71 protein-coding genes, 1 tRNA gene, 2 pseudogenes and 1 riboswitch are annotated in these 95,211 nt (G+C 60.4%); of the genes and pseudogenes, 30 read left to right on the top strand and 44 right to left on the bottom strand.

Features of this window, described 5'->3' with window-relative positions; genetic code table 11:
* From ACYQ11_RS13625 to nuoE, 3 genes are all read right to left on the bottom strand, one after another.
* Positions 1-823 (bottom strand): 2Fe-2S iron-sulfur cluster-binding protein (locus tag ACYQ11_RS13625; protein ID WP_459924349.1); only part of this gene is annotated, 823 nt, incomplete at its 3' end.
* Positions 824-845: 22 nt separating this feature from the next.
* Positions 846-2,633, bottom strand: a complete 1,788-nt coding sequence (gene nuoF, locus ACYQ11_RS13620; protein WP_459924348.1) for an NADH-quinone oxidoreductase subunit NuoF — start codon at positions 2,631-2,633, stop codon at positions 846-848.
* 73 nt (positions 2,634-2,706) lie between these two features.
* Entirely contained in the window at positions 2,707-3,201 is a 495-nt protein-coding gene (gene nuoE / locus ACYQ11_RS13615) for an NADH-quinone oxidoreductase subunit NuoE (protein ID WP_459924347.1), read from the bottom strand.
* A gap of 578 nt (positions 3,202-3,779) precedes the next feature.
* Here nuoE and ACYQ11_RS13610 point away from each other — a divergent pair.
* The 8 genes from ACYQ11_RS13610 (at position 3,780) to ACYQ11_RS13575 (ending at position 8,893) form a co-directional block, all read left to right on the top strand.
* Positions 3,780-4,133, top strand: coding sequence for a hypothetical protein (locus ACYQ11_RS13610; RefSeq protein WP_459924346.1), 354 nt, complete (start codon positions 3,780-3,782; stop codon positions 4,131-4,133).
* Between the two features lie 119 nt (positions 4,134-4,252).
* A complete protein-coding gene (locus ACYQ11_RS13605; protein ID WP_459924345.1) occupies positions 4,253-4,684 on the top strand; it encodes an ATP-binding protein in 432 nt (143 codons plus the stop codon).
* Positions 4,681-6,021 (top strand): [Fe-Fe] hydrogenase large subunit C-terminal domain-containing protein, encoded by a 1,341-nt coding sequence (locus ACYQ11_RS13600; protein WP_459924344.1) that lies wholly within the window; start codon positions 4,681-4,683, stop codon positions 6,019-6,021. The genes ACYQ11_RS13605 and ACYQ11_RS13600 overlap by 4 nt, the downstream gene beginning before the upstream one ends.
* Positions 6,022-6,037: 16 nt before the next feature.
* On the top strand, positions 6,038-6,367 hold the full coding sequence (locus ACYQ11_RS13595; RefSeq protein WP_459924343.1) for a DRTGG domain-containing protein: 330 nt from the start codon (positions 6,038-6,040) through the stop codon (positions 6,365-6,367).
* Positions 6,354-7,151 (top strand): PHP domain-containing protein, encoded by a 798-nt coding sequence (locus tag ACYQ11_RS13590; RefSeq protein ID WP_459924342.1) that lies wholly within the window; start codon positions 6,354-6,356, stop codon positions 7,149-7,151. Before ACYQ11_RS13595 ends, ACYQ11_RS13590 begins: the two co-directional genes overlap by 14 nt.
* On the top strand, positions 7,148-7,696 hold the full coding sequence (locus tag ACYQ11_RS13585; protein ID WP_459924341.1) for an ATP-binding protein: 549 nt from the start codon (positions 7,148-7,150) through the stop codon (positions 7,694-7,696). Before ACYQ11_RS13590 ends, ACYQ11_RS13585 begins: the two co-directional genes overlap by 4 nt.
* A 76-nt stretch (positions 7,697-7,772) precedes the next feature.
* Positions 7,773-8,141, top strand: a complete 369-nt coding sequence (locus ACYQ11_RS13580; RefSeq protein WP_459924340.1) for a (2Fe-2S) ferredoxin domain-containing protein — start codon at positions 7,773-7,775, stop codon at positions 8,139-8,141.
* Positions 8,142-8,302: 161 nt separating this feature from the next.
* Positions 8,303-8,893, top strand: coding sequence for a hypothetical protein (locus ACYQ11_RS13575; RefSeq protein WP_459924339.1), 591 nt, complete (start codon positions 8,303-8,305; stop codon positions 8,891-8,893).
* Positions 8,894-8,927: 34 nt separating this feature from the next.
* Here ACYQ11_RS13575 and ACYQ11_RS13570 read toward each other — a convergent pair whose 3' ends face one another.
* Entirely contained in the window at positions 8,928-9,929 is a 1,002-nt protein-coding gene (locus ACYQ11_RS13570; protein WP_459924338.1) for a methyltransferase, read from the bottom strand.
* Between the two features lie 184 nt (positions 9,930-10,113).
* On the opposite strand from ACYQ11_RS13570, the gene ACYQ11_RS13565 reads away from it, so the two are divergent.
* Genes ACYQ11_RS13565 through lpxK form a run of 4 tightly spaced genes read left to right on the top strand, consistent with a single transcriptional unit; the run spans position 10,114 to position 19,573 of the window.
* Positions 10,114-15,906 (top strand): alpha-2-macroglobulin family protein, encoded by a 5,793-nt coding sequence (locus ACYQ11_RS13565; RefSeq protein WP_459924337.1) that lies wholly within the window; start codon positions 10,114-10,116, stop codon positions 15,904-15,906.
* Positions 15,907-15,925: 19 nt separating this feature from the next.
* Positions 15,926-18,100 carry a transglycosylase domain-containing protein gene (locus ACYQ11_RS13560; protein ID WP_459924336.1) on the top strand — a complete coding sequence of 725 codons (2,175 nt, stop codon included), beginning with the start codon at positions 15,926-15,928 and terminating at the stop codon, positions 18,098-18,100.
* 28 nt (positions 18,101-18,128) lie between these two features.
* Positions 18,129-18,401 (top strand): hypothetical protein, encoded by a 273-nt coding sequence (locus ACYQ11_RS13555; RefSeq protein WP_459924335.1) that lies wholly within the window; start codon positions 18,129-18,131, stop codon positions 18,399-18,401.
* 41 nt (positions 18,402-18,442) lie between these two features.
* Complete coding sequence (gene lpxK, locus ACYQ11_RS13550) at positions 18,443-19,573, top strand: tetraacyldisaccharide 4'-kinase (RefSeq protein WP_459924334.1); 1,131 nt, start codon at positions 18,443-18,445, stop codon at positions 19,571-19,573.
* Here the strand turns inward: lpxK and hldE are convergent.
* The 3 genes from hldE to ACYQ11_RS13535 all read right to left on the bottom strand — a co-directional run bounded on the left by hldE (position 19,545) and on the right by ACYQ11_RS13535 (position 22,997).
* Positions 19,545-21,020: a bifunctional D-glycero-beta-D-manno-heptose-7-phosphate kinase/D-glycero-beta-D-manno-heptose 1-phosphate adenylyltransferase HldE gene (gene hldE, locus ACYQ11_RS13545; RefSeq protein ID WP_459924333.1), complete on the bottom strand. Its 1,476-nt coding sequence runs from the start codon at positions 21,018-21,020 to the stop codon at positions 19,545-19,547. The genes lpxK and hldE overlap by 29 nt on opposite strands.
* A gap of 18 nt (positions 21,021-21,038) precedes the next feature.
* A complete protein-coding gene (locus ACYQ11_RS13540) occupies positions 21,039-22,001 on the bottom strand; it encodes a GSU2086 family protein (protein ID WP_459924332.1) in 963 nt (320 codons plus the stop codon).
* 87 nt (positions 22,002-22,088) lie between these two features.
* Positions 22,089-22,997 (bottom strand): hypothetical protein, encoded by a 909-nt coding sequence (locus tag ACYQ11_RS13535; protein WP_459924331.1) that lies wholly within the window; start codon positions 22,995-22,997, stop codon positions 22,089-22,091.
* A 272-nt stretch (positions 22,998-23,269) separates the two neighbouring features.
* Between ACYQ11_RS13535 and ACYQ11_RS13530 the strand changes: the two genes are divergently transcribed.
* The 12 genes and pseudogenes from ACYQ11_RS13530 to ACYQ11_RS13475 form a co-directional block, all read left to right on the top strand.
* Entirely contained in the window at positions 23,270-24,829 is a 1,560-nt protein-coding gene (locus ACYQ11_RS13530) for a glycerol-3-phosphate dehydrogenase/oxidase (protein WP_459924330.1), read from the top strand.
* Positions 24,830-24,870: 41 nt separating this feature from the next.
* Positions 24,871-27,996, top strand: coding sequence for a PAS domain S-box protein (locus tag ACYQ11_RS13525; protein WP_459924329.1), 3,126 nt, complete (start codon positions 24,871-24,873; stop codon positions 27,994-27,996).
* A gap of 158 nt (positions 27,997-28,154) precedes the next feature.
* On the top strand, positions 28,155-29,378 hold the full coding sequence (locus ACYQ11_RS13520) for an ATP-binding protein (protein WP_459924328.1): 1,224 nt from the start codon (positions 28,155-28,157) through the stop codon (positions 29,376-29,378).
* A gap of 10 nt (positions 29,379-29,388) precedes the next feature.
* Positions 29,389-30,828, top strand: a complete 1,440-nt coding sequence (locus ACYQ11_RS13515) for an HD domain-containing phosphohydrolase (protein WP_459924327.1) — start codon at positions 29,389-29,391, stop codon at positions 30,826-30,828.
* A gap of 27 nt (positions 30,829-30,855) precedes the next feature.
* Positions 30,856-31,731 (top strand): HDOD domain-containing protein, encoded by an 876-nt coding sequence (locus ACYQ11_RS13510; RefSeq protein ID WP_459924326.1) that lies wholly within the window; start codon positions 30,856-30,858, stop codon positions 31,729-31,731.
* Positions 31,732-31,751: 20 nt separating this feature from the next.
* Positions 31,752-32,612 carry a response regulator gene (locus tag ACYQ11_RS13505; protein WP_459924325.1) on the top strand — a complete coding sequence of 287 codons (861 nt, stop codon included), beginning with the start codon at positions 31,752-31,754 and terminating at the stop codon, positions 32,610-32,612.
* Positions 32,613-32,635: 23 nt separating this feature from the next.
* Entirely contained in the window at positions 32,636-33,292 is a 657-nt protein-coding gene (locus ACYQ11_RS13500) for a GTP-binding protein (RefSeq protein ID WP_459924324.1), read from the top strand.
* A gap of 73 nt (positions 33,293-33,365) precedes the next feature.
* Entirely contained in the window at positions 33,366-34,772 is a 1,407-nt protein-coding gene (locus tag ACYQ11_RS13495) for a sensor histidine kinase (protein ID WP_459924323.1), read from the top strand.
* Between the two features lie 41 nt (positions 34,773-34,813).
* Positions 34,814-37,213 carry an ATPase, T2SS/T4P/T4SS family gene (locus tag ACYQ11_RS13490; protein ID WP_459924322.1) on the top strand — a complete coding sequence of 800 codons (2,400 nt, stop codon included), beginning with the start codon at positions 34,814-34,816 and terminating at the stop codon, positions 37,211-37,213.
* A gap of 238 nt (positions 37,214-37,451) precedes the next feature.
* The gene (locus tag ACYQ11_RS13485; RefSeq protein ID WP_459924321.1) at positions 37,452-38,108 is read left to right on the top strand and encodes a TetR/AcrR family transcriptional regulator; all 657 of its coding nucleotides are present in this window, start codon (positions 37,452-37,454) and stop codon (positions 38,106-38,108) included.
* A 52-nt stretch (positions 38,109-38,160) separates the two neighbouring features.
* Positions 38,161-38,571 carry an NUDIX hydrolase gene (locus ACYQ11_RS13480; RefSeq protein WP_459924320.1) on the top strand — a complete coding sequence of 137 codons (411 nt, stop codon included), beginning with the start codon at positions 38,161-38,163 and terminating at the stop codon, positions 38,569-38,571.
* Positions 38,572-38,628: 57 nt separating this feature from the next.
* Positions 38,629-38,712, top strand: a riboswitch (cyclic di-GMP riboswitch).
* A 43-nt stretch (positions 38,713-38,755) separates the two neighbouring features.
* Positions 38,756-38,842: pseudogene (locus ACYQ11_RS13475) on the top strand (LEPR-XLL domain-containing protein); the annotation flags it as partial.
* A gap of 213 nt (positions 38,843-39,055) precedes the next feature.
* On the opposite strand, the gene ACYQ11_RS13470 reads toward ACYQ11_RS13475, so the two are convergent.
* The 25 genes from ACYQ11_RS13470 to ACYQ11_RS13350 all read right to left on the bottom strand — a co-directional run bounded on the left by ACYQ11_RS13470 (position 39,056) and on the right by ACYQ11_RS13350 (position 68,974).
* Positions 39,056-39,595, bottom strand: coding sequence for a hypothetical protein (locus tag ACYQ11_RS13470; RefSeq protein WP_459924319.1), 540 nt, complete (start codon positions 39,593-39,595; stop codon positions 39,056-39,058).
* A gap of 1,020 nt (positions 39,596-40,615) precedes the next feature.
* Positions 40,616-41,242, bottom strand: coding sequence for a hypothetical protein (locus ACYQ11_RS13465; RefSeq protein WP_459924318.1), 627 nt, complete (start codon positions 41,240-41,242; stop codon positions 40,616-40,618).
* A gap of 96 nt (positions 41,243-41,338) precedes the next feature.
* Complete coding sequence (locus tag ACYQ11_RS13460; protein WP_459924317.1) at positions 41,339-41,557, bottom strand: hypothetical protein; 219 nt, start codon at positions 41,555-41,557, stop codon at positions 41,339-41,341.
* A gap of 674 nt (positions 41,558-42,231) precedes the next feature.
* Positions 42,232-42,459, bottom strand: coding sequence for a hypothetical protein (locus ACYQ11_RS13455; RefSeq protein ID WP_459924316.1), 228 nt, complete (start codon positions 42,457-42,459; stop codon positions 42,232-42,234).
* Between the two features lie 637 nt (positions 42,460-43,096).
* Complete coding sequence (locus ACYQ11_RS13450) at positions 43,097-43,294, bottom strand: hypothetical protein (protein WP_459924315.1); 198 nt, start codon at positions 43,292-43,294, stop codon at positions 43,097-43,099.
* 87 nt (positions 43,295-43,381) lie between these two features.
* The gene (locus tag ACYQ11_RS13445) at positions 43,382-43,798 is read right to left on the bottom strand and encodes a hypothetical protein (protein WP_459924314.1); all 417 of its coding nucleotides are present in this window, start codon (positions 43,796-43,798) and stop codon (positions 43,382-43,384) included.
* An 858-nt stretch (positions 43,799-44,656) separates the two neighbouring features.
* Complete coding sequence (locus tag ACYQ11_RS13440) at positions 44,657-45,250, bottom strand: hypothetical protein (RefSeq protein ID WP_459924313.1); 594 nt, start codon at positions 45,248-45,250, stop codon at positions 44,657-44,659.
* 345 nt (positions 45,251-45,595) lie between these two features.
* Positions 45,596-46,369 carry a hypothetical protein gene (locus ACYQ11_RS13435; protein WP_459924312.1) on the bottom strand — a complete coding sequence of 258 codons (774 nt, stop codon included), beginning with the start codon at positions 46,367-46,369 and terminating at the stop codon, positions 45,596-45,598.
* 329 nt (positions 46,370-46,698) lie between these two features.
* Positions 46,699-47,178, bottom strand: a complete 480-nt coding sequence (locus tag ACYQ11_RS13430) for a hypothetical protein (protein WP_459924311.1) — start codon at positions 47,176-47,178, stop codon at positions 46,699-46,701.
* Positions 47,179-47,716: 538 nt separating this feature from the next.
* Positions 47,717-48,205, bottom strand: a complete 489-nt coding sequence (locus ACYQ11_RS13425) for a hypothetical protein (protein WP_459924310.1) — start codon at positions 48,203-48,205, stop codon at positions 47,717-47,719.
* A gap of 564 nt (positions 48,206-48,769) precedes the next feature.
* On the bottom strand, positions 48,770-51,439 hold the full coding sequence (locus ACYQ11_RS13420; RefSeq protein ID WP_459924309.1) for a hypothetical protein: 2,670 nt from the start codon (positions 51,437-51,439) through the stop codon (positions 48,770-48,772).
* A gap of 824 nt (positions 51,440-52,263) precedes the next feature.
* Entirely contained in the window at positions 52,264-52,842 is a 579-nt protein-coding gene (locus tag ACYQ11_RS13415) for a hypothetical protein (protein WP_459924308.1), read from the bottom strand.
* Positions 52,843-53,071: 229 nt separating this feature from the next.
* Positions 53,072-53,716: a hypothetical protein gene (locus ACYQ11_RS13410; protein WP_459924307.1), complete on the bottom strand. Its 645-nt coding sequence runs from the start codon at positions 53,714-53,716 to the stop codon at positions 53,072-53,074.
* A gap of 810 nt (positions 53,717-54,526) precedes the next feature.
* Positions 54,527-54,877 carry a hypothetical protein gene (locus tag ACYQ11_RS13405; protein WP_459924306.1) on the bottom strand — a complete coding sequence of 117 codons (351 nt, stop codon included), beginning with the start codon at positions 54,875-54,877 and terminating at the stop codon, positions 54,527-54,529.
* Positions 54,878-55,053: 176 nt separating this feature from the next.
* Positions 55,054-55,401 carry a hypothetical protein gene (locus ACYQ11_RS13400; protein WP_459924305.1) on the bottom strand — a complete coding sequence of 116 codons (348 nt, stop codon included), beginning with the start codon at positions 55,399-55,401 and terminating at the stop codon, positions 55,054-55,056.
* A 244-nt stretch (positions 55,402-55,645) separates the two neighbouring features.
* Complete coding sequence (locus tag ACYQ11_RS13395; RefSeq protein ID WP_459924304.1) at positions 55,646-56,440, bottom strand: hypothetical protein; 795 nt, start codon at positions 56,438-56,440, stop codon at positions 55,646-55,648.
* Positions 56,441-56,493: 53 nt separating this feature from the next.
* Complete coding sequence (locus tag ACYQ11_RS13390; RefSeq protein WP_459924303.1) at positions 56,494-56,991, bottom strand: hypothetical protein; 498 nt, start codon at positions 56,989-56,991, stop codon at positions 56,494-56,496.
* A gap of 868 nt (positions 56,992-57,859) precedes the next feature.
* Complete coding sequence (locus ACYQ11_RS13385; protein ID WP_459924302.1) at positions 57,860-60,532, bottom strand: hypothetical protein; 2,673 nt, start codon at positions 60,530-60,532, stop codon at positions 57,860-57,862.
* Between the two features lie 401 nt (positions 60,533-60,933).
* Positions 60,934-61,314: a hypothetical protein gene (locus tag ACYQ11_RS13380; protein ID WP_459924301.1), complete on the bottom strand. Its 381-nt coding sequence runs from the start codon at positions 61,312-61,314 to the stop codon at positions 60,934-60,936.
* A gap of 69 nt (positions 61,315-61,383) precedes the next feature.
* Positions 61,384-61,686 (bottom strand): hypothetical protein, encoded by a 303-nt coding sequence (locus ACYQ11_RS13375; protein ID WP_459924300.1) that lies wholly within the window; start codon positions 61,684-61,686, stop codon positions 61,384-61,386.
* A 939-nt stretch (positions 61,687-62,625) separates the two neighbouring features.
* Positions 62,626-62,829: a hypothetical protein gene (locus ACYQ11_RS13370; RefSeq protein ID WP_459924299.1), complete on the bottom strand. Its 204-nt coding sequence runs from the start codon at positions 62,827-62,829 to the stop codon at positions 62,626-62,628.
* Between the two features lie 201 nt (positions 62,830-63,030).
* A complete protein-coding gene (locus ACYQ11_RS13365) occupies positions 63,031-63,396 on the bottom strand; it encodes a hypothetical protein (RefSeq protein WP_459924298.1) in 366 nt (121 codons plus the stop codon).
* A gap of 724 nt (positions 63,397-64,120) precedes the next feature.
* Positions 64,121-65,521, bottom strand: coding sequence for a hypothetical protein (locus ACYQ11_RS13360; RefSeq protein WP_459924297.1), 1,401 nt, complete (start codon positions 65,519-65,521; stop codon positions 64,121-64,123).
* Positions 65,522-65,625: 104 nt separating this feature from the next.
* Positions 65,626-65,808, bottom strand: coding sequence for a hypothetical protein (locus ACYQ11_RS13355; protein ID WP_459924296.1), 183 nt, complete (start codon positions 65,806-65,808; stop codon positions 65,626-65,628).
* A gap of 943 nt (positions 65,809-66,751) precedes the next feature.
* Complete coding sequence (locus ACYQ11_RS13350; protein WP_459924295.1) at positions 66,752-68,974, bottom strand: hypothetical protein; 2,223 nt, start codon at positions 68,972-68,974, stop codon at positions 66,752-66,754.
* A 438-nt stretch (positions 68,975-69,412) separates the two neighbouring features.
* Here ACYQ11_RS13350 and ACYQ11_RS13345 point away from each other — a divergent pair.
* Positions 69,413-70,972, top strand: a pseudogene (locus tag ACYQ11_RS13345) (calcium-binding protein); the annotation flags it as partial.
* Between the two features lie 3,222 nt (positions 70,973-74,194).
* Here the strand turns inward: ACYQ11_RS13345 and ACYQ11_RS13340 are convergent.
* The 11 genes from ACYQ11_RS13340 to ACYQ11_RS13290 all read right to left on the bottom strand — a co-directional run bounded on the left by ACYQ11_RS13340 (position 74,195) and on the right by ACYQ11_RS13290 (position 85,141).
* A complete protein-coding gene (locus tag ACYQ11_RS13340) occupies positions 74,195-75,682 on the bottom strand; it encodes a hypothetical protein (protein ID WP_459924294.1) in 1,488 nt (495 codons plus the stop codon).
* A gap of 6 nt (positions 75,683-75,688) precedes the next feature.
* The gene (locus ACYQ11_RS13335) at positions 75,689-77,866 is read right to left on the bottom strand and encodes a hypothetical protein (protein ID WP_459924293.1); all 2,178 of its coding nucleotides are present in this window, start codon (positions 77,864-77,866) and stop codon (positions 75,689-75,691) included.
* A gap of 6 nt (positions 77,867-77,872) precedes the next feature.
* Complete coding sequence (locus ACYQ11_RS13330) at positions 77,873-78,178, bottom strand: hypothetical protein (protein WP_459924292.1); 306 nt, start codon at positions 78,176-78,178, stop codon at positions 77,873-77,875.
* 77 nt (positions 78,179-78,255) lie between these two features.
* On the bottom strand, positions 78,256-78,510 hold the full coding sequence (locus tag ACYQ11_RS13325; RefSeq protein WP_459924291.1) for a hypothetical protein: 255 nt from the start codon (positions 78,508-78,510) through the stop codon (positions 78,256-78,258).
* The gene (locus tag ACYQ11_RS13320) at positions 78,467-80,959 is read right to left on the bottom strand and encodes a hypothetical protein (protein ID WP_459924290.1); all 2,493 of its coding nucleotides are present in this window, start codon (positions 80,957-80,959) and stop codon (positions 78,467-78,469) included. The genes ACYQ11_RS13325 and ACYQ11_RS13320 overlap by 44 nt, the downstream gene beginning before the upstream one ends.
* Before the next feature lie 413 nt (positions 80,960-81,372).
* Complete coding sequence (locus ACYQ11_RS13315) at positions 81,373-81,540, bottom strand: hypothetical protein (RefSeq protein WP_459924289.1); 168 nt, start codon at positions 81,538-81,540, stop codon at positions 81,373-81,375.
* Positions 81,541-81,558: 18 nt separating this feature from the next.
* Positions 81,559-81,930, bottom strand: coding sequence for a hypothetical protein (locus ACYQ11_RS13310; RefSeq protein WP_459924288.1), 372 nt, complete (start codon positions 81,928-81,930; stop codon positions 81,559-81,561).
* A 292-nt stretch (positions 81,931-82,222) separates the two neighbouring features.
* The gene (locus ACYQ11_RS13305; protein WP_459924287.1) at positions 82,223-82,483 is read right to left on the bottom strand and encodes a hypothetical protein; all 261 of its coding nucleotides are present in this window, start codon (positions 82,481-82,483) and stop codon (positions 82,223-82,225) included.
* A gap of 305 nt (positions 82,484-82,788) precedes the next feature.
* Positions 82,789-82,941 (bottom strand): hypothetical protein, encoded by a 153-nt coding sequence (locus ACYQ11_RS13300; protein ID WP_459924286.1) that lies wholly within the window; start codon positions 82,939-82,941, stop codon positions 82,789-82,791.
* A 361-nt stretch (positions 82,942-83,302) separates the two neighbouring features.
* On the bottom strand, positions 83,303-84,790 hold the full coding sequence (locus ACYQ11_RS13295; protein ID WP_459924285.1) for a hypothetical protein: 1,488 nt from the start codon (positions 84,788-84,790) through the stop codon (positions 83,303-83,305).
* A 215-nt stretch (positions 84,791-85,005) separates the two neighbouring features.
* A tRNA-Pro gene (locus ACYQ11_RS13290) sits at positions 85,006-85,141 on the bottom strand.
* A gap of 78 nt (positions 85,142-85,219) precedes the next feature.
* Between ACYQ11_RS13290 and ACYQ11_RS13285 the strand changes: the two genes are divergently transcribed.
* From ACYQ11_RS13285 to ACYQ11_RS13265, 5 genes are all read left to right on the top strand, one after another.
* Positions 85,220-90,418 (top strand): calcium-binding protein, encoded by a 5,199-nt coding sequence (locus ACYQ11_RS13285; protein WP_459924284.1) that lies wholly within the window; start codon positions 85,220-85,222, stop codon positions 90,416-90,418.
* An 853-nt stretch (positions 90,419-91,271) separates the two neighbouring features.
* Positions 91,272-91,664, top strand: coding sequence for a type II toxin-antitoxin system VapC family toxin (locus ACYQ11_RS13280; protein ID WP_459924283.1), 393 nt, complete (start codon positions 91,272-91,274; stop codon positions 91,662-91,664).
* Entirely contained in the window at positions 91,665-91,883 is a 219-nt protein-coding gene (locus ACYQ11_RS13275; RefSeq protein WP_459924282.1) for a type II toxin-antitoxin system Phd/YefM family antitoxin, read from the top strand.
* Between the two features lie 512 nt (positions 91,884-92,395).
* Positions 92,396-93,100: a Crp/Fnr family transcriptional regulator gene (locus ACYQ11_RS13270; RefSeq protein WP_459924281.1), complete on the top strand. Its 705-nt coding sequence runs from the start codon at positions 92,396-92,398 to the stop codon at positions 93,098-93,100.
* A gap of 185 nt (positions 93,101-93,285) precedes the next feature.
* The gene (locus ACYQ11_RS13265; RefSeq protein WP_459924280.1) at positions 93,286-93,939 is read left to right on the top strand and encodes a flavodoxin family protein; all 654 of its coding nucleotides are present in this window, start codon (positions 93,286-93,288) and stop codon (positions 93,937-93,939) included.
* Positions 93,940-94,998: 1,059 nt separating this feature from the next.
* On the opposite strand, the gene ACYQ11_RS13260 is transcribed toward ACYQ11_RS13265, so the two are convergent.
* Positions 94,999-95,211: hypothetical protein (locus ACYQ11_RS13260; protein ID WP_459924279.1), on the bottom strand; the 213-nt coding region annotated here is incomplete at its 5' end.

The raw sequence follows: 95,211 nt of genomic DNA, 5'->3' as shown, positions 1-95,211 counted from the left end.
TGATGAAGTCAAATCCGTATCGGCCTTTGACGCAGAGGCTGCCGTAATTCGGACCCGTCGATTCGTGGCCGGTGATGTGCTGCACCGTGTTGTTCCGGGTATGCAGATCGATCTGACACCCGACGCCGCAGTAGGTGCAGGTGCTCTTTACAACCGTTGTTTCGCCGAGGCGCGGCTTCTTGTAGGCGTCTTTGGGAACCAGGGCCCCCACGGGACAGACCTGAACACATTCGCCGCAGAACACGCAGTCGCTATCCTTCAGGGCCAGATCGCCCTTGGCGATGATCTTGGTCTCCGCCCCCCGATATCCGAAATCGATGGCGTTGTTGACCTGGACATCCCGGCAGGCCTGGACGCACCGGCCGCAGAGCAGGCATTTGGAAAAGTCCCTCATGATAAAGGGGTTCACGGCTTCGAGTGTGTATCGGGTCTTTGTTTTTGTGAACCGGCCGTTTTTGACCTTGTACCGGTACGCCAGTTCCTGTAGCGTGCAGGTGCCCGAGGCCGGACAGACCAGGCAGTCTTCATGGTTGCCCGACGAGAGCATCAACTCGATGATCATGCGCCGCGACTGGATCACCAGGGGGGATTCGGTCCGGACCACCATGTTGGGGGCAGCGGGAACAGTGCACGAGGTCATGAGGCTTCTCGCACCGTCGATTTCCACCACGCAGATGCGGCAGGCGCCTGTGGGCGTCGTCCCTTTCAGGTGGCACAGGGTCGGGATGTCGATGTTGTTGCGCCGGGCCACGGACAGGATGGTCTCGCCCGGTTCGAAAAGCAGTTCCCGGCCATCAATGACGATGATGTTTTTCGTAGCCATGGTATATAATGCTCCTTCTCGTTTAGAAAATGGCGTTGAACTTGCATTTGTCGAAACAGCTCATGCATTTGACGCATTTTTCCTTGTCGATGACCGCCACTTCCTTTTTCTTCCAGGTGATGGCGCCGGCCGGACAGGCCTTGAAGCAGAGGCCGCACTTTTTACAGGCCGCAGGATCCACTTCGAATTTGAGCAGGGCGATGCAGCGTTTGGCCGGGCAGACCTTGTCTTTGATATGGGCCTCGTATTCATCCCGGAAAAAACGTAAGGTCGACAGGACCGGATTGGCCGCCGTCTGCCCCAGTCCGCAGAGGGCCGACTGGCTGATCACGGCCGACAGTGCTTCCAGGGTCTCGATATCGCCGTCCTCACCGTGTCCGTCACAGATTTTTTCCAGAAGTTCGAGCATGCGACGGGTGCCCTCACGGCAGGGCGTGCATTTTCCGCAGGATTCCTCCTGGATGAAATCCATGAAGAACCGGGCCATGTCCACCATGCAGGTGTTTTCATCCATGACGATGGCGCCGCCGGACCCCATGATGGCGCCGACCTTGGCGATTTCCTCGTAATCGATGGGCGTGTCGAGCTTGTGCTCGGGCACACAGCCGCCGGAGGGACCGCCCAGCTGAACGGCCTTGAACTTCTTGCCGCCGGGGATGCCGCCGCCGATATCGTAGATCAGTTTGCGGATGGGCAGGCCCATGGGGACCTCCACCAGGCCGATGTTGTTCACGTCGCCGGACAGGGCGAATACCTTGGTCCCCTTGCTTTTTTCCGTTCCGATGCTTGCATACCACTCGCCGCCGTTTAAAATGATCTGGGGGATGTTGGCCAGGGTTTCCACGTTGTTCAGGATGGTGGGTTTGTCCCAGAGCCCCTTGAGGGCGGGGAAGGGCGGGCGGGGACGGGGCATGCCCCGTTTGCCTTCGATGGAGCGCATCAGGGCCGTTTCCTCCCCGCAGACAAAGGCGCCTGCACCCTGATAAATGTCGATGTTGAACGTGAATCCGGAGTTCAGGATGTTGTCTCCGAGAAGCCCGTATTCCTTGGCCTGTCTGATGGCGATTTCAAGGCGGCGGATGGCCAGCTGGTATTCGGTTCGGCAGTAGATGTACCCCTGGCGGGCATTGATGGCTTTGGCGGCGATGATCATGCCTTCGAGAATGGCATGGGGATCGCTTTCAAGAAGGCTGCGGTCCATGAAGGCGCCGGGATCGCCTTCGTCGGCGTTGCACAGAACGTATTTTTCATCGCCGGGGCTTGCGGCGGCGAACGACCATTTCATGCCGGTGGGGAACCCCGCCCCGCCACGGCCCCTGATCTGCGAGGTTTTCACCTCGTCGATAATCTGCTGGGGCGTCATGTCGTTGAGGGCCTTGGCGGCCGCGAAGTAGCCGTCGCGGGCAATGTATTCGTCAATGACTTCGGGGTCGATGGCGCCCTTGTTCTTCATGGCCCGGTAGATCTGGTTGGAGAAAAAGGGAATGTCGTTCATGTTGGGGATGCTTTCCTTGGAACCCTGCTCGACGTACAGAAGCTTTTTCACCGGGCGGCCCTTGAGGAAGTGCTCTTCGACCAGATGGGGGACGTCCTCGACCTTGAGTTTCTGGTAAAAGACCCCTTCGGGCTGAACGAGCATCACAGGTCCCACGGCGCAGAATCCGTTGCATCCGGTTTCAACGATCTTGATTTCCTCGGCAAGGCCTTTGGCTTCAAGTTCCTGTCTCAACGCGTCCTCAAACTTTTTGCTTCCCGTGGAATGGCATCCGGTTCCACCACATAACATCAGCTGTAATCGGTTTTTACTCATGAGATTCTCCTGCCTGTCGTTTTTGGCCTGTGTTTCAGGATCAAACGGATATGGCCGTCATTATCGAGGATCGTTATTTGTATTCTTCAAGAATGTTTACCACTTCATCGGGCTTGAGGTTGCCGTGAATGTCGTCGCTGACGATCATGACCGGGGCGAGACCGCAGGCGCCGAGACATCGAACCCCTTCGAGTGAAAAACGCCGGTCGGTGGTGGTGTCCCCTTCCCTGATGCCGTATTTGTTGGCAATGTGGCTCATCACTTCCTTGATGCCCTTGACATAGCAGGCCGTCCCGGTGCATGCCTTGATGATGTGCCGTCCTTTGGGTTTCAGTGAGAAAAGCGAGTAGAACGTGGCCACGCCGAACACCTGGCTCGGAGGCAGGTTCATGCCGTGGGCGACGTGGTCGATCACCGGCACCGGCAGGTAGCCGACGATGTCCTGGCTCATGCGCAAAACCCCGATGACCGATCCGGGGATCTGTTTGTGCTCGTCGATGACGGCGTCGATTCGATTCCACATTTCATCGGTGACATCAGGATGACTGGGGTGAACGGTGCAGCTCATAGTGCTTTCTCCTGTGGTTGATGTCTTACGGAAGACAAACATCCCCTCCGCAGGACGATGATCCGAATGATGGTTCAACCGGTAATCCGGACCCGATGACGCCGGGGCGGTATGCCGGTAAAACGGACAGCCGAAAGATGGCTTCGAATGCTGAGGTCATTAAACGGCTGAAATAATTGGAGTAATGAAAAAAGAAATCACGGCGCGAAACAACATAAAACCGGCCCTGAATTTACATGGCTAAAATTCCATAATAACGGGTAAATGTCAATGAATTGATTTCTCTTCCACGGTGCATCCGCGCCGGCCCTTACCGTGAAGGTGACCGTACGCGGACAGGGCATGAGCCGGCCGCATGGGCATGCTTTCTCTGTGGGAATCGGGATCGCAGTCGAGCGACGCGGGTATGGACGACGATTCCGATAGCGAAAAACATGAATCAGGAAACACCGATGCGATTGTCAGGATGATCCACGTGTTGACAGGGGCGATGAAAAATCCTATAAAAACACATCATCACATGTTTCCCGAAACCCAATTCCAATACGATACCGGACGAAAAAAGGGATGTTGCGCCCATGAATCTATCCTCGATAGCCTCCGTTCTCGACTCCGTCTTTCTGACGGGTGAAGAACAGAAAGACCGCGAGTTCCATTTTTGCAGGGGAAGCGACCTGATGAGTGACGTGCTGTCGCATTTTGCCGAAGGCAGCATTTTTCTGACCGGCCTGGTGACGGTTCAGACCGTTCGAACCGCGTCGGTGGCCGGGGCCGGGGCCATTGTTTTCGTCCGGAACAAAAAACCCGGTATCGATGTGGTGGAACTGGCACGGATCGAAGGCATCCCGCTTCTTCTGTCTCCCCTGTCGATGTTTGTGGCCTGCGGTCGCCTGTATGAACAGGGCATGACCGGCGTGAACGGCAACCGATAGAATCCCGCACCGCCGTAGGGGATTAATCGTTTGATCCATGCATCCATTCATGTCATAATGATGCATTTCATAAGCCGGGTCAGCGGCTTTGTATCAATTACGGTTTCAGGTATTCTGTTATGGCATCGATCCAAAAGGCCTATCATGTGGCGAAAAATGATTTCATTCACGCCGGTGAAGCGTCCATCCACGTGAAAAATCTTTTGAAATCCCTGAATTATCATCCGGATTTGATCCGGCGGATCGCGATCTGCGGCTACGAGGCGGAGATGAACCTCGTCATGCACGGCGGCGACGGCGAATTGTCCGTGGATGTCGGTGAGGACAAGGTCGTCGTGGATGTGATCGATCACGGTCCGGGCATCGCCGATGTGGAGCTGGCCATGCAGGAAGGGTATTCCACGGCCAGGGAGGAATATCGGGAAATGGGATTCGGCGCCGGCATGGGTCTCCCCAACATGAAGAAGAATTCCGACGAACTGGTGGTGACCTCGGAAAACGGCCGGGGGACCCATGTAAAAATGGTTTTTTATAATAAGGTAGCCTCATGACCGATGATTCAACCCTCCCGGCCCACAGTTTTGTCCATCTGGAACCGGATCTGTGTACGGGCTGTGCCCATTGCATCAAGCGGTGTCCGACCCGGGCCATCCGGGTCAAAAACAACAAGGCCGTCATCAAGCACGCCAAGTGTATCGGCTGCGGGGAATGCATACGGATCTGTGAAACCGGAGCCATCACGGCCTCGACGTCGGAACTCGATTCCCTGAACAGCGACAGGATCACCATCGCCCTCGTTTCTCCGGTGCTGTACGCCCAGTTCCCCGGCGTCCTGCCCAAGGATATCCTGCTGGGTCTGAAAAACATGGGTTTTACCCATGCGGTGGACATGTCCTATTATTTCGAGATGTTTCAGTGGGCCACCGCCGAATACATCTCCCGGAACCGGAAAACCGGCGAGTCCCCCTGGCCCCTGATTTCTCCGGTCTGCCCGGTGGTGCTCCGGCTGATAGTCTGCCGGTTTCCCAGCCTTTTGCCCCATGTCCACCCCATCATGCGGCCGGTGGCCCTGATGGCCAGGGATGTGATGAGCCTGTTCAAGCACCATTACGGCATCAGCGACGACAAAATTCTTCTTTATTACATCAATCCCTGTCCCAGCAAAAAAGGGGTGCCGAAAAAGGAACTGGATCAGGGGCGGCTTCATTCCACCGGAGCCCTGGGCATCAACGATATTTACGGGGAGCTGTTCCGGCAGATCAAGAACATTGAAAAGAGCGACAAGATTCCCTTTGCCCAGGCCGGTTACGAATACGAACAGTGCACCTCGGGCGGCGGTCTTCTGTGGAGTCTGTCCGGCGGCGAAGCCGAGGCCACGGGGCTTGACAAGATCCTGGCGGTGGCGGGCCTGAACGAAACCATCACCTACCTCGAAAAAATTGAAATGGGCCTGTTCAAGGACATCGAATACATTGAATTCCGGACCTGTCGGGAGGGCTGCATCGGCGGTGCTCTCAACGCCATCGACAAATACATGGCCAAAAGCGCCGCGCTCAAGATGGCCAAGACCCTGGGCGTGGGGACCCGGCTCAACCGGGAAAGGGTGCTGAGGCTCTATGACAGCAACTGGTTCTTTCCGAAAATCAGCCCCCAGGATCTCAAGCGTCTGGGAGGCAGGCAGGAAAAACCGTTTTCATTCGAAGAGCTTGAGAAGATCGAGAAGATCGTGGGCATCATCGACGGCAAGGACTGCGGTGCCTGCGGATCGCCGGACTGTCGGACCTTTGCCGAGGATATTCTTCGCGGAGAGGCCTTCCCCCATGAATGCGTCTATCTGGCCATCCGGGGGACCCGGGATGAAGAGATCCTCCGAATTATCAAATCGTAATCTGAAGTGAGGCGCCATGAACGTACGGGAACTGGTGGACAGATTCAATCTGACGGTGGCGGCCGGTGACGCCGGTCTTGATCGAACCGTGACGGGCGGATATTGCGGCGATCTGCTCAGCGAGGTGATGGGCAACGCGGGCATGGGCTGTGTGTGGCTGACGGTCCAGGCCCATCAGAACATCGTGGCCGTGGCCGTCCTTCGGGAAATGGCGGGGATCATCGTCACCGGCGGCGGGGTCCCGTCTCCGGAAACGCTGGCCAAGGCCAATGCGGAAAACATTCCCGTGATGACCTATCCCGGCTCGGCCTTTGAGCTGTCCGGCCTGATTTATGCCGCTCTGTGACGGTCCGGCCGGCCCGGCAACGGACACGCCCCTTGCCGTCTATCGGGCCGATCTTCATATTCATACCTGCCTGTCCCCCTGCGGAGACTGGGACATGACGCCCCGGGCCGTGGTGGAAACCAGTGCCCGCCGCAAACTTGATATCATTGCCGTCACCGATCACAACAGTGCGGAGAACACCGTTGCCGCCATGGAGTGCGGCCGGGTCCTGGGTATTTCGGTTCTGCCCGGCATGGAGATCTGCTCCCGGGAGGAGGCCCATGTCCTGGCTCTGTTCGACCGGCTGGAGCAGGCACTGGCCATGCAGGCCGTTGTCTATGATCACCTCACGGGCGACAATCAGCCGGACGTGTTCGGCTATCAGGTGGTGGCCAATGCCGAGGACGAGGTCGTCGATCAGAACCCCCGGCTGCTGATCGGGGCCACGACCCTGGACCTGAACAGTCTGGTCGACCGCATTCATGCCGAAGGGGGGCTGGCGGTGGCGGCCCATGTGGACAAGGCCGCCTACAGCATTCCCAGCCAGCTGGGGTTCATCCCGCCGGATCTTTGTCTGGACGCCGTGGAAGTGTCCTTCCGGACGTCGCCCGAGGCGGCCTGCCGGTTTTTTTTGCCGGACGCGGCGCTGCCCTGCATCACCTCGTCGGATGCGCATTTTATCGATGAGATCGGCCGGGTGTCCACCCGATTTCTGATCGCCGAACCCACGGTGGCCGAAATTCGTCTGGCGTTGGCGGGACGGTCGGGGCGCATGATTGTCCGGCCACGGAAGGGAGCCGTATGAAGGAGCTGTCGCTTCACATCATGGATCTGGCGGAAAACGGCATTACCGCCGACGCCCGACTGATCCGCATCCGTGTGCTGGAAGATCTCCCGGCGAATCGCCTCGAGATCGAGATTGCAGACGACGGCCGGGGCATCCCTCCCGACATGCTTGCCGACATCACCGATCCCTTTGTGACCACCCGGACGACCCGTCGTGTGGGCCTTGGGCTCTCGTTGTTCAAGGCGGCTGCGGAACGCTGCGGCGGCAGTTTCCAGATTGAGTCCAAACCCGGTGAGGGCACGCGGGTGCGGGCCGTGTTCGAGCATGACCACATTGACCGGGCGCCCCTGGGCGACATGGGAGGAACCCTGATTTCTCTGCTGGCGGGTTATCCGGAAATTGACATTGAATACACACATCTGTATGATGGCAAATCATTTGAATTCGATACACGCGAAATCAGGGTTGAACTCGAAGGGGTCCCGCTTTCCGAACCCGCTGTGCTTCAACACCTCAGACATGCGATTGGCGAACAACTGGACCTGTTGAACGATTCACACTGACTGTCCGGGACCTTGAAAACCGGCCGGACCGGCTTCATTCCCATTTCGGAACGGGAAAACGTTAACGGAGGATACGATGGCCAAATTGAGCGTGAGTGATCTGAAAAACATCAAGGAAAAAGTATCAAAGGACATGTCGTTGAGAGACGGCAAAGCGAAAATCCGCGTGACGGTTCACATGGGAACCTGCGGCATCGCCTCGGGAGCCCGTGATGTGATGGACGCCCTGATGGAGGAAATGAAAGAGGCCAACCGTCAGGATATTCACGTGATGGCGGCGGGCTGTCTGGGCATGTGCAGCAGTGAGCCCAACGTGACGGTGGAGATCGAGGGGCAGGAGCCCATCGCCTATCAGTACATGGACGCGAACAAGATGCGCCAGGTGTTTCGGCGCCATGTTCTGAAAGGTGAAGTGCAAAGTGATTTTGCGCTTGCAAAGATGTAAAAAATCATTTAATGTGCACCATATTCTGAATTTTATACAGGATACTGATTAAGGCTTTCCCCATTCTCTCCTTGGCCTTGACAGTATCCTGTTTTGTTTGATGGGCCGGGAGAGGGCCCGGACCCGGTCGTCGTTCCGGGTCGAAAGAACCCGATGGCCATATGATACATCTGCGAATGATTTCAAACCTTCTTGTCTGTGTGCTTGCATGCGTTCTGATGTCGGGGTGCGGCCGGTCCGAAGAGATTGATTCGCCCGAGGCGGTCTTGAGGGCCGAAAAGGAAGCGCTTCAGGCGGCCCGTGATGATATGGAGCGGCAGCGGGACGCCCTGTTTGCCGAGAACCGTCGTCTGGCCGACCGCCATCAGGAGCTGACGGCCTGGGCGAAGAAAATGGTGGCGCGTTTTGGCCCGGGGATCTGGTATGTCCATGATCAGGTCTACCCGTTTTTCGTCAAACCCCTGACGGCAGGCGGCGTGCCCGAGATCATCGAGGAGCTCAACCGGCGGTTTGTGAAAAGCCGTCTGCCCGAGGTGATTTTTCTCGGCCGGGAAGAGGGGACGGTTCTGGTCGGGGTCAGTGACGACGATTTGCTGACCCGCCGCCTGGGCTCCTTCGGCGCTGAAAGTTACATGAACGCCGTCCTGTTCAGTCTTTTGTCCGTCGAGGATGTGACCTGCGTGACCTTCAAGTTCGAGGAAGGGGACCATGCGGTTCCCGGTACGCGCTGTGATCTTTTTCCCATAAAGTAAACGGCGTCGCGTCTCGGCCGCTTCAATCCGTCGGTTATACCCTGATCCCCCACACAATCCCCGAGCCGCTGGGGCCCGTGTAGTCCATCCGCCGTATGTCGGTCAGCCCCTGCCTCTTCATCATGTCACGGATCTGCCCTTCCGAATAGGCGCGTCCGGCTTCGGTTCCCACCAGCATGTTCAGCGAGAACAGGGCCGGCTGGAGGGGCGAGGCCAGGGTGTCGTCAAGGATGAATTCATGAATATAAAGCCGTCCCCCCGGTCTCAGGGCCGTTGCGGCATGGGCGATGACCGCCTCGGCCTGGTCGGGGCCCTCGCCGTGGAGCACATGGGACAGCCAGGCCGCGTCGTAGGCGTACTGATCCAGCTGGTTTTTATCGAGAAAACTGCCTTCCACAAAATCAATGCGGTCCGACAGACCGAACCTTGCAATGGTTTTTTCAGCGAAATGCCGGGTGGTGGGCAGGTCGAAGACCGTGGCCCGGAGCTGAGGGTTGGCCAGACAGAAATGAACGGCAAAGGTTCCGGGACCGCCCCCGAAGTCCAACAGGCGTGAACAACCGGAAAGGTCGAGGGCCTCGGCCAGGGCCGGAGCCATGCCCATGGCCAGGTTGAACATGCCCATCAAAAAATTTTCCCGTTCCTCCTCACCGGCGTGGGAAACCCGGAGGCGGGTGGGTTTTCCCGTGAGCACCGCGTCGCCCATACGGTTCCATGAATCGACCAGCTGCTGATGATGCAGGATGATGTATCCGATGTAAGAAGAGGAGCCTTTCGACAGATAGCGCAGGGATTCCTGCGTGTTGGCGTAGACGTCCCCGCGTTTGGAAAGAAGGCCCATGGCGCAGAGGGCGTTGAGCAGGGTGGTCACGGCCCGCAGGTCTCCGTCAAGATCCCGGCAGATTGCGGCCGCATCCTTGGGCGTATCTCCGATCAGGGTAAAGACATCCAGCCGGACGCCGGTGTGAAGGGTGCATGTTTTCCAGTAATACCCGGATGTTTCGAGAAGCTTTTTGATGTCCCAGAGGTCGGTCATGGTTGGGTATCCTTTAATATCATCGTCAGCACCTCGTGATTTAAGATAAGCTATTTGTCACACAGGCCGGAGATCTTGTCAATGCCCGGTTGCAATGGTGCCGGAATCGTGGCAGAATAAACCATTTCTGATTGTCCAGTCATCATGCCCGACATCATCGCGGTCACCGGAAAGGAAGCCTTCCATGAAACGACGATATCTGTTTTTTTCACTGATCGGTGTGCTTTTCATGACATCCCTCGGCCATGGGGCCTTTGATTCGGCCTCGTTTGCAAATAAAGACGTCCTTGAAATCAGCCGGATCACGCCGGAAGGAGATGATGTCCCGCCTGCCCGGCAGATTGTGATCCAGTTCAATCAGACTGTGGTGCCCCTGGGGCGGATGGAACGGGAGGCGAGCGAGATCCCCGTGACCGTCAGCCCTGATCCCGGGGGGCAGTGGCGCTGGCTGAACACCAGTGCCCTGGCCTGCCAACTGGACGGGGATCATGCCCTGAAACCTTCGACCGTGTACACGGTGACGGTGGGAACGGGTCTGCTGGACCCCGGCGGCAAGGCCCTTTCCTCGCCCGTCGTCCACCGGTTTACCACCCTGCGTCCCGCCCTGTCGTACTATCATTTCATGACCTGGAACGCGCCGGGCCACCCGGTGATCCGGCTGACCTTCAACCAGCCGGTGACGGGGGCATCGGTTGAAAGACGCTGTGATCTGAGGCATGGGAAAACCATGGACAGACACACCGGCCTTCGGGCATTTCCGGACCCCGACGACACCGAACCGCCGCTGATGTCCGGGGAGCAGGAGGCCCGCAGAACCTGGCTGATCGAACCCGTGACGCCCCTGCCCGAGGACGGCTCCGTCGAATTGTGGAGCACCCCGGGTCTGGTGTCGGCACTGGGGCCGGAGACCGGGGTGGAAGAGCGGGTTCTTGTCCGGTTCGACACCTTTCCGGAATTCCGGTTCGTCGGGGTGGAGTGCCGGGTTCACGACCGGGATGAGAGCGTTCTCGTTCCGGCCGAGGGAGGGAAGAAGGCCGCCGCGATCAAGGCCGACCCCCTGTCCTCGGTCTACCTGGTCTTCACCGCACCGGTCATTCCCGAAGCGGTCAGAGACGGTCTGAGCGTCGTTCCCGATCTGGCCGGAGGACGAACCGATTACGATCCCTGGGCCGGGGTCTATTCCTATTCCCGGCTGTCCGCCCCCCATCGTAAGGGACAACACTATCACGTGAGACTGCCCGAACTTCTTCAGGCCGATCAGGCCTACCATCTGGCGGAAAACGTCTTTGGGATCAAGGACGAGTTCGGCCGGACGCTCAAGCATCCCATCGGCCTGACGCTGTTCACCGATCACCGCAAACCGGACTACGAACTGGTGCATCGGGTGGGCGTCCTCGAAGATGCGGTGCCCACGGACCTGCCGATTGTGGTCACCAATATGGACCGCATCACGATGGACTACCGGACGATGACCGCGGACGGGCGGACGGATCACAACACGACGACTCGGACCATTCCTCCGGTCCGCGATGTGGCCTACTTTTATCCGTTGGGCATCCGTGAACTTCTGAACGGAAAATCCGGCACCGTTTTCGGCACCCTGGGCAGCCGGCCCGAGGTCAGGAAGCACGAGGGAGAAACCGGTTTCTTCGTCCAGGTCACGCCCTTCCAGGTCTTTGCCAAAATCGGTCATTTCAATACCCTGGTCTGGGTGACGGACCTTTCCACGGGCGAGCCGGTCCCTGATGCGGCGATCAGTCTGGTGACCGGCCGGATCGACCGTCCCGGCGAAGGGGAGACCCTTCTGGCCGGGGCCGTGACCGGGGACGACGGCACGGCCGTGCTTCCGGGCAATGAAACCCTGGATCCTTCGATGACCCTGAACCGCTGGGGATGGCGCCTGGACGACGGCGATCGCATGATGATCCGGGTCGTCCAAAACGACAGGATGGCCCTGCTCCCCCTGGCGCCCGATTTCGAGGTGGATACCTACCGCGTGTCGAATTATTCGGTGTCGTCGGGGCAATACCCCCGTTACGGTCACATCAGGGCCTGGGGCACCACGGCCCAGGGGGTCTACCGGGCAGGTGACACCATCCGGTACAAAATCTATGTGCGCAACCAGGACAACAGGAGCCTGACCAGCCCTCCGCCGGGCGAGTATGCCCTGACCGTCACCGATCCCATGGGCAAGTCCGTGCTCGAACGCAAGCCGATCAGGCTGTCCGAATTCGGCGCCGTTGACGGTGAGCTGACGATTCCGAAAACCGGGGCCGTGGGCTGGTATCGCTTCGAGCTGTCCGCTGATTTCACCGGGGACACCTGGATGCCCATGGAGGTTCTGGTCAGCGATTTCACCCCGTCGCCGTTCAGGGTCAGCAGCGAACTGTCAGGAGACTCGTTTACGAACGGCGACGCCGTGGATGTGACGGTGCTGGCCCGGCTTCACGCCGGAGGGCCCTATGCCGACGCCGCAGCCCGGATCACCGCCCGTCTGGAGGCAAGGTCCTTTCAGTCGGATCATCCCGTTGCCAAAGAGTTTTATTTCGATACCCAGGCCGGGACCCTGTCCGCCAAGACCGTGTTCGACGATCAGAAAACCCTGGACGGGAAGGGTGATCTGACGGCCCGCTTTACTCTGGACGCGTTGGATGTGGTTTACGGCCGTCTCCAGGTGGAAAGCCAGGTGCGTGACGATCGCGGAAAGTCCGTGGCGTCCATGAGCCGGGCCGATTATTGGGGCAGGACCCGGCTGGTGGGGCTGACCGCTGAAAAATGGGTGCATGAACAGGACAAACCGGTACGGATCAGGTCTGTCGTGGTCAACCGGCTGGGCGTTCCCGAACCGGGCGTCCCCATCGACCTTCGCGTTGAACGACAGGTGACCCGGGCGTCCCGGGTCAAGGGGGCGGGCAACGCCTACCTGACCCATTACACCCACGAATGGGATCAGGTGGACAGGGCCCGCATCACGTCGTCGAAAGAGGGCGGCGTCCATACCTTCACGCCCGACCACAGCGGTGTCTACCGGGTAACCGCCGAGATCAAGGATGCCAAAGGCCTCAGCCACAGCACCGAATACCGGACCTGGGTCATCGGACCCGGCCGGGTGCTCTGGGAAGAACCGGAGGGATACAGCCTTGACATCATTCCCGAACAGGTGGATTTCAAGGTGGGGGATACGGCCCGGTACCTGGTCAAGAATCCCTGGCCGGGGGCCCTGGCCCTGATCACCATGGAACGGTACGGCGTCCTGAAACACTGGACCCGTGTGCTGGAGAGCGGCACACCGCTTATCGAGATCCCGGTGACCGAGGATGCCCTGCCGGGCTTCTTTCTCTCGGTGACCGTGGTGTCGCCCCGGGTCGAGGCGGCCCCGGACGACGGTCAGGCGGATCTGGGCAAACCCGCGTTTCGAACCGGCTATGTGGCCACCACAGTCAACGATCCCTACAAGGCCGTTCGGGTGGATGTCACCCCGGACAAAGCGGTCTACCGGCCCGGAGACCGGGTGTCGGTGGCCGTCAGGGCCCAGGTGGTGCATCCCAGGGACGGCGACCCGGAAAAACTGGAGCTGGCGGTGGCGGTTCTCGATGAGGCGGTGTTCGATCTGATTGCCGCCGGACGAAATCATTTTGACCCCTACGCCGGATTCAACAGCGTGGACGGTCTGGATCTGATGAACTACAGCCTGATCAGCCAACTGATCGGTATCCGGAAATTCGAAAAAAAAGGCGCCAGTCCGGGCGGTGACGGCGGGGCGGCCATCAGCATGCGCTCGGTGTTTGACTACGTGAGCTACTGGAACCCGTCCCTTGAAACCGATGACGAGGGGAAAGCGGTGTTTGACTTTACCGCGCCGGACAACCTCACCGGCTGGCGGGTGTTTGTCATGGCCGTTACGCCCACGGACCGGATGGGTCTGGGCGACGAAGGGTTCAAGGTCAACAAGCCCACGGAATTAAGACCCGTGATGCCCAACCAGGTGACCTCCGGTGACCGGTTCAAAGCCGGATTCACCGTGATGAACCGGACAGACAAGCCCCGGACCCTGTCGGTTGCGGTCCGCGTCGAGGGGTCCCTTGATCCTGAGGCCTCTCCGGCCGAACTCAGCCAGAAGATGACCTGCCCGCCCTTTGAACGGAAAACCGTTTTCCTCCCGGTCACGGCCGGCGAGCCCGGAACTTTGACCTTTACGGCCACGGCCCGGGACAGGAAAGACGGCGACGGGCTGGTGCATCACGTGCCGGTGAAACCGAGGCGTCATCTGGAAACGGCGGCCGCCTGGGGCACCACCACCGAAGACGCCGTCGAGGAACCGATCCGGGTTCCCGATCGTATCGAACCCGGGACGGGCAGCCTGTCCCTCACCGTATCGCCCACGGTCCTGGGTCATCTGTCGGGCGCCTTTGCCTACATGCAGCACTATCCCTATTCCTGCTGGGAACAGAAACTCAGCCGTGCGACGGCGGCGGCGTATTATCGCGAACTCCGCCCCTATCTGCCCGCAACCCTTTCCTGGGACGGGGCCGAAGACCTTGTGACCGAAACACTGGATCAGGCGGCCGATTTCCAGACGCCCTCGGGGGCCATGGCCTTTTACCTGCCCGAGGACGCCTACGGCGATCCCTATCTGTCCGCCTTCACGGCCCTGTGTTTCAACTGGCTGAAACAGGCCGGGTACGCGGTTCCGGAGACGGTTGAGACCCGCCTGCACGGGTATCTGAACGACATGCTCAAGCGGGAGATTCTGCCGGACTTTTATTCCCGGGGCATGGCCGCCGTCGTGAGGGCCGTCTCCCTCTGCGCCCTGTCCGCCGATCAGGGGTTGACCGTCCGGGATCTGGAACGGTATGCGTCCCATCTTCCCCGCATGAGCCTGTTCGGAAAGGCCATGTTCATGCAGGCGGCGTTGAACACAAAGGATGCGGACCATCTGGCCGTCAGCGCCTGCACGATGATTCTGGCCCAGGCCGATCAGACCGGCGGCAAGGTCATGTTTTCCGAACAGAAAGACGACGGCTATCTCCGGATGCTGGCCACGCCGCTGAGAGACAACGCGGCGATTCTCTCGGCCCTCACCGTGTTCGGGGAGCGAGCCCGGGGTCGGGAAAAGGTTGGGGATATTCCCTTCCGGCTGGTCCGGGCCCTGACCCAGACCCGGGGCAACCGGGACCACTGGGAAAACACCCAGGAAAACCTGTTCTGCATGAAGGCCCTGGCCGACTATGCCCGGGTCTATGAAACCGAGGCGCCCCGCATGGAGGTCAAGGCCTTTGTGGACAACGTGAGGATCGGGAAGGCCGCCTTTGAAAACGTGACGGACCCGGCTGAAACCTTTGTCCGGCCCCTGACCGGAGACGATATCGGAAAAGAAGCGCTCCTGACTGTTTCCCGGGAGGGGACCGGGCGGCTTTACTATTCGCCGCGTCTTTCCTTCGCCACGGTGGACGAGGCGGCAGAACGGAAAAACGCCGGTGTGGACATCCGCCGGGAAATCAGTGTGGAGAAAAACGGTTCATGGACGCTTCTCGGAAAGGACGCCCGCATCGGGCGGGGGGAACTGGTCCGGGTGGATCTGTTTGTCTCCCTGCCGTCGGCCCGGCATTTCCTGGTGGTCGATGATCCTGTCCCCGGAGGACTGGAACCGGTGAACCGGGATCTGGCCACCGCCTCACGGTTCGATGCGGACAAGGGGGATTTCGAGGCGGCCGGGGGTTCGTTCTGGTTCACCTTCTCCGACTGGAGGGCCTACCACGCCTCCCGCTGGAATTTCTACCATAAGGAGCTGCGTCATGACAGCGTAAGGTTCTATTCGGACTATCTGCCCGCCGGGAACTATCATCTGTCGTACACGGCCCAGGCCGTTGCCGAAGGGGAATTCAGGATGCTGCCGGTCTTTGCCGGTGAAATGTATGACGCCGATGTGTTCGGGACCGGACTTCCCGGACGCCTGACCGTGGCTGAGACCCCGTGAAGCCATGATAAACGCACGGATGAAAAAGGTCGTCCCGGCCGTTTTGATCTGTCTTGTGACGGTTCTGTCGATCATCGCCGTCAGGACCGTCCGGGATATCCGCCGGGGCCCCGATTCGCTGGCCGGTCTTCTGACCGAAGTCCGTAAGCCCCGGCTGACCGACCGGGACGGCCGCCCCCTGACGGTGACCTACGCGAACCGGTGGAACACCGCCTCGTGTCTTCCGCTTCACGATATTCCCGACACGTTGAAAAACGCCTTTGTCTTTTCCGAAGACAAACGGTTTTACCGTCACGGCGGGGTGGACTGGGCCGCCCGGATCCACGCTCTGGTCCAGAATGTTCTGTCCCTGTCCACGGTGCGCGGGGCCAGCACCATCACCGAGCAGGTGGTGCGCATGATCCATCCCCGTCCCCGGACCGTCTGGTCCCGGTGGATCGAAGGGTTCGAGGCCGCCGGCCTGGAAAAACGGCACAGCAAGGACGCGATTCTGGAATTCTACCTGAATCAGGTTCCTTTTGCCTCAAACCGGCGGGGAGTCGTGCAGGCGGCGGCCTATTACTTCAACCGGAGCCCGGACACCCTGACCGTGAAGGAAGGGCTGGCCCTTTCGGTTCTGGTGCGGGCTCCGTCCTACTACGATCTCTACCGGAATCCGGGGGCCATCGAGAAACCCCTGCATGATCTGGCGGTGGGTCTTCACCGGGCTTCCCTCCTCACTGGCCCTCAGCTCGAAGAGGCCCGGAACGGAACGTTTGATCTGGAACGGCCGGGCCTTTCGATCGACGCCGATCATGCGGCCCGGTTTATCATGGCCGATCCGGCCCGTGATACGGGGCCGGTACCCGACATGATCCGAACCACGCTGTCCGGACCCCTTCAGGTCCGTGTTCAGGCCCTCGTTTTCACGACCCTCAAATCCCTGGAGGACAGGCATGTGGCCAATGCCGCCTGTCTGGTGGTCGACCACGGCACCTCCGAGATTCTGGCCTGGGTGTCCGACGGTATCGGGGCGGACCATCGGTCCGGCCGGTTCATCAACGGGGTCACCGCACTGCGCCAGCCCGGCTCGTCGATGAAGCCGTTCTTGTATGCCCTGGCCCTGGACCGGGGCTGGTCCCCGGCCCGGGAAATCAATGACGCGCCACTCACCAATGCCGTGGGCCGCGGGCTTCACACCTACCACAATTACAGCCGGAGTTTTTACGGATGGGTCAGCCTGAGGCAGGCCCTGGGCAATTCCCTCAATATCCCGGCCGTGAAAACCATCCGTTTTGTCGGGCATGAACCCTACCTTCGTTTGCTTCACCTGCTGGGGTTCGACAGCCTGGACCGTCATCCGGATTTCTATGGCGACGGCCTGGCCCTGGGCTGCGGTGAAGTGTCCCTGTTTCAGATGGTGCAGGCCTACGCGGCCCTGGCCAACCGGGGCGAGTTCCGTCCGCTGACGCTTTATGCCGACGGCGGGTCTTTGCCCGTCTCGCGCCGGGTCTTTTCCGAGGAAGCCGCCTCGCTGATCGGGGACATTCTGTCGGACGCCCAGGCCCGCAATCTGGAATTCGGCGCCGCAAGTCCCTTGAATTTCCCGGTCCAGACGGCCGTCAAAACAGGAACGTCCAGCGATTATCGCGATGCCTGGGCCCTGGGATACAACCATCGCTTCGCCGCAGGCGTCTGGATGGGGAATTTTGACGGGAGCTGCATGGACGGGGTCACCGGGTCTACGGGACCGTCGCTGGTGTTGCGCGGGGTGTTTGCCGAACTCAATCGCCTCGGCGAGACCCGGCCCTTGTTTTTGAGCCCCGGACTGACATTGCGGGAGGTCACGATACGACAGGGCAGCGGCGACGGGACCGTCACGCGCAGGGAATGGTTTAAGCCGGGATCGGAGCCCAAAAGCGATCGGTCCGAGACGCCCCCGGTCCGGTTCGGGTTCGTCAAGCCGGTCAGCGGCCTCGAGATGGCCATGGATCCCCGGATTCCCGACGGCGACGAAGCCTTTGAATTCCTTGTCGGCGGTGTGGCGGACACGGACCGGGTTGTCTGGCGTATCGACGGACGGGCGCATGCAGAAACCCTGGGCGGGCGTTATCTCTGGACTTTACAAAAAGGGAGACATGTTGTAGAAACAACGGTTTACAAGACCGGCTGCGGCAAGCCCCTTTATGACAAGGTGGCGTTTGTCGTCAAATAATTGTTTATTAGCATGAGAGGTACACAGCATGAAACTTACCGCCAAAACGCCCGATGAGCTCAAACAACTCGTCGAAGAAAATCCCTATGAATTTCCGTCCATGTTTCTTGCGGACGAGTCCTTTGCCCTGCACTGCTATGCGACCCACAGCTTTGAGCAGCTGAACGCCAAGGTCAAGTACGGCCAACCCGATCCGGCCGAATGCGCGCACTATGAGCTGACCGACGACCAGTGGCGCGAGCAGGTGGAAATGGCCCGCCTGGCCCAGATGTTCGAACTGGAATCCCTGCCGTCGGCCTAGTTTTTTAGCGGATGATGAAATGGACCTGTGGGAGTAAAACCGTGACCGATCTCAGACACGCCGTCGAAACCCTGATCCGTGACGACGGTGGGGCCGGGCCCTTTCCCCTGGAACCCTGTTGCCGCGGGCTGTCCCGCGGTCTTGCTGCTGCGGCGGCTTTGAAAAACCGTCTTTACGATAAGGGCGCCCTGACGGTCCGTCGTCTGGCCTGTCCGGTGATATCCGTCGGCAACATTACCGTGGGGGGGACCGGCAAGACCCCCATGACGATGCTTCTGGCCCGGCATCTGAAAGAAAGAGGGTTTCGGCCCCTGATTCTCAGCCGGGGTTACGGGGGCCGTGCTACGGACAAGGGCGGCGTGGTCAGCGACGGAAAGACGGTGCTGATGGATGCGGCCTGGGCCGGGGATGAACCGCTGATGATGGCCGCAGCCCTTCCGGGGGTGCCGGTGGTGGTGGGCAAGGACCGAAGCCGGATGGGACGCCAGGCCCTTGCCCGATTTTCACCGGACGTGATTCTTCTTGATGACGGATTCCAGCACCGCAAGCTTCACCGGGATCTGGACATTGTTCTTTTCGATGCCTGCCGACCCTTCGGCAACGGCTTTGCGCTGCCCCGGGGCCCCCTGCGCGAACCCGTTGCGGCCCTTGCACGGGCCCATCTGTTTGTGCTGACCCGGGCCGATGACCCGGCTGAATCCGTCCGCGCCTTTCACGCCCGGCTTGAAGCCCTGGGCCTGCCGTCTGCCGTTCTTCGTACCCCGGTCATCACCTGCGGTCACCGCCCGGTGCTGCGGGGCATCATCCCGGCCGACCGGACCCGCATGGCCTCTGCGGTTTCGGCGCCGGCGGAGGCGGTCTTCGCTTTTTCCGGCATTGCCAATAACGACGACGTCAAACGATCCCTCGATGCCCTCGGATTCACCGTGGCGGGATGTATGGCCTTTCCGGACCACCACCCTTACAGCGCCGACGATCTTGCCGAGATTGCCCGCCGTGCATCGGCCGGCGGGGCACACGCCTTCGTGACCACGGACAAGGACGCCGCCCGCCTGGGCTCCGCCGTCCTGCCCCTTTCCCTTTATGTGGCCGGCATCGACCTTGCCGTGACCGGAAACGATGAGCACCTGATCGACCGGATCATCAATCGCGCGGGTCTTGCCGCCCGATAATCCGCTGCTCGATGCCGGTGGTGCTGTGGCCTTCGATCAGGGGAACCAGGCAGACCCTGCCTCCGTAGGATTCCACCAGATCCTTGCCCACCACCTGCTCGGGGGTGTAGTCCGACCCCTTGACCAGGATGTCGGGCCTCAGGATATCCAAAAGGGCCAGGGGCGTGTCTTCGGAAAAAATCACCACCAGATCCACACAGGACAGGGCGCTCAAAATGGCGGCCCGGTCCTGCTCGGCCAGGATGGGCCGTTTCTCGCCCTTGAGACGGGAAACGGACAGGTCGCTGTTCAGGCCCACCACCAGGCGGTCGCCTAAGGCCCGGGCCTTGTGCAGGAGATCCACATGGCCGGGATGCAGCAGGTCGAAACAGCCGTTGGTGAACACCACGGTTTCCTTTTTGGCCTTCCAGGCCTCGATGCGGGTCCGGGCGGCAATGGCCGAATCCAGTTTGTAGTAGCCTTCGATCTTGTTCTGCTCCTTCAGGTCCTTTTCCCGGAGAGCCAGGTCCAGTTCCATCAGGTTGACGGGCTGGGTGCCGACCTTGGCCACCACGATGCCCGCGGCGGTGTTGGCCAGTTCCGCCGCCTTGGCAAAGGTCAGGCCGGCGGCCGCAGCGGCGGCCAGGGTGGCGATGACGGTGTCGCCCGCACCGGAGACGTCGAACACTTCCCGGGCCTGGGTGGGCAGGAACAGGGGCGGGGTGTCGGAATCGGCCACGCACATGCCCTTGGCGCCCCGGGTCAGGACCAGGCACTTGACTTTGTATTTTTTCTTGGTTCGGGTGACAACGTCCAGCAGCAGGGTTTCGTCGTGATCGAAGGGGGTTTCGCTGACCGCCTCCAGTTCGGCGGTGTTCGGGGTGATGCAGGTGGCTCCGGTGTAGCGATCCCAGTCCCGACCCTTGGGGTCCACCAGCGAGGGAACCCGGTAGGTTTTGCACAGCCGGATCAGGTCCCGGCACAGACCGGGCGTCTGCATGATTCCTTTGCCGTAGTCGGAAAGGATCACGGCGTCGACCGAAGGCAGGCGTTCTTCGAATGCGGCCAGCATCGTTTCCCTGTCCTTGTCGGTCAGGGTCTTTACGTCTTCCTCGTCCAGTCGGAACAGCTGCTGCTTGCGGGCCATGACCCGTGTCTTGGTGGTGGTGGGCCGTTTGCGTATCGTGAACAGGACAGGGTCGATGCCTTTTTCGCGGCAGAGTTCCGAGAGCCGGATGCCGGCCTCGTCCCCGCCCCGGACGCCCAGAAGGGTCACGGTGCAGCCCAGTCCGGCCAGGTTGGCCGCCACGTTGCCGGCCCCTCCCATGACCTCGGTCCGGTCGCCGACCCGTACCACGGGAACCGGGGCCTCCGGAGAAATCCGGTTCACGTCGCCCCAGACATAGCGGTCAAGCATCACATCACCGATCACGAGAATGCGTTGTTCTGTCAAAAGCTGAAGGTTCATGGGCAAAGCTCTTTCCGGTTAGGGGTTGGGGTTGTCCGCTTCTTCGTAAATGGCCGCCGCAAGAAGGGGGATCATGATTTCATGGTGTCCGGTGATCGAATAGCCCCGCCCACCGGACAGGGTCGGACGCCGGACCACGTTGACCTGGGGGCGGTAATGCTGGATCATGTCGAAATTGGCCGTGGTGAACCTGCTGACGTCGTGCCCCAGGTTCCTGGAAAGGGACAGGGCCTTGAGAAACACCTCGGGCATGACCACGGCGCTGCCCAGGTTGAGCACCACGCCGCCTCCGCCCAAATGGGACACCGTGGCCGCGAAAATCCGGAAATCCCTGAGGGACGCCGCGCCGATGGACGCCCCGTCCGCGTCCGGGTGCTGGTGGACGATGTCGGTGCCCAGGGCCACGTGCAGGGTGTAGGGGATGCCAAGGGTGTAAGCCCTGGAAAGGAGCGCGCGGTTCACATGGGGGGCTTTTTCCTCGATGAGCATGGCTCCGACCGCCTCGCCGAAGCCTTCGGCGCCCATGGCCGACCGGCGTGCCGCCCCGTTGACCAGGGCTGCCGTATCGGCGGCCATGCCGAAGGAGCCGTCCTCAAGCTGGGCCGCCACATCTTCCGAGGTATGGCCGAATCGGGCCAGTTCCGTATCGTGAATGCAGGCCGAGCCGTTGGAGGCAAAATGGGTGATCAGGCCGTTTTGGGCAAGATCGGAAAGAACCGGGCTGCATCCGGTCTTGATCACATGGCCGCCGAGCATGGCGATGACGGGTTTGCCCAGGGATCTGGCCCGGACCACGGCCCGGGCCACCTGTTTGAGATCCTCGGCCTTGAGGATGGACGGCAGGCCGGCCAGAAAGTCCCGCATGCTCATGCCCGCCCGCACCGGCCGCGCTTCAAGGCTGGTGGTGACCTTGGACGCCCGGTCCGCCGCCGAGTAGGTTCTGACTTTGGTGATATCGATTTCCTCGTAGGGTCGTGTCACGGTATTATCCTTCCTGATATGCAGTTGGTTGGGCTCACGCGACCTGTCTTAATCGAAATTCGGGAAAAAATGAAGATGTTTTCCCGATCACGACAGAAGATCGATTATTTTCAGGATGCCGTTTTCCCCGGTGCAGCGTCCCAGATCCCGATGGGTCACGGCGGGTTCCGCCTCGCCGGTCCACCCGTAGATCGCGGACAGGAGCCGTCGCAGAACCGTGATCCGCGCTTCGATCGTCTCCTGTGAGATCGAGGGGACGCGCACGCCCTGAAGCATCAGGACCTCCATGGTGTTTTTTTTCAGCATCTCGTCAACAAACCGCAGTTCATCGAGCCGTTTCAGGCAGTCGTCGTGCCGTTCGATCAGCCGGCTGCGGATGTCTTCACGTTTTCGGTCCGACAGGGTGCCGAGAATCAGCGTCAGTTCGTCCGTCAATGCGTCGGGCTCACGGGCGGCCACGGGAAAATACATGGAAAAGAAAGACACCGCCTCGGGGTGAAAGGTGAGGCCGGACTGTCTGAGGAGGGAGGCGGCCATGGAACGGAGCGGTTCCGGCAGGGCTGCGGCCAGGGCCTCCACCATCGGCTCGGGGAAGGAGACGGTGATGCGGATTTTTTTGACGAATCGGTCGAGGGCCTCGGCCCCGACGGGGCAAATCAGGCATTCGGGCTTTTCGGGAAAGGCGATCCGCGCCGTGAGTTCGGGGGTGCCGATCATCCGGGCCAGAGCCTTTTCGTCGTTTTCGCTGAACACCCGTCCGAGCAGCAGGGGTTCGAGGTTTGTGAGCAGGGCGGGGTCGGGGGACAGCATCAGGTCGATCAGGGTTTCCCGGTCGTCGTCAAAAGAGGCTTCCGATAACCTCAGAAGCGACTGGCCATCGCGGATGGAAAAGGAGGAATCCAGGAAATGGCCTGTGGCCGCGTCGATCAGCCAGGGCCTGTCGATGGCCGTTCGGATCGTTCCGGCGAGGTGGTCTATGGGGCTTGCTGTGTCCACGGCGTCGTCCTGACGGCATGCTTTTCATTAATATAGTGATGGGCGTGCTGTGCTTTGCCCATCAACGGAAACAACAATTTTAATCCATGTGATTATTCTTACCACAGACGGTTTCGGGATGAAAGGTGCGAAATGCGGTGCGCGCGCAATCCGATACGGTAAAAATCATGTTGCGCGTGCGTTTCATATGAAGTACATTCGAAAGCCTGAGACAGTACATTCAGCATCCGACAACCCATCCGAAGACACAAAATCCTCTGGGAGGCATTGGCATGATACGCAGTGAAATGATGGCGCGACTTGAAAAACAAACGAAAATCTGGGACGTAATCGTCATCGGCGGAGGGGCCACCGGACTGGGTGCCGCCGTGGAATCCGCCTCCCGGGGGTACAGCACCCTTCTGGTCGAACAGGGCGATTTTTCGCAAGGGACCTCCAGCCGCAGCACCAAGCTGATCCACGGAGGCATCCGGTATCTTCAGCAGGGTAATATTTCCCTGGTTCTCGAGGCCCTTCAGGAACGGGGCCTGCTTCTTCAGAACGCGCCCCACCTGGTTCACCATCAGTCCTTTGTCGTTCCCAACTACAGCTGGTGGGAAGGCCCCTTTTACGGGGTGGGACTCAAGGTCTACGACATGCTGGCCGGAAAGCTGGGGCTCCGGAAATCCACGGTGCTTTCCCGTGAAAAAGTCATGAAGAAAATTCGTACGCTGGAACCCGACGGCCTCAAGGGCGGGGTGATCTACTATGACGGTCAGTTCGACGACGCCCGCCTGGCCGTGACCCTGGCCCAGACCGCCGAGGATCTGGGCGGCTGTGTGATCAACTACGCCCAGGTGGAGTCGCTGATCAAAACCGACGGCCTTGTCAGCGGCGTGCGTGTCGTCGACAAACTCGACGGCAATGAGTACGAGATTCGCGGAAAAGTCGTCATCAACGCCACCGGGATTTTCGTGGACAACATCCTGAAAATGGATGAAGGCGAGCATGAGAATATCATCGCCCCCAGCCAGGGTGTCCATATCGTCCTTGACAAGTCCTTTCTGCCCGGCGATGCGGCGATTCTCGTGCCCCACACCGAAGACGGCCGCGTTCTTTTTGCCGTGCCCTGGCATGACCGGGTGGTGGTTGGGACCACCGATACGCCCATCGACAAACCCAGCCTCGAGCCCCAGCCCTTCAAGGAAGAGCTGGATTTCCTTCTGGACCATGCGGCCCGTTACCTGACCAAGGACCCCGTGGCCAAAGATGTTCTGTCGGCCTTCGCCGGTATCCGTCCGCTGATCAATACGGGCAACGACAAAAAAACGGCGACCCTGTCCCGGGACCATCATCTGAACGTGTCGCCGTCGGGGCTGATCACCATCGCCGGCGGGAAATGGACCACCTACCGCAAGATGGGCGAAGACACCATCGATGCCGCCATTCCCATCGGTGCCCTGGATCCCCGGAAATCCCGGACCCGCAACCTCAGCCTGAACGGCTGGTCCGTGGATGACGCGGGAAATGCCCCTTACGAACTTTACGGCAACAACGCCCGCCTGATCAAGCGGATCGAAGCCGAGGACCCCTCGTTTTCCGGCCTCATTCACGAGCGCCTGCCCTACCGGTTCGCCGAAGTGGTCTGGGCCGTCAGGAACGAAATGGCGTTTTTCCTGGATGACGTGCTTGCGCGACGGACCCGTGCCCTGATTCTCGATGCCCGGGCCAGCATGGACGCGGCACCCGCCGTGGCCCGGGTCATGGCCCGTGAGCTTGGAAAGGATGAGGCCTGGGAGAAGGATCAGGTGGAACGTTACCTGGCCCGGGCACGCACCTATCTGGTTGACTGACGGGGACGCCCCGCGCTTACGAACCATTGAGGTAAAAACCTATGGAACACCGGGGACGGTCGACTGAATACGATGACCGCCAATCAGAAACTCACGCCCCCAGGGCCCTGATCGTTCACGGCGACGATACCCATCGTCTCCGTGTGAGCGGCCGGCTGGCCTCGGCGGGCATTTTCAGTCAGTCCTGCGGCTCCGTGGATGAGGCCCTGGCCGTCCTGTCCGTTCTGCCGCCGCCGGATCTGATCGTCACCGCCCTTGCCGTTCCGGGCCTGGACGGCCGGCAGTTCTGCCGGCTGCTTCGGTCCGGGATGTACCCGGCGCTCGTCTCTGTTCCGATTCTTGTGCTTTCCGAAGCCCATGCCGGTGCCGATCATGCCCGGCCACTGTCTAAAAAAGGCCCGATCGTCATGCTGCCCTGGCCGGGGGACAAAGCCCGGTTTGTCGAGACGGCCACGGCGCTGATCGAAGGCCGGCCCACCCGATACCCCTGCCGCATCCTGCTGGTCGGCGCCGCCGGCCCCGAGTCCCTTAACCTGATCGATCACCTTTCCCGACAGGGCTGCCGGGTACGGCAGGCCGGCGATGTGGACCGGGTCCGGGCATGTCTCAGTGAGCAAGCCGTTGATGCGGTCCTCATCGATGCAGGTGATGACGATAAAACCGCGCCTGCGGTCCTGGAGACGGTTCGGGCCCGGCATCCGGAAACGGTCTGCCTGGTGATGGTCGATCATGCCGATCCCGAAACAATCGCGGCCTTCATGCGAAAAGGCGCCGCCGATTTTCTGACAAAACCCGTTCACCCCCCGGACCTTCCGGACCTGCTCAATCGATTGAAACAGGAGCGCACCATGCTCCGGTCGGAAATGATGCTGACCGAAAGGACCCGGGCCCTTGAATTCAGTGAGAGTCATTATCAGTCGCTGTTCCAGAGGGCCCAGGCCGCCCTGTTCCGTACCGGCATCGCCGATGGCCGGCTGATCGCCATCAACGAGCGCTATGCCCGCATGGCAGGCTATCCGGACGTGCCAAGCTGCATGGCAAACTTCAATGCGGCCGAGTCCTGGGTCGATAGCCAAAAACGGGCCGAGATGGTGAAAACCCTGTTCGATCAGGGACAGATCCGGGATTACGAAACGGAGATTATCCGCGCCGACGGCAGTCGCATCTGGATTTTGTTTTCGGCCACGGTGTACCGGGACCAGGGTTTCATCGAAGGATCGATCGTCGAGATCACCCAGCGCAAACGCATTGAAGAGGCCCTTCGGGAAAGCGAGAAAAAATACCATGCCTTGTTTGATACCTTCCCCCTGGGCATCACCGTGACCGATCCCGACGGCCGTATTCTGGAGACCAATCCCACCGCCGAGCGTCTGCTGGGCGTGAAAACCGATGAACATCGGGCTCGCGGCATCGACGGCAGCGCATGGTCAATCATCCGGCCCGACGGCACCCCCATGCCCCCCGAGGAATTCGCCAGTGTCCGGGCCCTTCGCGAGCAGCGTCGCATCGACAATCAGGAGATGGGTATCGTCAGGGACGACGGCAGCGTCACCTGGATCAACGTGACGGCGGCTCCGCTTTTCCTGAGTCAATACGGCGTGGTGGTCACCTACGGCGACATTACCGACCGGAAACGGGCCGAGACCCTTCTGGCCGAAAGCGAGGCACGGTTCAAGGCCCTGCACAACGCATCCTTCGGCGGCATCACGATCCATGACAAGGGCTGCATTCTCGACTGCAACCAGGGCCTTTCGGACATCACCGGGTATACGAAAGACGAACTTATCGGCATGGACGGGCTGCTCCTGATCGCCGAATCAGCCCGCCCCCTGGTCATGTCGAACATCCTTTCCGGTTATGAAAAACCCTATGAAGCCGTGGGACTGCGAAAAAACGGAGAGGAATTTCCCATCCGACTGGAAGCCCGGAATGTGCCGTACAAAGGCAAGATGGTGCGGACCGTCGAATTCCGGGATATCACCGAGCAGAAAAAGGCCGAGGAAGAGCGGGAGACGCTCCAGGCCCAGCTGCTTCAGTCCCGGAAAATGGAGTCGGTGGGGCGGCTTGCAGGCGGCGTGGCCCATGACTTCAACAACATGCTGGGCGTGATTCTCGGTCACGCCGAGATGGCCATGGATCAGATCGATCCCGACGACCCCCTGGCCACGGACCTGACGGCCATCTTCGAAGCGGCGCAGCGATCGGCGGACCTGACACGGCAACTGCTCGTTTTCGCAAGGAAACAGATCATTGAGCCCCGGGTCCTGGACCTGAACCGGACGGTTCAAAACACCATGAACATGCTCAAACGTCTGATCGGCGAAAATATCGCCCTGGAATTCCGGGCGGCCGACGATTTAAAACCCGTGAAAATGGACACGTCCCAGATCGATCAGATCCTGGTCAATCTTTGCGTGAACGCGCGGGACGCCATTACGGGCGTGGGAACCATCGTCATCGAAACCGGCATGGTCAGCGGCAGGGTCAAAGCCCCGGCCGGTCAGGAGGCCGTCGCCGACGGAGATTATGTTCTTCTTTCAATCAGCGATGACGGCTGCGGCATGGACAAGGCCACGCAGGAGCGGTTGTTCGAGCCTTTTTTTACCACCAAGGAACTGGGCAAGGGCACCGGCCTGGGCCTTGCGACCCTTTACGGCATCGTCAAGCAGAACAAGGGGTACATCCATGTGGACAGTAAACCGGGGCTGGGCACGACCTTCCGCATTTACCTGCCCAGTCATGTGGAGACGGCCGGGGAACCTCTGATCGAACCGTCCCGCACGCCTGTTCACGGCGGACGGGAAACCCTTCTTCTGGTGGAAGATGAAGCGGCCGTGTTGCATATGGTCGAGCGGATGCTGACCCGGAAGGGCTATTCGGTCCTGACCGCCGGAACACCGGTCCAGGCCATGGCACTGTCATCCGCCCATGGCCGAAGCATCGACCTTCTGATCACCGACGTGATCATGCCGTCCATGAACGGCAGGGACCTGGCGGAACACCTGAAGTCGGACCACCCGGGCCTTCGGGTGCTTTACATGTCCGGTTACGCCGCCGACGTCATCACCGATGAGAATGATCTGGACGAGGACTCGGACTTCATCGGAAAACCCTTCGGTATCGACGACCTGGCCCGTGCCGTCCGCAGAATCCTGGATCGCCCCTGAGAGGGTGTGGGCGAATCGGCTCAAAAACGATATTCCCCTTGAACTTTGTATGAAATCTTCATAGAATAAGTCATCTCTTTTCAACAGATCATCCTGTTTTTTTTCTGCCGGTCTTTCGTTTGGTTTTTCTTAATCGTTTACGTTTTTTGGTTCTGTCCATGGATACCGTAAAGATTATTTTTGCCGACGACGATGTCGTCGCCCGGAAACTTGTCCTGAAGCTGATGCGGGAAGCCGATTTCAAGGTCATCATCGCGGAAAACGGCCGTGAGGCCTGGGACCTGCTCAAACGCACCGGCGCACGGGTGGTGGTGACCGACTGGAGCATGCCCGAAATGAACGGCCTCGATCTTTGTCGAAAAATTCGAAGTGAGATCCTGGATACCTATGTCTTCATTATCCTCATCACCTCGCGGAGCGACAAGGAGGACACCATCGAGGGCCTTCGGGCCGGGGCCGACGATTTTCTGGTCAAACCCCTCAATGTGGGTGAATTGACCGCCCGTATCCGCTCGGGAATCCGGATCATCGAGCTTGAGGATCGCGTCAAAAAAGCCGGCGAACAGCTGTATCAGTCCGAAAAGATGGCCTCGGTCGGCCAGCTGGCGGCCGGGGTCGCCCATGAGATCAACAACCCCACGGGATTTGTCAGCAGCAACCTGAAAACCCTGGCCGGCTACCAGAAAGACGTCAATGCGCTTCTGACCCGTTACCGGGAGCTGAAACAAACGATCAGGGGCGATGCCAACGAACGGTCCCCATCGATTTCAGAGGCCCTGGAGCTCATCGATCGAAAGGAAGAGGAACTGGATATCGATTATCTGATGAAAGACAGCGAAGACCTGATCGGAGAATCCCTGGAAGGTATGGAGCGGATCAAGAAAATCGTCATGGACCTCAAGGATTTTGCCCATCCCGGCGAGGATACCATGAAAGAGGCGGACATCAATGCCTGTCTCGATTCGACGCTCAACGTCATCTGGAATGAAATCAAATACTCGGCCCAGGTCAAAAAGCATTACGGCAACCTGCCCCTTGTGCCCTGCTTTCCCCAGCAGCTCAACCAGGTGTTCATGAACATGATCATCAACGCCTCACAGGCCATCGAGGGGGAGGGCGTCATCACCCTCACGACCGACCATGACGCATCGGGCATCACCGTCCGGATCAAGGATACGGGTAAGGGTATCCCCAAAGAGAATCTGAGCCGGATTTTCGATCCGTTTTTCACCACCAAGGAGGTGGGGAAGGGCACCGGCCTTGGAATGAACGTGGCTTACAACATCGTCAAAAAACACCGCGGAACCATCGACGTGGTCAGCGAGGTGGGCAAGGGAACGGAGTTTACCGTTCATCTGCCTCTGGATCAACCTTCCGCCTGAGAAGACGACCATGGGCAGAAACGATAATCTTCTGATTGTCGATACGGTTCCGGATGCTTTTTTCACGTGCGGGGACGGTTTCATGAACGAAGGTTTTAAACACACCATACTTTTTGTGGATGACGAAGAACCCATCCTGAACGCCCTGATGCGTCTGTTCAGGCGGCAGGGGTTCGAGCTTCTGACGGCATCGGGAGGCGAGGCGGCCCTTGCCCTTCTCGAAACAGAAGGCCCGAGGGTGTCGGTGATCGTCTCGGATCAGAAAATGCCGAACATGAACGGGGCTGTCTTTCTTGAAAAATCCAAGGCGATGTGTCCGGATGCGGTCCGCATACTCCTGACCGGTTATTCGGACATGGACGCCATTGTCGATGCGGTCAACCGGGGGGAGATCCATCGGTACCTGACCAAACCCTGGAACGACGACGAACTGGTCACGGCGGTGAAGAAAGCTGTGGAACAGTACGATCTGGTTGCTGAAAACAAGCGACTGCTGGCCCTGACACGGCGGCAGAACAAACAGCTCTACGACCTGGCCCGGAACATGGAAAAGAAGGTTGAGGAACGGTCCCGCCAGATCGTTGAAAAAAACAGGGAGCTGGAATTTCTCAACAAAGAACTGGAAATGAGCCAGTTGAACACCATCAGGGCCTTTGCGGCCCTCACGGAAATGACCCATCCCCACATGAAGGGTCATGGGAAACGGGTCAGCGATTTTGCGGTGGACATGGCCCGGGCCCTGGGGCTGGGCGAAGAGGAGGTCACGCGGATTGAAATCGCCGCCATTCTTCATGATATCGGCACCATCGGATTTTCCCCGGCATTGATTGACAAGCGGGCGGAGAATCGCTGCTCCGATCAGGACATGGCTCAGTACCGCACCCATGCCGTCGAAGGCCAGAGCATCCTGGCGTTTATCTCCGGTTTCGATGATGTGGGTCTCCTGATTCGTCATCACCACGAGCGATACGACGGGAAAGGGTATCCCGACCAGCTCGTCGAATCGGAGATCCCTCTGGGGGCGAGAATTATCGCGGTGGCGGATATCTATGACCGGTTGACTCATCTGCCCAAACCCAGGCGGACCTCTCTGGTCGATGCGTTCCTTGCGGACGGCGGTATGACCCGGGATGACCTGACCGACGACGAACTGATGCGTCAGGCGGCGTTGTTTCATATCAAGCAGCAGGCGTTTTCGGCCTATGACCCGGATATCGTGAAGGTGTTCATGGAGGTCCTCAGGCAGAGGGGGGTCAATCTGACCCGGGAGAGCCAGGTTCGCTTCAGCGCCTTGAAACCGGGGATGTGCCTGACCCGGTCCATCTACTCCCACAACGGCCGGTTTATTCTTCCCCACAAAACCGAACTGACGGAGAGGATCATTGCCAAGCTTTCCATCATTCTTGAAAACAATGACATTTCCGATGCATTTTATATTTTGAATTCTTAAACGGCGTTTCTTCGGAAGGGGTGCACCATGGACATCGATGCTTTTTTGAAAAAGCTGGAAAGTATCAAAGACCTGCCCACGCTGCCGGTGATCGCCTTCCAGGTGAACCGCATGCTGATGGATGCCGACACAACCATCCATGCCCTCAGCGAAACCATCAAAAAAGACCAGGCCATCGTGTCCAAATTGCTGAAACTGGTCAACTCGGCCTTTTACGGTGCCCGATCCCAGGTCGGTACGGTGCATGAGGCCGTGGTCCGGCTGGGATTCAATTCCGTACGGAACATTGTGATTTCCGTGTCCGTGTTTGACGCGTTTTCCATCAGCCCCGAACAGGGCGGCGGGTTCAACATCGAGGATTTCTGGAAACATTCGGTGGGGGTGGCCATCATCAGTAAATATCTGTCCGATCAGACGGGGATACAGGACCCTGACGACTGCTTCGTCAGCGGTCTGCTCCATGACATCGGTCTGATTGTCCTTGTCCAGTATTTCCCTGAGATTGTCGCCCGGATGGTGGCGCGCATGCGTGACGAGGGAATATCCATCTACGAGGCCGAAAAGGAAATCCTGCCGATCCGTCACAATAAAATCGGCGAGATGCTGGCCAGGAAATGGCAGCTTCCGGCCGGTCTCTGCGATACCCTGAAATACCATCACATGCCCATCCGGAGTGCGGTCAATCCGGAGCTTTTGACCCTGGTTCACGTGGCGGATATCATTTACAATCGATTCGCCGTGTCATCGATCAACCCCAAAAAGGACAACCGCACGCCGATCCTGACGGCCGTGGGAGCCGACGCGGCAAAGTCGTTGGAGAAACAGTTTCGATACGCGGAAGACTGGTTCCCGGATATCTATGAACACATCAAGGACGCCTGTCGTTTTTTTATGACCCAGTGAATGGCGTTTAGGAGGAGCCAATGAGTGACCAGGCGCCGGACAGGCCGCATACCGTTCTTTGCGTGGACGATGAAGTCAACATCCTTCAGGCGCTCAAGCGTCTGCTGCGAAAGGAGAACTACACCCTCCTGACGGCATCGAGCGGGGAAGAGGGACTTGAAATCCTGGCAGAGAACGATGTCCATCTGGTCATGTCCGACCAGCGCATGCCCCATATGAACGGGACGGAGTTTCTGGCGGTGATCAAGGAGAAATACCCCGACGTGATCCGGATTATCCTGACCGGATACACGGAGGTGGACGCCATCACCGACTCCATCAACCGGGGGCATATCTACAAGTTTTTTCTTAAACCCTGGAACGATGAAAACCTCAAGCTGGAAATCAACAAGGCCCTTGATCAGTATGATCTGATCAAGGCCAACAGGGAGTTGACCCAGGCGGTCATCGACAAGAACGACCAGTTGAAACGCATGAACGATCAGCTGGAGGAGAAGGTCCGTCAGAGAACCGAAGAGCTGGTTGTGAGGAATCAGGCCCTGGAACTGTCCCAGGCCGTTTTGGAGAATATTCCGTTTCCCATTCTGGGGATCAGCGAGGAAACCACCATCGTTCTGGTCAACCACAAGGTGTCGGAACTGAACTGGGGTTCTTCGGGTCCGGCGGTAATCGGTGAAAGCCTGTGTGACTATGTGGATGAGACCGTGATGGCCCAGGTCCGTTCTGTCCTCTCGGATCATCGGGGACGGCAGGTGGTGCCCTGGGCCGTCTCCGGCCGGTCTTTCTGCATGGATATTTCTCCCTTGACCGGGCCGTTCCTCGGCAAAGGTGTGATTTTGACCGTGAGTCCGCTGATCCCTGAGGGGCAGGAGAACCCATGACACATGTAAAAGGATAAATGGGGATGGCTGAGCTTGATGAGAAAGGCCGGCGGCTGACCGTAAAAATCGTGTATTACGGACCGGCGTTGAGTGGTAAAACAACCAATCTCATCCATGTGTACAACACAATCGGCCGGGCCTCCTGCGGTGACATGATGAGCATCGAAACCAAAGGCGACCGGACCCTTTTTTTCGATCTGCTTCCGCTGGGCGTGAAAACAAAGAGCGGGCTGACTCTTGTATTCAAGCTGTTCACCGTCCCGGGGCAGGTGGCCCACGACGCCACCCGGAAAACCGTGCTGTCACGAGCCGACGGCGTGGTGTTCGTGGCGGACTCCCAGATCAGCCAGGCCATGAACAATATGGAAAGTTTCGAAAATCTCGAGAACAACGTCCGTCGGCTGGGCATGGATTTTGGTCGTCTTCCCCTGGTGGTTCAGTTCAACAAGCGCGATCTTGACGACATAGAAACCGAGACGGACATCCTCGATTTGTGGAACCCCACGGGGATTCCCGTTCGTTTTGCCTCGGCCCTGCATGGCCGGGGGGTTTTTGATACCCTGGAGACCCTTCTCAAGTCGGTTTACGGGGTCCTTGATCCGTTCTTTAATCTGGCTGAGCGGTACAAGGTTTACCCGGAGGATTTTTTGTTTCCGATCCGGAACACCGGAAGGGACTGATCTCCAACCCGTCACGGAAAACGTTTCCGGCAGTTGGTTCGGCCTTGCCGGGAGTGAGCCCGGGAGAGAGACGATGACGCGTGAGAAAAAACACCAGGGCGACGGCATGACGGATATGCCGTCAGACCCGTTTGACCGGTCCTATGCCCTCGACGAACTGATGCCCGTGACCCATGTGGAACCGCTGCTCAGGGATCTGATCGATCTGGGGGTGGTTTATGTGGGGATCATCCGGCGGGACGGAAGCGTGTACTGCTCGACAGGGTCGAGACAACGGCTCCGAACTCCTCTGGAGGAACCGCTTCCGGAAAACCCCGACGACGGACCGATCCGCGTCCGGGATACCGTGCTGGTCATGCCCCTTTGCCATCAGTTCGACTGCCTGGCATTTTTATGGATGGAATTCAGTCCCGAGGATGACAATCGGGACAAATGGGAGCCGGCCATTCGATTCATCGCACGCATGCTTCTTCAGACCATCGCGACCAATTACAGAAATCTGATGACCTCGGGACTTCACAGCCAGGTGGTTCGGGAATCCTATGAGGAAATCAGTCACAAGAACGAACTGCTTGAAAAATCGGAACGGAAATACAGGCAGCTGGCGGAGAATCTGGAAAAGGAAGTGTTAAGGAAGAGTGAGGAGATCAGGGAAGCCCATACCCAGCTGATGCATCAGGAAAAGCTGGCGTCCATCGGCCACCTGGCCGCCGGCGTGGCCCATGAGATCAACAACCCCATGGGCTTTATCAGCAGCAATCTGAGGATGCTCAAGGAATACACCCGGGATCTTTGCCGGGCGTTTACCATCTATGACGAGCTCTGCGGGCAGTTCCATCGTCTGGGCGTGAACATGGAGCCTTCGTTCATGCATCAGGTGGAAGAGGGCAAAGATCAGATCCGGCGTCTGGATATCGATTATCTGCTCGACGACATTCCCAAGCTTCTCGATGAATCGCTGGAGGGGGCTGACCGGATCAACAAAATTGTTTCGGATCTCAAGGATTTCGCCCATCCCGGCGATGACAAGCCCACCAGCGCCGATCTGATCGAATGCATTGAATCCACCATCCGGATCGTGTGGAACGAGTTGAAATACAAGGCCAGGGTGATCCGACATTTTCAGGCCCTCCCCCGGATCACCTGTTTCCCCAGGCAGCTGAACCAGGTGATCATGAACCTTTTGGTCAATGCCGCCCAGGCCATCGACACCAACGGAGAAATTGAAATACGGACCCGGGACCTTGGGGACCGGGTCGAATTGTCCGTGCGGGATAACGGTCACGGTATCCCGGCGGACATCCGGGACCGGATTTTCGATCCGTTTTTCACCACCAAGGAGGCGGGCAAGGGAACCGGGCTCGGACTCAATCTGGTATACAACATCGTCAAGAAGCATCACGGCCGGATTCGGGTCGAAAGCACGGTGGGCACGGGAACGACCTTTGTGGTCACCCTGCCGGTGAATCCCGATCTCTGAGGCCTGTCGCCTCATCATGGAATTCTGAGGATGTATCGTTCATGGCAAATCTTTCATCGCTGTTTCTGGGAAAGTCCGACGAAAAAAAAGACGTGAAAGCCCCTGAGGCCGAAACGCCCCGGGCCCGCTACGGTATTTTGTTCGTCGATGATGAGGCGCACGTGCTTTCATCGATGAAACGCCTGTTCAGGCGGGAGAACTACTCGATCTTTGTGGCCGGGGGTGCATCGGAAGCCCTTGACATCCTTAAAAAGGAATCCGTCCAGCTGGTCATTTCCGACCACCGTATGCCGGGGATGACCGGTGCGGAACTGCTCAGCCGCATCAAGACCCTGTACCCGGAGACCATTCGTATCATGCTGACGGGCTATGCCGACGTCCAGGCCGTCATGGGAGCCGTCAACGAAGGGGCTGTCTACAAATTCATCACAAAACCCTGGAATGATGACGATCTCAGGCTGACCGTCAGCCTGGCCCTCGAACAGTACGACCTGATTCAGGAAAACAGGGCGCTTAAAAAGGAAAAGGCCCGCCGGCAGAAACAGATCAGCCGGCTGAACCGTTTTGTCAACAGCCACAGGAGTCAACTGGGCGTGCTTCTTCTGAAACACGGCATGATCGATCAACAGCAGCTGGACAAGGCCCTTGCCGTGCAGGCCAAAACCAACACCATCCTGCCCAGGGTCTTCATGGATCTGAAACTCTGTGACGAACAGGTTCTGTCATCCATCATTCAGAAAGACCTGCGGATCAATGTGGTGGACCCCGCCCAATTCAAGGTCCCCGCGGCGCTGGCCGCCCTGGTGCCCAAGGACATCTGCTTCAATAACGTCCTTGTGCCTTTGAAACGCGCCGAGGGGGTTCTGGTCGTGGCCATGGCAGACCCCACCGATTACGTCAAGATCGATGATCTGAAATTTATCGCCGGTATGCCCGTTCAGCCGGTGCTGGCGTCCCAGCGGGCGATTCATGACAAGATTGTCGAGGTTTACGGCCCGCAGGATGATCCCGATACCCTGATCGCCCAGATGGATATCACGGATCCCACGGAAACCATCGAAATCCTCATCGATGATGAGGAGGACGACATCGGGCTCGATGACCTCCTTTCGGAGAAAGACCAGCCGCCGGCGATCCGGATTGTCAACGCCGTTATCTCGGACGCCCTGCGTCACGGCGCATCGGATGTGCACATCGAACCGAAAACCGGTTACACGATGATCCGTTACCGCATCGATGGTCTTTTGTACGATAAAATCCACGTGCCCCTTACCATGCATCCCGCCATTGTCTCACGCATCAAGGTCATGGCCGAGCTGGATATCGCCGAGAGGCGTCGGCCCCAGGATGGACGGGTCACGGTGAAAACGTCTTCGAGGATGGTGGATATGCGCCTGTCCACCCTGCCGACCATCAACGGCGAAAAAATTGTGCTGCGCATTCTCGACCGCAATGGCCAGATCAAGGATGTCGGCGAGTTGGGCATGTCGGACGCGGATCTGGCCAAGGTTCAGCAGCTGATCAGCAGGCCCCAGGGCTGCATCCTGTCCACCGGTCCCACCGGAAGCGGAAAAACCAGCACCCTTTATTCCCTGCTTCAGAAAAATGCGACCGTCACGAAAAACTATACCACCATCGAGGACCCCGTGGAGTACTACATGGGCATGGCCGAGCAGGTGATGATCAGGGAAAAGATCGGCCTGACCTTTTCCACGGTCTTGCGGGCCATCCTCCGCCAGGACCCCAACGTGATCATGCTCGGTGAAATCCGGGATTTCGACACGGCCGAAATCGCTTTTCACGCAGCGCTCACGGGTCATTTGGTGCTCAGTACCCTCCATACCAACGGCACCGTGGCCTCCATCACCCGATTGAGGGACATGGGTATTCAGCCCTATGTTCTTTGCGATGCCCTGATCGGGATCATCGCCCAGCGCCTGGTCCGGAGAAACTGTCCCCACTGTCTGTGTGATGATCCGGTCTCCGATCAGACGGTTCGGGCGCTGAATCTCGAACCGGGGGACGGGGCGGTCCGTTTCAGACGAGGAGCCGGCTGCTCCGCGTGCCATCAGACGGGGTATATCGGCAGAATCGGTCTTTTCGAAGTGTTTCCGGTGAACGGAGAAATCAAACAGCTGATCCACGGCGGCGCCGGGGAGGGGGATATTCTGCGGGTCGCCCGAATCCTGGGCATGACCACGCTCCTCGAAGACGGCATCGAAAAAATCACGGCGGGCCTGACCACCTGCGACGAGGTGCTCCGGGTTCTCGGGCCCCAGAATACCCTGGAGATGACCTGCCCCCATTGCCGGCAAATCCTGACGGAACGATTCGACCACTGCTATCACTGCGGGGGGGCGCTGCGTTCCCGCTGCCGGGCCTGCAGCCGCCATCTGGAATCTGCCTGGAACGCCTGTCCCTATTGCGGTGAACGGGTGTAACATCCGGGTATTTCATCCTTCGGTTAAAAAAAATTTTACGCGCTGGATGATGGGGCGGGGTAGAACCATTTGAATTTTGTACACTTCATGGTTGTTTCCGGATAAGGCTTTTATTTCATTCGTGATTGATAAATCTAACTCCTTGACATCCGTTGGGATTCCGGATAAGTCTTGCCTGTATTGTACATGCTTCAAAAAATTGGGGAATCTTTAACAAAAACAGGGGAATCAATCATTTATGGAAGACTGGAAAAACACCCGAAAGGGGGAAAACACGCGAAAGCGGATTCTGCTGGCGGCGAGGAAGGTTTTTTCAAACCATCCCTACCATTCGGCCAGCGTCCGCATGGTGGGAAAGGCGGGTAATTTCGATCACCCGATCATTCATTATTATTTTCCGAAAAAGGCGGGGCTGTTCGATGCGGTGGTCCACGAACTTCTTGAGGAAATCAACACCTTTGCCAACACCTGGTACAAGGATCTGGACACCCTGACCATCCGGGAATCACTCTCGCTTAGCATCGACCGTTTGTTCGAGTTTCATTTCAACTCACCGGACCTGTTTCGGCTGATCATGCAGAACACGGCCCATGTGGAGGATGATTCGGATTTTCCGGCCCTCGATCATTACACGGCCTTTCATGAAAGCTTTCTGAAAACCTTTCAGGAAAAAATTCCGTATACCGCTCCGGATGAGGATGTCCGTCGTTTCGTTTACAGCTTTACCGTGGTGGTGACCAATTATCTGGGCGCAAGCTCGACCTATGCCCAGATACTGGGGATCAGCCCCAACAGCCAGACCTACCGCGACTGGGTCAAGGAAACCCTGATGTTCATTTTCCTGCCCCGGCTTCGAAAAATCATGATCTACGACGACAAAAAAAACGTCGGCTGACTCTTCCGGCGGCCCTGGAATCCCCGATTGCAGGGCCGCCCGGCATAATCCCATGAAACGCAAAGGCTGCAGCATTCTGTTTGTCAACCGCAGGAATCGTCTTCTTCTGTTTCTTAGAGACGATAAACCGGGGCTTCCCCATGCCGGGATGTGGGATCTTCCCGGGGGTCATGTGGAGGACGGCGAATCGCCGGACCAGTGCATTGTCCGTGAAATGAATGAGGAACTCGGCCTCGATCTGGACGACGTGTCCCTGTTCCGGATCTATGATTTCGAAGATCGCCTCGAGTACGTCTATGTCAAGGCATGGGATCCGGACATTACGACCCTGAAGATGACCGAAGGGCAGGGATTGCGCTGGTTTTCCGAGGACGATATCCGCACCACCGAACTGGCTTACGGTTTCAATCACGTCTGCCTGGATTTTTTCAACGAGAGAAAAGGTCAGGCGATTGCCCCATGATTAGATGTTGACAGGGCAAACGGGCTTTGATAGCTTGTTCTTTAACGTACAATCCCCAACACGAAAAGGCAAATCTACCGAAAGGTAAGGGCGCAAAGCCTCGGGTCTAACGATTTTTTTCATGACGGCCGGGCTTCCGAATGTGGGTGGTTTTTTTGTTCACCCCTTCAGTTGACGGACGCTCATGGGCAGGCGAAACACGACAACGGTGTTTGAGCTTGAAAATCTGGAACCCCGGCTGCTGTTATCCGCAGATCCGCTGTTGGGTTCCCTTGCCCTTTCTCTGGCCGCCGATCCTTCCGATGTGTTTCCCCAATCCACGGCTCCTGTGGCCGCCTGCGAGGTGATGATTCCCGAATCGGCTCTTGAGGCCGGTGCTTCGGGTCAGGCCATTTCAGATTATTCTCCCGCAGATGCTGCGGGCAGTCTTTTTGCCGGCCTGGGTCAGGATGATGATCCGGCTGATGAAACCGTTGATGACGGTTTAATGATGTCCGAGGCGGACGGGGTGAGCTTCCGGGATGCCTTGGGCGTTTTGGCCTATCTTTCCGATCGTCTGGAGCAGGACGCATTTGCGCGCCTGGAACAATCGGCACAGAGCGTCAGTTTGTCCAATCCTGATTTCAGGCTTGGTGAGTTTATCGGCACCCGGGTTGGCCCCGGTGTGGTTGACTACCTTTATAACAACGGCCTGGACCCGCCTTCCGCGGACGATTTGGCCGACTGGCTGAGCCCTGCCGGCGATTCTGCTGACGCGTTTACCATCGATCACGTGGACTGCGTTTATGATGCCCGGTCCCATACCCTTGTTTTCGAATTGACGGCCCGCTCCGATCAAACCGGTGATTTGCGCGTTGACGCGGCAAACGGTGCGGGAGATTCCGAAACCCTTGTCAGCGGATATCGTGCCCATCTTTATGTGGACCTGACGTACCGGATTGACCTTACCGATGTCCGGAACAGCCTTGTGGATCATTTCTATTTGGCCATCGATGTCGAAGCGGATCCCGACGCCGCGGATCACGCCGGGCTCTTGTCAGTCATGCTCGAAGGCTTCCGCCTTCATGCCGACCTGACCGTGACCGATCTGACCATCGGCGCGTTGGAAGGTTCTGGTGTATCTTTCGTATCGCTGGGCCAAGCGCTTGACATCCATGTTGATTCTGCTCAGATGTCCGGCCTTTCAGCCTCCCCGTGGACCGACTCCCTCGATACGGTTCTACCTTATTATATAGATGCCCATGCCGAAGGCCCCGTTGTCCCGAATGCCGAACCGGGAATGGACAGCCTCTCGGGTGATGTAAACGCTCGTTCGAACACCCCGTCTTTCGCTGCCGATCCGTCTGAATCGGGGCGTGAAACCGATGCAGGCCGTACCGACCCATCCGATGGGCCTGTTGTTGTCGTCGGTTCAGAAATTTCACATGAAAGCACCGCAGGTCCGGCGCTTCTTTTGAGCCATGCCGATGGAACCTCTCCGTCGCAGGCTGTCGATGCCGACAGCACCGACGGCCATCGGTCGCCCCTTGCCGAACCGACCCATGGTATTCCTACCTTTCATCTTTTTTCAGGAACCCTGTCCATAACGATACAGGGAAAAACGGTGGACTTTGCATGCACGCCCCTGAACAAGGAGCTGGAAGATCTGATCATCAAATCCAGTGGCAGCGAACGTTTTCAGCCGTCGGGAAATCAGGCAAGGTGTGATGATCCCATGGGCATGCCCGGACCGGACACCCCGGTTCAGGATGACGCGGCGGATGTGGCCGTCATCACCGCCACCCTTCCGGACATCCCCCGCGCGGCCCTGGCATTTTCGGCCGACAGCCCGGCTGATGAACCGGCCGTCGATGATCCCGCCGCCGTGGGTGACGGTTTTTCAAGTTCGGTGGTGTACAAGGCCGTCTATGATTTTTTCAATAACGCCGTGGATCCCCCTTCCGAGGCCCCGGTTTCTACCTTATTATATAGCCGCTCATCCGCTTCCCCCCAAACCGTCGATGCAACCGCATCACACCACATCATCCTTACACCCGATTCAACGTTAGACGGCGATCTTGTCATTGATCGCGGCAGTCGTCTGTCCGGTTGCGGGACCATCGATGGGGATGTGGTCAACCATGGGATCACAAGCCCCGGCAACTCTCCCGGCAAAATCACCATCACCGGTGATCATACCGAAAACGGCATTCTGGAAATGGAACTCTGGGGCACTGAACCCGCCACCGCCGAATCCCATGAGGGCGGATACTATGATGTGATGGAGATCGGCGGCACCCTGACTCTGGGCGATCTGGCCACCCTTCGCATCGTTCTTGGAAACGGTTTCACCCCTGAGTCGGGCATGAGTTTTACCCTCATCACCTTCGGCAGTCTGGCCGAGGGCGATGACTTTGCCGCCTACGAGGGCCTGGGCATCTACAGCGGCGATACCCTCATTCGCCTTTTGACGCCGGAATTCACCGACACCGGTCTGGTTCTCACGGTCACCGACGCACCGGAGGATGTCACGCTTACCGTCACCGGCGACGCCGGTATGAAAGACGCTCTGGCCGCCGTCATGGCCGGTGTGTCCGAGACGGCGACAGTCACCGGCTCCTGGGACATCCGGGAGCAGGTTATCGAGGGAACGTTTACCTTCACGCGCTCCGGCGGCATCGTTCTCGCCCATGCCGTCATCGACCGGTTGAACTTCTCTGCCGGTACAGCGGGTGTGGATTCTGTCCGCCTCGCCGAATTCTCCGGCGAAGGATCGCTCATGATCAACTCACGGGGCGTCGCCGGACATGCCGATCTTGTTTTGACCTCCGGATCGGAAGTCAGCGGGTTTGATTTCGACGCCGGCGGTTCCTTTGAACTCGATGTGAACACCACCGGCGAACTCGTCACACAGATCGGTGACGAAACACTGGCACGTTCTCTTGTCGCCCTGTCCGAAACCGATGTTTATGTTCGGATTTTTTTCGACGGCATTGTGAATGTTCACAATCAAATTATCGATGGCGACTTTGAATTTTTAAAAAACGGAAATGATGTTTCGATTTCTGCAAACATAGAATCGATTTTGATTTCCGTCGATGACAAAACCGTTTTTGATTTTTACGGAAGCGGTTCGATGATTCTCACTGCGCAGGGTGTGACATCGACCATCGCAGTTGCGCTCCGTGAAAATTTTGTTGCGGGCCTTGAAAATTTTTCAGGCAGCGGCGCTTTTGAAATTTCAATCGACACCACGCAAAATGAAAATTCATTTTTAAGAATCGGCATGGCGGGTTCGGTTGTTCTTTCCGGTCAATCGCTTTCCGGAAATTTTATTTTTGAAAAAGAAAATGAATCCGTTCAGATTAATGTATCTGATTCGGATCTCAAACTTGGAAGCGGAACAGCGGATTTTGTCAGTGTGCATATCGATGCAGCGGTTTTGTTTTTGTCATCAGGCGGTGTGGCAGGCCGGGTTGACAATGCGGCTGCATCATTTTCCATCGACGGATTTGAAATCGATGCCGCCACGGTGAATGTGCTGGTCAACACGCGGGGTGTGGACGTGAGTCTCGATGGTGGTGCGATTCTTCTTGCCGCCGGTCCCTATGTGAAACTCGAAGCGGAAAACGCTTCGGTCACGTTGAATCAGGATGCGGGCCGCGCCCTTTCCGGTGATTTTTATTTCGACCAGCGCACGGCGGCATCCGGTGTGACCACGGTGCGGATGGCTGCCATGGAACTGTCTGTGACCATCGGTGGACAGGCGCTCGCCTCGGGCCGTGGGGCCTTCGTCATCACCTCCCGGGGGCTGGCCGGTGTGGCGTCGGGAACCATGGGCGAGGCCACCGCAGGTCTGCGGATCAACCTCACCGGCGCACCCGTGGACGAAACGCTTGTGATCGGCACGGAAACCACGCGCATCCGGTTTACGACATCTTCCGATGTCTTTGAATTTTTCGGAACCGGAACCTTTCGGATCGGTGATTTTGTGGTTATCGAAGGAACCGTCACCCTGGACGGTGACGGCCGGTTCTCGGCAGATAACGCCCTTGTTTTCTTCGGAAACGGACCGGCTTACATCGATGCGACCACGGTGAATCCCAATGCGCTTGGCGTCCTTATCACCGATGCCACCGTTGGACTTTACTCACCGGCCGATGGGGAGTTTGTCTTTTACGCGGAAGGGAACGCCGGCCTTCTCGGTGTGAGCGGGCTTGGCGCGGACATGACCGGGGCTGCAATCCGGTTCAACAACACGGCGTCCGATCAGAACGTGATCCTTCCCGACGCCTCATCCCTTACGATCACCGCGGGCAGTCGGTCCTTTTCTGCCCATCTTGGCCTGACCGTTCTTGGCCAGACCCTTGAGGGGGATGTCAGCTTTTCAATGTCGGCAGAGGGTGGACTCGAAGCCGCTTTGACCGATGGAATCTTTGCCGTGGCCGATGCCACAGGCACCCTGGTCCAGCTCACCGGCATCGAGGGCGTTCTTATGATCGATGACGGCGGCATGGCCGGACGCCTGACCGTGCCCGGTGCGTCCCTATCCGTGGGCGGCCTGTCCTTTAGCGGTCAGATTCGTCTTGCCGTGAATACCCTGGGGCAGGCCGTGGACCGCACGGTGGGCGGCGCAGCCCTGGTTCTGCCGGCGGGCCCCTTTGTCCGGGTCGAGATCGGCGGAGCGACCCTTAATATTAATGATGTGGTGTTGTCCGGTGCCTTTGTGATCGAGCAGACCCACAACACCGGCGGAGACGCCGTGACGGCTGTGGCCTACACCCAGGACGGCGCCTTCACGCTGGGCAGCGGCCTTGTTTCCATGACCGGGTCAGAGGGGCTGTTTCTTCTGTCCGGTGCGGGTCTGGCCGGAACCATGACGGGATCGGCTGCGCTGACCCACGGCGATCTGGATCTGTCCGGAACCGTTTCCCTTTCGGTCAATACCACGAACGCCGCCGTCAGCGGCTCCATGATCGTGGCCGGACGGACGGTCACCCTGACGCTGGCCTCGGGCGACTACCTGCGGCTTACCGTCACCCAGGCCGTGATGAACGTCCTGGGATTTTCTCTCAGCGCCGATGCCTTTGCATTCGAACAGACCGAAGGTGACGCCGGCCGCGTGAATGTGGCCGGGTCCAACCTGTCCTTCCGTCTGCGTCTTGGCACCCAGAGGATTCTCGCCCTTCAGCAGGCAGACTTCGCCTTTATCCTTACGCCGGACGGCATCATCGGCGCCGTCAGCCATGCCGTTTTTCTGGGACCGGATTTCGGCGGCGACATCACCCTTTCCGGAACGGCGGCCCTTGTGATCAATACCACCGCCATCGAGCAGACATTCGACATCGGTGGTACCCCGATGACGGTCACGGCGGCGGCCTCCGGGTCCTATGTCCGGGCCCTGCTCGACAATGCAGTGATCACCGTCATGGGCAACCGGCTTACCGCCGAAACGCTTGTTTTTGAAAAAGACGGTGAGACCGTGAACGTCACGGGCTCAAATCTGGATTTCATCCTCCGGGCCGGAACCCGCCGCATCATCGGCATCGATGATGCGTCCTTTGCCTTCCGTTTTACCGAATCCGGTATCGCCGGTGCGCTGACGGTGGCCGCGTTCACGGGACCGGATCTTGCCGATGTGGCTCTGGAAGGCGCGCTCCGTCTGGTCTTCAATACCACCGAAACCGCCCAGACCTTCGATGACGTAGCCGGGGAAACCATCACGGTGACTGCCGCAGCGGCTGACTCCTCCTACTTCCGCATCGAGATCGGTGAAACCGCACCCGATGCCCCGGCGACCCTCACGGTGCTGGGCGCACGGCTGACCGCCGACCGCCTCACCCTTGAAATCAGCGGCAGCCGGGTCAGCCTTTCCGTCGAAAACCTCGACGTCCTGATCGAAGCCGGAACCACCCGGATCATCGGGATCACCGGCGGCTCCGCATCTTTCGTGTTCACGGAATCCGCTCTGACGGGTGTGGCAACGGTCGACACCTTCCTGGGTCCGGACCTCCCCGATATGACGCTTGACGGTTCCCTGATCCTTCGGGTGAACACCGGGGCCCTTGATCAGACCCTGACGCTGGGGGCGACGTCCTACACTGTCTCAGGAAGCGAGGCCGGTTATGTGAGGGTGGATGTGAACGCAGCCTCGTTCACCCTTCTCGGTCAGAGCCTCAGCGCCGACCGCTTCACCTTTGAAAAACACGGCGATGCCGTGACGGTCCTCGGGCAGAGTGTGAGTAGCATGCTGTCCGCCGGAGTTACCCGCATTATCGGCCTGACTGACGCGGATGTGGCCCTCAGGTTTACTGAAAACGGCGTCAGCGGCGCCCTGATCAACGCCCAGGTTCAGGGTCCCGACCTGCCGGGCATCGTTTTGTCCGGAACCGTGTCCCTTCTGATCAACACCCTGACCGATGCCGCCACCATCACGGTGGGCGGTGACACCGTGTCCCTTGCCGCAGGCAGCGGGGCAGGGTATGTGCGGGCGGTTATCCGCCCGGCGATGTTTACCTTGTTTAATAACGCCTTCACCGCCGACAGCCTGGTCTTTGAAGCGTCGGGCAGTACCGTCACCGTGGGCGGTGAGAATCTCGATTGCGTGCTGAAAGCCGGAACCACACGGGTCATCGGACTGGAAGACGCCGATTTCGCGTGGGTCTTCACCGAAGACGGCGTGGCCGGCGCTCTGGTCCACGGCGCCCTTGTGACCCCCGATTTCGGCGATGACATCGTTCTGGGCGGAGACGCCATGCAGCTCGCCGTTCGATTCAACACCACCCAGAGTGCCTTTGCGGACCTGGCCGGGGTGGCCGTGGCCGGCGCCGATCCGGACGGTTTTTTTATCCAGGCGGAACTGACCGACGCCCTGGTTTCTGTTCTCGGCGTTTCGCTTTCAGCGGACCGTTTCACCTTTGACGCCCGTCAGACCGAAGGCGGTGACACCCTGGTGGATCTTGTCGCCGTCAATCTGAGGCTGACCCTGGGCGATGGAAACGCCCCCTTCGTCCAGATCGCCGGCGGCACCGTGGCCCTGACGTTTTCAGCCGAGGGCATGGCCGGGTCGGTCACGGGCGCCGCTTTGACGGCCCAGGTTCCGGGCGTGACGTTCACCGGTCTCTTCGATGTGTCCATCGATACCCGATCCGCGACGGACAAGACCTTTGACATCACAGGCACGTCCATTCACCTGACCGTGGCCGGTCAGACCCTTTCCGGCAATCTGGTGATCGACCAGCTGACCGACGACGGCGGCGAGACCCGGGTCCGTATGGCTCTGAGCGGCATGACCCTCGATATGAACGGACGGGCCAGTGTGACGGGCGGGGAAGGGGTCTTTTTGTTCAACAGCCTGGGCCTCGCCGGGTCCATGACGGCCACGGCCGGATTCAGTCTGCCCGGCGTCACCCTGGCCGACGCCGATGTGACCGTTCAGATCAACACCACCGCCGTTTCCGTGAACGAGAGCCTGGTTCTTGGCGGCGATACCCTGACGCTCTCCCTTCCCACCGGGCCCTATGTCCGCATCCAGGCGATGAATGTGGTGATGGGCATCAGCGGCATCAGCATCACCGGCCATGTGGCCATCGACCAGAGCAGGCGGGCCGATGACAGCCTGATCACCCGTCTGGCCGTATCCGGTGCCTCGCTGACCTATGACGGCAACGGCATCAGCGGTGCCGAAGGGGCCTTGATCGTGGTCGCAGACGGCGTGGCCGGAACCCTGGCCGGTGAGGTCGCCTTTGTCGGTGACGGGGCAGGGGGCGGATTTTCGGCCGGAGGCAGCATCGGCCTGCGCATCAACACCACCACCCAATCCTTTGATGAAACGATCGTCATGGCAGGAACGACGGTAAGGATCACCTTTACGGCACCCGCCGAGGCAGCCGTGGGCGGCACGCCCTATCTGATGTTGTTCGGATCGGACCTGACCCTTAACCTGGGCGGCTTTGTCACCATCGAGGGTGAGGACATCCAGTTTACCAACAACGCCTTTTCCGGCGCAGGCCTCAGTCTGTTCATGGGCCAGGGACCGGCCCGGATTCCCAGTGCCGACGCGCCGGACGGCTTCGTGATCAACCCCTCGGCCCGGGGCTTTCTGCTTTCCGATGCCGTGGTGGGGCTGACCCGGACCCCGGACAACCTCTATGCCCTGTATGCCGAAGGCCAGGTGTCCATTCTGGGTGTCTCAGGTGATGTGGCCCTGTCGGGCACGGCGGTGATCCGCTTCAACAACACCGGGTCGGAGCAGATCCTGTCCATAGCAGGCGGCACCACCCGCACCGTGGCCGCAGATGCCCGCAGTTTTTCAGGCACTCTGGATCTTACGGTTCTGGGCCAGGTGATCCGGGGCACCGTGTCTCTGGACCGGATGGCCGACGACAGCGGCGAGACCCTCTTTACCCTCTTTTTCACCGGTGTGACCCTGGATCTCGGCTCAGGTCTCGTCACCCTCAGCCAGAGCGCGGGGCAGAGCGGCCTGTTCGTGATGAACCAAGGCGGCATCGCAGGGACCATGAGCGCGGACATCACCGTGAACGCCTCACCGGATGTCGTGTTTGGCGGGGGCTTCGGCCTTTCCGTGAACACCATGGCCTCGCCGGTCAGCCGCAGCGTGAGTGTCACGGTGGGCGGTGACACCCATGACCTCGTTCTTGACCTTCCGGCCGGGGCCTATGTCCGGGTGACGGGCGAAAACGTGACCTTGTCCGTTTACGGCAACACCCTGACCGGTGATGTGGGCCTTGAACAGACGGCGGCAGGCGACGTGGCCGTCCTTCTTTCCGGAATCAGCCTCACGCTGGGAAGCGATGCCGCACCGCTGGCCACGGCCTGTGACGGTGAGGGCGTTTTCCTGTTAGATAACCAGGGCCTTTCCGGTGATCTTGCCCTGTCCCTGTCCGTTCAGGTGCCGGGGGTGGATTTCTCCGGCGCGTTCAGGCTTCAGGTGAACACCGGCAGCGCTCCGGTCAACCGGACCTTTACCCTGGGCACCCGCACCGTGTCCATTGCCTTGACCGACACGGAATTTTTGAGAATCGCGGGAACCTCTGTGACCCTGACCGTTTCCGGTCAGAGCCTGACGGCCAATGTCGCCGTTGACGTGAGAACGGGCACGGACACCCGCATCGCCCTGTCCTTTGCGCAGGTGTCCCTGATCTTTTCAAGCGGCGGCACCCGCCTGGTGTCCCTGACCGGGGGAACGGGCGCCTTTGAATTGTCCGCCTCGGGCATCAGCGGTACGGCCTCGGCCCAGATCACGGTGAACCCCGTGACGGGTCTTGGTCTTAGCGGAACCGTCAGTCTCACCATCGACGGCACGGACCTTTCGGTCGTCGCCGGAACGGTGGGCGCGCCGGTTCAGGTGACTCTTTCCGGTCAGACCCTTTCCGGCATCTTTGCCTTTGCGAAAACCGTCACCGCCGATGACCAGAGTCTGATCGTGCTGATGGTCGACGATGCATCGATGACCTTTGCAAACGGCGGCGCGACCCTGGCCTCGGTCACGGACATCGACGGTGTCGTCGCCCTGTCCGCCGCAGGGACAGCAGGCACCCTTCAGGCCCGGGTCCGTGTGGACCAGCCCGGCCTTGTTCATCTCGATTCCCTCATGTCCCTTGCCGTCAACACCGGCACGTCGGCGGTGTATCACGATGTGACCCTGCCCGGCGGCGTTACGGTGCAGATCAGCGTCCGGGCCGGACCGTTCTTCCGGCTGGAAGGCGAAGCCATCGCCCTGACCGTGCTGTCCCAGACCCTCACCGGCCGGTTCACCCTGGAGCAGGCCTACCGTGAAAACGGCGATGCCATCCTTTTTATTGTCGTAAACAACCTGAACGTGTCCCTCGAAAGCGGCGGGGTGGCCCTGACCCTGTCCGGCGGCAGCGGCGCCTTTGCCCTGACCGCAGGCGGCATGGCCGGATCGGCCTCGGGCACGGCGGTTCTTTCCGGCATCGACGCCCTGACCCTTTCAGCATCCCTTGCCGTCGAGGTGAACACCGGCATCACCGTCCAGGAAACCATCGCAGGCGCGGTGTTCGATTACCGTGATGCCGACAGCTTTGTCCGAATATCCGGGTCGGCCGTCCTGGGCATCGCAGGCTTTGTCGATCTTTCCGGCCGCTTTTACCTGGAACAGTCGTCCGGCGTGATCCGCATCGGCGCCGCCGACGCAAGCACCTTCCTCGGCGTGTCCGGCCGTGCCGGTCTCGGTCTTTCAGGCGCCTCCCTGGCCATGATGATTTTCGATGACGGCACCTACGCCGCCGACGCCCGGGGCGACGTCACCCTTCTGACGCCAGGCAACCTTCTGGCCCTTTCCGGTGCCCTTTCCCTGCGCATCAACACCACCGGACGCGAGGATATCACCGAAACCCTCACGGTGGACGGGCATCTTCGTGATCTTGTTTTTGGCGCGGGCGAGGGGACGCTCCGCTGCTTCACGGGTGACACCCTGGTCCTTACGACCCCCGTCGCCTCCCTGTCCGGTTCCTTCTCCTTTGAAAATGATCCGGCGGATCAAAGTGTTGTGGCCGCCGGCACCGGCATCACCTTTTTTACCGGCACCGACGACGGCAGTCTGGGCGTCCGGGTGACCGGCGCGGACCTGGCCCTTCTGATCCGGGCCGACGGGGCTGTGGCCTTGGGTGCCCAGGGCGCCGCATCGATTATGGGTGTGGGTGGTCTGACCGTTACCGGCAATCTGTCTGTCCAGCACAACGGCCTGGGTCAGGACATTGACCGCACCGTCACGGCCGGTGGGACGGCGGTGGCCCTTCGCGTCGCATCCGGGGTCAGCCGGTTCGGTGCGGACCTCGTGACTCTGGTCACCCCCCTGGGATCGCTTACCGGCAGCGTCGCCATTGAAAAAACCACGATCGACGGCAACACCCGCGTCCTGATCGCCGCCTCGGATGTCTCGTTGTTTGCGGGTAACGGTGCCCGAACCCTGGGCGTATCGGTCGACGGTGCCGATCTGATGATGCTGCTCGCTCCCGGCGCCTTCGCCTTCGAGGCCTCGGGCACGGCCCAGGTGGTCGGTGTTCCCGGTCTGACCTTTTCCGGGCGTCTGGGCATGCAGTACAATAATCTGGCCCAGGCCGTGAACCGGAGTCTCACCGTGGGCGCTGTGACGAAAACCCTTGCCCTTGCCGCCGGGGTCAACCGTTTCGGCGGGGACAACGTGGAACTCCATGTCCTCGGACAGGTTCTTTCCGGAAGTTTTGCCGTCGAAACCGTCGGGGAAGATGTGCGCGTCGACGTCAGCGACGTCCATCTGGGCCTGGGCGACGGCAGCGTCGAGCTGATCGGCGCCGATATCGCAGCCGGAGAGCTTCTGATGAGCGGCGGTCACCTTGCCGGAACCTTGTCCAACATCGACCTTGCCGCAGGCTTTTCCGGACTCTCCTTCGGAGGCCTGTTCTCCCTGTCCATCGACACGGCAACCTCCTATTTCAGGATTCAGGGCGGTCAGGTTACGGCCGATCCCGATGACCTGGCCCATCTGACCGTGGCCGGTCAGACCCTTTCCGGTGTCTTCGCTGTGGAACACCGCGAAACCCAGGACGGGGACCGGGTGATTACCATCGCCGCCGTCAACACCTCCGTGTCGCTGGCCGCCGATCTGGTGAGGGTCACTGACGCCCAAGGCATCCTGATCGTCCGGGGCGCGGGTCTGGCCGGAACGCTTGAGGGTACCGTGGCCGTGGCGGTTCCCGGCCTTGGCGTCACCGGAACCTTCTCCCTTTCCGTCAACACCATGGGAACGTCCATCCATGAAACCGTCACCTTTGACGGGGGGCAGACCCTTGACCTGGCCCTTCCGGCCGGGCCCTATGTGAAGGTCACCGGCACCGATATCGCCGTGACCATCGGGGATGCCTCCGGCCTCGCCCTTACCGGCAATCTGGCCTTTGAACAGAAAACCACGGACGGCGGTACTGTGCTGACCCTGGCCGTCACCGAGGGCGCTCTGACCTATGAGGGCAACGGGGTGGTCAATGTGGACGGCCTCTTTGTCGTCACCGCCGGGGGCGTGGCGGGCACCGCGTCCGGGGATGTGGCCGTGGCCGCCGGAAGTTTCAGCGTGGGCGGCAGCCTGGGTCTTCGGATCAATGGCACGGCGGGTGCCGTGGACGAAACCGTGACCGTGGGCGGCGTGACGGTCAGCGTGATGTTTAGCGATACGGAAACCGCCTCGGGTACCAGCCCCTTTATCCAGGTGTTCGGGGCCGACATGAGCCTGTCCATCGGCGATTTCATCACCGTCGAAGGCAGCTTTGCCTTCACCAGCGCCGGGAGTTATCAGTGGTTTGCCGGTTACGGTCTCGAGGTCTTCATGGGTGACGGACCGGTCCGCATGGCCGACCGGAGCCTCAATCCCGGCGCCGTGGGCCTTTTGCTGACCGACGCCGTGGTGGGCCTCATCAAAACCTCGGATACGGGCTATGCCCTCTATGCCCGGGGCACCGTCTCCCTCATCGGGGTCGGCGGCGTGACCGTGGGCGGCACCGTGACGGTCCGGGTCAACACCAGCGGCCAGGTGCTCGACGACATTCTCGAAATCCCCGGCACCGATGAGGATGTGGTGGTGAGGTTCCAGACGACGGACGAGGTCAAGAGCTTCCGGGGCGACGGCCTGATCGTCTCCGTGCTGGGCCAGACGCTGACCGGAAACTTCGCCTTCGATAAAGGCGCGGGCGCCATCGTGGTGTCCGCCTCCCATGTGGCCATGGATCTGGGCGGCGGCCTTGTGACCGTCCGGGACGGTGCAGGAACCCTTCTCGTCTCCGGCCAGGGCCTGTCCGGTCAGGCCTCGGTGAGCCTTTCCGCTGCCATTCCCGGCCTTTCCTTTGACGGCGCCTTCGATCTTGTGGTGAACACCCAAGGACGTTCCGTGGATCTGGGCTCGGGGGTGATCCTCCCCGCCGGTCCCTACCTCAGAGTGGATGGTGATCCGGTGACCGTGACCATCCTGGGCCAGAGCTTAAGCGGCAGTTTTTCCGTGGAGCGGATCACCCGCGTTGACGGTTCCGCCCTGACGCGCCTGGCCGCATCGAACGTGACCCTTTCCCTGGGTGACGGCCAGACCGATTTCGTGCTGCTGTCCCAGGGCCAAGGCTCCTTCGTCCTCACCGCAGACGGTGTGTTCGGCGCCCTGTCCGCCCGGGTCGACATCCAGAACCTGCCCGGCGTGACCTTCGGCGGCACCTTCGGCCTGTCGGTCAACACCACCGGCTTCGCGGTCAACGAGTCCTTCACCGCCGGGGCAACCCCCATCAGCCTCATTCTTCCGGCCGGACCCTATGTCCGTGTGTCGGGCACGGCCATGACCCTCACGGTCCTCGGCCAGACCCTTTCCGGAAACCTGATCATCGAAAAGGTGAATAGCGAATCCGGCGCGGCTGTGATCCGTCTGGGCGCCTCCGACATGGCGCTTTCCCTCAACAATCTGGTGACCCTCTCAGCAGGACGGGGGTCCATGATGCTGACGACCGAAGGCCTTGCCGGTGAACTTGCAGGCACGGTGGCGGTGACCGTTCCCGGTCTTACCGTGTCCGGCACCTTTACCGTCCAGCTCAATCAGACCGGCGCGGCCGTGAACGAACGTCTGGTGGTGGGAGCCGAAGCGGTCCTGCTGGCCCTGCCCGAAGGGCCTTTCCTGCGTGTGGCCGGTACCGGGGTGAGCATCTCCCTGTTCGGGCAGACCCTTCACGGTGACTTCAGCTTTGCACGGGCAGGCGGCAGCATCGAGATGACCCTCGAAAACGTGAGCCTTTCTTTGGGTGACGGCAGCGATGCTTTCCTTGCCGCCCATCTGACCACGGGCCGCATCGTCATCACCGCCGCCGGGGTCATCGGACGCATCGACGGGCTGACCACCACCCTTTTCATTCCGGGTGTTTCCTTCGGCGGCACCTTTGCCCTGGAGGTGGACACGGCCACCGTGGGCGCCAAATTCCTGAGGCTTGAAGGTGACGGTGTGACCCTTTCCGCCTTCGGCCAGAGCCTGTCCGGCAATTTCAGCGTGGAAAAGGGAACGGCGGCCGACGGCAGCGCCCTCGTCACGCTCACCGTGTCGGATCTGACCCTGACTCTGGGTGACGGAACCGGAACCTTTATCGCCGTCACCGACGGCGGCGGGGCCATGATGTTAAACAGCCAGGGCATGGCGGCCCGGTTTACCGTGACGGCGGTGTTCACCGTGCCCGGTCTTACCGTGAACAGCGGTGAGGTCCGCTTTGAAATGAACACGGCCATGGTCCCGATGAGCGACAGCCTTCTGGGCATCGATGTCCAGGCCGGACCCTATGTGCGTGTCTCCCTTATCGGCGCCCAGGTGGTCATCGCGGGCAACACCCTGTCCGGCAACGTGTTCTTCGATCGGAGCGAGGATGAACAGGGCGCCGTCACGGTGCGTTTTGCCGTTTCGGACATGGCCGTCACCGTGGGTGAGCAGAGCCTGACCGGCGGGACGGGCGCCTTCGTGGTGCTGACTTCGGGCGTGGCCGGTGTGATCTCAGGCGATGCCGCCGTGGCGGCCGGTCCCGTCTCCGCAGGGGGCAGCATCATTCTGCGCATCAACACCACCGGCGCCGCCGTCAATCAGACCATCTCCCTTTCCGGCCGGTCCATCGCCATTGTCTTCGGGGAATCCGAAGGGCAGATGTTCTCCTTCTCCGTGTCCGACCTGAGCCTTTCCATCGCCGACTTCGTCACCATCGAAGGCAACGTGAGCTTCACGGAAAGCGGCGGCCGCAGCGTCTTCGCCGGTGACGGCCTGATGATCTTCATGGGTCAGGGCCCGGCCCGGCTGGACACCGGCGACATGAATCCCCTGGCCCGGGGCGTGCTTCTGTCCGACGCCCGGATCGGCCTGATCCGCATGGGCGACACCTATGCCATGGTCGCCACCGGCACTGTTTCCATCGTGGGCCTCTCGGACATCACCATCTCCGGCACGGCCACGGTGCGCATCAACACCACCGGCCAGGTGATCGATGAAACCCTTTCCATCGCCGGGTCCAGCGGTGACGGGGTCGCGGTGTCCTTCACCGGTCCCGAACGGGTGCTGTCTTTTATGGTGGAAAACACGGTGCTGTCCATCCTGGGCCAGAGTCTCACCGGGGATTTCGCCTTTGACACGGTGACCGAAGGCCCCCATGCCGGTGCCATGCGCATTTCAGCCGCCCATGTGGCCCTGTCTCTGGGCGGGGGCATCGTGGGAATCCGTGACGGTTCGGGCAGCCTTCTGTTTACCGGCAACGGCCTGGCCGGTGTGCTGACGGCCACGGTCTACGAAACGATATCCGCCGTGGATTTCGCCGGAACCTTCACCCTGTCCATCAACACCACCCCCGAGGCGGTGAACGACACCATCGTCTTCGGCGAGGAAACCCTGACCCTGGCCATCCGGGCCGGACCCTACATGCGGATTGCAGGGCAGGGCGTCACCCTGTCCGTCCTCGGTCAGTCCCTTTCAGGCAATTTTACCCTGGAGCAGTTGACATCGCCTGCCGGAGGGTCGGTCATCCGGCTTTCGGCAAGCGGTGTGAACGTCTCCATGGTGGCCGGGACCACCGAGATCCTCACCCTTACGAATGGTTCCGGGGCCTTTGTGCTTAACGCCACCGGGCTGGCCGGGACCCTGTCCGGCAACGTGACCTTCGCCATTCCCGGCGGCGTGTCCCTGTCCGGTTCCTTCGGTCTTTCCATCAACACCCAGACGCTGTCGGTCAATGAATCCTTTGTGGACGGGGGTGTTACGCGGACCCTCTCCCTGCCCGCCGGACCGTACTTCAGGCTCGAAGGAAACAATGTGGCCCTGACCATTCTGGGCCAGAGCCTGTCGGGCAATCTTGTCTTCGAGCAGATTCAGAACGCCGAAGGCACCCGCCTGGTCCGGATGGGTGCGAGCGGCATCGCCCTTTCCCTTGGCGCGGGCGGCACGGATATCGTCCGCATCACGGAGGGTTCAGGCGCCCTCTTTATCTTCGATGCGGGTCTTGCCGGGTCCTTGTCGGCCCAGGTGGCCCTGAACGTCCCCTCGGTCTCCCTTTCCGGCAGCCTGGCACTCCGGATCAACACCCGGGCCGTGTCGGTCAGTGACACGGTTCTGGTAAACGGCGTGCCGGTGTCGGTCTCTCTGCCTGCCGGGCCTTATCTGAGACTGGACGGAACGGGGATCGCCCTCACCGTGGCGGGCCAGACGCTTTCGGGGGATCTGTCCGTCGAAAAAATCACCGAAGGGGCCCAGACCCTGGTGCGCATGACGGCGGACAACGTGACCCTGTCCCTGGGCGGCGGAAAAATCAGCCTGAGCCAAGGCGGCGGGGCCTTCCTCTTGACCGACCAGGGCATGGCCGGGGCCTTGTCCATGAACCTTTCGGTTAACGTGCCCAACATTGCCCTGTCCGGAAACATCCAGCTTCGCCTGAACACCATCCAGACCTCACAGACCCTTGAGGTCAACGGGGAGACGGTGACCCTTGCAGCCGGTCCCTATCTGCGCGTGGCCGTGTCCGAAACCGCGGGCGGCGACCCGGCCCGCCTGTCCGTGCTGGGCCAGAGCCTGACCGGTTCCTTTGTGCTCGAACAGGCCGGCACCGGCGCAACGGCCCGGGTGCGGATGGCCGCAGACGGCGTGGCCCTGTCCCTGGCCGGGGGCCTGGTCACGGCCCAGAACGGCTCGGGCTTCTTCGTCTTCACGCCTTCGGGGCTTGCGGGCCGCCTCACCGTGTCCGTCTCGGTGAACACCGGGGCCGCCCTGTCCTTTGCCGGCGCCTTCGGCCTTGCCCTGAACACGGGCAACGTGGCCGTGAATGAACAGATCACCGTGGGCGGCACCACCCAGAGCCTTTCCCTTTCCGCCGGTCCCTACCTGAGTGTGACGGGCTCCGGCATCCGTCTGGCTGTGCTGGGCCAGACCCTTTCCGGCAGCTTCGCCTTCGAACAGGCCACGAAACCGGGCGGCACCAAGGTGGTGACCGTTTCGGTCTCCGAGGTCACCGCGAGCATCGCGGGCGGGCTTCTGACCGTTTCAGACGGGAGCGGCCTTCTGATGATCAATGGCGCGGGGATGGCCGGACGTCTCTCAATCACACCGTCGTTGAACGTTTCCGGCATCCGCCTGTCCGGGACCCTCACCCTTGCCGTCAACACCACCGCGTCTGCGGTCAATGAAACCTTTACCACAGGCGGAGTCGCCCGGACCCTGTCCCTTGTGGCCGGTCCTTACCTGAAGGTGGCGGGGCAGGGCGTCTCCCTGTCCGTTCTCGGCCAGACCCTTTCGGGCAACGTGTCCTTTGAAAAGAGCGGCAGCAGCATGACCGTGGCCATGAGCGCCGTGTCCATCGGCCTGGGTGACGGCACCACGGATTTCATCCAGGTCACCGAAGGCGAAGGCACCTTCACCCTGACCGATCAGGGCATGGTCGGGGCCTGCTCCGCCACCATCGGCGTGGCCATTCCCAATGTGGTGATGAGCGGTGCCTTCCTGGTTCAGATCAACACCACCGGCGCCGTCCAGGGTGGCATCGAGGCCGGATTCCGGCTGGTGGGGACGGGCATTGCCCTTGATATTGCCGGTCAGACCCTGTCCGGCAACGTGGCGATCGTCCAGTCCCGGACCCGTGGCGCGGACGGTGTCTTCGGCACCGCCGATGACGGATCGGCCCTGGGCATGGCGCTGTCGAACGTCACCATGAGCCTGGGCACGGAAACCGACACCTATGTGTCCGTCACAGGCGGTCAAGGCAGTCTGCTGATCAACGACAAGGGCCTGGCCGCCGATTTCACCGTGACCGCCGTGGTCGACAACCTGCCGGGCCTGACCTTGAATTCCGGCACCATCGGCATCCGGATCAATACGGGTTCCGATCCGGTCCATGAAACCTTCGAGATGCCCGGCGGCGACATCACCCTTGACGTCCAGGCCGGGCCCTATTTCCAGATCGCCATCGTCGGCGCGGAGCTTTCCATCGGCGGCGGGGGTGAAGGCGACGGCGTGGCCCTTGCCGGAAGTTTCTTTTTTGACCAGAGTACACGGGAAAGCGGCGGCGTGACGGAAACCGTGACCCGCATCGCCATGTCCGGAATCAGTTTGACCTTCAGCGGCCAGGGTCTGGAGGACGGCGAGGGGGCCTTTGTCCTCAAGCCGACCGGTATTGCGGGCTTCCTGTCCGGCAAGGCCTCCGTCGCCGCCGGCGGCGTCGAGGTGGGCGGGAGCTTCGGCCTCCGGATCAACAAGACCGGGGCGGCCGTCAACGAAACCATCGTGATCGGCGGGGCCTCCTTTGACATCGTGTTCGCCGACGGCACCGACGTCTTTTCCTTCTTCGGCAGCGCCAGCATCACCATTGCCGACTTCGTGGTGGTCGAAGGGGATTTTGCCGTGAGCGGCGACGGCACCCTGGCCGTGGCCAATGCCAACGTGTTCATGGGCGACGGCCCCGGACTGGTCGAAGGCGAAATCAATCCGGCCGCCAGGGGCATTCTCCTGACCGGCGCAGAGTTCGGCCTGGTCCGCCAGGGTGCGGCCGGAGCCTACACCTATGCCTTCTACGCCACGGGCGATGTGACGGTTCTCGGCATCCCCGGCGTGACGCTGTCGGGGACGGCCGTCATCGCGGTCAACAACACCGGCGCTGATGTGGACCGAACCATCGCCGTGGGTGGGGGAGGGGATTCCGTCAGGGTCAATGTGGCGAATGGCACCATGTCTTTCACCGGTGCCGATCTGACCCTGTCCGTTCTCGGCCAGACCCTTTCCGGAACCTTCAGCTTTTCACGTCAGCTCGTGGACGGCCTCACCCTGACCACCATCACGGCCGAGGGCGTCAGCCTGTCTCTGGGCGGGGGCGTGGTCAGCCTGACCGATATCCACGGCGTCCTTCTGATGAAAAACGGCGGTCTGGCCGGTCAGATTGCAGGGACGATCGGCCTCAACATTTCGTCGGACATCGCCTTCGGGTCGGGGTTTGCCGTGTCCATCAACACCCTTTCCCAGGATGTGACCCTTGCGGGCGGCGTCACCCTGCCGTCGGGCCCCTACCTGAAGGTTTCGGCCGAAGCCATGACCATGACCGTGTTCGGTCAGACCCTCACGGGCAACTTCGCCTTTGAACAGGTGGCGGTGAACAGCAGTCCCGAGGCCCAGAACAATCCGAATTATCAGCCGTCAACGAAAATGACTCTTTCGGCCAGTGCCGTTCATTTCGGCCTTTCCGTGGGGGGCACGGATGTGGCGTCCCTGGACAACGGGGAAGGTCTCTTCATCTTCACCGATGCGGGCATGGCCGGACGTCTTTCAGGCGACGTGGCCTTCACCATTCCGGGCGTTTCCGTCTCCGGCACCTTCGGCCTTGCGATCAACACCACCGGGGTCGCCGTAAGCGAGCAGTTCGTCCTGGGCGGCAGGACCATCACCCTGGCCACACCGGCGGGGCCCTACCTGCGGATCGAAGCCCGTGACGCCTACCTGAGAATTCTGGGCCAGCGCGTTTCCGGCAACTTCGCCTTCGAACAGATCACCGAAGGCGGCGTCAGCCGCGTCACCATCGCCGCATCCGACGTTTACGTGGGTCTGGGCGACGGCCAGACCGATTTTGTCAGCCTGTCTGAGGGCCAGGGCCAATTGGTGATTCTCGGCAGCGGGATTGCGGGCAGGATCAGCGGCAGCATTCTGATCACCATTCCCGGTGTCAGCCTGTCCGGGGATCTTTCCCTGGCCGTCAACACCACCGCAGGCGCAGTCCATGAGACCTTCGACGTGGGCGGCGACACCGTGACCCTGGACCTCGTGGCCGGGCCCTACCTCAGGATCGAGGGCGCACATCTTGGACTGACGGTTGCAGGCCAGACCCTGACGGGATCCATTGCCTTCGAACAACTGACCACCCCCGACGGTGAGCGGCTGGTGAAAATCGGTCTCAGTGATGTGACCCTGGGCCTCGGTGACGGCGTAACGGACATTCTCTCGTTGAGCATCGCTCGCGGCGCCCTTCTGGTGACTCCGGCCGGCATCGCCGCCCAAATCGAGGTGGCCCTGACCCTGAATCTTCCCGGAATCGCGGTGGAAGGGGCCGCGGTCCTCGCCATCAACACCACCAACCGGGTGATCGACGAAACCCTTGACGTGGGCGGGGAGACCCTGACCCTTGACCTGCCCGCAGGACCCTATCTGAGGGTTGCGGTCCAGGGCCTTGCGGCCGGAGATCCCGCCACCCTGACCGTCCTGGGCCAGACCCTTTCCGGCAACCTGGTGTTTGAACAGACCACCGGCCGCTTCGGGCAGAAACTCGTCCGCCTGGGCCTGTCCGATGTGAGTCTTGCCCTCGGAACCGCCGTGGCCCTGACCCATGGCCAGGGGTCGCTTCTGCTGACGCCCGCCGGGATGGCGGGAACCGTTTCGGCCAGTGTGGCCCTGAACATCCCCGGCGTTTCCTTCGGCGGCAGCTTTGGCCTGATGATCAACACCACGGCCGGCGCGGTGAACGATGCCATGGATGTGAACGGCACCACCGTGACCCTTTCTGTTCCGGCCGGTCCCTATCTGCGTGTCCAGGGCCTGGGCATCAGTCTTTCCGTTCTGGGCCAGAGGCTCACCGGTGATTTCGCCTTTGAACAGTCCGGCGGCCGCACCGTGATCGTGGCGGCCAACGTGGGCCTTTCCCTGGGCAACGGGACCACGGATTTTGTGACCGTGTCCGGCGGGGAAGGGGTCTTCCTGATCACCCCGGGCGGTCTGGCCGGGTCCCTGTCCGCCTCGGTGTCCGTGTCCATCCCGGGCATTTCCGTTTCCGGCACCTTTGCCCTTCTGCTCAACAACACCGGGACGGCGGTGGCCGAGTCCTTCGACCTGGGCGATGAGACACTGACCCTCGACCTTGCGGCCGGTCCCTACCTGAAGGTGGATGTGATCGCCGCCCAACTGACCGTTCTCGGCCAGACCCTGTCCGGCAATTTCAGCTTCGAGCAGGCCACGGCGAACAACCAGCGTGTGGTCAAAATCGGCGCCACCGACGTGTCCCTCATCATCGGCGCGGGCGGTACGGACATCATCTCCGTCACCGGCGGCTCGGCCCTGTTCCTGGTGACCGGCGCAGGCATGGCCGGTGAGATCAGCGCCTCGGTCACGATTACCATTCCGGGTCTGGCATCCGCCGCCGCCGATGACATCACCGTGTCCATCAACACCGGCACCGCCGCCGTCAACACCAGCCTCACGGTGGGCGGCGAAACCCGGACCCTGGCCCTGCCCGCGGGTCCCTACCTGAAGGTGTCGGTCGACGATTTGTCGATCACCATTCTGGAACAGACCCTTACCGGCAATTTCGTGTTCGAGAAAATCACCACGGCCGCAGGCACCAGCGTGCTGCGCATGGCGGCCAGCGAGGTGAGCCTTGCCCTGGGCGACGGCACCACCACCTTTGTCAGCGTGACCGAAGGAACCGGCGCCATGCTGATTTCGCCCCAGGGCATGGCCGGCAGGCTCAGCGCCCATGTGGCCATTCAGAACATTCCCGGCGTGACCTTCGCCGGCACCTTCGCCCTTGCCGTCAACACCACCGGTACGGCCGTCGACCAGGTCTTCGAGGTGGGCGGGTCCACGATCACCCTCGCTCTGCCCGCCGGTCCCTACCTTAAGGTGGAAGGCATGGGCGTGACCCTTTCCGTGGCCGGTCAGACCCTTTCCGGCAATTTCGCCTTTGAACAGATCACCCGGGGCGCCGAACGGGTTGTCCGTATCAGCGCCTCCGATGTGAGCCTGAAACTGGGCGGCGGGGCCGGGGACATCGTTTCCGTCCATGACGGATACGGCTTTCTGGTGGTGACCGGAAACGGCATGGCGGGCGCCATCGGGGCCTCGGTGGCGGTCAGCATCCCCGGCGTGAGTTTCGGCGGCAGCTTCAACGTGATCATCGTGAGGGCCACCGGCGTTCTGGAAGAAGATATCGTGGTGGCCGGACAAACGGTCCATGTGAGCGCCGTGGCCGGTGACTCCCGTGTGTCTGTGGAAGGCATCGGCGTATCGATGAGCCTCCTGGGCCAGACCCTGTCCGGCAACTTCGCCTTTGAAAAGATCACCTCAATCAGCGGCGGCGTGGCCCGGGACGTGATCCGCATCGCGGCGTCGGATGTGAGTCTGGGCCTGGGCAACGGCACCACGGATTTCGTGGTGGTTGAAAACGGGTCGGGTTCCCTGCTGGTGACGACGGCGGGTATCGCCGGGCAGGTCCGGGCCGACATCGCCATTCAGAACATTCCGAACGTGGCCTTTTCAGGCACCTTCAGCCTGTCGATCAACAACACCAAAACGGCCGTGAACGAACAGTTCGAGGCGGGCGGTGAGACCATAGACCTTGCCCTTGCCGCCGGACCCTACCTTCGGGTGGAAGGGACGGACATCATTTTGACGGTCATGGGCCAGAGTCTTTCCGGTAATTTCAGCTTCGAACAGATCACCACCGCCGCCGGAAGCCGGGTGGTCAAGGTGGCGGTTTCCAGTGTGGAACTGAACCTGACCAGCGAAGGCCAGACCATGTTCGCCGTAAGGATTCCCACCGGCTCCCTTCTGATCACGCCCCAGGGCCTGGCCGGAAAACTGGTGATCGCCCCCGATGACCTGACCGTCGTGTCGGGCCTGACCTTAAGCTGCACGGCCATCACCTTCGAGATCAACACCCTGCCCATGGCGGTCAGCGAGACCTTTACCGCAGGCGGGGTCACCGACACCCTGTCCCTGCCCGCCGGACGGTTCATCCGCATCGTGGCCGAGGACGCGGGCATCACCCTCGGCGGCTACACGCTCACCGGGAACCTGTATTTCGATCAGGCCACCAATGCCGCCGGCGTCAAGGTCACCCGCATGGCCCTCACCGGCATCGATTTTGCCGATGCGGGCCTGGGCGGCAGTATCACAAACGGCCAGGGCGCGTTGATCATCACGGCCGCAGGCGTGGCCGGACAGATTTCCGGCAGAGGCGCCCTGGGTGATGCCGTGGAAGCCACCGTGGGCCTTCGCATCAACACCACCGGCGGCGCCGTCGACCAGACCATCGAGGTTGGCGGCACAACGGTCATCGTCCGATTCAGTGCCACGGAAACGGGCTTCAGCTTTTTTGCCAGTGACATCAAGATCACCATCGGCGACTTCGTGTCCATCGAAGGCTCGGTGGTGTTCAGCGGGGATGCCTTCGGCGGGGACGGCATCGAACTGTTTGTGGGCCAGGGACCCTACCGGAACGACGACGGGGCTGTCAATGACGAGGCCGTGGGCGTGCTTCTGACCAACGCCCGGGTGGGTCTGATCCGGTTTGCCAACGGGACCTATGCCCTCACCGCCCGGGGCACCATCGCTTTGGTGGGTCTGTCGGGCCTTTCCGTCAGCGGCACCGGTGAGATCGCCGTGAACACCTCCGGCCAGGCCGTCAACCGCACCATCACCATTCCCAACACCACCGATTCGGTGGTCGTCGCCTTTGCCACGGCCGAGCAGGTGACCCGGTTCACCGGTCAGAATTTCCGCATCAGCGTGGCCGATATCCTTGAGATCGGCTGCGATCTGGTGACCTTCGGCAAGAAACCCACCGGCGAGGTCAGCGTGGCCATGGCCGGCGCCTCCGTCACCATCACCGTGGGCGGGCAGGAATACTTCCAGATCGCGGGCAGTGCCTCCTTCCTCATCGGAGGGGTTCAGGGTTTCAAAATGGAACGGTTTAAAGTCAACGGCTTCCAGCTGTTCGGCCAGGTGGGCATTGACGCCCCGGCCGCCGACACGCCGGTGCTGTTCCCCACCGCCGATGTGGGCGCCGGGAGTTTCGGCATGGATGCCGTGGAAATCGGCGACCGGGGCTATCTGGTCTACGACCGCAGCCAGATCAACGGCCTGACCCCGGATCTGAAATACATCGACGTGGTCTTTGCCGATCCCAACGGGCAGGGGCTCAATGAAACCAGCATCTTCGACAACACGCCCGAATTTTCCCTGACCATGAACGGTCAGCCCGTCACCGGCGTGACCGTCAACGGCCGTCCGGTCAAGGTCACGGGCGGTGCGCCCAACACCTACCGCTATGCCGTTACCGGAACTTTTCCCCAGGTGGGGGATGTGGCCGTGAATTTCCTGGCCGGGTCCTGGTACGACAACCGGGGCGTGGCCGGTTTTGCCGAAACCGAATATTTCAGCCTGGTCAACCGGAGAGCCGACGGCACCCTGCCGCCGCCCGCGCCGTCCGGCCGGCTGGCCTCTCCGATCAGCGGTGAGGTTCTGGCCATCGCCTCCCTGAACGGCAAGCGCTACCTCGACATCATGTTCATCAGCCGGGACGGCGCGGCCATCGACGCTTCGACCATCAACGGGGACGAGATTCTTCTGTCCGGCGCGGGCGTGGCCGATGTGAAGATGATGACCGGCACCGCCGGACAGCCCGACATCGTGGGCGCCCCCGTTTTGATTTCAGGAACCACTTACCGTTACTACCTGAAGGACGCCAACGTCACCAACACCATCGACCTGTTCAAGGAAGGTGAAGTGACCGTGACCATCCGGGCGAACAGTTTCCGGACCGTAAACGGCACCGCCAACAACGCCATCACCCAGACCTTCACCCTGAGCGCCGCAGTCACGGCCGGGGCCACCTCGACCAAGAGCCTGAAGCTCGGCCCCCTGTTCCTCCAGGGACCGTCCGTGGGCATCGAGGACATCGGGTTCAAGGACGGATTTTTGATGCTGACCATCGGCATCGGCGTGGACCGGGCCTCCCTGGCCTTCGGCGGGTCCACAGCCGCCACCGGAACCACCCCGCCCACCACCAACACCCAGCAGCAGTCAAGCGGTATCACGGCGGACCTCACCGGGGTTCTGGGCACCTTCGATTTCGGCGTGGATGTGTTTGGCCTCCTGTCCGGCAATGTGCGGGTCACCGTTCCCGGCAATTTCAGCTTCCGGGTGGCGGCCCTCGAGGTGGAGGTGCCCGATGTGGTGAAAATCGATGCCGAGGGCATCGTGATCCGTTTCGAACCGTCGCCCTCAGAACCGGTGGCCCCGGTCGATCCGGGTGACGGTGCCTCGGACGAGGACCGGGCCGCTTATGAAAAAGCCCTTGGGGCCTACGAAAAGGCCCTTGAAGACTATCCGGCCCTTTACCAGACCTACATGAACCAGGAACTGATCCGGGTGGAATCTGCCCGGGTGACCTTTCCGACCTTCGGGGTCTATGGCCTGATCAAACCCTTTGATCCCAATCCTTCGGTGTCAGGGGATGAAATCCCCGGTCTGGTGATCCGCCCCAACGGCTTCCAGCTGGGCGTGGCGGAGATCGGTATCGGCGGGGCCACCCCGGCCCAGGCCGGAACCGGCACGTCCAGCGCTGACGGCAAGATCCGTTTCGGCACCATGCTGGTCTTCGACGACATCCGTTTCGGCGTCACCAATTTCGGCGTGACCTTCGGCCAGGCCCTGGATTTCAACGGGTCCATCTATGTGGCCTCGGGCGGGGCCCAGTTCTTCCCGGGCCGCCCCGTCAGCGCCTCCATCGTGGACCGGACCACCGCCGACGACATCAATTCAGACGGCACAGCCAACACCGAGGCCCTGCGCCTGGAGCTTGAATTCGAACACGGAAGGGTCAAGGCCTTCATCTTCCAGGCCGACACCCTGACCATAACCCTCGGGAGTGTCGTGAAAATCTTTGCCGTGGGCTTCAACCTGAACACAGGCGCTTCGGCGGATCAGGAACTGGTATCCTTTATTTCCGTGGGGGCCGGCCTCAAACTCGGTTCCCTGGAACTGGGGGGAGAGGCCCGGAACTTCGCCTTCATGGGTGACGGCCGTTTTGTGACCAATCGGGGCTTCGGGGTTTTTCTGACCGTGGGTTCGGCCTCGGGTGACAGTTTCATGTGGCCGTCCTGGCTGCCCATCCGCATCACCGCCATCGGCATTCAGTGGGACGATATCCAGAACGCCCCCGGTGATTTCGTGATCACCCTGTCCGCCGCGATCACCGGTCTGCCCGGCGCGGCGGGTCTTCAGTTCTCCGGGGCCATCGAAGGGGTGAAAATCGACCCCTCTCTGCTGCTTGAAGGGAAATTCCCCATCATCGACATCCAGAGCATCGGCGTCACGGTCAAGGGCAACCTGTTCGGCGGTGAGCTGAACGGCGGCCTGGTGGGCGGCATTCTCAAGCTGGATGCCAACGACAACATGATCGGGGTCTTTGACACCAGCACGCCCGTGGCCGAGCGCATCTTCTTCATGGGCATCCAGGGCGGGTTCAGCATGCCGGGCCTGGGGGGTCTGACCATCCGTCTGGGTCTGTCCGAACTGGGTCCCCTGGGCGTGTTCATCAACATCGAGGTCCCCGGCGGCGTGGTGCTCGAACCCAATACGGGTCTGGCCATCAACGATTTCTCCGCAGGCGTGGAATTTTTCACCAGCCTGCCGTCCATTGAAAACGCCAAGGAACTGAGGAATTCCGCTTTCGGCCTGCCCACCTCCATGACGGCGGATCAGTGGATGGCTTCCATCAAACAGCAGGTGGTCAATCAGTTCAAACGGGTCAGGGCCATGGGAGCCGGGGGCGGCTTCCTGGCGGCCTTCACCGCCCCCATGACCATCACCGGCGGGTGCAAGGTCTTCACCATCTACACCTCCCAGCAGGTGTTCAACGGCGAGGTGATGATCAAGATCAGCACCGACGGCAAGTTCCTGATCAACGGCAAACTGAATTTCGCCGCCGACAACATCAGCCTTTCCGGCAAGCTCTACGCCGATCTGTCCAACGTGACCAGGGGTGAGGTGGCGGTTTACTTCCTGGCCGATATCCCCGAACAGGTTCAGATTCTTTCGATCTACGGCCAGCTCAAGATGGGATTCAGGAACGCTGCGGGCAGGGAAGTGACCTTCCAGCTGCCGGGTGAAGGTACCGTTCCGACGGTCCAGGCCGCCCCCACGGCGGTGCTGGCCCATCCCGCCGGAGAGCGGCTGGATATCACCGTGATCAACACGGCCACGTTCAACGGACGGTACTACATCGACGTGATTTACGGTGCGTCCACCGGCGCCGTGCTGGATTACGATTCCATTCTCGATTCGGAGGCTGAATTCACCCTTTCGGCCGGTGGAAACACGGTCGGTGTGAACGGCAGGCCCGATCCCTTGATCTCCTCGCTGGACGCCGACGGCATGATGGCCTTCTCGGTGCTCACGCCGGGAACGGACGAGACCCTCACCGAGGCCATCATCCGCACCGGCACCAACCGTTTCCGCTACACCATTACCGATGCAGGCTTCGTCTACACGCCGGGTGAGGTCCAGGTGACCTTCGGGGCCGGATCCTTCAAGACCCTGGACATGACCCTCGCGGGCGGCAACACGCTTTCCGGGGCCTTGAACGAAAGCCTGATGCTGGCCTTCGCCGTGGACGGGGCAACGGCCCTTCTGTCCAACCCGGGACGGTCCGGCCAGATTGACGTCCGAAAAATCAACGGCCGGGGCACCATCGACGTGACGTTTGCGGCCGCATCCGGCAACACCCTGAGCCTGTCCTCCATTCTCGACGCCAGCCGGGAATTCACCCTGGATGGTCCGGGGGCGCTATCGGTGACCGTTGACGGCGCACCCCAGCGACTCTACCAGTTCAGCGATATCTACGGCACCCAGGCCGAGGTGGCCGCCATCATGGCCGAGCGGGGCCTTTCCGGAACACCCACGGCCACCGACACCTTCCGCTACACCCTGACCGGCGCATTCCAGCCCGGTGAGGTGACGGTGAATTTCACCGAAGGCAGTTTTACCGACAGCGGCAGTATGGCCAACATCGCCTTTGCCCAGACATTTACGGTGACCGGGGCCACGGCGGATCTTTCTTCGCCCGTGAACAACAGCGCCCTGGGCGTGGATGCCATCAACGCCATGGGCTATGTCGATGTGACCTTTTCGCCCACGGACGGGTATCTGATCGATCACAACACCATCGACGGCGATGAAATCCGCATCACCGACGCCGTGGGCACCGTCATCGCCGTCCGGGGAAGCCCGGTACGCATCGGCCTTACCACCACCTACCGCTACACCCTCGATGTCTCCCTTTCCGAAGGTGTTTACACGGTATCCATCGCAGCCGGGTCCTTTGCCGACACCAGCGGCATGATCAACCTGGCCGAAGAGGAATTTTTCAGCGTGGATGCCGCCAGGGCCTCACCGGCCGATCCCATGCACGGTGACAACGTGGACCGCGAAACCCTGAACGGCCGCGGTTACATCGACATCACCTTCACCCCCACCAGCGGAGCGACCCTTGATGAGGCCTCCATTCTGGACACCGGGGCCGAATTCCGGCTGACCGGCGCAGGCGGCGAAAACATCCGGATCACCGGCGTTTACCGCCTGGCCACCTTCGGGGATTTTTCCGGCACTGTGGCCGAGGTCCGGGCCGCCATGGACGCCAACAAACGTCAGGAACTCGAAGCGATCTACGGCGGCAACGAGGCCGAGATCCAGGCGGCCCTGGACGAATTCCGCGAGACCTATGCCCCCATCGTTTCCAACACCTTCCGTTACACCTTTGAAGGCCAGTTTGATACCGGTGTTCTGACCCTCTCGTTCATCGCAGGAAGCTGGAACGACACCATGACCGACGTCTACGACGAGACCCACACCAATGCCGGTAAGGCGTCTACGGCCTCCATGATTGTCATTACCCAGGCCGAGTCCTTTTTTATCGAACTGTCCGGGGGCCTTGAACTGAACACCGCCGGATTCACCGACGAACCCCTTCTTTTGGCCACGGGCAGCGTGACCCTTGAAATCGATGCGACCCGCAAGGTGCTGGAACTGACGCTCGCCACCCAGCTGTCCGTCTACAAACTGGGCACCCTGGGCTCCTCGGCGGGCCGTTTCATCCTGGATATGAGCAACCTCACCACCCAGGGGCCCCAGTTCTGGGGCGTGATGACCATGGAAACCAATTTCGGCTTCCTGGAGCCCTTCGGCATCTTCATGTTCGGCAAGGGAACCCTCCAGGTCAACACCACCGGCAGCGTCAAGACCGAAACCCTGACCCTTTCCGGGCTGGGGGATGACGGCGCCGACGCCACCCGGACCTTCGAACTGTCTCCCTACACCTTCGCCATCGAGGTGGTGGGCCAGCTGAAAATCCGGCCCCCCGGCATGGACACCGATCTGTTCAAAATGAACGGCGGGTTCTTCCTTGAAATCAATCCCCAGCGGTTTGAAATCTTCGCCATGGCCGAATTGAGTTTCGGTGTGGGCAGCGCCCAGGTCACCTACGGCGAGGCCAAGGGCCTTCTGGTGGTGGTCACCGGTCTCAAAGCCGGGGATAACCCGGGTGTGGCGGGCATGTTTACCGTTGGCTCCTCGGCGGACATCGGTCTTCCCGACGTCAACATCTTCAGTGCCACGGGCCAGGTCTCGGTGATGTTCAACACCACCCTGCAGGAACAGACCTTCGCCATGCCCGAGAGCTTCCTGCCCCTGCTTGATCCGGACGATCCCACCACCCTCACGATCTTTGCCTCCGCCCCGGGCCTCGACGGTAAGGCCGATCCCGGCCAGGCGGGGGAAGTGTACATCACGGCCTCCATCCATGCGGAAATCGTCATCGGTGGTGTGATTCACCTGACCGGGTTCATTCAGATTTCCCTGGGATCGGGATCGGGGCTGAACGTCATCGGTGCGGTCAGTACGGAGATCGCCTTCCTGGGTGCCATGACCGGCACCCTGAATTTCGTGGCCTTTGAGGACGGTGTGGCGGGCCGGGTCTACCTGGCCATGCAGAGCAGCGGCATCCCCGGCATCGAGCTTCATGGCCGGTTTCTCCTGGAATTCAACTCCTACACCGATGAGCGGACCGTCGAGATGTTCGAGGTCGACGACACCACCGGCACCTTTGTTCGGAATCCCGACGGCAGCCTGAGACCCGTCGATCAGACCATCGCCGCCGGTCCCTTCTTCACCCTGACCATGACCGGACGCATGGTGCTGGGCGATGTGCTGGAACTCGAGGGGGGCTTCGCCTTCACCATCGACAGCGACCATCTGGAAGTCGAGGCCCATGTGGCCATGCGGCTCGATCCTTTCGGCTCGGTGGCGATCACGGCCTTCATGAACATCGATGCCTCCGGCCTGGCCCTGTATGCGGAGTTCACGCTGAACAGCGGTGATTTCGGACGGGCCGTGGGCCTGACCTTCGACGCCACGGCCTACCTGTACGTGAACACCACCGGAAACACCCGGATCTTCACCTCCACCCTGGACCCCGGCGGCAGGACCTACACCATTCCCTCGGGTTTCCGGATTCATATCGACGGCACGGTGAATTTCCTGGGGTTTGCCCAGGCCAGCGGCATGGTCGATATCCTGATCAACGACACCGAAACGGAAATTCTCTTTGACGTCCATTTCGCCATCGGCCCCCTGACGTTCAGCGCAACGGGCGGGGCGGGTATTTACTACGGAGCCGATCCGGGTCTGGTCCTCAAACTGGCCGTCAGCGTCTCGGCCGATGCCGACGTTTTCTACATCGGCGCTTCCGGGACCCTGTCCATCAACACCACCCGCACGGCCCGGCTGGGCGTGGCCGCCAATTCCTTCTCCCTGGCCCTGACAGGCCGGGTGGAAATTCTCAAGGTCTTCAACTTCGACGCCTCCTTCAGCATCGCGGTCAGCGGCAGCCAGTGGCGACTGACTTACAGTGCCGGCATCCGCTTCTTCGGCCTGGCCACCCTCAGCAGCAGCGGCTGGCTCGATTCCCGTGGAAATTTCGACATCCGTCTGAGCGGTGGAGTCACCCTGGGGACCAGTTCCTTCGGCCTGTCCGGCGGGTTCAATTTCCGGGTGATGAGCGAGTACAAGGTCGACGACACGGGCAATCCCTACTACCGGTTCGAACTGTCCGGCAGCGCCTCGGTCCGGGCCAAGCTCTTCGGCATCACCCTAGCGGGACTGGATCTGAGTTTCGCCTTCACCGCCGAGGGGTCAGGCCGGGTGCCCATCCAGCTGTCCGTCACGGTGAGGATCAAGATCCTGTTCATCACCATCAAGAAAACGGCCCGGTTCACCATCGGGTACCTGGAACTGCCCAGGCCGGTGTATCTTGCCGGTGACGCGGCAAACACTATGCAGGACGCACGCACCTGGAGCGGTGGTGAATTGAACCTCAATATCGGGGATCGGGGCGCCTACCGGAACCTGGCCACTGACGCGGCGGACGAATCCTTTGTGGTCGAGCAGACCGGCGGTACGGCCGACAACGCCACCATCAAGGTCACGGCCATGGGCCGGAGCAGGACCTACGCCAATGTGTCGCGCATCGTGGCCCATGCCGGTGACGGTAACGACAGCATCGAGGTCAAAAACGGCGTTCTGGTACCCGTGGAATTTCACGGGGACGGCGGGGACGACGTGCTGATCATGAACGGTAACGGCGACGCCACGCTTTACGGCGGCACGGGCGGCGATTACCTGGAATACACCGGGTCGGGCACAGGACATCTCGACGGCGGGGTGGATAACGACTACCTGGTTTACGGGGGCAGCACCGGGGCCACCCTCATCGGCGGTACGGGCAACGACCAGATCTTCGGCGGCATCGGAACCGACATCATCAACGGCGGCGCGGGCGACGACCAGATCACCGGCGGCGGTGGAGCCGACACCATCGAAACGGGAACGGGTACCGACCTGGTCCGGCTGAACGCCGCAGGCATGGGATCCACCGTGAACCTGAATGACGACACCGCCGCAGGCAACTACCTGGAATTCAAAGCCGGTACCGGAAGCGATACCATCCATGTGGCCTCCCCGTCGGCCCATGCCCTGACCCTCACGGTGAACGGCGGCCTGATAAGGGCCTGGGGCATGGTCTCCCTCACCTTAGACGCCGGCGAAGGGGCCGACACCATCACCGTGGAGGACCTGAGGGGCTCCGGTCTGTCCAGTCTTTCCGTGGCCTTCGGCAAACGGGAAGTGGTCACCGGCACCTATACTTATGTCGAAGATCTGGATGACAACGACGCCACCACCGATGACCGGATCACCGTGGAAGCCCAGAGGATCAGTCTGCAGGACGACAACGCGAAAGACGTGCTTTATCTGGTGGGAACCGACGGGCCGGACAGCTTCTTCATTTCCGAGCAGAATCCCGCAGACGGAATCATGACCGAGCTTCAGATCACCCATGTGGATGTGATCGATTACGTGGTGTCCCAGAGCGTGCGCGCTGAGGGCGACCAGGTCGTGATCGACGCCCTTGGCGGAGACGACCTCCTGAACGCCGGCGGCCTTGCCGATCCTGATGCCGCCGACGGCGTGGGCTATGCGGATCTTCTTACGCTCGAACTGATCGGCGGGGTGGGGAACGACACCCTGGTGGGCAGTCCCTTCGGCGACATTCTGGACAGCGGCCTGGGTGACGACACGGTCACCGGCGGCCTGGGACAGGACACTTTCCTCGACGCGGGCGGTTACGACATCCTCATCGAGACCCAGGATACGGACATGGGTCTGTCCGACACCCGCTTCATCACGGGCACCATCGTCGGTGACGACGGCGGCGCCTTTGCAGGGGCCCTGCCGGACACGGCCGACGACCTGGCAGCGCGGGTCAGGGAAGATGATCCGGACATGACCCTGCCGGATACGGGCGACCATTATGCCCCGGGTGCGGTGATCGAAGACCTTTCCGGGATTTTCGAAGAGGCCCTGATCACCGGCGGAGCCGGCAACAACAGCATCGTCATCGGCGACATGGACGGCAGGGCCTGGGTGGGTCAGGCCCAGGTCGGTGTCTCGGCCTGGACCGGGCGCCTTGCCGTGGACAACCGGGGGAACACGGAAAACAGCCTGCGCGAATACATCATCATCAACGCCACCGGCGAGGCCGGAAACCGCTTTGCCGTGACGGACAGCGGGGATTCGGGTTTTGACGAACTGGTGATCAACGGCACCTTCGGCTCCGACGATCTGACCCTCACCGCCGCCGGAAGCGGGGCCTTCCGCACGGGCACCGTCACCGTCGGGGCCGTGGGCGGCACGTCCCGCGATACCATCACCTATCGACGCATCGACCGATTGGCCATCAACACCTTTGCAGGCAACGACCGGATTCTCTGCAACGACACGGCGGTCGTCACCGTCATCAATCTGGGCAGCGGCGACGACGAGATCGTCATCGGCACCGTACCCCTGATTCCCGATACCGGCAACCGGACCCTGGAATACCCTGAAGGCGTGCCTGTGGCCGACACCGCCAACATGACCAACGGCAACTCGGCGCCCCTGTTCGTTCTGGGCGGCAATCAGAACGACCGCATGGAGGTCAACCACAACCGGGCCAAGCTCTATCTGCACGGCGGCGCGGGTAACGACACCTTCCTCCTCAAGACCTTCCTGGTACTCAAGGAGAACAGTGACAATCCCGATGAGGTGACCAACCTGTCCACCCTGTTCGGCGGCGCGGGCTCCAACCGCTACGATTACGTTCAAAACGCGCCGGTTATGATCAACGGCGGGCCCGGCATCGACACCATCGTGATCATCGGAACGCCCATCGGCGACGTGTTCGTGATCACCGATACCTACATTGCCGGGGCCGGGCGCATCACCAATTTCATGAACATCGAGTCCATCGAGGTGGACGGGGCCGGCGGCGACGACGAGATTTACGTACTCGGGACGGCATCGGGCGTGGAAGTGATCGTGAACGGCGGGTCCGGCGACGACACCATCCATGTGGGCGGCACGCCCCCGGTGATCGTCTTCGATCCCGAACCCTACACCTACCAGCCCCCGGCCATCGAAGTCCAGCTGCCCCCGGAACTGGTGTACACGGATTACACCTGGAACTACGGCACCTTCACCCTGGATGTCTCCTGGGTGGATTACATCACGCGGACGCCGGAAGAGATCATCGCCCGGAAAATCGGCGCCATGATGGGAAGCTGGGGTTCCCTGTATCCCTATTTCAGGTTCGATGCGGCCACGGGCGTCAGCTATGATCATGTCCGCGCCTTTGCCTGGTACGATCATTTGTGGTACCTGTTCGGCGGTCGGGGCCGGATGGTTCTGACGAACCTGTCGATCTCCTTCAGCATCGGCCGGCTGGAACCCCGGTCCAAGGTCATCCAGCCGCCTCCTGTCACCGTGGATCCGCCCGCCTTTGCCTTCCAGGCCCAGGGCAACACCGATGTGTCGCGGGTGCTGGGACGCTTGACCATCAAGGGCGGCGATCAGTTCGAAAACAAGGGGGACACCCTCATCGTCCACAACCAGACCGGCTCGTATGAACCGGCCCTCCTGACGTATCGGAAAACCCCGCGCATGGAGCAGGTCGGTGAAGACCAGAGCGGCAACCCCCTGTTCGAGCAGGCCAGTGAACAGGTCGGCGGCGGGGCAACGCAACTGATGTACGACACCTTTGTCAGCCTCGAAGGCATGGGGCTTCCCAGCGGCGTGGGCGTCGATACGGTGCCCTTCTTCGGCATCGAGCTCGAAGGCCTTGAAATGATCGAACTGCGCACCGCCGACGACGGGGCAGCCGATCATGGCGACACCGTCAGCGTGGCCATGGGCGAGGTCCACAGTTTCAGAAACGGCCGGGATGTGATCCGGGCCGCAGACACCACCGACGCCACGGCCCTGACCCTGATTCTCGGGGCCGGTGACGATGCGGTCGTACTCAAGCAGATCGGCGGACCTGTGACCGTCCTGGGCGGGGCAGGGGATGACACCGTGACCGTCAGCGACGAGGGCTCCCTGTCCGGTATTCTGGAACGCCTGGTCTTCGACGGAGACGCCCACATCGATGAAAGCCTGGTGCCCCTCACGGTCACCGAACACGCCCGCCGCCTGGGCATGAGCCTTGCCGACTATCTGGATCTTCTGGCCCATGTGCCCGACGCCTTTATTGACAGTGCGCCCGACGGCAGCCTGTCCTATGTGGATGCGGCCGGAAACACCATTCTTTACAGCCTGCCCGTTCTTGCCCCCGTGCTGTACGAGTCCGGGGCTGACCGTGACCTTTACGTGAACGCCGTGGTCATCGGTGCCGACGGGGCCCTGGTGGAGGATCTGGTCCATGAAATGGGCGTTCAGGAAACGGGTGTCCAGAAAACCGACGCCCAGGGCGCGGCCCTCTGGCTGAACGATCTGGGTGAAGAGACCGTCGTCGACACCGGCGTTCCCGTGATTGAAACCGATGCGGCCGGGGCTCCGGTCTATCTGGACGAAAATTTTGTCAGGACCTTCACCGATACGGGACGGCCCTCGTTTATCACCGATTTTGAATCGGCCGCAGCCCAGCTTCTTTACATCGACATCAACGGATACAAGACCCTGACGCCCACGGCGACGCCCTCGGTGATCCCGGCCAACCGCACCCAGACCCGGCCTTACATGGTGGCCGTGGACCGTCATGTGGACGTCCAGGGCCTTGGGGATGACCATCTGATCATTGACGGCAGCGCGGCCGCCCTTACCCTGGACGTGACTGTGGATGCAACGGAACTGGGCGCTGATGTCTACGACGCTTCCGGCGAATCCGTCTACGCGGTCACGGGCTTTGATCCCTACGATCCGTCAAACTGGGTCCGGGCCACCCGCTACGGCCTGCCCCTGTTCCATTCAGCGGCGGATATCCTCCATGCGGGTGAACCGGTGCTTGACGCCGCAGGCCAGCTCGTGGTCGACGGCGCGGGCCGGGTGGTGCTGAAAGATGAAAGCGATATCCGGGATGCCGCAGGCCAGCCGATCTACCACAGCGCAACGGATCCGGTTTACGTTCTTCGCACCGGTGCCGTCACCTTCTTCGGCGGTGAGACGAAGGTCGATCCGGCGACCGGTGAGCCCCTGGCCTACCGCGACACGCCCCAGGTCGATCCCTACACCGGCGACGTGTTTGTGGCCGGTGACCCCGTCATCGATCCGGTGACCGGCCTTGTGAAACGCGATGCCCTGGGCACCATTCTGCTGCACGAGGCCGGGGATCTTCTGGTTCACCGGAAAGGCGATATCGCCCTCCACATGAAGGACGAAGTGGTCCGTTACTACGGCGGTGAGCAGGTGTTCGACGAAGCGGGCCGGGCTGTTGTGAACGGCGACGGCAGCGCCTTTGTCCATCTGGCCGGGGAAGCCATGATCCACAGCCGCCGTGATCCGGTGATCGATGATGCCGGCAACCAGGCGGTCCACAACGCCGGTGATCCGATGTACTACTTCGGTGACGAGGCTGTTGTACTCGGTCAGCCCGTGGTGGACGCCGACGGCAACCTGACCTTTGACGAGGACGGTCATGTGGTTCTGTATACGGCGGACACCATCACCTCCGGCGGAAACGACGTCCTCCACGGCCGACGTGATCCGGTCTATGTGCTGACCGGGGCCGATCCCCACGATGAGGCGAGCTGGACCCAGGCGGTTCATGCCCAGGGTGATCTCGCATACTATTACGGGGACGAGGCGGTCCTCTATCGGGGCGGTGAGCCGGTCTGCCATACCACGACCGATCAGGCCAGGGTGTCCCGGGCCTTCATGGTCGTCAGCCTGGGCGCCGGGGATCTGACGGTTCGCCTGTACCATGACAACGTGGAACATGTGGAAATCCTCACCGGTTCCGGCGACGACACGGTGGACGTGATCACCACCCATGACGACCACGGAGCCACCCGGGGTCTCGTCATCGACACCGCCGAAGGCGAAGACACCGTTGACATCCGGGCCATGGACGTGCCCGTTTCGGTGGAAACCGGGGCCGGGGACGACCTGGTCCGGGCGGCCGAGCGCGAGATTGTCGGCGCGGGTGACGCGGAAGAACGTCTGGCCCGGCTCGACGCCATCGCCGCCCGCCTGGATGTCGACACCGGATCCGGCAACGATACCCTCGTTCTCGATGATTCGGGGGATGAAGACGACAATACCGGCGTTCTTTCCGGCACAGAACTGACCGGTTTCGACACGACGGCAGGCATCGGCTATCTGAATGTGGACGCCCTGTTCCTGATGATGGGTGAGGGCGGGGATGCCCTTTCCGTCATCGGCACGGCCGCAAACACACTGACCACCGTCACCGATGCCCAGGGCAACGACACCGTTACGGTGGGCGATGCAGCCCATACGCTTTCAGAGATGCTCTACAGCCTTGCCATCGACACCGGCACGGGGACCGACCACCTGATCATCGACAACCGGGCCCACAGCGGCGCCGATCAGATCGGCACCCTGACGGACCAGAGCCTGTCCGGCCTCGGCATGGGCGGCACCCTGTCCTATACCGGAATCGAAAGCCTGACCCTGATGCTGGGCCAGGCCGCCGACACCCTTTACGTGGCCCAGACCCCGGCCGCACCCACCCTGGTTCTGACCGGCGACGGGGACGACACGATCAACCTGAATCAAACCACCGGTGCCCTGGTTCTGGACGGCGGTGCGGGCAGCGACACCTTCCGGGTCAATGTTGACGAAATGGGCAATCAGACCTTTGAAAACGGCCTGGGCGACATCCTGACCCTCCGGGGTCGGGCGGGGGGCGACCACTATGTGATCGGTCTTTCCGGTGACGGCTCGGCCCTGATCGATGTGGACGACCAGTCGCCTCTCCTGGATGCCGGTGTGGATGCCATGGACGTCTACGGCACCGACGCGGCGGAAACCTTTTTGTTCCGCCCGGCCATGATCGCCACCGTGGCGGTGGATGACGAGGGCCATGCCCTGGCGTCCGGGGCCGTCGAGCGCATCAATTACACCGCAGACATCAACGGCACCATCAGGGTGTACGGCCGTGACGGGGATGACACCTTTGTCTTTGACGACAACAGCTCGTCCATGACGGTCTACGGGGACGACGGCGACGACGTGTTCCAGATCGGCCAGCTGTTCAAATCCCCACGGGATGAAAACGCGGGTCTTTCCGAAGACGACTGGTTCCCCACCATCCTGACCACCCGGGGCTATTTGAGCCGGGGCATCAGCTACCCCGTGAGCATTTACGGCGGTACGGGTAACGACGGGTTCACCGTGTACTGCAACATGGCCGAACTCCACCTGTACGGCGAAGAGGACGACGACACCTTCCGGGTCATGAGTTTCGTGGCCGTGGACCCCGATGATCCCATGGCTCCCTACACCAACATCAACGGCGGTCAGGGTGCGGATTTCATTTCCTATGTGGTCAATGCGCCGGTGCGCATCGATGGCGGGGACGGTCTGGACACCCTGACCATCATCGGCACCGAATACGGCGATGATTTCGTGATCACCGCCCAGGGCGTTTACGGCGCCGGGCGATTTATCGCCTACACCGGTGTGGAGGAGGTGGTCATCGACGCCATGGAGGGCAATGACACCTTCTTTGTGGCCAGTACCAGCGAGAACGTTCACACCGTGCTGGTGGGCGGCCGGGGCAGCGACACCTTCAACGTGGCCGGAGGCTCCGACGGTCAGCCCATTTCCGTGGTCAGCAACGATTACCAGGGTCACAGCGGGGTCATCGTTCACGATATCACCGCATCCGACATCTACCGGGGTGTAACCGTCATGGACGTGTCGGCCAATGTGGCGGACAACGACGAGGCCGGGGTTCGTGTCTATGCCTCTGCCGACCATCTGACCGTGTTCGAGGAGAACCTGACGGCGGGTGATCTCCGGACGGGCCTGGCCCTCACCGAATACTGGGTGGTTCTGACCCGGTCGCCCCTGGAAAGCGTGATCATCACCGCCGCCCCGGCCCTGCCCAGGGAATCCGAACAGCGGGCCGGTGGTCAGGGCGTTCTGCTCAGTACGGAAAGCAGTATCCAGGGCAGCGCCCAGGGCGTGGCCCTGCTGTTTGACCGGACCAACTGGTTCATTCCCCAGAAAATCATCGTCACGGCCGGTGACGATGTCCTGGCCGAAGGGGAACGCTGGATCCCCATCAGCCATACCTCGGCCCAGGGCGGCAACGCCGGTGACGGTGGCGAATACGACGGCGTGGGCATTCCGGCCATGGCCGTTCGGGTGATCGACGATGACGCCGCCGATGTTCTGGTGGTGGCCGATACCGACGGAAAGATTGTGGACGAGGCGGGCAACATCGCCACTCTGGAACATGTGGATTATCAGGTGGTGCTGACCCGTGCGCCCCGGGGAGATGTGACGGTCCGTCTTGGTTACGGCTCGCAGATCGCCCTGTTCAATGGGGCCGGCGATGCCATCCGTCAGCTGACCTTCACGGCGGCCGACTGGAACGTTCCCCAGACCGTCCGGGTTGCGGGTGTGGATGACAACACGGTGGAGGGCCTGCATCACGCCACCATCACCCATACCCTTTCAAGTGACCTTGACCTGTATTTCAACCTGACCACGGACGATGTGGTCCAGGGCCTCGCCGCCGCCGTCAACGCCGACTACTCCGGCAGCTATTCGGCCACGGCATCGGCCGGCACCCTGACGGTTCAGGGCCCCGAAGACGGCATGGCCGCCCTGTCCTTCGATATCGGCCACGCCTCCACGGGCAATGCGGCCATCAGTCTGCTGTCCGAGGTATCCCGAACCCGTCTTCAGGTGGTGCTGACCGGGGCCGTGGCCGCCGGTGAAACCTGGACCCTTTCCGTGGGTGGTCATGACTTCGACCATACCGCGATGCGGGCATCGGATTTGAGCCTCGACGGCATGGCTTCAGCCCTTGCCGCCGCCATCAATGCCGACGGCACCTACCGTGCCCAGGTCTCCGGCTCGGTGATCGTGATCCGCGGTCCTTCCGGTTCCCTGGAAACGTCCGCCTTCGCCATCAGCCATCCCGCCGTCACCGGTACCATCACCCCCGTCACTGCCGAGACCCACTGGTCCCGATTGATCATCACGCTGTCCGGAACGCCCCAGATGGGCGAAACCTGGACCCTGTCTTTGTCCGGAACCGATTTTTCATTCATCGTTCCCGATGCCTCGACCACGCTGGACCAGACCATGGCCGGACTGATCTCCGCCATCAACGGCCATGCGGATCATGACTACATCGCCGTGCCCGACACCGACACCCCCTACACCTTCAGCATCCGTGGCGCGGGCTACGATCTGTTCGACGCCGCCTTCGGTGCCGACGGTCAGGCTGATTTCCTGGGTGACCGGGTGACGGTGGCCACCTACGACTTCGGCGGAGACGTCCATCTGGCCGAGGTCTGGTCCCTGACCGCAGGCGGGACGACCTACCGTTACACGGCGGGCGACACCCATGAAAATACGGTTATCGGACCCTTGGACATCACCCTGTCCGACGACGACACCCCGAACGTTCTGGTCCTCGATGCCGACGACACCATTCATGTGACGGAAAAAACCGACGTGGTGGTCATGGGCCAGGGCCAGGTGACCCAGGGCGGGCAGGACGTGACGAGCTTCACGGCGGATTTCGGTCTCTCGGTGGTGGCGGAAACCGATTACAACAATTCGATCTACTACGCCCAGAACATCGATTACTCCGGCTGGAGCCTGAACGGCAACACGGACATCAGCGAGGCCACGGCGCTGCCCCATATCACCATCACGGGCACCGGCGACGGCAGTTCGGATTTTTACGCCTTCACCATCAGCCGGCCCGGCACCCGGGTGATCGTCGATGTGGATTACGGCTATGAAGGCGGGGCGGACGAGACGGTCTGGCTTTCCCTGCTCAGGCTCTACGATGAATCGGGCCGGGAACTGTCCCTGGATGTGGCCGGTGACAGTCTGATCTACAGCCATACCGCAGGCGAAGGCGGCAGCAGCACCGATTACGACGCTTACCTGGTCAAGATCTTCAATACGCCCGGCACCTATTACCTGGAGCTGGCCAGCGACAACCGTGACGGGCTTCACGAGGGATGGCGCGGGATCACCGGACTGCCCGAAGGCGTGACCTACCGTCTCCAGGTGTCCATCGAGGACCATGCGGTCAGCGACTTCACCTTCACGGCCCGGCCGGTGCTGGAAATCGAAGGCGGGGCGGGCTACGTCCAGAACATCGACAGCAGCGCCGACTGGTACACCTTCTACAACCCGGACGTTATCACCCGGGATGCGGAAGGAAACATCAATTTCATCACGCCCTACACGATGATCCAGGGCAGCGGCGATTTTACCTGGGACAGCTACGCCTTCACCGTCAGTGATGCCATGCTGGTGCGGCACAACGCGTCGCGAATCGACTATGCGCCCGGTGTGAACGAGGAGGATACCGGCCCCTATTATCTGTCCGCATCGCTGACCCTGGAGGGTTCCGTCAGCGCGGGGGATGTCTGGACCCTGACCCTGGACGGCACGGATTTTGTTCACACGTACGACGTCAACGACACCCTGGAGACCGTGGCTGCGTCTCTGGCAGGGCTGGTGGACGGCACGTTGAGCTATGAAGCCACTTCCGCCGGGCCTGTGCTGACCGTGTCCGATTACCGGGGATTCCGATTTGACGGGCTGACTCACCATGTCGCCCGGGCCGCCGTGGTGACCCGGACCCTTTCCTCCTCCGTCACACCGGTTCATTTTTCCGAGGCCCGAATCGCGTTGTCCGGCACGGTGGCCAACGCTGAAACCTGGACGCTCACCGTGAATGGCCTGGCGGCCTTCACAACCACCACAGACGCCGATGACCTTTCCGCCGTGGCCGGACGTCTGGCCGCCGCCGTGACCACGGTGACCGGTCTTGTGGCCACGGCCAACGGCACAGCCATCGATATCGAGGGTGCGGCTCCGGGGTTCACCGTGTCCTTCGCCGTCTCGGGAACCCGTCCCGCCGGTCTGGCCGTGATCAGCGGCCGGGTGGTCACCCCGGCAGATCTTGCCGTGACCGAAGCCGATATCACCTTCGGCGGCACGGTCAAGACGGACGAAACCTGGATCATCACCCTCAACAATACCGATGTGTTCGACCATACGGTCGGGGCAGGTGAAAGCCTGACCGATGTCCGGAATGCTCTGCGCACGGCGATTCATGCCCATTCGGATTACACGGCCGTCTCCATCGGATCCCTGATCCGGGTGACCGCCGAAGACGGCTCGGCCTTTACCGTGACCCTGTCCATCGACGCCCATGCCGACGGCGAGTCTACCGTCAGCGCCGACCGGATGTCTCAGGACGAGATTCTGCTCACCGGCCCCGTGGCCGTGGGAGAAACCTGGACCGTGACGCTCGACGGCACGGCGCATGACCATCCGGTGGGTGCGACGGACGATCTGGGCGATGTGGCCGATGCCCTGGCCGCAGATCTGGGCGCAGTGGATCATTTCGATGCCACGGTTGTGGTCGATGACCAGGGGACGGCCGATCCTGACGACGACATCTATACTCTTATTGTCACCAACGATCTGGGCGCCGTCTTTGACCTGGCTGTGACGATCACTTACACCAGCGCGGGCGACATGACCGCCGATGCCCTGCCGCAATGGACCCGGACCCTTGAACTTTCCGGCACCCCGGCTGACGGTGAAACCTGGCGGATCAGCCTTGATACCGGTTCGGATACCTATGATTACGATTATATCGTTCCTGGGGGCGGTTCGACGGCCCAGGCTGCCGCCGACGCCCTGATTGCCGACATCAACACCGCCAACGCCACGACCGGTTTTTCCGCCATCCGGACGTCGGCGGACGGCGCAGCGCCGGTGACCCTTGACATCAGCCGGACCCAGGCGGCGGCCTTCATCACGGCCTTTACCATTGAGGCTCAGACCGGTGACGGCGCAGGGACCCCGGGCGACCTGACCGCCTCCCGTACCGTCACCCTTACCGGATCGGCCCGTGAAGGCGAGACCTGGCGACTCGGGCTGGATACCGGAACAGACGCCTATGATTACGATTATCCGGTCCCGGTGGGCGGATCGACGACCCAGGACGCCGCAGATGCCCTGATCGCCGACATCAACGCCGCCACCGCCGGCACGGGATTCTCCGCCGTGCGGACGTCGGCCGACGGCGTATTACCGGTGACGCTCACCATCAGACGGGCCGCTGGAGCCGACTTCACCCTGACCCCTGCGGTCCTCTACACCACCGCAGGCGACATGGACACCGACGACCAGGAACTCTTCCGGGGCAGCGTTTTGCTTGAGGGGACACCCGACACCGGAGAGATCTGGACCCTTACCGTCAATGACGGCACCGTTGACCATACCGTGTCCGTCACCGTGGGGGCCACCGTGACCATCGATGCCGTTGCCGATGCCCTGGCTGCGGCCTTCCCGGGACGTGTTCCCGCTGATTTCACCATTGACGTGGAAGATTCCGGCGACAGCCGGACCCTCTGGGTCAGTCGCAATGTGGCCGATGCCTTCACCCTGGGATTTGCCGTCACCCCCGTGACGCTCGGGACCCTGACTCCCGTGGTCACGCCTGCGGCCGCCTGGACCCAGGCCATCGCCCTCGAAAATGCCGAACCCTCGGTTTCCGGTACCTGGAGCGTGGCCACAAGCGACACGGTCCGGGATAGCAGCTACACCATCGATGACAGCTGGACGCCCCGCACCGACGCCGCCGAATATTTTTACGCAAGGATCAACTCCGCCGCCTATCCGGGCTACAGCGCGGTGTACAACAGCAATGTTATCCACGCCAACGGCTTCACCGTCAGCAGCACCTCAGACGAGGTCTATACCCTGGTGCTGCTGTATAACGGTGCCTCCGTCTACAACCAGACCCACACCCCGGGGTCAGTGGATCTGTCCATCAATTTCATGACTCTGGCAGCCCTGGATAACCTCGAAGAGGGCGACACCCTGGTTCTCCAGCTGAACCGTTACCGGTACACCAGCGCAGCATCCGACACGACCCTGGCCCACATCGCCGCAGGGCTTGCCCAGACCGGCGGACTCTACGACATTCCGGACCAGTTCAACCCCCAGGTCTCCGGCGACAGCCTGATCCTTTCCCAGACGTCCGGCGAGGTCATTGACATCCGTTCGGTGACCCATGCGTTCACCTGGGTTGAAACCGATCTGACCGGGACGACCCTGGATCTCCGAACCCATTACAAGACCGACGGCGATGGCCGGGTGGTCATCGAGGTCATCTCGAACGTGGTGGACAGCGAGGACAATATTCCGGCAGACGAGACCTGGACCCTGGTCCTGGACGACAACACGGCCGTGGACGGTGACGAGATCTACACCTACACCACCGAGGGCAGGCGTGTCATCGAGGTGGCCCGGGGCTTTGAATCCCTGTTCGCGGGAAGCGCCGATTACACCGTGGACGCCCGGAGCCAGTCCGGCAGCGCCTACCTGCGGATTCTGTCCTCGCCCAAGCCCACCGTCACCGTGGACCTGCTCCAGGGCGACGGCGCGGTCAAAGGCTCGTTCGATATCGACGACGGCGGGGTGCTGACCGGGAGTCTGCCGGTCATGGTGATGGCGTCCTCGAACCTGTTCATGCCCTACACCATCATCCAGGTCTCCTACGTGATGCATCCCACCCTCCGCCTGCTTGACAGCGCCGGGACGGTGCTGGCCGACTGGCGCCTCAACACCTTCCCCAATGACGCGGGCAGCGTGAGCCCCTTCGACCCCCTGCTCGAATACGATTTCGACACGGCGGACACCTACCGGATCGAGGTGGGCTTTTACGTGGACTTCAATACCGAAGCCCATGGATCCTATCTGTCCGGGGCGTACAGTTATGTGCCTCTGGGTCTGCTTCCGGGCATGACCGCACCGGTCATCGCCGATTACACCATGGGGGTTTTCCCGGGCCAGTCCTATCAGCTGAACGTGTCCGTCCAGCGCCATCCGGTGTCATCCACCGCCGTGGACCTCCTGGGCAAAACGCTGACGATTACCGAGGGCACCGGCACGGGAACGACCGTTTCGATCACCGGCTATGACGACCGGACGAACATCTACACGGTCGATCAGGCCATCACGGTGGATGAAACCAGCCGCTTTTCCATCACCTACGCCATCGCCGATGAGTACAGCGATTACGAGACCGTGGCCGCCGAGGTTCTGACCGATTCCTACCGTATCGTCCTCACCCGGGCCCCCGCCCTTGGCGAGGAGGTTTACATCGACGTCATGCCGATTCCGACCCGCACCTACAACGCCGACGAGGCCTACAACGCCGATGCGAATTACGGTGAAAACGAGGCGGTCCAGGTCAGCGTCAGGACCCCCCGGCTTGAAATCGACCTGTCGGGAACCGTGACGGCCGGGGACACCTGGGCGCTGCTGATCGACGATCATCTCTACGCCCACACGGTTCAGCCCGACGACCTGACCGCTGCCGATCCGCTTCGTGCCGTGGCCGATCAGCTGGCCGGTCTGGTTACCGGCGGCGGATTCGACGTCACCGTGTCCACGCTTGAAGACAGGGTGCTGATGGTGGTGACCAGCGGTGTGGGCTCCTTCACGGCCCGGTATGCGCCTGAGACCCCGGCCGCGGGCAGTCTGACCCTGAGGCCCCAGATCGTGTTCAACGCAGGCAACTGGAACGTGCCCCAGATCATCCCCGTCACGGCCATCGACGATGACCTCATTGACGGCGGCGACGTGAAGGTCTTCCCGGCCCTGGGTGAAACCCTGGATACCATCCGTGGTCCCCTGACCATCGACGGCGGCATCGTGGCCCGTGAAGATCTTTTCATGGACAACCCCTTCACCCTTCCCGGCGAAAGCAACTGGCCCCTGGCAGACGGCTACCTGATGGGCAGCGGGTCCGTGACCATCGACGGGGTGACCCATGCCACGCTGACCGACACGAACGCCACCCATTACGACCCCGTGACCAAGACCCAGGACGTTCCCGGCTTCGATCCGCGCATGAACGATCCGGACGCCATCTATGAATTCACCCTGATCAACGGTGAGGGACGGGGCGCGGTGCTCGAGGTGCTGGGCGTGGATCCTTCCGACCCCTTTACCGTGATTTTCAAGATCTCCTGGGAAGAGGCCCTCGCGCCGCTCTATGACGAGGCTCTGGCCGATGATCCGACCCTGTCCTGGGACGTATTCTTCGCCTCGCTGACCGGATCCTTCACCACCACCCGGACCGTGCTTCTGACCACGCCGGCCCTGGACAACGAGACCTGGACCCTGTCCCTTGACGATGCAGGCGGCGTCGTGACATCGACCCATCAGGTCACCGCCGGACAGACCCTGCCGGAGGTCGCCCAGGCCCTGTCGGACGGCCTGACCGTCTCCGGTGATTATACCGTCACCGTCGAGGGGACGACCCTCACCGTGGTCAACACGGCGGGCGATGATTTCAATCTGACGCTGACCCATGCCAATGCGGCCGAACCTTCTGAACCCGGCGCCGACACGTTGCAGGTCCTGCTGACCGGTGCCGCGTCCGACGCGACGACCTGGACCGTCCGGCTGACCGAAGACGGGGCGACCGGCGTCGATTACAATTACACGCCTCTTGCCGGCGACACCCTTGACGAGGTGGCCGCCGCCCTGTCATCGCGTATCGATGATACGGCCGGGTATGTGTCCGCCGCAGACGGTACCGGATTTACCGTGACCCGTCTGGACGGCGGAACCTTCACCCTGACGCTGACCGCAGGCACCGGCTCCGTGGCCCAGGCGTCCCAGGCCTGTGCCCTTTCCGTCACCGGCGAGGCCATCGTCTCCGAGACCTGGATCACCAGCCTGTCCACGGAGACCGTAACCGCGTCCCATACCGTCCAGGCGGGTGAGGCTCTGAGCGATGTGGTCAGCGCCCTTTACGCGCCCCTCATGTCCGTGGACGGTTACCGGGTGACCATGGACGGCAACCGGATCACCCTGGAAAGCGTCACCGGCGAGTCGGTTACGATGGTTCTCACCCAGGCGCATACGGGTTTTGCCGATGTGGTTCATTATGACGTGAACGCGTCCGGCCATGATCTGAATTTCGATACGATGAACCTGACTCCTGCCGAAGACGACATCTGGACTCTGACCATAGATACCGCATTCCAGGTGTACACGGTGCGCCAGGGCGACACCCTGGCCGACATCACCCGGGCCCTGGAGGCGGAACTTGACGCCGTTTCCGGATACACCGCCGTGACCGTGGGCGACACCCTCCGGGTGGTCCGCCCGGACGGCACCGCCTTTACCCTGTCCCTTGTGAACACGGGCGGTGTGGTCGGTGCGGTCAACACCTACTTCTACGCACCGGTGAACCCCAATGTGCGGGTCGATGAAACGGTCCAGGTGGATGTGCTTAACGTCTTCAACACCAACAGTCCCGCCGACGGCGAGGCCATTCTCACCGAAAGCCGCCTCTACGGCCTGTCCATGGGCGGCGACCGGGTGATCGGCGGCCGGCTGATGCACGGCGGCATTACCTACGGCAACCTGGAGGAACTCACCCTTGCCCTGGGCAGCGGCAACGACACCCTGGTCATTGATTCCACCCACCGGGGCCTGACCACGGTCAACACCTCCGCCGGAAACGACCGGGTTCTGGTCGACGCCCTCTACGGCTACACCGTCATCGATACAGGGGCGGGCAACGATGAGGTGATCGCCGGATACGCCAACCACTACACGGACCAGATGGCCGCCCGACTGACCGTGCTGACCGGCGAGGGCGACGACCGCCTGACCGTGGATGACCGGAATGACGACACCGACAACACCCTCACGGTGACCGAAGACACCGTCACCGGCCTGGGCATGGAAAAGGCCCCCGAAATGCAGACCATTTACGTCCAGGGCGGGTCCGGCTCCTACGTGCTTTCCGTGGAAGGCTATGGCATGGAAACCGGTCTTAAGGACAGCGAACGGATCACCCGGTCCTTCGGCTTCGGCCTGATCCGTCTGGATTACGGCATGAGCGCGGACACCCTTTCCATGCATTTGAACGACTTCTTCGGATCCACCGGCATCACCGTGACCCGTGAAGGCATCAACTATCACACCTACACCGTCACCTTCGGCGGCGACCTGAGCGGCACGGACATCGCCCCCATGCGCCATGTGGAAGGCCATCTCTCCCCGGCCGAGGATCTTCAGCCCCTGGACGCCGATTCCACGGCGCGAATCAGGACCGCGACCATCGCAGACGGCGCAACGGCAACGGTTCATGGCACCCAGACCTTCCTCGCCGTGGATGGGACCATGGGATCATACCGCCTGCACATCCGGGGCATCGACGGTGACGGCACCCAGGATTTCTGGACGGCGTTCATCGATGCGGGTGCCGATGCAGAGACCCTTGAAGCGGCATTGAGCGCGGTGCTGAACCCCAACAACACGAATCCCGGCCTGCCCCACACCGACAACGTCCGGGTGATCGAGGCCGGTTCCGGTTTCCTGATTCTTTTCCGGGGTGAACACGAAAACGCGACCATCGATTTCATCGACACCGCCGGCGGCTTTGACGGCGTGATCCGCATGGATACCGATCAATACGGCATTCGCTACGCGGGCGTGGAAGACCTTTCCGTTCTTCTGGGCAGCGGTGATGATCAGGTTGCCGTCCAAGGCACCTCGGCCCGCACCGTCATCGAGGCAGGCGAGGGCAACGAAGGCTTCACCGTGGGCCGTAACGGAAGCCTTTCCGATATTCTCGGGGATCTGACCCTTCACGCCGGGCCTGGCAGCCACGCCCTGTGGATGTCCGATGAACACAGTGAGGTCGGGGACGGTGAGGCCCTGCTGACCGAAGACACCCTGTCGGGCATGAGCACAGGCACCATCCGCTTTGATGCCGTTTCCGGGGATTTCATGGGGGGCATCCATTTCAGTGCCGGGAGCGCCGATGACACCATGACCGTTCGTGGCATCCTGCCCGGCGAATGGGTGATCATCGACCTGGGCGCGGGCGATGACAGTCTGACCTTCGAGGCCGCGGACGGGTCTGAAAACGGCCGTGCCGTGGTGTTCGGCGGTGCGGGTGATGATACGATCATAACCGCGGCGGACGGTCTGTGGGCCGATGACCTGGTGCTGTTCGGCGACGGGGGCCGGATCATTCACGGCGACCGTGTCCTGCCTCTGGGCCGTGACATGGCGGTGCCGGTGGTTCGCGCAGACAACATCACAGCCTTCGAAACCCTGGGACTGACCGGCGGATCGGACATGCTGACCGGCGGGTCCGGATCGGATCTCCTCTTCGGCGGGTCAGGCCAAGACCGGCTTCACGGCGGTCCGGGCGATGATCTTCTGATCGGCGGAACCGGCGACGATCATCTGACGGGCGGTGACGGTGACGACACGCTGCTGGGCGATGAGGCCCTCGTTCTGATCGATAACAGCGGCGATGCCCGTCCGGCCTTGATAGACGGTGACGGCGGAAATGATCGCCTGGTGGGCGACACCGGCGACGACACGATGATGGGGCAGGGCGGTGACGATGCTCTTGCCGGCGGTACGGGCGCAGACATGCTGTTCGGTGACCATGGCCGGATTGTTCAGACCCCGGACGGTACCCTGACTCTGGAAGCCGTAAACGGAGCGGATCAGGGCCACGACACGCTGACGGGCGGCGCGGGCGCAGACATTCTGTTCGGCGGCGCGGGCGATGACCGTCTTTCCAGCGATGACGGCGACGATATCCTGATCGGTGATCTGGGGCGGGTGATCCGGACGCTCGCGAACGGTTCGGATGCGGACATCCTTGCATCAGGATCCATCGGCGGACGGGACGTGCTGGACGGCGGGGCAGGCCATGACATCCTGTTCGGCGGCCCTGCTGCGGACCGGCTCGACGGCGGCGCCGGAAACAATGTCCTTGCCGGTGACAACGGACGCGTCCAGTCCCTGGACGGCGCGGATCATCTGACCGCCACGGTGGAAACAGCCGATGGCAACGATACGCTGATCGGCCGTGATGGGCCGGATATCCTTGCGGGCGGCGGCGGTGATGACCATATCACGGGACAGAACGGCGACGATGTGCTGATCGGCGATGCCGGAGTCGTGGAACGCCTGGCGGGCGTGGTTCTCTCGGCCCGGACCGACCAGCCCGGCGAGGGCGGTTCGGACACTCTTCTCGGCGGTGAGGGTGACAATCTTCTGCTCGGCGGTGCGGGGTCCGATGCCATCGAAACCGGCACCGGCACCGATGCCTCAGCCGGCGATGAGGGGCAGGCCCGGTTCGACGATACAGGTCTTCTGGTGATGTTCACAACCTGTGATTCCGATGACCCCGGCGGGGACGACCATATCCTCGATCTGGGCGGCGCCGGTCTGATCATGGGCGGTCCGGGTGACGACATCCTGACGGCCTTTTCCTTCGACGGTTTCATGGTCGGCGATCAGGGCACCTTCACCCGTCTGGACGGCCAGCCCGTTCTTATCACCTGCACGGCCGCTGTCGGCGGAAACGACATCCTGACCGTTGAAAGCGGCAATCCCCTGATGCTGGGCGGCGGCGGGTCGGATATCCTTACGGGCGGGCCAGGGCGGTCCATCATGCTGGGCGATGGCGGGCTGATTCGTCTGAACCGGAATGACGGTTTGGCCTCCGTCCAAACCCTGGGCTCCGATACCGATGATGACGACCAGCTGTTCGGCGGGGACGGCAACGATGTGATTCTGGGCGGTTCCGGTTCAGACAGGATCTCCGGCGGCGAGGGTGATGACTGGATCGTCGGTGACGGGGCAGCGATTCTTTTCCGGGCCGACGGCGGCCTTGCCGGTGTCGAGAGCCTGGATCAGGCCGGAAACGGTTCGGATCATCTGGCCGGTGAGGGCGGCGATGACCTTCTGGTCGGCGGATCGGGCGATGATCAGCTTTCCGGCGGCGACGGCGCGGACATTCTGTTCGGCGATCATGCCCGGGGCGAAGCCGGTCCGGGACTCTGGCCGGTCATCACCCGTATCGAGTCGTCACAGATGCTGATCGGCGGCAGGGATACCCTGACCGGCGGGTCGGGTCATGATGTGTTGGTCGGCGGCGCCGGTGACGATACCTTGTGGGGTGACACGGGCGAAGACCAGCTTTTCGGTGATGACGCCGGGCTGGAAACGACCGTTGACGCTCTCTTCACCGTTATGGACGATACCGATGCTTCCGGCCACGATAGCCTGTCAGGCGGTGAGGGTAACGACCGAATGTTCGGCGGTGGCGGCGATGACCGCATCAGCGGGGATGTCGGCGACAATCAGATCTCAGGGGGCAGAGGCAACGATCATGTGACCGGCGGGCTCGGTAACGACCGCATCGACGGGGGTGAGGGTGACGATCTTCTGTTCGGCCTCGATGGCGACGATACGTTTATCGGCAGCACGGGCCGAGATGTGCTCGACGGCGGTGCGGGCCGGGATGAGGTTCTGTGCCTTGTGGACGGCAACCGTGTGATCGATGTGGAGGTTCTCAAAGACAGCGCGGGCAACGAACTGCTGCCCGATCCGGCTCTGCTCTACGCGATCCGCGAAGCCGCAATGAACGTTGAACCCTTTGCACCGGGTCTCCCGGCGCCTGCGGAACCTTTATTCCAGTCGTCAGCCGAGGCGGGCACGACCTCTGATCGCCTCCGACTCGTCCCGACGCCGGCCGCAGCGCCTATGACCGTGACAGCCCAGCGTCCGGTTGCGGAACAGCCGATCGCAGAACCGGTCCGTCCCCAACCCAAACAAACCCCCGAGACCCCGGCCGCTGAGGAACCCGAGGCCGTTAAACCCATGCGGGTTTTCACACTCGACGACCAGGCCATGGAAGACCTGAACCAGTTGATCGAGGATTTCAGCATCGATCAGTCCGACGAACCCTCGATCTTCAACCTCTGGCTCCGCCAGTGGCTGGAAGACAGCCTGGGCACCATGACCGACGAAGAATACCAGGCCCTGCTCCAGTGGCTCGTCCAGCAACGCCAGGACACCCTGGACCAGCCCGAAAAAACCAAAAAAGAAAAAACCAAAGAGCACGTCGACACCTACCTCCGCGACATGCTCCTCAAAAAATCCAAACCCTGATCCACCCGCCTCCGGCGCCCCTGCCGGGAGCCCGCCCATCGTACAACAACAATGACCACGCATCCGCCCTATCCGTCCACCATGTCCACACTGTCCACCCCGTCCGTGTATGAAACGCTTGACACCCAAAAACCGCCTCACCACGGATTACACGGATTTACGCAGATTACCTCAACCCCGCCACCGCCCCGCAAAACGACCGCCTGTCGTAGGGTGGGCTGTGCCCACCAACCCGGCCCTCATCCTTATTAAATTCAACACCCTCCGCAGAATGATTCACCACGGAGACACGGAGATCACAGAGAAAATACGGACAAAGCCATCCACAGATGACACAGATTTACGCAGATTACCCCAAACCCCACCACCACCCCGCAAAAACGACGGCCCATCGTAGGTCGGGTTGAGGAACGAAACCCGACAAATGCCTGTCATCCTTATAAAATATCCCACCGGCCTCAGAACAAATACCATTGGTTTCCTCCCTGATAATTCACCACAGACGTAGGGGCGGCTCGCGGCTGCCCTGAAACGATGGAAAATGGAAAGAAAAAATGCCATTGCCTCCGGCGCCCCTGCCGGGAGCCCGCCTTTTGAAAAGGCGGACAAACGGTTTTTTGGGCCTCTCACAAAGCCACCGAGGCACAGAGAAAAACAGACAGCCACCGGGCAAAGCCCGTGAAATCTCGTCGTGAATCTCAACAAAAAAAAATCCTTGCATCACACAGGCAAAAACAAATGAGAAAAACACGGCGCACCCTCACAGCTGACCACCGGTGTTCTATCTTCATAATTGACAATAAGTGGTTGCTGTTGTACAATTGTCCATAAATATTAATAATAAGGTTAGTTTATGGATATTGTGATTGATACTTCGGCATTAATTGCTGTTATTGTTGATGCATCAGAGCGAAATACAATTATAAATTTAACAGCTGGTAATACTTTAATAGGACCAGGCTCCATTCCCTGGGAGATAGGCAATGCATTTTCTGCCATGTTCAAACGCCAACGCATTACCTTGGATGCAGCACAAAAAGGTTTGTCGATTTTTGAAAGCATTCCATTGAGGTACATCAAACCGGATTTCGTCAATTCTGTAACTATTTCTAAACAAACCAACATGTATGCTTACGATGCATATTTCATAGATTGTGCAATCAGGCAAAAAGCTCCACTGCTTACATTGGATAAAAAACTTCAAGCCGCTGCACAAAGTTTAAATGTTCAAATTATAGGTGTTTAAATGAGAGTATATACATATTCAGAAGCCCGGCAAAAACTTGCGATTGTTCTTGAACAAGCTGAAAATACAGGAAAAGTTTTGATCCGCAGAAAGGATGGGAGAACTTTCGCTCTAATTCCGGAAAAGATAGTCGCATCCCCCCTAGACGTTCCTACCATTAAAGCGAATATTTCATCTGATGAAATAGTTGATATTATTCGTGATGGAAGAGAAAGATAGAACAACTGCATGCATGGGGATTGCTTCCGCTGTACTCCAGCAACCCCTGTGCATACGTTATAAAGCCCCTCTATAAACCGGGATTCCGACGTTATAAAGTCAAACGCCTTTCCCACCTTGCCCTGTTTTTAAAGACGTTTGGCTTCGATTGCCCGAATCCCATATGAATAAACCACGCTTGACGAACCGTTGACGTGTCCAATGTATTATTTCGTAAAGCCAGCAGGTTATCTGTTTACAAAGCCAATGACCAATGCTATGAATTATTGAATTTGTTCCGGTTTTATAAAGTGTTTTGTCTTTCTAATAACTTGTTATGTGGCTTGAGGTCACCATGAAAAAAATCAAGGATACCTGAGAATTTTTGATATCATGAAGACTTAAAGATAATGCAAGAATACTTGAATTTATGTGCTTGATTTGTATCAGCTACTACAGACAATCCTTTTTCTGTACAATATTGTTTGAATAAATCGGAGCATTATTGAAAACATTTTATATTGAGAGGGAAAATGGCCTGCCTTTGTGAACAGATCGCTGGTGATGACATTGAATTGTCTCCGACATGCATCGGACAACTTTGGATCTTCCAAAATCTTGACTCGGAAGAAGTTGAAGCTCTGAGCCATGAAGCGATAAGGAAAAAATCGAATAAAGGAGAATCCCTTTTTTTGCAGGGTGATTCTGCTGATGAGATGTTTCTGATTAAAGGTGGTCGCATTAAACTCTCCAAAGTTCATGAAGATGGCACAGAATTAACTCTTGATATTCGCAAAGCTGGAGATTTCGTCGGCGAAAATATGTTTTCTGATGAAGGCGAATATCCGGTAAGCGCTTACTGCCTCGAAGACACACTGACATGTGGGTTTAGCCGAAAGCAATTTGAAGAACTCATTTTGAAACACCCCAAAATCGGTCTGCAGGTAATAAAAAACCTGAGCGAAAGGGTCAATTGGTTGACAAGCCGTGTCGGTAGTTTGGCGGTTACAAATATTGAAGACCGGTTGTTCCGGGTTCTTAAAAATGTAGCAGAAGAGCATGGGACCATAAGTTCAAAAGGCACCATTATCCAATTCCCCTTAACACACGAAGATCTTAGCTTCTTGACCGGAGCACACCGGGTTAGCATTACACGTGCCATGAAAGCCTTGAAAGAAACCGGTAAGATTATTCATGAAGGCAAGAGACTCATCCTACCCTCGCAGAAGTTAGCATAATCATCATTCAATTTTTTCAACCCTTTGAAAAGTACAATCTGGTGCTTTTCATATAGGCAAGATTTCTTCATGTGTGTGTACCTCTTATCCCCCATCTAAATTTTTCTTGTTTCCTGTAACAGTTGCTACATACAGCTTGATAAAAATTGAGTATAGTGCCTGAAAAATCAAGAAAGGAGAAAATCATGAAACCTCAAGTAATTGGAGTCTCAGGCAGTCCGATCAAAAACAGCAACACAGACCGTTTGGTCCAGGCTGTACTTGGAGGCAGCGGTCTAAAATCAGAGTTTATCAAACTCAGTAAAATCAATGTACGCCCATGCATTGCCTGCCTTGGATGCAAAAAGGACAACATCTGCAAGCCCAAGGACGATTTTCAGGAACTGGCCGAGAAAGTCCGTCACGCCAGTGCTGTTGTAGTCGGCGGATATTCACCCTACGGTGCGATAGATGGATTTACCAAGGCATTTCTGGAACGGCTGTTTTCACTTCGGCACCAAAACGGTCTAAACAGAGGCAAGATGGCAGTTGTCGTGACCACCGGCATTGGTCGCGGTGCCCCGGGCTTAGAGGAAGCAAGCAACCAGATCGCCCATGCTTTAACTCTCGAAGGAATGGAGGTGCTGGACCAACTAAAGGTAACCGGCAATCCCGAATGCATGGTGTGCGGATTTGGTGAAACCTGTCCGATGAGTGCTCTACCGTGGATTTTCGGGGACGATACCAAGGTAACACCCGAAAAATTCTGTAAAGTGGAAGACCAGACGGAAATCTGGGAACGAGCCAAAGTGTTGGGTCAGGAAATCAGTGCTCGGATTCAAAAGCAAGCGATGATGTAACTCCATCCAAAAAGAGACATAATCCGGGATGCGCTTTCAGAGCTGGCGCACCCTTAATTCTGACCAGCACTGGAGAGGAGGTGATCCCTATGCCGAAATGCGGAATTTGTGGCGGAGACGCCCCAAAACAGCCGTGCATCACAGAGGATGGAAAATGTGATCTCTGTGGCCGAAAAGTTGTTCTGGAAGAGGAGCAAAAGAAAGAAAAGAAAGATTGACGCCAACGATTCTATATTGCGAGCACCTGATTATCACTATTTTGAAATCCAGGTGCTCTTTTTTATTCCCCTAATTTTCCAAACTGTCTTGAATCAACCTTAATTATCCTATGCATAAGTTTCAAAGGTCCAATAAAAGTTGACAATACCGGAACAATGTTGTTTTTTATTAAAAAATTATAGAGAAGGAAATTATTGCAAAGGAAGCGGCATATTGAAAATGCCACATAACAAAAAAATCCAGCGGACGCAAAAAGCCGCGCCGCTGATTTTAACGTTGGCAGTCGGACGGACATCTGGAAAAAAGTAGAATATTGATTTGCTCTTTCAAAAAGAAATGATGTAAACAATTCGGGCAAGGCCATTTTCCTGTCCAGCGGCTTTTCAAATTCACCCGCTGTCTCGTTCAGGGTGGCCCAACCGCTCAATCCTTGTGGCGGTTTCCGACTCCTTCATTCTCAGGGCGGCCCGCACGTTCAAATGCTTTCACGGCTTTGATCACCGCCTTGTTCTGATTGTTCTTTGTCACACCTGGCATATTGTTTCCACGTTCCCCGGCAGTGGGTTCATCACATACTGTTCCCCATCCATTCGTCACCGTGAATCAATCTGCCAACAATTGCTTCCACCGGACCGGGCTACAGCTTGTCCCTTTTGGAAGTCTTTAGTTTTTCAACCTTTTTCGCCCATCTGCCCGGTGTCTCAATTCGCCGCCCGGCCGGTGAAGCACACGTTATTTTATTCCTGCATTTGAAAGATAAGTGATTTCATGGTCGGCAACGTAATCGTAACCAAGAACGTCATCACACAATTGAATGCTTGATTTTGCTCTTTTGAAGCGCTAATTCAAAGAAGAAAAGAAATGGCTCATCCGGGTGGTTCGTTGTATCGAACGCTTTCGGGCCTTCATCCCGCTGTTTCGTTCAGGGCGGCTCGCCTGTCCGGCAGTCATTTCAAGCTTGAAACGTAATGCCATTACCGGCATTTCAAAAAGTGACAACACACTGTAATCATAAAATAACAAGCGGGTGCAGGTGACGCTTTCCGCGTTGCT

The organism is Desulfatiferula olefinivorans (assembly GCF_054657895.1).
Note: the sequence above shows the minus strand (reverse complement) of the source record. Positions and strands in the feature narration are given on the sequence as shown.

What these genes read in the sequence shown, in the direction of transcription:
- ACYQ11_RS13380 (WP_459924301.1), bottom strand. Translation starts at nt 61,314, where the DNA reads ATGAACCGTCCGGCGGGCAGGGACAGGGTGTCGGTGACCCCGCCTGCG.
- ACYQ11_RS13485 (WP_459924321.1), top strand. Translation starts at nt 37,452, where the DNA reads ATGGAAGACTGGAAAAACACCCGAAAGGGGGAAAACACGCGAAAGCGG.
- ACYQ11_RS13495 (WP_459924323.1), top strand. Translation starts at nt 33,366, where the DNA reads ATGACGCGTGAGAAAAAACACCAGGGCGACGGCATGACGGATATGCCG.
- ACYQ11_RS13520 (WP_459924328.1), top strand. Translation starts at nt 28,155, where the DNA reads ATGGATACCGTAAAGATTATTTTTGCCGACGACGATGTCGTCGCCCGG.
- hldE (WP_459924333.1), bottom strand. Translation starts at nt 21,020, where the DNA reads ATGAACCTTCAGCTTTTGACAGAACAACGCATTCTCGTGATCGGTGAT.
- ACYQ11_RS13265 (WP_459924280.1), top strand. Translation starts at nt 93,286, where the DNA reads ATGAAACCTCAAGTAATTGGAGTCTCAGGCAGTCCGATCAAAAACAGC.
- ACYQ11_RS13560 (WP_459924336.1), top strand. Translation starts at nt 15,926, where the DNA reads ATGAAAAAGGTCGTCCCGGCCGTTTTGATCTGTCTTGTGACGGTTCTG.
- ACYQ11_RS13500 (WP_459924324.1), top strand. Translation starts at nt 32,636, where the DNA reads ATGGCTGAGCTTGATGAGAAAGGCCGGCGGCTGACCGTAAAAATCGTG.
- ACYQ11_RS13565 (WP_459924337.1), top strand. Translation starts at nt 10,114, where the DNA reads ATGAAACGACGATATCTGTTTTTTTCACTGATCGGTGTGCTTTTCATG.
- ACYQ11_RS13280 (WP_459924283.1), top strand. Translation starts at nt 91,272, where the DNA reads ATGGATATTGTGATTGATACTTCGGCATTAATTGCTGTTATTGTTGAT.
- ACYQ11_RS13610 (WP_459924346.1), top strand. Translation starts at nt 3,780, where the DNA reads ATGAATCTATCCTCGATAGCCTCCGTTCTCGACTCCGTCTTTCTGACG.
- ACYQ11_RS13505 (WP_459924325.1), top strand. Translation starts at nt 31,752, where the DNA reads ATGAGTGACCAGGCGCCGGACAGGCCGCATACCGTTCTTTGCGTGGAC.
- ACYQ11_RS13360 (WP_459924297.1), bottom strand. Translation starts at nt 65,521, where the DNA reads ATGGGCCAGCACCGCCGTGGGGGCGGCCTGGACCGTCGGAACGGTACC.
- ACYQ11_RS13270 (WP_459924281.1), top strand. Translation starts at nt 92,396, where the DNA reads ATGGCCTGCCTTTGTGAACAGATCGCTGGTGATGACATTGAATTGTCT.
- ACYQ11_RS13385 (WP_459924302.1), bottom strand. Translation starts at nt 60,532, where the DNA reads ATGGACCGTTTGTCCGGCCACCACGATATCTTCTTCCAGAACGCCGGT.
- ACYQ11_RS13465 (WP_459924318.1), bottom strand. Translation starts at nt 41,242, where the DNA reads ATGGGCGAGAACGATGCCGCCGGAGCGCGTGAAGGTAAACGTTCCCTC.
- ACYQ11_RS13370 (WP_459924299.1), bottom strand. Translation starts at nt 62,829, where the DNA reads ATGGCCAGAACCTCACCGCTGATCGGAGAGGCCAGCCGGCCGGACGGC.
- ACYQ11_RS13590 (WP_459924342.1), top strand. Translation starts at nt 6,354, where the DNA reads ATGCCGCTCTGTGACGGTCCGGCCGGCCCGGCAACGGACACGCCCCTT.
- ACYQ11_RS13325 (WP_459924291.1), bottom strand. Translation starts at nt 78,510, where the DNA reads ATGGTCTGGTCCAGCGTGGTCGAGGCATCGGGAACGATGAATGAAAAA.
- ACYQ11_RS13410 (WP_459924307.1), bottom strand. Translation starts at nt 53,716, where the DNA reads ATGGGGGCCTTCGGTCACCGTGTCAAAGGCGAAATCCCCGGTGAGACT.
- nuoF (WP_459924348.1), bottom strand. Translation starts at nt 2,633, where the DNA reads ATGAGTAAAAACCGATTACAGCTGATGTTATGTGGTGGAACCGGATGC.
- ACYQ11_RS13530 (WP_459924330.1), top strand. Translation starts at nt 23,270, where the DNA reads ATGATACGCAGTGAAATGATGGCGCGACTTGAAAAACAAACGAAAATC.
- ACYQ11_RS13600 (WP_459924344.1), top strand. Translation starts at nt 4,681, where the DNA reads ATGACCGATGATTCAACCCTCCCGGCCCACAGTTTTGTCCATCTGGAA.
- ACYQ11_RS13305 (WP_459924287.1), bottom strand. Translation starts at nt 82,483, where the DNA reads ATGGGTCACCGAACGGATGTCAATGACCTCGCCGGACGTCTGGGAAAG.
- ACYQ11_RS13350 (WP_459924295.1), bottom strand. Translation starts at nt 68,974, where the DNA reads ATGGACGTCAAAGAGAATTTCCGTTTCGGTGTCGTTGATCAGGATATC.
- ACYQ11_RS13310 (WP_459924288.1), bottom strand. Translation starts at nt 81,930, where the DNA reads ATGGCCTGGGTCCAGGCGGCCGCAGGCGTGACCACGGGAGTCAGGGTC.
- ACYQ11_RS13445 (WP_459924314.1), bottom strand. Translation starts at nt 43,798, where the DNA reads ATGGCTGACGGCGCCGATGATGCCGTCCGGCGTAAGGATAAAGGCGAA.
- ACYQ11_RS13395 (WP_459924304.1), bottom strand. Translation starts at nt 56,440, where the DNA reads ATGGACCGGATCGGAACCCGTATTGATCCGGATGCCGATGGTGCCGGA.
- nuoE (WP_459924347.1), bottom strand. Translation starts at nt 3,201, where the DNA reads ATGAGCTGCACCGTTCACCCCAGTCATCCTGATGTCACCGATGAAATG.
- ACYQ11_RS13340 (WP_459924294.1), bottom strand. Translation starts at nt 75,682, where the DNA reads ATGGGCTGCATCGCCCACCGTAACGGTGTCGTTGCCCTGGGCATCGGT.
- ACYQ11_RS13525 (WP_459924329.1), top strand. Translation starts at nt 24,871, where the DNA reads ATGGAACACCGGGGACGGTCGACTGAATACGATGACCGCCAATCAGAA.
- ACYQ11_RS13295 (WP_459924285.1), bottom strand. Translation starts at nt 84,790, where the DNA reads ATGGGTCAGCGTCAGATTGAAATCATCGCCCGCCGTGTTGACCACGGT.
- ACYQ11_RS13605 (WP_459924345.1), top strand. Translation starts at nt 4,253, where the DNA reads ATGGCATCGATCCAAAAGGCCTATCATGTGGCGAAAAATGATTTCATT.
- ACYQ11_RS13585 (WP_459924341.1), top strand. Translation starts at nt 7,148, where the DNA reads ATGAAGGAGCTGTCGCTTCACATCATGGATCTGGCGGAAAACGGCATT.
- ACYQ11_RS13480 (WP_459924320.1), top strand. Translation starts at nt 38,161, where the DNA reads ATGAAACGCAAAGGCTGCAGCATTCTGTTTGTCAACCGCAGGAATCGT.
- ACYQ11_RS13390 (WP_459924303.1), bottom strand. Translation starts at nt 56,991, where the DNA reads ATGAACACGTTGGCATTGGCCACGGCCAGGGTGCCGTCGCCGCTCACG.
- ACYQ11_RS13515 (WP_459924327.1), top strand. Translation starts at nt 29,389, where the DNA reads ATGGGCAGAAACGATAATCTTCTGATTGTCGATACGGTTCCGGATGCT.
- ACYQ11_RS13490 (WP_459924322.1), top strand. Translation starts at nt 34,814, where the DNA reads ATGGCAAATCTTTCATCGCTGTTTCTGGGAAAGTCCGACGAAAAAAAA.
- ACYQ11_RS13595 (WP_459924343.1), top strand. Translation starts at nt 6,038, where the DNA reads ATGAACGTACGGGAACTGGTGGACAGATTCAATCTGACGGTGGCGGCC.
- ACYQ11_RS13300 (WP_459924286.1), bottom strand. Translation starts at nt 82,941, where the DNA reads ATGAACAGGTTCGAGGACGCCATCACCATGACCGGCAGACTCCCGGTC.
- ACYQ11_RS13275 (WP_459924282.1), top strand. Translation starts at nt 91,665, where the DNA reads ATGAGAGTATATACATATTCAGAAGCCCGGCAAAAACTTGCGATTGTT.
- ACYQ11_RS13570 (WP_459924338.1), bottom strand. Translation starts at nt 9,929, where the DNA reads ATGACCGACCTCTGGGACATCAAAAAGCTTCTCGAAACATCCGGGTAT.
- ACYQ11_RS13330 (WP_459924292.1), bottom strand. Translation starts at nt 78,178, where the DNA reads ATGGTCGAAGTCATGACCACCCACGGAAAGGGTCCAGGTTTCACCGGC.
- ACYQ11_RS13575 (WP_459924339.1), top strand. Translation starts at nt 8,303, where the DNA reads ATGATACATCTGCGAATGATTTCAAACCTTCTTGTCTGTGTGCTTGCA.
- ACYQ11_RS13415 (WP_459924308.1), bottom strand. Translation starts at nt 52,842, where the DNA reads ATGCCCAGAAGGCTGTCGCTCATCGGGACCATGGCCGTGTTCATTTCA.
- ACYQ11_RS13335 (WP_459924293.1), bottom strand. Translation starts at nt 77,866, where the DNA reads ATGGGTGATGGTGGCGTGATGCAGGCCCTCCACCGTGTTGTCATCCAC.
- ACYQ11_RS13580 (WP_459924340.1), top strand. Translation starts at nt 7,773, where the DNA reads ATGGCCAAATTGAGCGTGAGTGATCTGAAAAACATCAAGGAAAAAGTA.
- ACYQ11_RS13555 (WP_459924335.1), top strand. Translation starts at nt 18,129, where the DNA reads ATGAAACTTACCGCCAAAACGCCCGATGAGCTCAAACAACTCGTCGAA.
- ACYQ11_RS13510 (WP_459924326.1), top strand. Translation starts at nt 30,856, where the DNA reads ATGGACATCGATGCTTTTTTGAAAAAGCTGGAAAGTATCAAAGACCTG.
- ACYQ11_RS13375 (WP_459924300.1), bottom strand. Translation starts at nt 61,686, where the DNA reads ATGTCACTGGCAAAAAAGCTGAAGCCCGTTTCCGTGGCACTGAATCGG.